The organism is Salinibacter pepae (genome assembly GCF_947077775.1).
GTDB classification, from domain to species: Bacteria; Bacteroidota; Rhodothermia; order Rhodothermales; family Salinibacteraceae; genus Salinibacter; species Salinibacter pepae.
Window position 1 is genome coordinate 748,373 of the sequence record NZ_CAMTTE010000001.1, and the last position, 115,343, is coordinate 863,715.

Genomic DNA, 115,343 nt, shown 5'->3' on the forward strand with positions numbered 1-115,343 from the left:
ACGGACCGGATCGCAGCGCGGGACCCGCGTCGAGGTGCTCTCGGGCCTGCGTCCGGGCGAGACCTACGTGACCGACGCGACGCCCCGCATCGCAAACGGGCAGCCCATCCAGGCCGAGTAGCCCCGTCTCTCCCTCCCGTCGCTCCACGCACCAGTCGTTTCGTTCCATGGCTACGACCTCCGGCATCGCGGGCCGCATCGCCCGCACCTTCATCAACAGCAAGCTCACCCCCCTCCTGATGGCGGCCTTTCTCGGCATCGGGCTCTACAGCGCCTGGGTAACCCCGAAGGAGGAGGACCCCCAGATCGAGGTTCCGATGATGGACATCGCCGTGCAGTACCCGGGCGCCACGCCGCAGGAGGTGAAGAGCCGCGTCGCGGAGCCGATCGAGCGGCTGGCCTCGAATATCGACGGCGTGGAGTACGTCTACTCGACGGCAATGCCGGGCCGGGCGATGGTGTCGGTCCGCTACTACGTCGGCGAGGACCCGTCGACCAGCACCGTGAAGCTCTACGAGGAGCTGCTGAAGAACATGGACGAGATGCCCCCGGGGGCGAGCCGCCCCCTCATCAAGAGCCGGGCGGTGGACGACGTGCCCATCCTGACGCTCACCCTCCACAGTGAGACGACGGGCGACTACGAGCTGCGCCGGATCGGGGAGGAGATGGCCGCCGACCTCAAGACGACCGACGGCGTGGCGGAGGTGAGCGTGCACGGCGGCCGTCCCCGGCAGGTGCGCGTGGCGCTTCAGCCCAACCAGCTGGCCGCCCACGAGCTGGACCCGCCGTCCGTCGCCGAACAGCTCCGGGCCGCCAACCAGGAGACCGACGCCGGGGCCTTTCAGCGAATGGACGAGTCCTACCTCGTGGAGACCGGCGGCTTTCTCACCTCGGTCGACGACGTGAAGACCCTCGTCGTGGGCATGCACCAGGGAAGCCCAGTCTACCTGAAGCAGGTGGCCGAGGTGACCGACGGGCCCGCCGAGCCCAAGAACTACGTGTCCTTTTCCTACGGGGCGGGCACGCCGCAGCCCGACAGCCTGGCACAGGGGGGTGCGCGATCGGCCGTCACGGTGGCCGTCGCCAAGCGCAACGGCCGCGACGCGATGACGATCGCCGAGCACTCGCTCGATAAGCTGGAGACGCTGGAGCAGACCCTCGTGCCGGAGGACGTGACCGTGAGCACAACCCGCAACTACGGCGAGACGGCCTCGGAGAAGACCAACGAGCTCATGCTCCACCTGCTCGCGGCCATCCTCGCCGTGACGTTCGTCGTGAGCCTCGCCATGGGCTGGCGCGGCGGCCTCGTGGTCTTTCTGTCCGTGCCCATCAGCTTTGCGCTCACCCTCTTCGTCTACTACTTCTTCGGCTACACGCTGAACCGGATTACCCTCTTTGCGCTCATCTTCGTAACGGGGATCGTGGTCGACGACTCCATCATCGTGGCCGAAAACATCGAGCGCCACTTTAAGATGGGGCGCCTGCCGAAGCTGCAGTCGGCCCTCGCCGCGGTCGACGAGGTGGGCAACCCCACCATCCTCGCCACGCTAACGGTCATCGCCGCCGTCCTGCCGATGGCCTTCGTGTCCGGCCTCATGGGGCCGTACATGAGCCCGATGCCGATCGGGGCCTCGGTGGCCATGACGTTCTCGCTCGTGGTGGCGCTCGTGATTGCGCCCTACCTGGCCTTTCGGCTTATTCCCTCGCACGAAGCCCTCACCGGCGAGGAGGGCGGCGGGGACGACGACAACGACGAGAACGACTCCGAGTACGAGCTCGAAGAGACGGCGGTCTACCGCGCGTACGCCGCCACCATCGAGCCCCTGCTCGACAGCGCCTGGAAGCGGTGGGCCTTTCTCGGGGGCACGACCCTGCTGCTGCTCGGCTCGGTGTCCCTCTTCTACTTCCGGGCCGTGACGGTGAAGATGCTGCCCTTCGACGACAAAAACGAGTTCCAGGTCGTGGTGGACATGCCGGAGGGCACGCCGCTGGAGCGCACGAACGCCGTGCTGCGCGAGATGGCCGCCACCCTCACCGACCGCCCCGTCGTGACCGACGTGCAGACGTACGCCGGGGACGCCGCGCCGGTCAACCTGAACGGGCTCGTGCGCCACTACGACCTGCGCTCGGCCCCGCACCAGGGCGACCTGCAGGTGAACCTACGTGCCGCTCACCACCGCACCCGGCAGAGCCACGCCATCGCCAAGGACCTGCGCGGCCCGCTCCAAGAGATTGGGGAGAACTACGACGCCGCCGTCAAGGTCGCCGAGGTCCCGCCCGGCCCGCCCGTGCGCGCCACACTCGTGGCCGAGATTTACGGGCCGGACGGGGCAACCCAGCGCGCCCTGGCCGACAGCGTCCGCCAGGCCTTTGAGGCCACCGAGGGCGTGGTGGACGTGGACTGGGGCGTGGAGGCCGACCAGACGAAGTACACCTTCACGGTCGACAAGGAGAAGGCCATGCGCGTCGGCGTGCCCACCGCCCGCGTCACTCAAACCATGAAGATGGCGCTGGACGGGCGGGAGGTGACGACCCTGCACGATCCCGACGAGCGCGATCCGGTGGGCGTGCAGCTTCGCCTCGGGGCGGAGCGCCGGGCGAGCCTCGCGGACCTGCAGAACGTACCGGTCCAGTCGCCGGCCGGCCCGACCGTGCCGATGGCCGACCTCGTCGAGGTGGAGGAAACCACGCGCGACAAGCACATTAGCCGCAAAAACCAGCGGCGCGTCATTTACGTGACGGGCAACGTGGCCGGGGCCATCGAGAGCCCGGTCTACGCCATGCTCGACATGCAGGAGCGCCTGGACGCCATCGAGGCGCCGCCGGGCTACTCCTTCGACCAGCTGTACACCGGCCCCCCCGAGGCCCGCAGCAACTACGCGCTGAAGTGGGACGGGGAGTGGCGCGTCACCTACAAGGTGTTCCGCGACCTGGGCATCGCCTTCGCCATCGTGCTGCTGCTGATCTACATCCTGATCGTGGGGTGGTTTCAGGACCTCACCGTGCCCCTGGTGATGATGATCGCCATTCCACTGTCGCTCATCGGCATCGTGCTGGGGCACTGGCTCCTGGGCGCGTTCTTTACCGCCACCTCCATGATCGGCTTCATCGCCCTCGCGGGCATCATGGTGCGCAACGGGGTCTTGCTGATCGACTTCGTAAACATCAGTCTCGATCAGGGCGCCTCGCTGCGTCAGGCCGTCATCGAGGCCGGGGCCGTGCGGACGCGCCCCATTTTGCTGACGGCCGGCACGGTGGTCATCGGGGCGACGGTCATCCTGTTCGACCCCATCTTTCAGGGCCTGGCCATCTCGCTGATCGGGGGCGCGATCGCCTCCACGGCGCTCACGCTCCTGATCGTGCCGCTCGTCTACTACATGATTGAGCGACGCCTGGCCGGCTCGGCGCTGACGGGCGACGACGCCTAGGCGCTCGGCCTCTCCATTGCTTTCTCTCAACGGACCTTCCCCGGACCATGAAACTCGTGGCCATCATGACCCTCGATGCCTACCGCGACGACGTGCACGCGCTGCTCCGCGAACGCGAGATCGAGGTCTTCAGCGAGCTCGACATCGAGGGCCATCATCAGTCGTCCGCGGCGGGGGCGGCGCCCGCCTGGTTCGGCCACGGTACGCCCCCTGCGGACTCGACCCTCACCTGGGCCTTCCTCGACGACGACCAGGCCGACCACCTGCTCAACGCCATCGCGGACTTCAACGAGCGCCGCGACCTGGAGCGCCCGGTCCGTGGATTCCGACTGGACGTGGACCGGGCCGTCTGACCCCCACTCGCATTCGCCGTTCTCCCCCCCTTTCCCCCAGTTTCGATGTCCGCTACCGCCCCTACTTCCCCCGACACGTCCGACGCCCCAACGTCCGGCGTCTGCCGCGTGCCCTCGACCGAAGAACAAATCGTCCGCCTACTGGCCGGCACCGTCTCCCTCACGGGCCTGGCCCTCGGCTTCTTCGTGAGTCCCTGGTGGTACCTGCTCACCGTCTTCGCGGGGCTCAACGTCATCCAGAGTGCCTTCACCGGCTTCTGCCCCCCCGAGATCGTCTACCGCTGGATCAACCAGTAGCGAGGCGCCGCCCGGAATGCCCCCGGCGCTACTCGTGCGGATGGGCGCCCCGGACGAGGTGCCAGTGGTGGCGCTGATGATGCTGCCCGTAGGCCAGCAGGCCGATGTAGCCGAGTCCGCGAATTTTGTCGACCTCCCGCGGATTCGGGGTCGTGACGCGCAGAACGTAGGCGTCGCCGTCCTCAGTGACCGCCATCGTCCAGCCCGTCTCCTGGCGCAGCATGTGCGGGTGGGCGTCGAGCACCCGGTCGAGCGACGCACGGGCCGCCTCCTGTGTGGGCCGTACACGAAGGCGGACGCCCCCGTCGATGGGCGTCTGTGCCTCCACGGCCACGTCCATCGCCACGCGCTCCATGTCGAGCAGATGCCGGCGCAGGGCCGCCATGTCGACCCGGGACCAGTCCGTCGTTGAATCGGCTTCGAGCCGCCGGATCGCCTCCTGTACCGTCCCGAAGACAGACTGCCCTGGGGCCTGGAGTACGGGCGAGGGGGACGACATTGCGCCTCCCGAACCGTGATGCCGTCCCTGGCCGTGCTGCTGTGCCGAGGCGACCGGCCCAAAGAGAACCGGTCCGGCGACAAGAACGAGGACGGACATGCAGAACCGGAATGACGATGCGGTCATAAGGGATATCGGGTCCATTGGGACAGAGAGTCTACGAGGTAGACGGCCGGCCCCACACCAGACGCACCGTCGCCGCGGGGCCCCGGTGCATGCCCTCGTCGAGGGTCGGCTCGGCCGCCTCAAGATGGTCGATGCCCGCCTCGGCGAAGTGGCCACGGAGCTCGTTGGCGGTGACCATCATGGCAGGATCGGGCGGGCCGCCGCTCGTGTAGCCGTCCGTGCGCTGCTCCGGACGAAACCACTCCGCCACGAGGCGCCCCTCGGGCCGCAAGCAGCGCTGAACGAGGCGGTACAGGCCCGGTCGCTCGTCGGCGGGAAGGTGGAGAAACGTGACGACGACCGCGTCCCAGGTCCGGGCGGGCGTCCACTCGCGCACATCGGCCTGGATCGCCTCAACCTCCACCCCGGCCTCCGTCGCGAGGCGTTCCGTCTTGCGGAGCCCCTCCACGGCGTAGTCAACCGCAGTGACCGTATGGCCCTCCCGGGCCAGATGCACGGCGTTGCGCCCCTCGCCCGCCCCAAGCAGGAGCACCTCGCCGGCCTCCGGCAGCCACGTCCGGGCGGCGCTCGCGACGAAGCGGTTTGGGGCCTCGCCGTACACGAACTCCTCGTTGGCAAAGCGGTCGTTCCAGAACGCAGCGGGCTTGGGCATGGCGGCCATTGACGGTTCGAATGTTGACGGGACAGCGCGAGAGAAGACTACTTCTGGCTCAACGGCCTCGTCACCGCCCCAAAGTTAATGCGATCGGCATCCTGGGCCATCACCCGGAGGCGCGTGGCGCCAGCCTCCGGCACGGAGACCGTCCCCGCGTACTCGTTGGTGGTGCCGGCGAACGCGAGCGGCGCCTCGGCCACGACGGCCCCGTCCCGAAGCAGCTGCGCGCGGATCGTGTACCCGTTCGCGTCCCACATCCCTCCCGGCTCCGTGGGGCACCCACACAGCATGCGCACCCGGGCCCGGACCGACAACTCCGCCCCCGGTTGGGGATCTGCCGACGAGGGCTTTAGCACCTCCACGATGAAGCCGTGCAGGGTGAGCGTAATGCCGTCGCCCGTGACGTCCTCCCCCGGCACGAGAAGCACCGTTTTCGAGGCCGTCTGCGTCGCCTGCGGGTAGTCGAGCGGCCCCTCGGCGGTGACGCGCACACGGGTCGGCTCGGTCAGGGCGAGGGTCGTTTCGTACTGGGCCGCGCCGGGCACGTCGTAAGTGGTTGCGCCGCGCTCGCGGGGCTGCCGCATGATCTTCTCGGTGCTGCCGGAGTCCCCCGTCTGGCGGCCCTCGGCGAGCACCTCTCCGGTGCGGGCGTGTTCGATCGTGATGCGGGCCCCGCCCACCGGGTCTTGAATGAGCTTGGCGTCGTTGGAAACGGCCCGGACCACCACCGTGGTGGGAACGGGCTCCTGTGCAACCGCCGGCGGAGCGAGCAGCAGCAAAAGGGGAACGATGGCAATCCACCGAAGACGATGCATGGGCGGGGGATGGGACGTGGAACGGGGACGAAAAATCGTGGGCCCTCTATATCTGCGACTCGGGGAACCGATCCCACGCCGTCCGCTCCCCCCTCGCTTTGACGCGTGCTACAAGAATGCACTACGACCATGCCGGGAAAACTCCTACAACAATCCTGCTTGAAATATGTGAAATTTGTAACGCTTCCTTCCTCCCATTCATCAACCAGAGGCCGTTCAACCATGGACCGCGTAGACGGAAAGTGTGCACTCATCACAGGCGCCGGAAAGGGCATTGGCCGGGCCGTCGCCGAGCTCCTCGCCGAAGAGGGCGCCCAGGTCGCCATCACCGACATCGACGCGGAGGGCGGCGCGACGACGGTCGACCGCATCACGGCGGCCGGGGGCGAGGCCGCGTTCTTTGAGCACGACGTGACCTCGGCGGGGGACTGGGAGCGCGTGGTCGACGCCGTGCAGGGCACGTTCGGCGGGCCGGACATCCTCGTCAACAACGCCGGCATCTACCACATCGAGCCGGTCGACGAAATGGACGTCGAGGACTGGAAGCACCTCATGGACATCAACGTCACTGGGGTCTTTCTGGGGCTGAAGCACTGTACGCCCCTCATGCGGGAGCAGGGCCAGGGCTCCGTCATCAACCTGTCGTCCGTGGCGGGCATTATCGGCCTGTCGGGACACACCTGTTACGGGGCAAGCAAGGGCGCGGTGCGCACCATGACAAAAGACGCGGCGATCGAGCTGGCGGGCACCGGCGTCCGGGTCAACTCGCTCCACCCGGCCTACATCGACACCCAGATGGCCGACTACGGGGCCGAGGTGCAGGGCGCCACGAAGGACGAGCTCGACGCCATGCACCCGATCGGGCACATGGGCGAGCCGGAAGACGTGGCGTACGCGGTGCTCTACCTGGCGTCCGACGAGTCGAAGTTCATGACCGGCTCGGAAATGGTCCTCGACGGCGGCCTCACGGCGCAGTAGTACGGCGGGACGGTCTCTTCCCCTTTCTCCTCTCGTTCTGTTCACAACTCTCCATCTACCCCATGCTTTCCATTCGACGCATTCTTTTTCCGACCGACTTCTCGGACGGGGCGAAGCGCGCCTTTCCCCAGGCCGCCCACCTGGCCGACTGGCACGACGCCGACCTTCACATCCTGAACGTGACGGGGCGGCACCGCCACGACTACGAGGAGACGACAGCGAACTTTCCCATCGCCACCGACACGCTCACGAAGTGGCTGCGCCGCCCCGAAAAATCGGTGCGTGGCGCCAGCTGGCCGGACCTGGAGGCCCTCCCCATCACCCAGAAGCAGGTCGAGTCGGCCGAGCCCGCCGAGCGCATCCTGGCCTACGCCGAGGACGAGGCGATCGACCTGATCGTGATGGGCACGCACGGCCGCCGCGGGGTCGACCGCATGCTGTTCGGCAGCGTCACCGAAGAGGTGGTCCGCAAGGCCGCCTGCCCCACCCTTACGGTCCGGGCCGACACGGACGTGGCGCCGGACCAGGCCGTCCGCCGCGTGCTCGCCCCGGTCGACTTCTCCGACGCCTCCCGGTCGGCGGTCCGGCACGCGAAAGAGATTGCCCTCACCTACGGGGCGGAGATTGACCTTCTACACGTCGTGGAGGAGCCGTTCTACCCGCCGGCCTACGGCCTCGGCGAGACGGGCTTCCCCACCGATAAGGTGATCGGAAGCGTGGAAGACGAGCTTGCCGACCTGGCCCGGTCGGAGGTCGGCTACGAGCACGCGATGATCGAGGCCCGCACCGGCGTGCCGTCGCGCGAGATTCTCAACTACATCGACGAGAACGAGGTGGACCTCACCGTCATCGCCAGCCACGGGCGCACCGGCCTGGACCGCATGCTAATCGGGAGCGTGGCCGAGCGGGTGGTCCGCCAGTCCCCCACGCCGGTGTTTGTCGCCAAGCCGGACCGCGCGTCGCTCGTGTCATCGGACACGGCGGAGGCCGCTGCGGCCCGCGACTAAGGCCGGGCATGCCCCTTCGCCGCCCCGAAACAGCGCCCCGATGCCCATGTCGCCCGCCCCCACGTTTGTGCGCCGCTTCGACACGCTGACCAACGACGACGTCCCGCTCGTCGGGGGCAAAAATGCGTCCCTCGGCGAAATGATTGGCGCGCTGAAGGACGAGGGCATTCGCGTGCCGGACGGCTTTGCCACGACGGCCGACGCCTACTGGCACTACCTCGACGCCAACGGGTTGGAGGCGGAGATCCGGGCGCAACTGGCGGCGCTCTCGGCCGGCGAGCAATCGCTGGCCGAGACGGGCGCGGCGATCCGCGAGCGGATCCGCGGCGGCACCGTTCCCAATGAGATGGCGAGCGCGGTCCGGGCGGCCTACCACGCGCTCAGTGCCGGCTACGACGCCGACGCGATCGACGTGGCGGCCCGCAGCAGCGCCACCGCCGAGGACCTGCCCGAGGCCAGCTTCGCCGGGCAGCAGGCAAGCTTCCTCAACGTGCGGGGCGACGAGGCGGTGCTGGACGCCTGCATAAACTGCTTTGCCTCCCTCTTCACCGACCGGGCCATCACGTACCGCGAGGAGCAGGGCTTCGACCACATGGAGGTGGCCCTGTCAGTGGGCCTCCAGAAAATGGTGCGGGCCGACAAGGCAGGTGTAATGTTTACCATCGACACCGAGAGCGGCTTCCCCGACAACGCCATCATCAACGCCGGCTGGGGGCTCGGGGAGACCGTGGTGAAGGGATCGATCAACCCGGACCAGTACACGGTCTACAAGCCCTTTTTGGAGGACGAGGCGCTTACGCCCATCGTCGGCAAGACGCGGGGCGACAAGGCCAAAAAGACCGTCTACGCCGAGAGGGACGGAGAGCCCACGAAAACGGTCGAAACGACTGAAGAAGAGCGGAATGCCTTCGTCCTGTCCGACGACGAGATCCTCACGCTGGCCCGATGGGGCGCCCGAATCGAAGAGCACTACGACCGCCCCATGGACATCGAGTGGGCACGCGACGGAGAGACCGAGGCGCTGTTCATCCTGCAGGCCCGGCCCGAGACGGTGCAGTCGCAGCGGGCCGCGAGCGTCCTGCGCACGTACCGGCTGCAGGAGACGGGCGAACGACTGGTGACGGGGCTCAGCATCGGCCAGTCGATCGCCGAGGGCGAGGTCCAGCTCATCCACAGCGCGGACGAGATCGAGAACTTCGAGGAAGGGGGCATCCTGGTCACCGACATGACGGATCCGGACTGGGGGCCCATCCTGAAAAAGGCCGCGGGCATTGTCACCAATCACGGCGGCCGCACCTCCCACGCCGCCATCGTGAGCCGAGAGCTCGGCATTCCGGCCGTCATCGGCACGGGGAACGCGACCGAGACGCTCACCGACGGGCAGGAGGTCACGCTCTCGTGTGTGGAAGGCACCGAGGGGGACGTCTACGAGGGCCTTCTGGAGTACGACACCACGGAGCTCGACCTGGGCGCGCTCCCGGAGACGGAGACCCGCATTATGCTCAACGTGGCCAGTCCGGCGGCGGCGCTCAACTGGTGGCGGCTGCCGACAGAGGGCATTGGGCTCACCCGGATGGAATACCTCGTCAACAACGTCATCGAGGTGCACCCGATGGCCCTCGTGGCCTTCGACCAGGTGGACGATGAGGCGGCCCGGGCCCGCATCGAGGAACGAACGCAGGGCTACGACGACAAGACCGAGTATTTTGTGGACCACTTGTCGCGCGGAGTCGGATCGATTGCTGCGACGCAGTATCCGCACCCGGTGCTCGTGCGCCTCAGCGACTTCAAGACGAACGAGTACGCCGACCTCATCGGCGGACAGGCCTTTGAGCCCCGCGAGGAGAACCCGATGCTCGGCTGGCGCGGCGCCTCCCGCTACTACAGCGACGAGTACCGGGACGGCTTTGCCCTAGAGTGTCGGGCCCTCAAGCGGGTGCGCGAGACGATGGGCTTCACGAACGTCGTGCTCATGATCCCCTTCTGCCGCACGCCCGCGGAGGCCGACCGGGTGCTCGACGTGATGGCCGAGAACGGCCTCAAGCGCGGCGAGAACGGCCTCGAAGTCTACGTCATGGCCGAGATCCCCTCCAATGTCCTCCAGGCCGACGAATTTGCCGAACGGTTCGACGGGTTCTCGATCGGCACCAACGACCTGACGCAACTCGTGCTGGGGGTGGGGCGCGACGCGGAGCGGCTGTCTGACCTCTTCGACGAACGGAATCCGTCGGTCATCCGCATGGTTGCGGATCTGATCGAGCGGGCGCACGCGTCGGATCGGCCCGTCGGCATTTGCGGACAGGCCCCCAGTGATCATCCCGACTTCGCGGAGGTTCTGGTCGAGGCGGGGATCGACTCGATTTCCGTGATTCCGGACAGCGTCGCCGACGTGATCCGGCAGGTGGCCCGCGCCGAGCAGGCCAGGCGCGACGCAGTTGGCTGACGCCCGACGACGTGCTCGGCGCCAAGCCGTGGGCGGGGATTGAGGGGGGGGACCGGTAGGTGCCGTCGGGGAGGCGATCACGCCCCCCTCAAACCCATCCCGTCCCTTCCGCCTCGGCCCCGGGACGCGGAGCGCGAGGTGCATCGAGCCGACCGGGCGATCGCCCCCGTGATGGTCTGCCCGGGTCCTTTTCGACAAAAGCAATCGGCGGAAGGGGGGTCTACGAGGCCCTCAATCTGCGTCTCACCTCATTTTGGCTGGTTCGCCGCTGACCCACTGTTCCTGTGACCGATCGTCTGTACTGGTTTCTGGGCATCGTCGCCGTTGCCGCGGTCGGCATCACGGTGTACTGGCTCACCGCGTCGCCGACGGCGGCCGAGACGGTTCGGGTCCAAAAGCGGACGGTCGCTGAAGTGTACGTCGCCACCGGTCGGGTCGAGGCGCCCCGCACCAGCAACCTGAGCGTCGACGTGGCCGGAACCGTCCGGCGGGTTGCCGCCGAGGAGGGAATGCGGGCCGAAGAGGGCGACCGCCTGGTCGAGCTCCACCGGCACGATGCCGAGCTGGCCGTTCGAAAGGCCCGGGCGCGTGTCAACATTCGTCGCAGCGAGCTCCAGGAGGTCAAGCGCGGCCCAACCGACGCGGACCTCCGGGCGGCCCAAGCCGAGATCAACCGGTTCGCCGCGCAACTCGCCCAGGCCGAGCGCGAGCGAAAGGATACGGAGGCGCTGTTCGAAGAGGAGATCGTGAGCGAACGGGAACGCGACCAGGCCCGCACCGCCGCCAAAGAAGCCCGCGCCCGGCTCAACAACGCCGAGGCGCGGCTCGACCGCCTTCGCGAGCGTCCACTCCCCGAGGAGCTTCGTGCCGCCCGTGCTCGGCTTGAGCAGGCAAACGTCGATCTCGAACACGCCCGGGACGACCTCGCCGAAACGACCCTTCGGGCACCATTCGATGGACTCGTGCTGGCGGTCAAGACGACGGAGGGAGAGCGCACAAGCCCGGGCCAGACCGTCGTCAGGATGGCCGACATGTCGAGTGCAGAGATCTACGCGGAGGTCGACGAGGACTACTTCGGCCGTCTCAGGTCCGGTCAGCCGGCGACGCTTCTGTTTCCGTCCATGCCCGAGAACACTTTCTCGGCGACGGTTCGTCGGGTCGGGCCCGAAATTGCGACCGACCGGGGCGTCGTGGGCGTGCACCTCGCTCCCGACGCGCTGCCGGACAGCGCCTTCCCCGGACTGACCGTCGACGCCAACATCGAGGTGGCCCGCCTCAAGGAGGCCCTGGCGGCCCCCACCGACGCCGTCGTCCGCGACCCGATGGGGGCCTACGTGCTGACGGCCGAGGGCGGCGAGGCCGTCCGCCGGGCCGTCGACGTCCGGGCTCGCGGGGAGGACTGGATGGCCCTCGAAGGGATTGAGGCCGGGACACGCGTCCTGCGAAACGCCGCCCGAGTTGACATCGGCCAGGCCGTCGCGCCGGCCGGGGGGGACGGATCGTGATGCCCGATCGCCTCTCCTGGAGCGTCGCCTGGCGCGGGCTCGTGCGCTCGAAGCGCCTGACCGCCCTGACGCTGGTCGTGCTGTCGGTGAGCGTCATCCTCGTCATCTTTCTGACGGCCCTGATTGACGGGCTGGAGCGGGACCTCGTGGAGGAGACCACCGGGGCCATCGCCCACGTTCTCATCGAGCCCCGCGAGCGGGAGCCGCTCGCGCTATGGAATCGAGAGCAGCCCGCCGCGCCCGACGACGGGCTGCTCTACCTTGGCGAGCGGACGACGCTCACCAGCCAGAAGGGCGCCATCGACAACTGGACGCGCTGGACCCGCCTCGTAGACCGGTTCGGTCCCGAGATTCAGGGCGTCTCGCCGGCGGCCGAGGGCCAGGGGTTCGTCATCCGCGGCGAGAAACGAGAGGCCGTTCGCCTTTACGGCATCGAGCCGCGCCGCTACGACCGCCTGGTGCCGATTCAGAAAAACCTCGTCGAGGGACGGTTCTACGAGCTCGGGCCCGGCGAAGTCGCAATCGGATACAAGCTGGCCGAAACCATGGGCGTGGACACGGGCGATCGCCTGCAGGTGACCACATCGGCGGGCACGGGCCGCAGCATGCGGATCGTCGGCCTGTTCGACACGGGCTTCGGCGGGGTCGACAATGCGGCGGTCTTCATGCGGCTGGGAGACGGCCAGTCGCTGTTCGGCCTCGGGGCGTCGGTCAACGCCATCGGGGTCGAGGTCCACAATGTCTTTCAGGCCGATCGCGTGGCCGAGCAGCTTCAACGTCAGGTGCCCCACGCGGTCACCAGCTGGATCGCCGACAACGAACGGCTCCTGCGCGCCCTCGAAGGACAAGGGCGCTCCAGCGACCTGATTATCTTCTTTACCGCCGTCGCTGCCGCCTTCGCCATCGCCAGCATTCTGATTGTGCTGGTGACCAACAAGCTCCCGGAGATCGGCATCCTGAAGGCCATGGGCGCAACCCGCCGCCAGATTCGGACCGTCTTCGCGCTGCAGGGCGCCTTGCTGTCACTGGTGGGAGGCATTCTCGGGGCGTCGGTCGGGGCGCTGACCGTCAAGCTGCTGTCGAAAATCGAAGGCCCACCGACCGCCAGCGGCCGCACAGAGCCGCTCTTCCCGTTCGAACTCAGCCCCGAACTGGTCGCGGGCACCGTCGTGGGGGCCGTGCTCATTGGCTTCGTCGCGTCGCTGGTGCCGGCACTCCGTGCCTCCGACGTCGATCCCATCGAGGTGATTCAAAATGGATGACGTGACCGACGAACAGCGCTCCGGACCGACCTCTGAAGCCGAGGACGCAATTCTGCGCCTCGACGACATCCGGAAGACTTATACCAATGGGGTCGACGAGGAGGTGCTGTTCGGTGTCGATCTCAAGCTGCGGACCGGCGACTTTGCTGTGCTGGTGGGGAAGAGTGGGTCGGGCAAAACAACCCTGCTGAACATCATCGGCCTCCTCGATACCCCGACCGCCGGGCGGCTCTTCCTCGACGACCGCGAGACCTCGACGCTCGACGAAGACGAGCGGGCACAGCTCCGCCGGGAGTACATCGGGTTTATCTTTCAGTTTCACCATCTCCTCTCCGACTTCAACGTCCTCGAGAACGTCCTGATGCCGTGTCGCATCCGCGGGAAAGAGCATGAGGAGGCGGCCCACGACCGGGCCGTCGAGATGCTTCAGATGGTGGGCCTTGGGGAGAAGATCCAGACCCCTGTCAACGAGCTCTCCGGGGGCCAGCAGCAACGCGTTGCCACGGTTCGCGCCTTCGCCAACGACCCGACGGTCGTGCTGGCCGACGAGCCAACCGGCAGCCTCGATTCGGAGACCTCACGGTCGGTCATGGATTTGATGCGGGACATCAACCGCGAGACGGGCACCGCCTTCCTAATGGTGACCCACGATCCCGAGCTTACCGACTACGCCGACCGCGTCGTCGAACTCCAGGACGGCCGCATTGTCGGCAACGAGGGGTAGCATCGGGCTCGGTTGTCCGGCCGCCGTTCCGCATTGCCGCCACGGAGGTAGCGGGGTCCGTTTCCCCGCCCCTTCATTCATTTGACCCGCAGGGAGAACGGACGCACCGGGTTCTCCGATCGTCTGATCTGCCTGGGTGCCGTCTTTCGCCCTCAAAAATTTGGGGTTCGTCCATGCCGTCCGTGAGCGCAGGCGCGCTTCTCGTGTTTCTGATCATTCTCGCGGCGCTGATCCTGTTTGTCACGGAGCCGGTGCCGGTTGACGTGACGGCCCTCGGCGTCATGGTGACGCTCATGGTGCTGAGGCCGTGGACGGGCATCTCGCCGAGCGAGGGGGTGTCCGGCTTCTCGAATGCCGCCACCATTACCATCCTCGCCATGATGATTTTGAGCGAGGGCGTGCGCCGAACCGGCGTGATCCAGCGGATTCAATCCATCGTTTCGTCCTACACCGGCGCGAACGTCCACAAGCAGCTCGGGGCGACGATCGGTCTCGCGGGTCCGCTCTCAGGCATCATCAACAACACCGCGGCGGTCGCCATTCTGCTGCCGATGGTAAGCGACCTCGCCCACGAGAACCGCACCTCGCCGTCGAAGCTCCTCCTGCCGCTGTCCTACGCGTCGATGGCGGGGGGCATGCTTACGCTCATCGGCACGTCTACCAACCTGCTGGCCAGCAGCATTTCCGGGGAGCTCATCGGGCAGTCCTTTTCGATGTTTGAGTTCACGCACCTCGGCCTCATCGTTTTCGGGGCCTGTGCCCTCTACCTGCTTACCGTGGGGTACTGGCTCGCGCCGTCTCACGTCATCCCCCGCAGCGAACGGGAATCGACGCGGCAAGACGTTTTTCTCACGGAGGTCACCGTCGGGGACGAGTCGCCCTTCGTGGGACAGGCGCTGGAGGAAGCGCTCGACCGGGTCGACTTTGAGGCCAATGTGACCCAGCTCATTCGCGACGGGGGGCACCGGCGGGAGCCTCCGCTCTCGACGACGATCCAGGCCGGGGATGCCTTCACGATCCGGCTCACCGAGGACGCGCTTCGCACCCTCTTCGACGTGGACGGAATCGACCTCGTGCCCGACGTGGCGACGGAAGCGGACCTGCAGACCCTGGGGCCCGACGAGACGCTCGTCGAGATCGTCGTCACGTCGGGGTCGGACCTCGTCGGGGAAACGATCGCGTCGGCGGGGCTTCAGGACTTCTATCGGGCGGCGGTCCTCGCCCTCCGACGCGGGGCCGAGATCGCCCACGAGCGCCTCACCGACTTCGCGCTGCGGCCGGGCGACGTGCTCCTCATCGAGTCGAAGGCCGAGACCGTCGACCGGCTGGCGAACGACCCGAACGTGCTCGTGGCGGGGGAGCTCGAGCTTCAGCGCTTCCGCTCGGCAAAGCTGCCCCTCGCGGTCGGGACCGTCCTGGCGGTGGTAGGACTGGCCGCGTTCGGGGTCCTGCCGATCATGGTGGCGGCGCTCGGCGGGGTCGTCGTCATGATCGCAACCGGGGTCGTCAAGGCGGCCGAGGCCTACGAGGCGGTGCAGTGGGACGTGATCTTCCTGCTCGCGGGCGTCATTCCGCTGGGGAAGGCCCTGTCCAAAACCGGCGGGGCCGAACTCCTGGGCGCGCTCCTGGTGTCGAGCGCCGACGTTCTGCCCACCGTCCTGGTGCTGGGGCTCTTTTATCTGCTGACGGCGCTCATGACGAACCTCATCAGCAACCAGGCCAGTGTGGTGCTCCTCCTGCCCGTGGCGGTGGACGTGGCGACTCGCCTCGGGGCCAATCCCTTTGCATTCGTCCTCACGGTCACGTTTGCCGCCAGCACCGCGTTCATGTCCCCGGTCGGCTACCAGACGAACCTGTTCGTCTACGGACCCGGCGGGTATGATTTTGGGGACTACGTTCGCGTCGGCGGCCCGCTTCAGCTCCTCCTGGCTGTGGTCACGACGCTCGGCATCGTCGCTTTTTGGGGGCTCTAGAGCATTGTCTGCTCCGGTGCACCGACCGCGAGCTTCTCCGGCCCCACCGCGCCCCAGCGGTGCAACGCCATCCACAAAAGCGCCAGCCACGCGATGCCCAGCAGGAGCCCGGCCACCACATCGGTCGGGTAGTGGACGCGCAGCACGAGCCGGCTCCACCCGGTCGCCAGGATCAGCAGGCCGGTGGCCAGCGCGAGCAGCCCTCGGCTCCAGTGCGCGCTCCATCGGATCCAGCCCCCATACAACAACGCCCCATACACCACGACGGCGGTGAAGGCGTGGCCGCTCGGAAAGCTAAGGTTTTGCATCAGCAGGTCGGGGGCGTGCGGTCGCGTGCGGTTAAAAACCAGCTTTAGGCCCAGAACCGCAATTTGTCCCCCGAGGAACCCGGCTCCCCAAACGACCGCCGCAGGCCGGTGGGCGCGGCGCCACAGGACGCCCGCCAGCGCCACTGCGATCGGGATCGTGACGGGCAGGCCGCCCGCGTGCGTGAGCGCCTCGGCCCAGGGGACGAGCCCCGCGGGCGTCCGCGCGTGTACCCAGCGGAGGCCTGCAGCATCGAGGCGGCGCCAGGCGGGTGCGTACACCCACAGCGCAGCCAGCGTCACGAATCCGCTTCCACTGATCAAGGCGACCCGTGCGGCGCGTTTCATCGAGAGCTGGGGGAAGGCGTGGTGCGGGACGAGGCTCCGGCGCTCGGCTCAGGAGGAGGCTGCGTTCCATGACCGACGCAGAAGGCGAGGCCGGAGAGGCGATCGCGGGCCATCGTTGAGGGGAGAACTACGCGGCAGAGGGACCTCTCGCCGCGCAGTGCAGTAGCGAAACTCCAAATGCGCTGAATCTTTTGCACGGTACGGATGCTGGTTCCAAGTCTAAACGGCACCTCCTGAGGGGAGGTCACTGCGTTTTCTACACCGCGCGACCGTTCGACGGTTTGCAAGAGCCCCATTCGTTGACGAACAGCGTCATCCTCCGGATCCCGACATTGTCGCACGGCCTGAGTGGGCGGAGCGGCCTGGATCAGGGTCTCGCTAGACCGGTGTAGCATCGCGTGGTAGGGGACCGCACGGCCGATTTACTGATGCGTGAATGGGGTTCTAAAGACGGTTCCGCATAACGCAGCACCCGGTCCACCGCGCATCGGGAATGGTGTTTCCCTGCCTATCCACGGATCAGTAAACGGAGAACGTTCGGTCGGGGGCGACGCGAATGACACGTCTTTGCCTCACGGAGCTTTTCCCCGTTCCCCTTTGCCATGAGTGACCCCGTCGCTTCCGAGCCTCCGACCACGGATGCGGCCTCTGCTTCGAAGACCGCGCCGTGGAGCGCGGCGCCGGAAGCGGTGCTTTCGGCACTGGAAAGCACGGCGGACGGGCTCACGTCGGAGGGGGCCGAGCGGCGGCTGGACGCGGAGGGGCCCAACCGCCTGCGCGAGATTGAGCATCGGAGCGTGGCGGCCATCCTGTGGGAGCAGTTCAAGAGCCTCGTCGTGCTGCTTCTGGTCGCCGCGATGGGCGTCTCGTTCCTGTTCGGGCAGACCGTCGAGGGGCTGGCCATCGCCGCCGTGCTCGCCCTCAACACGGCCATCGGCTTTTTCACCGAATGGCGGGCCGTACGGTCGATGGAGGCCCTCCAGGAACTCGGGCAGATGACCGCCCGCGTGCGCCGGGACGGGCGGGAGCGGACCCTCCCGGCCGAGGAGCTCGTGCCGGGCGACATTGTGCAGCTCCGGGGCGGGGCCCTCGTGCCCGCCGACCTCCGGCTGATCGACGCCGACCGGCTACAGGTCGACGAGTCGGCCCTCACCGGCGAGTCGGTGCCGGTCGACAAGGACCCGGCCCCAGTGGCCCCCGACGCGCCCCTCGCCGAACGGCACAGCATGGCCTACAAGGGCACGGCGGTCGCAAAGGGACGCGGAACGGGACTCGTGGTGGGGACGGGCATGGAGACAGAACTCGGGGCCATCTCCGCCATGGTGGAGACGGCCGGGCAGAACGACACGCCGCTCGAGCAGAAGCTCGACCAGCTGGGGCGGCGGCTCGTGTGGCTTACCCTCGCCATCGCCGGGGCCGTCGCCGGCACGGGCCTGCTGGCCGGCCGCGACCTGCTTCTGATGGTCGAAACGGGGATCGCCCTCGCGGTGGCGGCCATTCCCGAGGGCCTGCCCATCGTCGCCACCGTCGCACTGGCCCACGGCATGTGGGTCATGCTCCGGCGCAACGCGTACATCCGCCGCCTCTCCGCCGTCGAGACGCTCGGGGCCACCACGCTCATTTGCACCGACAAGACCGGCACCCTCACCGAAAACCGGATGACCGCGCGCCGCATGGTACTCGCGGGCGAGACGGTAGACCTGGAGCCGCTTCCTGAGGACACACCGGGGTGCCTCCGCGACGCCATCGACGTGGGCGTCCTCTGCAACGGCGCCGAGTGGTCCCCGGGCGCCCCCGATCAGCACCGCGGGGACCCGCTGGAGGTGGCCCTCCTGCAGCTCGGGGCACAGGCCGGGCGGCCCCGCGAGGCCCTTCTCGAGGACACTCCGGTCGTCCGGACGGTCGAGTTCAACCGGGAGACGAAGATGATGGCGACCTACCACGAGAAAGAGGCGGCGCTCCGGGTGGCGGTGAAGGGGGCGCCCGAGGCCGTCCTTGAGGCCTGCGACCGCGTGCACACCGAGGACGGTTCTCGGCCCCTCGATCCAGACGGACGCGCAGAGTGGCTTGAAAAAAGCGACGCCCTCGCCCAAGACGGCCTGCGCGTGCTCGCCCTCGCCCAAAAGACCGTGGGCGACGCCGAGGCCTCCCCGTACGAGGGGCTGGGCCTGCTCGGGCTGGTCGGGCTCCTGGACCCGCCGCGCGAGGACGTGCGCCCTGTGATTGAACGGTGTCAGGAGGCCGGCATCCGCGTCGTCATGGTCACGGGTGACCATCCGGAGACGGCCCGCACCATTGCCGGGGCCGTGGGGCTGCGGATGAACGATCACGCCGTAGAGCAGGGGAGGACGTTCGCATCGATCGAGGCCCTGGACGAGGCCGACCGGGCCCGCCTGCTCCGGGCCGCCGTCTTCGCACGGGTGACCCCGAAACAGAAGCTCGACCTGGTCGACCTGTACCAGGCGTCCGGGCAGGTGGTGGCCATGACGGGCGACGGCGTGAACGACGCTCCCGCCCTCCGCAGCGCCGACATTGGGGTCGCAATGGGGCAGCGCGGCACGGACGTGGCCCGCGAGGCGGCGGACATGGTTCTGCAGGACGATGCCTTGTCCTCCATCGTGGCGGCCATCAGGCAGGGCCGGATCATTTTCGACAACATCCGCAAGTTTGTCGTCTACCTCCTCTCCGGCAACGTGGGGGAAATCCTGGCCGTAGGAGCGGCCGCCGGGGTCGGCTTTCCGCTCCCCCTCCTCCCCCTACAGATTCTCTACCTGAACGTCCTGAACGACGTTTTTCCCGCTCTGGCCCTGGGCGTGGGACGCGGCACCGGGGCGGTGATGGACCGGCCGCCGCGCGACCCAGAAGAGGCAGTGGTGACGCCGTATCACTGGGGCCTCATCGGCGGCTACGGCGTCGTCATCGCCCTTACGATCCTCGGCGCCTTCCTCGCCGCCCTGCAGGGGGTCGGGATGCCCGTCGACCAGGCGGTCACCGTCTCGTTCCTCACGCTCTCCATCAGCCGGCTGCTACACGTCTTCAACATGCGACGCCCAGAGAGCGGCCTCCTCGACAACGAAATCTCACGCACGCCCCACGTGTGGGGGGCGCTCGCCCTGTGTCTCGGGTTGCTCCTGCTGGCCGTCTACTGGACGCCGCTGGCGACCGTCCTGTCGGTGGTGCCGCCGGGCCTCAACGGCTGGCTCTTGATTGGGGGCGCGAGCGTCGTGCCGCTCGTTCTGGGACAGGCGTACCTGGGCTGGCGGGCCCTCTGGAGGTCCTCGGCGTAGTGCCTTCCGACATACGTCCCGCGACAGCATCATGCCATGCTGCCCTCTACGCACCTGTGATGCGTGAAACATGATGCGTGAAGACGTCAATCACAGGCTCACTCTTCACGCCTCACGTGCCGCTCCTCGCGCTTCATGCCCGCCCGTTCCCATCTCCGACATGCCGCCCAGCGCCTCCCAAGACCTCGACCTCGCCCACCGCGACACCCGCCGCACCGTCCAGCTGGACGACTACACCCGCTTCCTGGATCGGGAGCGGATTGAGCGCATCTACGAGAAGGCCGAGGCCCTGCAGCACCTCCACGTGGTCCACGTCAACTCCACGTTCTACGGCGGGGGCGTGGCCGAGCTGCTCGACGACCTCACGCTGCTGATGAACAACGTGGGCATCACCACGGGCTGGCGCGTCATCCAGGGGGCGCCCGACTTCTTCAGCATCACCAAGAAGATGCACAATGCCCTGCAGGGCGGCTCGATCCACCTGACCGACCTGAAGAAGAAGCACTACGAAGACATTGTCTACAAGAACGCAGTCCGTACCCACCTGGACCGGCACAACATGGTGGTCGTCCACGACCCCCAGCCGCTGCCCCTGATCCAGCACTACCACCGGAATGGCCCGTGGATCTGGCAGTGTCACGTGGACCTGTCGGCCCCCGACCGCGAGCTGTGGCGCTACCTGCAGTCGTTCATCGAGCACTACGACGGCGTGGTGGTGAGCCTCGACGCGTACACGCAGTCGCTCGACACGCCGCAGCGCACGATTACGCCCGCGATCGATCCCTTCGCGATTAAGAACAAGGAGCTGAGCGAGGCCGAGATCAACGAGCGCCTTGCCCACTACGACATTCCACGGGACCAGCCGCTCGTGGTCCAGATCTCGCGGTTCGACCGGTGGAAGGACCCCGAGGGCGTGATCGAGGCCTTTAAGAAGGCCCACGAGGAGGTCGACGCAACGCTCGTGCTGCTCGGCAACGTGGCCACCGACGACCCGGAGGGCAAGGAGGTGTACGAGTCGCTCCTCGACGAGGAAACCGAGCGCATTCGCATCTTGAGCGTAGAGGACACGGCCCTCGTCAACGCGCTGCAGCGGCGCGCGGCCGTCGTGCTGCAGAAGTCGCTCCGCGAGGGGTTCGGGCTCACCGTTACCGAGGCGATGTGGAAGGGCAGCGCCGTCGTCGGCGGCAACGTGGGCGGCATTCGCCACCAGATCGAGGATGGTGAGAATGGCTTTCTGGTCGACTCGATCGACGAGGCGGCCGCACGGATCGTGGAGCTCATTCGGAATCCCGGCCTCCGAGAGACGCTCGGCATGAAGGCCCGAGCGACCGTCCGCGAGCGGTTTCTGCTCCCGCACATGCTGGAGGACTACCTCGATCTCTTCGGCGGCTTCGAGACGCTCTACCGGCTGAACGATTGACCCCTCCAGGGGCGGCAATGGAACCCGTCTCGCCCCACGCCGGTCCCGCGTAACGGAGGCAGTGATCTTTTCAGGGACCAGGCACTGGTGTTGTGAAGCGGATTCTATTCGTCTTTCTGGATGGGATCGGGCTGGGCCCGGCCGGACCGGAAAACCCGCTCTCGAACGACGCCGGCGCGGCCTTTCGGCGGCTGGCCGGCGGGGCGCCCTGGGTTCGGGGGCTCCCCAAGCGGGCCGCCCCCAACCGCGTCGTCCGCCCCCTCGACGCCACACTGGGGATGGACGGACTGCCCCAGAGCGGCACCGGACAGGCGACCCTCTTCACCGGCGTGAACTGTGCCGAGCGGGTGGGGCGCCACTTCGGGCCGTACCCTCACTCCGCCACCCACGACGTGCTGGACCACGAGAACCTCTTCCATCGCGTCCAGGCCTTGCCCGCGGTCCCCGACGGGGGCGTCGCGTTCGCGAACGCGTTTCCGCCCCAGTTCTTCGAGGCCCCGTCGCGGCGGTGGACCGTCACGACGCGCTGCTGCGCGGGGGCCGGCGTGCCGCTTCGCGACCAGGAGGCCCTGCGGGCCCGCCGGGCCGTGCCCGCCGACCTGACGGCGGAGGGGTGGCGGGACGCGCTCCAGCTCGACGTGTCCCCCCGCACCCCCGCCGACACTGCCCAGGCACTGTTCGACACCCACCGCAGTCACGTGCTCACGCTGTTCGAGTTCTTCCACACGGACAAGGTGGGGCACCGCCGAATTGACCTCGCCCCGGGCGTGCTCTTGGAGCGACTGAACCGCTTCCTGGGGCGGTTGCTCGAGCTCCTCGACCCCACCCAGGACACCCTCGTCGTGACGAGTGACCACGGCAACCTAGAGGACACCCGCCACACCCAGCACACCCGCAACCCCGTGCCGCTTCTGGCCTGCGGATGGGCCGCGCCGCACCTGGCCGATGCCCACACGCTGGCCGACGTGACCCCCGGCATCGTCGCGGCGTTCCGGACCGGACTCGACGGCCGGTGACGTGTCACCCCTCGGGCCCATCCCCATCCGTGGTGATCTCCTCGACGAGGCGATCGGCCCCGTAGACCGTACGGAGGGCCTCCAGGATGCCCCGCCCGTCGACCGCCACCGCCCGGGCGCCGTTCCGGCGGTAGAGGTACTCGTTGGGGAGGGCCTCCATGTTGCTGTCGAAGACCACCCCGACAACTTCGAGGTCTTTGTTCAGCAGTGCCGACCCGGAGCTGCCGCCCGAGATGTCGACGGTCGAGACGAGGTTGAGGGGGGTATCGAGGTCGATCGAGTCGACCGCCGTGGCCCACCGTGCAGGGAGCGACCACGCCTCCTCGTTGTGGGAAGAGTACCGGTCGTACAGCCCGTAGAAGGTCGTGAAGGGCGGGGCCGTCGTCCCGTTGTATTGATACCCCCGCACGCGGCCGTCCGAGAGCCGCAGCGAGCGCGTGGCGTCCGGCGGAAACGTGGCCCCGTAGACCGAAAGCCGGGCCCGCGAGAGGCGCGCATTGAGGGTTCGCTCCGACGCCCGCACATCCTGCATCTGGCGATTCGTGTTCAGGAACATGGGCGCCAGCGCCTCGATGACCGGCACCGACGGGTCGTCGCTCTTGCGGTACCCCTCGTCGAGCAGAGTGAGGAACCGCGTCGAGTCCATCAGTGCACTTTTTTCCACCAGCCGGGCGGCCACCTCCTCCGGCGTGCGCGCCTTGAAGAGTCGCTGGACGGTGGGGTGGTCGGCGCCGTAGGCCGACCGGATTTCCTCAAATTGTGCTATCAAGAACTCCTTTTCGAGCCCGGCGGGCCAGTCGGTGACCTGCTCGGCGTCCTCCCGAATGGCCTCCAGCCGATCGGGGGGCGCGCCGCGTGTGCGGAGGAAGTCGTAGTAGTACCCGTGAAGTGCCCGCACCAGAATCCGGGACCCGAGCTCCAGATTCGCGAACGTCACGAAGGCCCCGGCCTTCTCCGCCATCACGACCTTGGACTGCTGAAGGCCCCCAATCCGCTCCACGATCGTCCCGTACGACTGCCGCAGCGAGTCGACGGCCCGGATGGAGTCTTGGAGGGCCCGGATCGCCGCGCCGCGCCGCGCGAGGAGGTACGAGTCGCGGAGCCCTCGGAGCTGGCCCGTCTGCCCTTTGATCGTGTTCTCGATCGAGAAATAGGTATTTCGAAGGCCGTATCGGTCGGACGAGTCGGGATTGCTGCGGATGTAGGTCTCAAGCAGGTCGCCCCGCGTCCGGAGGGCCTCAAGCCGGTCGGGCAGCGCGTGGTCCCGCTGATACTCGAGCTGCGAGACCATGTCGAGGCGACTCGTGGAGCCCGGGTGCCCCACGGCAAAGACCGACTCGTTGGGCTGGGCCCCCTCTGTGTCCCACGAGAAGTGGTGCTCGGGGCGAAGGGGCTCGCCCTCCGGGGTGTAGACCCGAAAGAAGGCCACGTCCAGCGCGTACCGGGGATACGTGAAGTTGTCCTCCGTTCCCCCGAAGTACCCGAGCTGCAGCTCCGGGGCCATCACGAGCCGGACGTCCTCGTACCGGCGGTACGTGTAGGCCGTGTACCGCGCCCCCTGGTACAGCGCCTTGACCTCCACGCGGAGCGAGCTGTCCCGCGTGCTGGCCTCGGCCGTCAACTGTTCTTGGAGCGACTGGACGCGCTGCTCGCGGGCCTGCGCTCCCGCCTCACGCCCCTCGCGAAGCCCGTCGTATACCGTCCCGGTGACGTTCTCCGCCTCGACGAGCTGGTCGACATGCAAATCGGGGGCGCGACGCTCGTCGCTGCGGGCCGCCGCGTAGAACCCGTTCTTCAAGAGGGCCTCTCCGTCTCGACGGACGTCCGTGATGTGCTCCCGCGCGCAGTGGTGATTGGTCATCACGAGCCCCCTCGACGACACGAACGACGCCGAGCACCCACTGCCGAACCGAAGCGCGCCCCGCCGGGCCTTCGTGCGCCACTCGTCGTCGGGGGTGACGCCGTGGGCCTTCTGGAAGTAGGACGTGGGCAGGTTCTCCACCGTCCACATCCGCCCGCGGTCGAACCGCTGGGCCCGGACGGTGTCGGAGGGCGACGGGACCGACGCCGCCTCCGCGGCGGTCGCCCCCAGCGTGTCGTCTACGGACTCGGTCTCATCGGGACGCTCCACAACGGGCACCGATACGGTGCCCCCGCTCCCCCCACAGCCCGCAAGGAGCGCGGCCCCAATGCCCAATATTGCGACGAGACGCCAAACGGAAGTGCGCATGCAGATGGGTCTTACGACACAGAAAAGAATACGGTGCAATCCCGAAGCACGCCCCTCAGGGCGACCGGGCGGACGAGCGGCCCCCGAATAATTCGTCGACCAGCGCATCCGCCCCGTACACGGCCGTCAGGGCCTCGCGCAGGCCACGCACGTCCGTCCCCACGGTCCGCATCCGCTCCGGCAGGAAGAGGTACGTGCCCGCCACGCCCTGAATGTTGGGCCCCGCGGCGACCCCGACCAGCTCCAGGGATTGGTTGAGGAGCGGCGCCCCGTTGTTACTGACCGCCCCGTCGACGGAGGCCACGAGGGTAAGGGGCGTCGAGCGATCCATCCGTCCCCCCGCCTTTTGCCACCGCTCCGGGAGGCCCCAAGGCGTCTCCCCGCCAAACGCACGGGCCCGTTCGTAGAGGCCAAAGACAGTGGTGAAGGGCGGGGCCGTCGTTCCGTTGTACGGGTAGCCCCGGACGCGCCCGTCCGTCAACCGGGGGGCGGTTCCGCTCGCCAACATGGGGACCGACCGGACGGCCTGGCGGGCGTCTGCAAGACGCCGAGTGAGGCGGCGTTCAGCCCGCGTGAGGCCCCGCCACTGCTCGTGGAAGGAGCGGGCCCGCGTCCCGACCACGGCGGCTACGTCGGCCGCGGGACCGGCGGTGGGGAATGCGTGCGTCCCGTCCCCCGAGGCCGACGCGAGCTGGTCGACGACCGAGGCGGCGCGCTCAGCGGGCGACTGCCCTCCGAGGAGCCGGTCCACGGCGGCAGAGTCCGGGCGGAGGTGCCGCTGGAGGGCCTCCAGCCGGGCGGCCAGCAGAGCGATCTCGACCGGCCCTGACGAAGACTGGAGGGAGTCCGCGGCGCCCCCCGGAGCCCCCGAGGCGTGCGAGGACGCGGTGCGCGCCGGCGCCTCCTGTCCTTCTTCTCGTAGCAGCCGACGGTACGTCGACGAGGCGTGCGGCCCGCCCTCCGCGGCCCCGAAGGCCCGGTAGACGGCGCCAAGCGTTCGTTTGGTGTTCTGAATCGCGTCTAGGCTGTCCAGCAGCCCCCCAAACCGCCGCTGGAGGGCCGGGGCTCGGCGAAGGGCCCGCCGGAGCCGCTCGTCTCGCTGCTCGAGACGAGCCCGCACATACTCGTTCCGCAGGGCCTCCAGACGCGCCCGGGTCTGCTTCAGGGCCCGCTCGGCATCGCGGAGGGCCGGACGTAGCGAGGGCATCGCCCCGGCGGTATCGAGACGGGCTCGGAGGGCTTGTGCCCGCGTCTCCAAGCGGTCGCGCCGCGCCGGCAGCACCAGGTCCTGCCGCACGGTGAGCTGCGCCGCACTCTCCGCCCGGCGCGTGGCTGCGGGCGGCCCCGCCGAAAACACGGCGTCTCCGGGGCGTGCGCCCTGCGTGGACGGTTCGAAGAAGCGGTCCGGGGCCAGCGGCCGCCCCTCCGGCGTGTAGATGCGAAGCAGGGCGACGTCGAAGGCCGGCCGCGGATACGTCAGCGCCGCATCGGGGCCCCCGAACGCGCTGATTCGCCGGTCCGGCAGCAGGGCAACGCGCACATCTTGGTAGCGCCGGTAGGTGTACGCCGTGTATGCGCCTTCGCCGTCGGCCGACACCTCCACGTGCCGACCCGCCTCGGCCTCCTCCTGAAGTCGCCCCTGAACCGCAGATACTGCTGCTGCCTCGGCGGTATCCTGTCGGGCCGTCCGCACTGCCGTGGTCACGTCGTTCGTTTGGACCAGGCGGTCTGCGTGCAGGGCCGGCACGGCGCGCTCATCGGCGGGCCGCTCGGCCACGATGGCGGTGTCGCCTTGAGAATCGAGGTGCCGTCGCACACAGCGGGCCGTCGTAAGGGCCAGGCCATCCGCCGAGACCAGCGCCCCCGTGCATCCGGGAAGCCGCAGGACACTTCGGCGCAGGTGAGCCGCCCAGGCGCTGTCCCCCTCCATCCCGTACCGACGCGCAAGCCGGTCGACCGGCGGCGCAACAAGGCTCCAGATTCGTCCCGCGTCCGACGCCTCCGCCACGACCGTGTCGCCCGGCGCGGCCGGGCCGAAGCGCGGCGCCCCCCGGTCCTGCGCCTGCGCCTCCGGCCCCATTCCGAGGCCGCCCCACAGCAGACTCGCCACGCCGATGATGAGTGCGGAGCCTCGGAGCGTCATAAACCGGTGACGGATCAGCAACAAGCAGAGCAGGTGGCTCGGACACGGCATCCGTACAGCCCGACACCAACGCGGATCCATAGGAACCTCGATCCCATGTTACGATTCCTATTTTGGCAGTGCCGACGCCCGATGTTGCATGCGAAAGTGGCGGAATTGGTAGACGCGCGAGACTTAGGATCTCGTGGGGCCTAGCCCCGTGGGGGTTCGAGTCCCCCCTTTCGCACAAGCAGAAGATGCCCTTCAGCGTTCGGGGCACGGAGACAGACGGAACGCTCCCAGCCCATCCCTTGAGGGAGGCAGCTTGAGGGGGGGCAGCCGCCGGCCTTGGGGTCGCGCCGCCCCGGTCCGCAGGGGACATCTCAGGCGGAAAGGCCCTGCCGGTCGAGAATCGCTCCGTTCGCGTCAAGGTCGTCGAGGGAGCGCTTCAGTTCGGGCGAGTCGGTCGCCCCGGCAATCCGCCGGAACTGCCCCAGGCCGACCACGCGGAAATACAGGTCGGCCAGGTAGGAAGCGTCCGTCCACTCCAGGCGAACCGCCCGGCCACCGAGGACCTGTTCGGGATCGTCGTAGAACGACTCGAGATGCTCACTGACCCTCGTCTCGGCGTCTTCTCGGGCCAGCCCGAGAAAGTAGGAGAGATCGGGACGGCCCTCCCCCAGGTCGACAGCCTCGGGGACGGTCCCAAGGGTTCGGAAGGCGCGGGCAATCAAGGTGTCGGCGTCGCGGGTGAAGAACACGTAGTACTCCAGGTGAACCAGTGGGTCCGGCGGCAGGCCGTCTTCGGCCCGCCCCACCACGATGGCCACCGGGCGTCCCTTTCCGGGCACCCGAGGGCCGTTGCAGACGCGAAAGGTCGATGACGGAAGCTCCATCGGTGGAAAAACGCCTCCTGTTGAGGCGTCGGCTGTGAGGGATTAGCGTGAGGGGGCCAGATCCGTGCGGCGCAGACCGGTCCGGGGACGAAAGTAGACGACCCGAGCCCCGAGCAGGGCCCGAAACGGGAAAAACAGCTCAGAACTCGCCGGAGCACGGCATTTCCTGAATCCGGCACGGGGGGCGCGGGGTTGATTGATTCCGGCGGAACAGGTGCTCCTCTGCCCGTCATCCCCACCGAGACCAGGCCTACGGCACTGCGCATCTCAAACCCATTCCTTCATGGACGTCGACTACACGCTCCGGCACCGCAACCGGGGCACCCTGTTCAAAATCGCGCCCGAAGAGCTTCACCGGCGGCTCCGGTACCTCGATCAGAACGTTGAGGGCGGCGTCGCGGCCCACGAGCGCCCCGACACGCGGCCGGGCGTCGACGCGTCCGAGACGATTTACGTTCTGGACATGCTCAGCGAGCCCGCCGACCGCCTCGTCGCCATCGAGCGCCGGGACGAGGCCCGCCTTCAGGGCCATGCGTCCCTGATGTCGGAGCCGGCCGCGATGCCGGTCCCCCGCGGCGCGGAGGACCTGATTGCCTTCGCCGAGAAGGCCAAAAACGGGGGCAACTACAATGCGGCCAACGCGGCCTTCGCCCTCGCGCTCCACGCGTACTTTCCGAGCGTCACATGCTCGCTTTCCATCCGGGAGCGCCCCAAGACCCCGACGGGCGACATGACGGACGGCTACTACGACCTCGCCTACATCCGGGACGGCGAGGAGGAAACCTGCATTCCCATTCCAAAACTGCAGGGGGCGGTGGCCTACTGGTTCGCGGCCCACGCCGACCGGCGGGAGCCCATCGACCACAACCGGGACACCTCGGGGGCAGGGCCGACCATCGCGGACCTGGAGACGGCGGTCGGGCCGGCGACAGTGCGGGGGGCGGCCCGGTCTATTCTGGACGATGACTTCGTGCGCGAGCGGTACGGAGCGTAGCGCCGCCGGCGCGCGGAACGATCGGCGGTGCCGGCCGCGCTACGGGCTGGCGGCCAGGGGCCATCCGGCCCGCCGTCCCTCTACGTGGCCGGCGCCTCGCGCTGCACCGCAACGTGGTAGATGGACGCCCCCGGCGTCTCGTCGGGATCCGCCCCGTCCCCATCCACCTCGCTCTCGGCGACGGGAATGACCTTCCACTCCATCGTAAACTCGGAGCCGTCTTTTCGGTAGTTGGTCGCCCGGCCGTGAAAGACTTCTCCGGCCCCAAGCTTCTGGCCGAGGCGGTCCAGCACCTCCTGCTCGGTCTCGGGGCCCTGCAGAATCCCGGGCGTCTCCCCCATCACCTCGTCGGCCTCGTAGCCCGTCAGGTCCACGAACGCGTCGTTGACGTAGACGATCTCGCCGGGCTCCTCCGCGCCGGAGGCACGAGTGATGGTAAGGGCGTTGAAAGAGTGGTCGGCCACGGCCGTCAGCAGGTGCCGGGCGAACGCGTCGGGGAGATCGGGATCAAGCATACAGGAAGGAAAAACTGAGCAGATAGAGGGGCAGACTCGCACCGAGGATCGGAGGTCGACCCTCGGGCGTTGTCGCCACGCGGCGCCTCCCGTACGGTTTCCTGCAGCGATCCTCTGCCGGTGGATTTACCGTATCGGAAGATTCGTGGAGGCCAACGGCGGTACGAAGGGCGGCCCGAACGGGCTCTCCACGGGACCGAAAGGCGGGCGGGGGTGAGGCCCGGCGGGCGGTGCGGAGTGCCCCACCGTGCAGGGGCGAGGCGAACAGACTGGAGACTCCCGGCACGACCGCCACGAAAGGGACCCAGAAGCCCCAACCGGGCGAACTCACGCGCCCGAGAGAACTTGAAGGAACGCACGGCACCCCTTTCAGCCAGACACAGCGCTACCATGACGAAGCAAAACGGACACAGCGACTCTTCGGGCGGGGCTCCGTCGGACCGCGACGTGTCGGGCCGCGACGACGTGGTCGGGCGAAGCTTTTCGAGTGAGCGCGTCGTGCTCGACGGGACGCACTTCGAGGACTGCACCTTCGACACCTGCACCCTCGTGTACGGGGGCGGGCAGCCCCCCCACTTTGTGCGGTGCGACTTCGCCGCCCCGCGGTTCGTGTTCGAGGACGCGGCCCAGAACACCATTCAACTCATGAGCGCAATCTACAACGGCATCGACGAGCGCATCATCGAAAAGACCTTCGACGAGATCCGGAAGGGATTCGGCCCCGCGTAGGACTGGCTTCCTCCGGGGGCGAGGATGGACTGCGGCAGTCTCGCCCAAACACCCGGTCGCGGTCAGGCGTCCTCGACGGGGTACTTCTTCTTCGTTTTCTCCAGCTTCGCCCCGAGCGCCTCCAGCGGGTCGATCCCCGCCCGCTCACAGAAGAGGAGAAGGGAGATCAGCACGTCCCCCACCTCGTCCTCGATCGCCTCCCGGCCTTCTTCGGACCGGAGATGCTCCGTCACGTCACGGTCGTCCTTCCACAGAAACTCCTCTTCCAGTTCGCTCGCCTCCACCGCCACGGCCCGTGAGAGGTGGCGTGGCGTGTGGTATTGGTCCCAGTCGCGGGCCTCGCGGAAGCGGGTGACTCGGGCGGTGGCCTCCTCGATGGAGGCCGGGGGCGTGGGGGCGTCGGGCATGAGGGATTTTTGCGTCAACAAAGAAGTGGGTGCCCGGAACGATACAGCCCGCGCCCCCACGTGATCGCCCGCTGCCGTAACGAATTCACATCTCGGAGACGACGGACCGCGGCCCAGCAACGGGAGACGTGCCCTTGCCCCTGTGCGTGCCGCCGCAGCGCCGGAATGGGGGCACGTTCTCGACGCCCTCCGACGTCCCTCTCGGACGGCCGGTGGGATACGTTCTCGAAACCTCGCCGGGCCACTTGGGATCTAGACGGACGATGTCCCGTGAGGGCTATACGCCTTCTTCATGCACCCCCGTTTATCCGGAAGACCGACGCCGACCTCGCCAGCAGGTTGGGACGTTGGTTGCTCGCTGTTGGCTCCCCGGGCTTGCGATCCGGGTTGTTCGCACTCACCTCTCAATAGAGCGCCCCCGGTCCGATGTCGTCTCCGCCGGCCGTCAACACCCCTGCCGCCGCCGACGCGACCCAGTCGGCGGCGGACACGGCCCTGTTCGGGAAAGACCCCATGCCCCGCCTCGTGGACGTCCACCCGATGATGGACCGCCCGTCGGACGAGCCGGCTCGGGTGCGCGTCTACCAGCGGTCGGAGGACTTTGCCTCCATCCACGAGGAGGAGGACACCTTCTTCCCGTTTTTCTTCCTCTCCGACGTCTCGCTGCTCGCGGATCGGTACCGGAGTGGGGGCGTCCACACGGCCACGCCGCTCAACGGCGACAACTTCTACCAGTACCTGCTGACCTTCGAGACGTGGAGCGACTACTGGGACGCCCTCCGGCAGGTCGAAAACCGATCGGACAGCGACCAGCAACCGCCCGACGAGCTCTACCGAGTCGGGTCCCCCGCCCAGCAGTACCTCATGCAGACCGGGCGGTCGTGCCTTCTCGGCATGACGCTGGACGACCTGCACCGCCTGCAGCTCGACATTGAAGTGTACTCCGAGGGCAGCTTCCCCAACGCCGACCGCCCCGACGACAAGGTGATCATCGTGGCCCTCTCCGACAATCGGGGCTGGGACGAGGTGCTGCACCTCCGCGACGGGATCGGGGAGGAGCAGCTGCTCCAGGAGCTCGTCTACGTCCTCCGGGAGCGGGACCCGGACGTGATCGAGGGCCACAACATCTTCGAGTTCGACCTTGCCTACCTCCTCGACCGCTGCGCCCTGCACGGCGTCGACTTTGCCATTGGGCGCGACGGGTCGGTCCCCCGCACCTACGACTCCAGCATGCGCTTCGCGGAGCGGACGGTCGACTACCCGGCCGTCGACATCGTGGGGCGCCACGTCATCGACACCTACTTCCAGGTGATGTCGTTCGACGTGTTCAGCCGCGACCTCCCGGACTACAGCCTCAAAACGGCCGCCCGCTACTTCGACCTCGCCCCCGAGGAGCGCACCTACATCGAGGGCACCGAGATCGCCAACGCCTGGCGCACCGACCGGGCGACGCTGCTGGAGTACGCGCTCGACGACGTAATCGAGACGAAGCGGCTGGCGGGCCACCTCTCCGGCTCCACCTTCTACCTCGCCCAGATGCTCCCGATGACCTACGGCTCGTCGGCGCGGCGCGGCCCGGCGGGCAAGATCGAGAGCCTCTTCGTCCGGGAGTACCTGCGCCGGCGCCACGCCCTGCCCCGCAGCGAGTGGGGCAGCCAGTCGATGGGCGGCTACACCGACATCTTCATCACGGGCGTCATGGGCCCCATCGTCTACGCCGACGTGGAGAGCCTGTACCCGTCCATCATGCTCAACTACGACGTGCAGCCGTCCGGGGACACGCTGGACCTCTTCCCGCAGCTCCTGGAGCGGCTCACGGACCTGCGCCTGGAGACGAAGGAAGACATGAAGGAGGCCGAGGAGGAGGAAGTCCGCAGCGAGCTCGACGCGCGGCAGAGCTCTTACAAGGTGCTCATCAATTGCTTCGACCCAGAGACGGAGGTCGTAACTGTCGATGGCATTCGGCACGTCGAGGAAATCGAGGTTGGAGACCGGGTCTACTCTCTCAATCCGGACACCGGTGCGGTCGAGATCAAGCCCGTCACAGCCACCCAGTCTCAGCACTACGCGGGCCCGATGGTCGAGATAAAAAACCAGCACACTGATTTTCTGGTTACCCCGAACCACCGGTTCCTAACACAGAGGTTCACGTCCGGTGAATACACGGACCTGGAGTGGGAAACGGCCGGCGACATGCTGGAGGACCGGATTCGTCGCCGTTTGCCCTCTCTCCGCTCACTTCCCGCTACTCAAGAGAGACCGGGTCCGATTTCTCTATCTGCCGTGTGCGATCGACTTGCGATTGAGCACAAAACAGGCCCGCGCGGCATCAAGGAGCTTCGTCGACAAGCACGCTGGCAGCCGGAAGAATACGGATTGACCGACTGGCTTCGCAGTCTTGGGGGGTTCGCAACGGAAGGAACGCTCTACAAAAGCAAAGCACAGTATGAGAATGGAAATGTGCGCGGCGTCTCGTACCGGACGCCCCCCTGCCAAAAAAACGACATAGGACGTTCTGAAATTTCGACCTTACTCAACCGGACAGGCATTACGTACAGCTCCGACCAGAACGGCCACTCTTTCTGTTCGAAAGTGCTGTATGAAATCCTGGAGGCCGAGTGCGGATCGGACAGTTTCTCGAAGCACCTTCCCCCCTGGATCTTTCAGCTTGGGCCCAAGGACCTGAAGATTGTATTTGACACCTTGATGCAAGGGGATGGCGCCGCAAGTGGGGATCGTTTCACGACCTCCAGCGATCAGTTGGCCGAAGATTTTATCCGCCTTGCAATGCACGTAGGGCGTCGCGCCTTTCACATGCCGAATGATGGCAGCCACCGAATTCAAGTAAATACGGTTCGGGGCCAGCGCCCGACGGTCAAGCCGAAGCATCGGCAACTGGTGGACTACGACGGAATGATCCACTGCCTGACCGTTGCTGACAACCACACGGTGCTCGCAGGGCGCAATCGCAAGTTCAACTGGACGGGTCAGAGCTTCTACGGGCTCCTCGGCTTCGGGCTCTCGGCCTTCAACGACTTCGAAGAGGCCGACCGCGTGGCGCGCACGGGGCAACAGATCCTGCGCCAGTTGATCGATGAGATCCAGGCACGCGGCGGCACGGTAATCGAAGTCGACACCGACGGGGTCCTGTTCGTGCCCCCCGAGGACGTGCGGGGGGAGCAGGCCGAGATCGACTACACCGTGGGCCTGACGGAGGCCATGCCGGAGGGCATCCGCGTCGGGTTCGACGGGCGGTTCAAGAAGATGCTGTCGTACAAGAAGAAAAACTACGCCCTCCTCACCTACGACGACGAGCTAAAGTTTAAGGGCTCCTCCCTCATCTCCCGCTCCAACGAGCCGTTCGGGCGCGACTTCGTCCGGAAGGCCATCCGCCGCCTCCTCGACCACGACGTGGCGGGGCTGCACGAGCTCTACGTGGACACCCGCGATAAAATCGTCAACAGCGACTGGGAGAGCGTGGAGCGCTTCGCCCGCACCGAGACGCTCAAAGACACGCTGGAGCAGTACGAGGCCGACGTGGAGGCGGGCCAGCGCCCCCGGGCCGCCACCTACGAGCTCGCCAGAGAGAAGCAGAACCGCACGGGCAAGCCCGTCAAGAAGGGCGACCGCATCACGTACTACATCACCGGCGACGACGCCACCGTCACGGCCTTCAAGCACTGCCGGCGGGCCGAGGAGTGGAACCCCGAGGATCCGGACGAGAACACCGCCTACTACTTGAAACGACTCGACGAGTTTGCGAGCAAGTTCGAGCCGTTCTTTGACGAGCACGACTTCCGCCTCGTCTTCGCCCCGGAAGACCTCTTCGGCTTTTCAGCGGAAGGCATTGACATCCAGACCACCAGGCACGAGTCTGAGTATGAGGACAGTCAGGATGAGGTGCCGTTCTGATGTGCCTCCCGTTCGTCACTGCCGTTTTTGTTCACCGCCTCACTCGCCCATGAAGCGCACACTCGCCGCCGGGGCCTTTAGCCTCGCCATCGGTGCCGTCTCCCTTCTCCTCCTCGCCTCCGTCGTCTACTCCTGCCGGGGCGGGGGCGACCCGCACCACGAACGGTCCGACGCAACCTTCGACGCCCCGCCCGTGGAGGACGCCCGCTCCGCCCCACCTGACCACCGGGCCTCTGCCTGACTCTCCCCTGTCGTGCACGTTCATGGCCCTCTACCGACGCCCATGATGGAGGATCAGGCCGACGACATTCCCCAGGGACTCGTGGTTCCCGGCCTGGAGGAGGAGTCCCGGCGTGCCGCCCTGTGGGCGTTTCTCATCGTGAGCGTGCTCTCGGGGCTGGCCCTCGTCTGGCCCGTCTACCCGCTGGCGGTGGACCTGACGCCTTACGTCTTCGGCCTGCCCTTCTCGTTCGCCTGGACGGTGGGCTGGCTCGTCGTTATGTTCGTCGCCCTGGTGCTTCTGTACCGCGCCGACGCGCCCGAGCCCGCAGACTGAGCCCCGTTCCCTCGCCCGCCTCTCTGGTTGTCGCCGTGCCCCCATGCCCGAGTGGGCCGTCATTCTATCCATCTGCGGCCTCTACCTCGTCCTGGTCCTGGGCCTCGGGGTCTGGTCGGGGCGCACGGTCTCCGCGAGCGTGGACGGGTACGTGGCGGGCGACCGGACGCTGGGCGTGATCGTGCTCTACTTTGTGCTCGGGGCCTCGGTCTTCTCCTCGTTTGCGTTCCTCGGCGCCCCCGGCTGGGCCTACTCGCGGGGCGCGGCCGCCTTCTACATCATCGCCTACGGCACGGTGGGGATGGTGCCCTTCTACTTCCTCGGCCCGCGGGCCCGGCAGGTCGGCGAGGCGTTCGGGTTCGTCACCCAGGCCGAGATGCTGGCCCACCGGTACGACAGCCGCACGCTCTCGGTGGTCCTGGCCGCGCTCAGCGTCGTCGCGTTCGTGCCCTACCTGACCCTCCAGATGAAGGGGGCGGGCCTGCTGCTGTCGACCATCTCCGACGGCGTGGTGCCGCAGTGGCTCGGGGCGCTCGTGGCCTACGGCGTGGTGCTGGTCTACGTCTTCGCCAGCGGCATGATGGCGATCGGGTGGACGAACACGGTGCAGGGCCTCTTCATGATGGCCGTCGCCTGGTTCTTGGGGCTCTACCTGCCGGAGACGCTGCACGGGGGCATCCAGCCCATGTTCGAGGCGATCGCGGCGAGCGACAAGGCGGCCCTGCTCGACGTTCCGGGCCTCGCGGCGGACGGGTCGCCCTGGAGCTGGGCCGGCTACAGCTCGGCCGTCGTCGTGTCGGCCGTCGGCTTCTCGATGTGGCCGCACCTCTTTATGCGGGCCTTCACGGCCCAGAGCGACCGCACCCTCAAGCTAACGGTGGTCCTGTACCCCACCTTCCAGCTGTTTCTCGTGCCCATCCTGCTGATCGGCTTCGCGGGCGTGCTGGCGTTTCCGGGGGTCGCGCCGCCCGATACGATTGTCCCGCACCTGCTCACTCAGATCGAGCTGTCGCCCGTCCTGGTGGGGCTCGTGTGCGCGGGGGCGCTGGCCGCCTCCATGTCGTCGGGCGACGCGATCCTGCACGCCGCCGCCTCCATCGGGCTGCGCGACGGCATCAAGCCGCTGCTCGCCGCCCCCATGACCGACACCCGGCAGCGCCAGTGGATTCGCGGGCTCGTCGTCGCCACGAGCGCCACGGCCTACTACTTCGCGGTCTTCTCGGAGGTCGGCATCGTGGCACTCCTGCTTGGGGCCTACGGGGGGGTCGCGCAGATCTTCCCCCTCGTCTTTGCGGCCTTCTACTGGCCCCGTGCCACCGGCGCCGGCGCACTGGCAGGCCTGCTGGTGGGGGTCGGCGCGAACACCCTCTTCCTCGTCGCCCCCCAGCTCCGCCCTGTGCCTCTGCACGAGGGCGTCTACGGGCTCGTGGCGAACATCGCCGTCTTCATTGCGGTGAGCCTCCTCACTCCGGCCCACGACCGGGAGCACCTCCGGGCGTACACGCATTCCGACCGGCTGGCCGCCGACGAACCGGTTGCGTCGTAGCCCCGCGGCATGGCGCTTGCTTCACTGTTCCCTTCTACAACGCGCTTCCTTTCTGCACAACGCGCTTCCTACTTTCAACTCCCCCTCCCCCATGCACACCCTCCAAGCCCGCCTCCTTCCGTTCCTAATCGCCCTCGCCGCCTTGCTGGTGGCCCCGCCGAGCCAGGCCCAAGATCGAGACGTGGACGAGCTCGGCGGCGCCCTGAGTGGCATCGGCCAGCAGTACGCCGACAACTACACGCAGCCGATTACCGACGCCCTCGGGGCCAACCTGAACGCCGGGCTCTTCCGCACCGCGGAGGTCGGGGGCGAGGGCGTCATCCCCGTGATTGACCTCTACGTCGGCGTGGCCGGTACGGGCGCGCTCACTGCTGGCTCATCGGAGTCCTTCCAATTGACCAATGATGTGATTGAAGCGGGAAACGGACGCCAGCTCCGCATCGAATATCCGAACACCGACCTTCCGACGGCCTTTGGAGAAAATGAGTCTCCCGGTTCGGCCGACATCATCGATGTGCAGACGGACACGAAGGTGGACGAGGTCCCTCTTCCCTCCTCGCTCATCGATACCCCCATTGCCCCCCTCGCGGTCCCCCAAATCGGGGCCGGCACGGTTCTGGGCACCGACGCCCAGGTCCGCTTCCTCCCCGAGACGAGCATCAGCGACTACGGCTCCGTCTCCCTCTTCGGCCTCTCCGTGCGGCACAGCATCAGCCAGTACATTCCCCTCTCGCCCGTGAACCTCGCCGTGCAGGGCACGTGGCAGAGCCTGTCCCTCTCCGGCAGTGACGACAGCATCAATTCCGGCGAGATCGTGGACGCGTCCGGCTGGGCCCTCAACGCGCAGGTGAGCAAAAGCGTCCCCGTCGCCCCCATCACGTTCTACGGCGGCCTGCAGTACGAGCAGTTCGGGGTCGACGTGGGCTACACGTTCGAGACGAGTGCCGGCACGTCGACCGTATCGTTCGAGCAGGACGCCTCGAACAACGTTCGGGCCCTCGCGGGCGTGTCCGTCACCCTCGCCGTCATTCAGCTCAACGTCGACTACGCCCTGGCCCACAACAACACCGTGAGTGCGGGCGTGGGGATCACACTCTAGGGACTGGGTCTCGTGCCGATGGCCTTGAAGCCCCGTTTCGGCCGCCCCGTCTTGGCCTTCGCATCACCCCTCCCGCGTCGGGGCGATCTCCTCCTCGTAGCGTTGGAGGGCCCCGTCGACGATTCCTTTGGCCCGGTCCGGCCCGAAGAAGTCTTTGACCTGCACGGTCTTGTCCTCCAGGGCCTTGTAGTCCTGGAAGAACCGGCGCAGTTCTCGGAGACGATGATCGGGAAGCTCCTTGATGTGCCAGTAATCGTTAAAGGCCGGGTCGTCCAGGTGGATGCAGATGATTTTCGCATCCTCCTCGTCGTCGTCGAGCATGTTCATGAGCCCGATGGGCCGGGCGCGCAGGATGCTCAGCGGATCGACGCTCTCCTGGGCCAGCACGAGCATGTCGAGCGGGTCCCCGTCGTCCGCGTAGGTGCGCGGGATAAACCCGTAGTTGGCCGGATAGACGACCGAGGAGTGGAGCATCCGGTCCACCCGAAGCAGCCCGCTCTCCTTGTCGAGCTCGTACTTGACCTTGCAGCCCTGCGGAATTTCGATGATGCAGCTGAACATATCGGGGGCTTCTCCCCCCACGGCAATGTCGTGCCAGGGATGGCTCATGGGCGGTCGGCGGGCGGTGGACGAAAACGAACGTGCAGAACTCCTGTGAGAACGGGTTGGGGGCGTGTGTCGTCTCCCCGTTGTGTGCTCGGACGGGGGCTCGTTTTAGGCCCCCGCGTCCGTTTGGGGGGATGTTTTCAGGCGCTGGGACGGATCGAACGACCGCTCCGACCCGAGCCACACCGCAAGGGCGGCACTCGTGATGTGCGTGGCCCCCGGGTCGAACGACAGGCCGTCGGTCTGCGTCTCACCCAGCGCCTCCATGTCGCCGTCGATCTCGTCGAGCCGCTCGGACAGGGCCTGCACGTCCCGGGCCAGCCGGGACGCCGCCTCGGTGGCGTGGTTTTCAAGGCGGAGCCGCCCGTCGCGGTGGAGGTTGACGAATCGACGCAGGACATCCCCGCCGCCAAGATGGACCCCGACCTCGTCGGGGGCGCCGGCCGTGGCCCCGCCCTCATCCGTGAGGGTCGCGGCAACGGGGTCAAGCCCCCGGTCTTCGAGGGCCCCCACGAGCGCCGCCCCGAAGTCGGCCCCCCGGTTCACGATCAGGCTCGTGCGGCCGATGTAGGGCTGGTCGGCCACGAGGCCCTGGAGGTGATCGGCAAGGTCGTCGGCCGACGCCACATCGGCGTGGTCCCGGATGCGGTTGAGCCGGTAGGTTGCCGGCTCGCCGGCGCCCTCTGTCGACTTTTCGAACAGCGCGTGGGTGACGTCCGGGGCGCCGTCTCCGTCGGCCGGGGTGACGTCGACGCCCAGAAAGAATGCGTGGGCCATATCGGGCGGGGAGCTGAGTGACTTGAAGTGTGACGAGCAGGGCCCATACGGATGGACCGCACCATCCACTCGTTCCGTCTGCGGGGGACAGGGGCCGCCCGATGCCCCGTAAATTCACGCCGAATCGGAGCGGGTGGTGCAGTACTGCACACTAAAGTACGAGCGATCGTCCGTCCACACCGACTCGACCTCGAACCCCGTGTCGGCCGCGAGGCTCGCGAAGCCGTCGAGCGTGTACTTGTGTGAGTCCTCGGTGTGAATGGTCTCGCCCGCGTCGAACGCGAACGACTCGTCGGCCACGGTTACCGACTGCGCCGTCGTGCTGCGGAGGTGGCTCTCCACACAGCCGCGCTCTTCGTTCCACAGGACCTGGTGCTCGAAGGCATCCAGGTCGAAGGTGGCATCCAGCTCCCGATTCATGCGACGGAGCAGGTTCTTGCTGAAGGCCGCCGTCACCCCCTCGGCGTCGTCGTAGGCGGCCGTCATCACGTCCACGTCCTTCTTCAGGTCCACGCCAATCAGCAGCCCGCCCTCCGGCCCCACCGTGTGGGCAATCTGTTCAAGAAACGCGCGGGCCTGGTCCCGGGGAAAGTTTCCAATCGTGGAGCCCGGGTAGTAGCCCACGGTGCGGCGTGCCGACCGCGGCGGCTCGGGCAGCTCGAAGGACGTTGTGTAGTCCGCGCACACCGGCTGAATGGGGACCGCCGGGTAGTCCTCGGCGAGCGCCTCGGCGCTGTCGAGGAGGTGGCTCTTCGAGATGTCGACCGGCACGTACGACGCCAGGTCCTCCCCCATTTGCTCCAGCAGGATGCGGGTCTTCAGGCTGCTGCCGCTGCCGTACTCCACGAGGCGCGCCGCCGGCCCGATGGCCTCGGCCATGGCGGACACGTTCTCCCGCATGATTCCAATCTCGGTGCGGGTGGGATAGTACTCCTCGAGCTCGCAGATCTTGTCGAAGAGCTTCGACCCTCGATCGTCGTAGAGAAACTTGGACGGAATTTGCTTCTGGTCCTTGCGAAATCCACGCAGGGTCTCCTTCCGGAAGGACTCGGTGGTGGGCGCCTGGTCGAGGATGGGGTGAATGCTAGTTGAGGTAGGCATACACCTGGGGTGTCAGTGGGAGAGGAGAGGGTGACGGCCCGACTCGAACGGGTGCTTCGCCGGGATTTTGAGATCAGCCTTAAACAACGGGGCCCCCGCCGCGAAATCAACTTCGTACGGACGTGCCCGGAGGCGTCGTGGAATCGTTACAGGCTGTGCGCTGGGTCCCGATCTACGCCTCCAGGTCGGCCAGGGGATCCGGGTGGCGGAATTGATAGTCGCACCGGTCTTTGACCTTCTGATTGTCGACGCGCTTTCCGGTGGTGGGATCCGACTCATCGAAGGTCGGTAGCTCGAGCCCAAGCACCTCTGCCGCACGGGTGTAGAGGGCCTGGCGGGTCGGATGGGCGTCCGCGCAGGCGTTGAAGACCTCCCCCCGAACATTCTGGTCGAGAAGGGTCGCGAGCAGCGCCACACAGTCGTCCCGGTGGATCAGGTTGACCGGCGCCTCCGGCCGCCCAATGTCGGACCGTCCCGCGAGAAAGCGCCCAGGGTGTCGGTCGCCCCCGTAAAGCCCCCCGAACCGCACGATCGTGGTGGCGAACGATGGATCGCGCATCAGCCTCTCCTCGGCGGCCAGCACGGCGCGTCCGGTCGAGCGGCGCGTCCCCGGCAGGGCGTCCGGCCGGCCCGGCGGTTGATCGGCCTCCGTGACCGTCCGCTCCACGGTCGGGTACACCCCGGTCGAGCTCGCAAACAGGACCCACTCGACCGCCCCGTGGGCGGCCGCCTCGCGCACCGCGTCGATCTGGCGACGGTAGTGCGCTTTCGCGTCGTCGGCCGTCCGGGAGGGGGGGACATTCAGGACGAGGATCGGCGACGCAAAAAACGCCGATTCGTCCTCGCCGGTGAGCTCCGGAGTGAGGGTGAGGAGGTACGGCTCGACGCCGTCTTCACGCAGGGCGTCGACCTTCTCGGGCGTGGTGGTCGAGCCACGCACGCGAACATCCTGGGCCACGAGGTGCTGGGCCAACGGCCGGCCGAGCCAGCCGCAGCCGAGAATACTGACATCCGAGTCGATCATTTAGGGCGGGGTCTAATTCGTCCGAGCAGCGCCTCCCGCCGGTGTATGCAACGACGGAAGGCTTCGGACGCCGCACAGCGAGGGCTGTTTCCTCATTGGCCTCGCCTCGCCCTGTTTCGGACCGTGCTCGGGCCCCTATAGGTCGTTGAGGGCGCGTTTCACAATATCCTTCTCGAAGACCCCGGTCTTTCTTTGTGCGTCCGCGTCCGTTTCGCCCGGCGGCACCGGCGACTCCGCTCGGGGCGCGGGGGGCTCGTTGTCGTCTTCGGTCGCCCCGAGCATCTCGTCCAGGACGTTCTGCACCACCGACCGCAGCCGGTCGAGCTCGTCCCCCGAGACGTTCTCGTCGCAAATCTGCGTCGCGACGAACTGGGCCAGCGGCGCGTCGGGAGCGTCCCGCTGTTGTACGAGGTACGCTCGAACCTGACGGCTGCGGGTCCACGCACGCATGGCCGCACCGACGGCGTCCACTTCGAAGACCGGCCGGGTGAGCCGTCGCAACACGTCGACCTCGCTGGACGAGTGGTCGAGAAGGTCAAAGTCCAAGGTCGGCCCGTCGGGGGGCTCCGCCTCCCCCTCATCGACTGTGTAAAACTGAACCCGAATGCCGTTTGTGAACAGGACGAGCGGGACGTCCATCGCCTCGGCGTGCCGGAGCAGAGCGGGGGCGCCCGGTGCCTCCGGCGGCTTCGTCGCCGCCGTGCACTCGACCAGCATCACCGGTCGGCCGTCTCGCTTGAGGGCGTAATCCACCGTCTCGTCCTCCCCCTCCACGCTTGCCTCCGGCTCCACAGCCCGCACGTCGAAGGGGTCGTATCCGAGTGCGTCGAAGAAAGGCAGGACGAGTGCAGTTTCGGTCGTTTTCTGGCAATCGAGGGCGGCACGCTGCCCGTCGGCCCGGGCCCGAAGCATCGAGAGTCGATCGGCGAGGTCCATGGGGGCGGGAGCACCAGGAAGGAGCACAGCGAGGGCCCTTCTTAACCCTCAAATACGATGCCAAGGCCCTTCCTCCCGGTGTCCGCCCCGAACGTCGTCCCGGCCGCCCGGACGGGTCGCGGTGCAGATGCCCCCCCAACGCACGCCCCCGGCCTCTTCCGGTGGCTTCCTTCGCGGACAGGGCCGTCCACAAATCTCGGCGATTGGCCGGACGGGTTACCCCGAAAAGGCGAGCCGATCCGAGAAAAACGGAAGAACGTGGGTCTCCACCCGCGCGTCGATCCGGCCGACGTGCGTCCCCGGGTCGCAAATCTCGACGGTGTGGTCGATGCCGTACGCCGCGAGCCCCGCCGCAGGCAGAAGGGCCGCGGCCCAAGGGCCCAGCGCGAGCAGGCCTCGGCGAAACGCCGCCGTTCCGCGGAGCAGGACGGCCCGAGAAACGGAGTCGTTCATCGAGACAGATGCACGTTTGACGTGAGAGAATGCAGGGGGATGTCGTCAGGTCGACCCGTCTTTCGTTTCTGTAGGGGACCCGTCCTCGAGGGTCGGGGCCCGGTCGCAGATTCGACGGAGCACGGCCTCAACCTCGTCCCGGCGGACGCGTCCGGCCTCGAGGTCCTCGCTTACCGCCTCCAGGGCCCGGCGCCACCACGCCTCCGGGGGACGCTCCGCCTCCGACGTCAGATGGCCCTCCGCCCGGAAGTAGGCCTCCAGCTCGTCCACCTTGTCGGAGCGGAAGCGCTTGACCGCCCCGTTTCTCAGCCCGTCGAGGATGCGTGCGGCCTCCCCGCCGACGCGCTCCGCCAGGGCGGTCACGTCGTCGATGAAGGTGTCGGACACGGCGTCCGCGGCCTCCAGGGCCGCCCGCCGCACAGGGGTCCCGCGTCCCACGCGCCACGCGGCGGCCCAGTGGTCCACCGCGCGGGCCCGTGCCTCCAAACGCCGGTAGTTCGACGAATCCAGGTCAATGAGCGAAAGGGCGCCCCGCTCGGCCAGGCCGGCAAGCTGCCCCCACCGCCGATAGGCGGCCTCCACGGCACGGCACAGCCGGTCCGCATCGTCGGTCAGGTACCACAGGTGCAACGCCGCAACCTCACTCCGGGGCGTCCAGACCGGGACGTCGAGGTGGCGCGCAAGGGCCTCGTGGCTGCGCTCCTCAGGGGGCGGGAGCGCCGGCGACGCAGGCCGGCCCGGTCGGAGGCCACCGGTTTTACGCGGGCCGTCGACCGCAACGCTTTCCCCATCGGCCCCGGACAGCGTGTGGACCGCGAGTGCCGTGTCGGTCTCGTCGAGCTGCCGCCGCCACTTCGCGACTTCGTCGGACTGTGCCGTCAGGTAGACCACCTGACGCCCCTCGGCGGCGATCGTACGAACCGCCTCGATCATGGCCGCGGCCTTCCCGTCGTCGCTGTTGGCCAGGGCCTCGTCCAAAACGAGGGGCGGCCGGATGCCCTGCTCCTGGGCCTCCACGAAGGCCATGCGGACGGCAAGTAGAAGCTGGACCTTGGTGCCCCCCGACAGTTCCTGGAGCGCGAGCCCACGCCCGGCGTCCGTCACCACACGGAACGTGCTCTCCGCCCGGTCGAGGTCCAGGCGGTAGCGGTCGCTCGTAATGTGCCGGAAGAGCTCGTCGGCACGGGCGAAGACGGCCGGCAGATCCTGATTTCGGGTCCGCTCGTGAACGACATCCGCGAGGGCCTGCCCGACGACCCGGCGCAGGTCCCGGCGGCCCCGGCGCCGCAGCGCCTGGCGGGCCGACTGGTGCTCCGCGAGCGCTTCCTCGAGGTCGTGGTCCGTCTTCGCGTCCTCGACCTGCTGCTGAATGCGGCTGATCCGGTCGGAAAGGTCGTCGACCTGTTCGGCCTGCCGGGCTGCCTCCTCTTTCCGACGCTCCAGCCCTTCGGCCGTCGCGCCGAGCATCGATTCCTCGAAGCCCTCCCGTTCCTTGAGGCGCTCGCGTTCCAGCTCGACGGACCGCTCGGCCCGATTCAGGGCCTCCTCGGCGGCCTCGCGCTCGTCGAACTGCGCACACCACTCCGCGACCGTCTCGTCGCTCTCGTCGTCCAGCCCAAGCCGGTCAAACAGCTGCGCGATCTCGTCGTCGATCCGTTCAACCTGCGCCGTCGCCTGGTCGAGACGCTGCTGCGCGTTTTCCCGATCGGCATGGGCCGCCTCAAGGGCCTGTTGGTCCTCCCGGAGCTGCTCCAGGGCCGCCTGGCCGTCGCTGATGTCCTCCACGTGGTCATCCCCGTACGGCTCGACGAGGGCCTCCACCTTCGCCCGCCACGTCTCCGCCTGTCGCTCGGCCTCTCGCATTTTCTCTTCGGCCCCCATGGCCTCCGTCCACGCCGCCTGCCAGGCCCCCAGCCGCTGCACGAACCAGAGCAGTGAGTGGGCACCGAGCCCCGGATCTACGTGAAGCCGGTCGGCGAGCTCGCCCTCGCGTTCCCCCAACTCGGCCTGTTTGTCCTCGATGGCGTCTGCCTCGTCGGCATGGCGGGCCCACTCCTGTGCCTTCGCCGCCTCCAGCCGCGCGTCCGTCCAGTCCTGGAGGAGGGAGTCGAGGTGGGCGTGGACGGCCTCCACCGACCAGGTTGAGGGCGTGGGGAGGTCGAGCCGCTCGAAGCGGTGCTCCAGATCGGGCCGACGCGTTTCCGTCGCGACGCCGGTCGAGCGGGGAGCGAAATACGCAGCGACGGCCACAACGGCGCCCGCCCCGGCCACGACCCAGCCCAGGGGCGCTCCGCCAAGTCCCAGCACGGCGCCCCCCACGACCACAGTCCCAGCCCCCGCGAGGGCCACATAGCGAAGGATCCGTCCTCGTCCTTTCCCGTCGGAAGCCGACGCTGGCTCCCGCAGCCACTCCGCAAGCTGCTCGACGCCACGGCGAAGTTGCTCCGGACTGGTCCCGGGGTCGGCCTCCCCGAATCGCCGCTCCAGGGCGCGGAGCGCCGCCTTTCGCCCCTGCACCTCCAGGCGTGACTCGGCCAGCGACTGGACCGCGTCGACCGCCGGCCCGTCGATCTGGGCCGCCGCCTCCTTGTCGTCCCCCGACAGGCGCTCCCACTCCGCCGCCTCCGTCTTTGCCGCCCGGGCTCGTTCGCGCTCCGCCTGTTCGAGGGCTGTTCGCGCCTCGTCCCATTCCTGCAGGGCCGTCCGGAGCGTATCGAGGGTGCCGTCCGGGAGCCCGCCCGCCGGAAGCCGGCTTTCGGCGATGCGCGCCTCCGCCTCTGTCCGCTGCGCGGTGGCCTCTTCCCGTTTCTCGACCGCCGCCTCCCGATCGGCCCGGAGGCGGTCGAGGCGGTCGGCCTCGTCGCCCTGAAGGGCCTGCATGCCCTCGGGAAACGCGTTGAACGCCCGTTCGGCCTCCTGACGCTCCTGCTCCGCCCGCACCACGGCCAGGGCCTGCTCGAGGGCGTCTCGGCACCGGGCCGCCGCCCGCGCCTCGTCCCGTTCGCGGCGGAGGCGCCGCAGCGACCGCTCTTTCCGCTCCAGATCCCGGTGCAGCGACCGGGCCGCCTCCACACGGCCCCGTGCCTCTTCAACCTCGCGCGTCTCCTTCAGCTTGCCCTTCGCGTACTCGCCAAAGCCGAGCGCCCCGGCGGCCCCCGGCACGTCGTACCCGCCCTGGGCCGCCTGCAGAATGGCGTCGGCCAGGGCCCGCTCCGAGTCCTCAGTCGCGGCGAGCAGGTCGCGCAGGGACATGTGGTAGCGCCCCCGGTGGCCGGGCGGCGGCATGGACGGCGAGGAGGCCGGGACGCCGTCCTTCTGGTACTGCACACGACTGCCCTCCACGTCGACCCGCCACGGCTCGCCGCCCAGGCGAAACGTGCCCTCAATGAGGGGCCGCCCCCACCCGTAGGCCTCCGGCCACAGGAGCACCGTCACGGCCCGGGCGAGCGTCGTTTTGCCGGAGCCGTTCGGCCCTGCGATGACGTTGACGCCCGGGCCGAGCCCCTCGACGTCGAGCCCAAACGACCGGCCGTACATCCGTTGCACGGCGAGGCGGCGGACGTGGAGGGCGGCGTCGGCCGTCGCAGTCGGCATGTCGGGGGACGAGGCATTCGTCATTCCTGAGGCGCAGCGTCAGTCTGGGAGCGCAGTTCGTCGAGAAGCAGGAGGCCCTGACGCCAGACCATGCCGGCGAGCGTCTCCCGGTCCGGCGACAGGGCGTCCGCGTCGGGGAGCGGGTCGTAGGCGGGGGAATCCTGCACCGCAGAGCATGCCGCTTTGATCGCAGCCCATGCCTCCTGGGCATGCTCGTCCTCCGCCCCGTTCCGCATCGCGAGCAGAAGCTGGGCGAGCACGGCCGGCGGGTCGGTGCCCTCCGCGATGCGCTCCAGGTCGAGGGCCGGGCGCGTCCGGGCGGCGGCCGCCTCCACGACGGCGGTCGCCCCCGCAACCGGCACCTCCAGCGCGCCCGGCCACGTCTCCACCAGGTCGCACACCGCACGATGGACGGGCGTGCGGCCCGTGACCGTGAGGCGACAGACGAGCCGCTGCGGCGTGGGGCCCTCCTCGCGGGCCGTACGGAGCCGGTCGCGCATCGCGTCCGTCACCGCGGCCTCGACGGCCCCCTCGTCGTCGATTGCGTCCACGTCCACCTCGAGATGCTCGTAGCGAAGGGGGGCGCGGGGCAGCTGGACCGCTGTGCTGGTCCCGTCCGGGGCCACCTCCACGCGCCAGGGACCGTGGGGCCCCGGTTCCGAGGGGTCCAGCGGCTGGAGCGAGCCGGGGTACAGCACGAGGGGCGACCGGTCGTCTCGCAGCGAGGGCGCATGGATGTGGCCCAGGAGCCACGCCGAAACGGGGCACTGGCGCAGGGCGGCGAGCGACACCGGGGCGTAGACGCTCCCCGGGGCGTTCAGGTCGGCGTGCAACAGCCCCACCGTCGGGGCGTCGTCGCGGAGGCGCCCATCCGGAAACGACTCGACCGGAGAGGCCTGCTCGTGCGCCTCCCGAAACGACCACCCTACGAATTGAACGGGCGGCCGCCCCTCCGGCGCCACGGTCACGGTGCTCCACTCTCCCCCCCGTCCCAGAAGGTGAAAGTGCTCCGCCTCGACCATTTCGGCCAGGCGGGGAAGCGCATCGAAGTCGTGATTGCCGGCCACCGCCACCACGGGAATGCCGGCCTCCCCGAGCCGGCGGAGGCCCCGTTGAAGCGGGCCCAGTGCCTCGTACCGCTTGTTCTGATCGTCAACGACGTCCCCGGTCAACGCCACCACGTCCACCGCCTGCTCCACGGCGTACGACACCGTGTCCGCCCACACGGAATCGACCGCCCACGCCCGGTCGCGCGACTGGGTGCGGGACGGGTAGCGCCCGAGGTGAAGGTCGCCAGTACACAGAATCCGACACGATGGGTCGGCCACGTGGACGTACGAGGTGTTGAAAAATGAGGGCGGTGTGCCGGTCCCGCAAAACTGCGCGGGGCAATGATTCGGGCACCGCTAACGTAAGAAAACCTGCACCCTTCCCCAACCCGCCTATACACATCGTAACGGTCGTCGTCCCCAGAGCAACGGGACTGTGCATTGGTGGCGGCCTGAGTGTACCCGTGGCGGAGACGCCCCAAAACAATTTTCGGGCCGTGCCCACGTAGCTGTGGGCGCCCCACGTCGGTAGTCCCTTCCAGAGACCAATCCGGCGTGGGGCTTTTGTATGTCGACCGTGTTGTATGTCGACCGTGTGCCGGGGGACTGGACCGATGTAGGGGCCCTGCGGGCCGCCCTCGCGTGTGCCCCGTATGTCGTTCTCGCCCCCGAGTCTCGCGTGTGTCTCCTCGCGCCAGGACAGAACGGGACGCCGCCTTGTCCATCCGGATGGCCCCAAGCCCCGACGCCTCGATTCCACGAATCAGGCCCCGCTTTTGTAATCATTCGCATACACTCGGCGCGCTGAATCGGCCTCGCTCTAACATCTGACGGCGGGGCTTTTTGAAGACATCCGTAACTCTTATGCTTACTGGTGCCGCCTGGGCAGTGCGCTTGCGCCTGCGCTCCCCGTTCCCTTCGCCCATCGCCACGGGCGTCGCGGACTGGACGCCTCGTTGCCCCCACAGCACCATTCCGCACACGATGGACGACGTCGACCCTGCCTCGCTCTCGGATCCCAATCGGCTCGCCGCCCTGGGCCGCTACGGCGTTCTCGGAAGCCTCCCCGAAGAGGCGTTCGGGCGCGTTGCCAACCTCGCGGCGCGCCTCCTTGACGCCCCCATGGCCGGGGTCCACTTCGTCAACGACCACTCCCGATGGGCCGGGGCGCAGGTGGGCCACGATGCCCGGCGGGTGGCCGTCGACGTGTCGCTCTCCGCCCGTGAGCTCGGCACCGAGGAGCTCTTCGTCGTCGAGGACGCGGCCGACGACCCGCGTTTTCAGGACAACCCGCTCGTGGCCGGCGGGCCGGCCGTTCGCTTCTACGCCGGCGCCGCCATCACGACGCCCGCGGGCCATGCACTCGGGCGGCTTTGTGTGCTCGACCCGACGCCGCGCCCCGAGGGCCTCCCCGAGCACGACCGTCAGACGCTCCGCGAGCTCGCCGGTGTCGTCATGGACGAACTGGCGCATCGCGCCCAGCCCCGCCACCGGGAAGAGATCCTCGAAAGCATCACCGACGCGTTCTACGCGCTGGACGACGAATGGCGGTTTACCTACATCAATCAGCAGGCCGAAGCGCTCCTCGAGTGTTCTCGGGAAGAGATGCTGGGCGAGGTCATCTGGGAGGTGTTTCCCGAAACGAAGGAGCTCCCGAACTACGAGGAGTACCACTGCGCCGTGGAGACCGGCGAGCCCGCCCACTTCGAGGCGTATTCCCCAGCGTTTGAGGCGTGGTTCAGCGTCAACGCCTACCCGTTCGACGGCGGCCTGTCGGTCTACTTCAACGACGTGACGGCGCGCAAGGAGCGGGAGCACACCCTCAAGGAGCGCGAGGAGTACCTGTCGGTCACGCTCTCGTCCATCGGCGACGCCGTCATCGCCACCGACCGCGGCGGCCGCGTTACCGAGATGAACGCCGTCGCCGAGCGCCTCACCGGGTGGTCCCACGCCGACGTCGAAGGGCGCCCCCTGGAGGACATCTTCCAGATCCACAACGCCAAAACGGGCGCCCCAGTGGAGAGCCCGGTCCAGAAAGTGCTGCGTGAAGGCAAGACGGTCGGGCTTGCCAACCACACGGTCCTCACGGCCCGCGACGGCACCGAGTACCAGATTGCGGACAGCGCGGCCCCCATCCGCACCGACGAAGACGACCTGCTGGGGGTGGTCATGGTGTTCCGCGACGTGACCGACGAGTACGAGCGGCGGGAGGCGATCAAAGAGCAGCGCGAGCGCCTGGAGATGGCCCTGATCGGTGGGGGCGCCGGCATGTGGGACTGGGACATGCAGACGGGCGACGCGGTCTACGACGAGCGCTGGGCGGATATCCTCGGCTACTCGCTCGACGAGGTCGAGTCTGACAACTCGTTCTTCGAGCGCCATACCCACCCCGATGATCTTGAACGGGTGTACGACGACATCGACCGCCACGCCCGCGGCGAGATTCCCTACCTCGACCAGGAGATCCGGATGCGCCACAGGGACGGCTCCTGGCGGTGGGTCCTCGACCGGGGCCGGATCGTCGAGCGGGCCGCGGACGGGACGCCGCTCCGCATGGTGGGCACGCACGTGGACATCACCGAGCGCAAGGAGCGGGAGCGAGAGCTCCGGACGGTCCGCCGCCGGTTCGAGCAGTTCGCCGCAAACGTGCAGGACGCGTTTTTCCTGTTGCCGACGGACTACTCGGAAGCCGAGTACGTGAACCCGGCCGTCGAACCCGTCTACGGCGTCCCGGCCGAGGACATTCGTGAAGACCCGGCGGCCTGGCTTACACACGTCCACCCCGACGACAGAGAAAAGCTGCTCGCCAGCATGGAGCGCCAACGGGACGGCGCAGTGGATTGGCCCGTCCAACAGGAATTCCGCATCCAACATCCAGACCGGGGGCGCCGCTGGGTCGAATCGCGACTCGACATTGTCGCGGACGACGGGGGCCCGCCCCGGATCGCCGGCGTGGCGACGGACATCACCGAGCGCAAGGAGGCCGAGCAGCGGCTCCGCCTCCAATTGGACACCCTCCGCCAGGTGGCCACGGGCGCGCCCCTCCGAACCACCCTTCGGGACCTCATCGCGGCCATCGAGGCCCAGTGCCCCGGCATGATCGGATCGGTCTTGTTCTTCGACCGCGCACAGGGGCGCATCCAGCACGGCGTGGCCCCCCACCTGCCCGACGCCTACAATGCGGCCATCGACGGGGTCGAGATTGGCCCGGCGGCCGGGTCCTGCGGGACGGCGATGCACGAGCGCGCCCCCGTGATCGCCGAGGACATCGAGAGCGACCCGCGCTGGGCCGACTACCGCGACCTCGCCCGTTCGCACGGCCTCCGTGCCTGCTGGTCGGTGCCCATTTTTGACTCCAACGACGAGGTCCTCGGAACCTTTGCGCTCTACCACGAGCAGCCCACCGCCCCCACCGAGCAGGAACGGACGCTCATCGATCAGGCCCGCTCGCTGGCCGGCGTCGCCATCGAGCGCCACCGCACCGCCGAAACGCTGCGCGGCCGGGAGCGGCGTGTGGAGGCGCTCTACGACGCCATGAGCATCCTCACCCAGTCCGAGACGCCGCACGAGCTGGCCGAGGTGCTCCTCAACCTCGTCACCGACACGCTGGACTACCCCGTCTGCGCGGTGCGCTACGCCGAGGACGACCGGCTCGTCCCCACCGTCGCCTCGCCGGCCTGCCGGGAGGTCCTGGGGCCGCGCGAGGCCTACACCATTGACGGCCCACAGGCGGCGGCCGAGGCCTTCCGGACCGGCACCACGTTGCACTACGACGACGCCGCGGAGGCAGGTGGCATCGACGCCCCCAGCCCGCTGCAGAGCGTCGCGCACGTGCCGCTGGGGCCGTACGGAAGCCTCTCCGTCGGCATGACCGAGTCCGGATCGATCCCGCCCTTCGACGTGCGCCTGCTCGACGTCCTGGCCCAGAATGCCGAGAGCGTGCTCCGCCGGATCGACCACGAGCAGGAGCTGGTGGAGGCCAAAGAGACGGCCGAGGAGATGAGCCGACTCAAGTCGGCCTTTCTCGCCAACATCAGCCACGAGATCCGCACGCCGCTGACCTCCATCCTCGGCTTCGCGGAGGCGATCGGCGGAGAGGTGGAGGGCGCCCGGCGGGTTGAGGAGGTCGACCTTGCGTCGCTGGCAAGGTTCTCGTCGCTGATCGAACAGAGCGGGCAGCGCCTGATGGACACGCTCACCGGCGTGCTAAACCTCTCGAAGCTGCAGGCCGGAGAGATGACCCTCGACCTCCACCCGGTCGACCTGGCCGCCGAGGCCGCGGCCGCGGCCCACGAGTTTGCCCCCCAGGCGGACGGCGCCGGCGTGGCCCTCGAACTGAGGGAAGAAGACGCGTCGGTTTGGGCCCGGGCCGACAGAAGTGGGGTGCAAATTGTCCTTCGCAACCTCCTCTCCAATGCGATCAAATATACGGAGGAAGGGGGCACGGTGTGGATTCGGGCTCGGACGGACAGGGAGCACGCGGTTTTGGAGGTGGAAGATACCGGAATCGGGATGGACCCGGACACGGCCGATGTGCTCTTTGAGGCGTTCAAGCAGGCGTCCGAAGGGATCGGGCGCGAGTACGAGGGCACGGGACTGGGCCTGACTGTCACCAAGGAGGTGCTGGACCAGATGGACGGCGCCGTTGCCGTGGAGACCGAGCAGGGCGAGGGGAGCCGGTTTACGGTGTGGCTTCCCCGGGCCGCGGACGAGGAGGACCCGGGAAGGGGCACCTCGGGCTCGTGAATGGACGGCCCGGCTCCTTCCTTCGCACCTTTCTGAAGGCCGCCCCTCTGAATCGAACGATCGGTCCCCCGGATGGCCGTTCGCGTGGTGCCCACCGCCGTTGAAGATCTCCTTCCCCCCGGTGCCGGAAGACATTGTTTGAGCGACTCCGTGCCGCACCCCGTGATGGTTTTCCCGGGGATGCCGGCGAAGGCATTGCCCTGCACCGTGAGGTCGATGCCCGCGTCGTTGCGGGCGATGCCGTTTCCCCAATATTTCTTCTTTGCTCCTGGAGGTCCTGTCGTTCACGTGTGTCCGACCGTTCCGGAGGCGCTTCTAAAAAACGACGGAAGTGCGCAGCACGGACTGCCCCTCGGGGTGCGGTATCTGCTGGGCCGGGAAGCGGGGGACCGCACCGGGGGAGCGCTGAACGACCAGAACGGCAACGGCCAGCTCGAGCGGAGCGAGTCGGCCGGTCGCCGCCCGCGAACGACCGTTCGGCAGTTGACGTTGGGCCTGGTCGTTCGGCCGGCCGATGCCGACCGGTGCGGGTGGCCCACCGATGCCCGTTGCGATGCACCTCGTCCATTTTTTCAGCTCAAGAGAACACACGCGCTTTCTCATGGCCTCGTTTGCCGAGTTGTGCTCTCCCCCCTCCGCATGCCCCACACGGTCCCGTCGTGCGTTCGTCTGGGCGCTGCTTCTGGCGACGCTTCTGGCCGGGGCCCTCACGCTCGCGGCCCCGGCCGCGCAGGCGCAAATCAGCTACGACGCCCGGTACCGCCCGCAGGCCGACTACCGGTTCGTGGAGACCGACCGCTTCGAGTGGATCTACCCCGCCGGGGCCGACACGACGACGGCCCTCTTCCAAAACGCGCTCCGGCGCAGCTTCCGAAGCACCCGCTCCGTCGTGGGCACGGACGGAGCGGACTTCGAGCTCCCCGTCGTTGTCGATCCGATTAGCGGCCGGGCCAACGGCTTTGTGACGCCGGTCAACTTCCGATCACACCTCTTCACGGCCCATCCCACCTTCTCGTTCGGGGCCAAGTTCGACTCCTGGGCCCAGACGGTCGCGCCCCACGAGCTGACCCACGCAATGCACTTCGAGATCGACCCCGGCGTGGGCCTCGGCGGGCTCCTCGGGCTCTTCTCCGAGGACGCCTCCCGCCTCGTCCACGGCCTCGCGCCACGTGGGTGGTTCGAGGGCGCCGCCGTCTACCGCGAGAGCCAGCTGAAGCGGGAGGCCGGGCGGCTCGACGCGCCGCTACAGGTGATGAAGTACCGCGCCGCGCTGGGGTCGGAGGATCCCTGGAGCGTCGGCGAGGTGATGTACGGCAGCGTCTTCGAGCGCCCCTCGCGCCGGCACTACCTCGGGGGCGGGCAGCTGATCGAGCACATGGCCCACGAGCGGGGGAGCACCGACTTTTTCCGGCGGGCGACCCGCTGGCACCACCGCCTTCCCTTCTTGGGCTTCGGAGCGGCCCTGTGGATGGGCACCGGCCAGACGCCCGCCCAGCTTAGCGACTCGTTCCTCGACGAGGAGCGGCAGGAGGAGCGGCGGCGCCTCGATTCGCTGCGGCGGGCGACCGAGCAAGGGGTCACCGATCCGCAGGTGATGGCCGGCACGGAGGGGCTCCACGTCCGCCGTCCCTACTGGCTGAGCGACTCCGCCCTCGTGGCCTACGCCTCCGGCTACGCCACGCGGCCGGGCTTCTACCGGATCGATGCCCGCAGCGGCGAGCGAACCGTGATTGGGCACCAGGCCATCACGCCGGGCTACACCTACGCGCTGGGCCCCGACACGACGGCCCTTCTCTTTGCGCGCCCGCACGCCGACCTGCTCGTCGAGAACGCAACGACCTTGAAGGCGCACCGTCTGGACCTCCAAACCGGCAAGACGCGCCTCGTGTCGGAGACCGGCGGCACGTTCACCCCGGCCAGGGCGCCCGGCGGGGCGGTGTGGGCGGCCCAGCGGGACGGCTCGTTTAGCGAGCTGGTGACCCTGGGCGACGAGGGCGCCACTCCACAGGCCGACCGTCCGGCCCTCCGCTACAAACAAGTCGCCCCCTCGCCGAGCGGCGACACGATTGCCGTCCTCGCCAACGCAGGTGGAAAACAGGGGCTCTACCGCTTCGCCCCGTCCACCGCGACGCTGGAGCCGTGGCTCCGGTTCGAAGGCGGCTCCATCTACGACGTGAGCTGGGGACCGGAGGGGCGCTACGTGCTCTTCGCGGCCGACCCGTCGGGCATCGCGAACGTCTACGCCCTGGACCGCCGCGGCGGAGACGTCCGGCGTCTCACAACCGTGCGCTATGGCGCGCTGGAGCCCACCCTCTCCCCAAGCCGGACGCGCGTGGCCTTCGCACGCTACCGGCACGAGCGCTTCGAACTCGCCACCATTCCCTTCCGGCCGGACTCGCCGCGGCCCGTCGCCAAGGTCGAGCGGGACTGGGCCCCACGAGGGGGGGTGCTGACGGCCTCGGCCGACTCGGCGGCGAGCCGGGCGGGCGCTGGGAGACGCGTGTCGGGCGCGGCCGACGCCCCGCAAGACGGATTCCATTCGGACCTCGACGCAGCGTCCCTGCGCGCCCAGTCGCACCCGTACGAGGCCTGGCGCCACCTTTTCCCTCGGTCGGTCACCCCTGTGCTGCGAGGCGCCTGGGATCTGCTCGGCACCTCCGTCGACGGCGAGAACCTGGGGCTCGGGCCCGGGGCCCGGATCAGCGGGGCCGACCCGCTCGGGCGATGGGCCTACAACGTTCGGGGCTTCTACCAGGCCGATCGGCTGTGGGGCGATGTCTCCGTAGAGACGGGCCTTGTGCCCGGCACCCCGTCGCTGACCGTCTTCAACGGCCCGGTGGAGGCCGTGCGGGAAACGGGCGCAGGCGCCTCGCGCCTGGAGGCCTTCGAGCTACGGGGCCTCCGCCTCGGGATCGACCAGCGGTTCGCGTTTCGGAAGAACGTCTACGGCACCAGCCTGACGGCCAGCCTTGCGGGGGAGTACCGCCAGTCGCGGCCCATCACCGCCGGCGGCGCGGCGGAGGCGGGCTTCACGGGCCGGGCGACGCTCCGCTCCGACCTGACGTTCAGGTACCGCGTCCAGAAGAACATTCGCGACCTGGTGCCGGGCACCGGCGTCCGGCTGAGCACGAGCGCCGAGGTCGACGTGCTCACCCCCGCCGATGCCACGCCCAGCCGGTACCTGCAGCAGCAGATCGACGTGTTCTGGCCGCTGCTCGCCGATCACAACGTGGGGCTGCGCACGAGCACCTCGTTCCTCACGCAGAGCCGCCGGTCGTTCTTCGACGTCCAGTCGTTCGTGCCCCGCGGCTACCGGGACCTCGCCGGAGCCCTACCTGGGGCCGGCAATTACCTCCGGCTCGGCGCGAAAATCACCCAGCCGCTCTGGTACATAGACACCGGGTCGGTGATGCTGCCGGTGGCCGTCGACGCCCTCTACGGCTACGGCCTCGGGCAGGCGCAGTACCGCGTCGCCGGCGCGGGCCCGGCGCTGGATGAACGACGCGCCTCGGTCGGGGGCGGGCTCGGGCTTCGCCTCCGCCCGTTCGGCGGCATAAGCCTGAATCTGGAGGTCGGCGTCTCCTACCGCATCGACGCCCGCGGCGAGAACCGGTGGGCGCCTCACCTTCGATGAGAGCCTTTCCCTTCGGTGCTCGCCCCCCACGTGCACACCAGTCTCTGGGCTGCACGAGCCCCACGCAGTCGCCGGCCGCAGCTGTCTCGCCAGACAGGTTCGGACAGATTCATCCGCAATGGACGACCGAAGCACAGGCGAGAACTCAGAAACGCTCCTCGGCACCCGTGTGCCCTCGGCCTCTCCCATTCGTCGCGTTGGTGGATGCGGCCCGGGGGTGGCCCTGTGGAAGGAGGCCATGCGATGGGCGACCGGCCGGGCTTCGCGGCCTTGCCGAGGGGCTATTCTGGTGTCCAGCCTCGTGGCGGGGATGGTTCTTGGGCGGCCACGCTGCTCGTGACCGCGTTGAAGCAGGGCGCCGGGGCCGGCGGCGGGCTGCTTCTCCTGGGGCTGCCCTGGAAAGATGGACTCGGGGGTTGTCGGCGGCGCGGTCCACGGCGCGCTGAGCACGTACTTCGAGTCCCAGTGATCAGCTCCAGGAGGCCCTGACGTTCTGGGAACCAGCACACCCGAGCTCCAAAGACGCCCCGCTGGAGCGAATCGCGGCCCGCACCCGCACGAACAGCTGGGTCCCACATCCGCCGCAACGAGCGTACTCGGCCTGTCCGGCCCCGAGATCGGAACGCCTCAGTCAACGGCCCTCCTCGTCCCTCCTGAGATGGGCAACTCCTTGACGTTCACGGACGGCGGCTGTCGATCCGAAGACGGATATTCGAAGGTCTGATCGAGGGACACGGCATCGTCGAAAAACCCGCAATGCCGCAAATAAAATGCATTCTCTTCGACGCCCCCAGCAAAGTCTTCTCGCAAGCCCAAACTCGCGGTCCTATCGCCGGTGAAGGTGGCCTGTTGAATGGCGTGCCAGTCCCCCCCAGTGTCCCGCGCCCACTGGTCGTGGTAGTGGGCCTTTCGCTCGACGTGGCCCATGCCCGGGTCAAAGTTTTCCAGGAAGGAGTACCACCCCTCGTACCACGTATCCGTCTGCGGGCGCTTGAAGCTCGCGATGAACCGCCATTCCCCTTCCTCCGGGGGGTAAAAGTAGGCGGTGTAGATCGTGCTTCCCTCCCCATCCGGCTCAGCGCGCGTCAAAAACCGGTACGTCGTTCCTGCTTCCCAGGAGTACGTCAGATAGGACTGCCCGCCCGATCCCTCCCCCCCAAATTCACCGGCCGTCACCCCGTCTCCCTTTGCCACCAACTGCACGCGCAGAGAGTCCGGAATGGAGGAGGGATCGTCCGTATCGTGTGGGCTCCACACGGAAAACAACACCCGTCGCTCCTCGTCGGAGTTGACCTGGATGCCGAAGTAGCCCTCATCGAAGCCGTTGGCCATGTAGTAGGCCCCAACCGGGTCTTTGCCCTCCGGCACCGTGATCGCGCTGTGCACCCACTCGACCGTTGCGTCCGGCAGGTCATAGTTCAGGTGAACCGAGGGGCCGCGCCGCGACCAGTAAAAGGTGTTGGCTTCGTTGGACTGCACGGCGTGGACCGACGTGCCGCGCGGCACCTCCAATGTCAGATCGGTGGCCTCTACAAACTCGTCTCCTGTTTTCTCTACGCCCGTCAGGTCAAAGCGGACGTAGCCGCTCTCCTCAATCTCCGTTTCTCCGAAGGCAACAGTTGTGTAGTCGGAATTGGCGACTCGCACTTCCTCCTCGACCCCGTCCACACTGAGTCGTACGGTGCTCTCCTCCCCCTCGGGGGCCCGGGCGCGCAGACGAGGCGTCACGACCGCCGGTTCGCGCAACTTTACGAATACACTGAACGTACTCTCGTCATTCTTCCACGTCGTGATCCCCTCCTGGGTGACCGCGCCCGGCCCCGCGCCACGCGTCCGATACGCATTGCCACCCAACGGCACCACGACCGTCTCTGTCGGGGCCGACGAGTCGCCCCCGTCGACCTCCTCCTCAGTAGACGAATCACACCCGGGGAGGGCGAGAGCAAAAACGGTCGCGACCGCCCAAAACCCAATCGTCAAGGTGAAAGCGCAATTCCTCATGGCAGCTGTGTTGGATGGAAGAGAGCGTGACGGCCCCAGCCTCGCACCCGACGCCCCCGAGCCTAGAATTCCTTTGCGACGTCGCCGGAGCGAACGGCCTCTGGCACTCGATAGTCCACGTCGAGGGCGTCAAGCCGACGGAGGTGGGCCGGCAGGCGCGCCCGAAAGTGCGCCCACTCGTGGTCGGTCTCCGGCGTCCACACGATTTCCGACAGGGCCAGGGCCCGCGGGTAGGCCATGTATTCGACCTTCTCGGGGGTATGGATGTATTCGGTCCACACGTTTGCCTGGGCGCCGACGATGTGCCGCACGGCCTCGGTGCCGAGCGAGTCGGGAACCGGGTCGTACCCGTATACGTCGCGGAGCGTCGTCAGGCCGCCGATGGCCAGGGGCTCGCTGTCTGGATCGGCCTGATAGTAGTCGAAGTAGAGCGCATCCGTCGGCGTCATGATCGCATTTTGCCCTTGATGGGCCGCTTCGATGCCCCCCGCGGTGCCGCGCCACGACATGACGGTGGCGCCGGGCGGAAGCCCCCCTTCCAAAATCTCATCCCAGCCAATCAGCGTCCGTCCGTGCTCGCTGAGGAACTCCCCAATGCGGCGGATGAAGTAGCTCTGCAGTTCCTTTTCGCCGGCCAGGCCCTCCCGTTCGATCACCGCCTGGGCGACCCTGCTCTTTCTCCACTGCTCTTTGGGCGCCTCGTCGCCGCCAATGTGGATGTACCTGCTCGGGAACAGCTCCATGACCTCCGTGAGCACGTTCTTCAGGAACGTGAAGGTTTCTTCGTTGGGGCAGTAGATCTGTTCGTGGACGCCCCAGGTGGTTGCCACCGTGTAGGACGAGTCGGTGACGCTCGTGCATCCCATCTCGGGGTACGCCGCCAGGGCCGCCCGGGCATGCCCCGGCATTTCAATTTCGGGCACCACTGTCACGTGCCGCTCTTGGGCGTACCGCACGACCTCACGCACCTCCTCCTGGGTGTAGTATCCGCAGTATTCGGAGCCGTCGTAGGTCCCGGCCTCGTAGTGGCCAACCATCGACGAGTCGCGGCACGCCCCTATGCTCGTAAGCCGGGGATACGGCTCAATCTCGATGCGCCACCCCTGGTCCTCGGTCAGGTGCCAGTGAAAGGTGTCGAGCTTGTGGAGCGCCAACAGATCGATGTACGTCTTGATGAAGGACACCGGAAAGACGTGACGCCCGACATCCAAATGCATGCCGCGATAGGGAAAGCGCGGGGCGTCTTCGATCCGGACGGCGGGCAGCGCCCACTCGATGTGCTCGTCGTCGTGCCCGAGTCCCCGTTCGACCGGTGGCGGCAGGAGTTGGCGCAGCGTCTGCATGCCGTAGAAGAGCCCTTTCGGGGTCGGGGCGCGCACCGCAACGGCACGGGGCGTGACCGTCAGTTCGTAGCGGCCGTCCGCCTCCCCCTCGCTGGGCGTGTTGGCTAGACGAGCGTCATTCGGACGGGACGCGTCGCTCTCGTCGGGGGCGTCTCCGTCGGTCAGAATGAAAGCAACCGTGTTTTCCGGCTGCTCGGAGACGGGGCCCTTGGGGGCCGTCGTTCGGGCAACCCGCATCGGAAACACCGTGGCGTTGCGCACCAGGGTCGCTAGGGCCTCGGCGGGCGCTCGTGCGGTTTTGTTTTCCGGGTCGGACACGAGAATTCGGGTCTCCTCGTCCAACGCGAAGGTGCCCTCCCGGGGCTCCAGCCGGCGCGGCCAGGGAATGATCGGATAACGCTCGCCCTCCGCCATGGCCGCCGAGCGCTGGGCCGCGGCCCGGTCGGACGCCCCCGCCGGCGACTGTGTGTGCGTGCTCTGCTCAGCGGCGGTGCACCCCACGCCGAAGAGCATTCCAACACAGAGGATGATCGAGGCAGCGGAATGGTCTGCCCCGAAACGTGCGCATTTCGTTGGCCACATGTGGACGTTCTGATTGGTGCAATCCTTGCGGCATTGCGCCGAACGCCGGACGCCGCGGGGGGCGCTCCCGCGCCGCCGTTAAAATTCAGCGTCCGGGTCGAAGGAGCGCTCGTCAGTCATCCAGCGGCCGTCGGTGAAGTCGGGGATGGCCACCGGCTCGCCGCCCTGCTCGATCGACCGCTCGGACAGGGGACTCAGCACGCTCCACGTCGCGGCGTCGTAGACGTCGATCGGCGGCGCCACGTCCCGCTTGATCGACTCGACGAAGGCGTTCCGGACGAAGTAGTCCATGCCCCCGTGTCCGGAGCCTTCCGCCTCCTCCTCGTACCGCGACCAGAGGTCGGCGTCGAACTCGTTCTGGTACTGCTTCCAGTCCTCCCACCGGTGGGCAGGGCTGCGTCCCTCGACGTGCACGCTCTGATTGTCGACCGTCCACAGCCCGTCGGTGCCCTGCATCCGGAAGCCCAGGGAGTAGGGGCGGGGCAGGCTGGTGTCGTGGGTCATGACGATCGACTCCCCGTTGGCCGTCGTAATCGTGCTCGTCACGATATCGCCCTGCGCAAAGTTGACGTCGGCCTTCGGGTGATCCGTGCCGCCCTCCTCGACGATGTGGTCGTGCATGCCTCGGGCTTTCGTGGCGGTCGAGGTGAGCCGCTCAAACCGGTTGCCGCTGTTGATGTCGAGCCAGTGGGCCACCGGCCCGATGCCGTGCGTAGTGTACAGGTCGCCGTTCCGCTTCGTGTAGTGCTCGGTGCGCCAACTGGACACGCTGCCCGTGCCCGGCCCGAACGAGGTGTTCTCGTCGAACAGGTACGGGAGGAGGCTGTGTTGGTACCCGCAGCGACAGTGAATGGGCTCCCCAAACAGCCCCTCGCGGACCATTTTGAGGACGGCCATCACGTCGCGGCGGTAGCACACGTTCTCGAGAAACATGCAGTGCGACCCGGTCCGCTCGGCGGTGTGGACGAGGTCCCAGCACCCCTCCACGGTCGTCGCGGCCGGCACCTCAAGCCCCACGAACACACCGGCCTCCATCGCCTCGACGGCCATGGGGACGTGCCAGAGCCACGGCGTGGAGATCAGAACCCCATCGAGGTCGCTGCGAGAAAGGAGGCCTCGGTAGGCCCGATCGCCCTCCCCGTATCCCTCCGGGCGCGGCCGTCCGGATTGCTGAACGAGATCGAGCGCTCGGTTCAGGTTCTCCGACTTGACGTCGCACACCGCCGGAATCCTCACGTCGTCGCGCTGAATGAGCCCTCGGAGGTGAGACGTCCCGCGGGCCCCCACCCCGATAAGGCCGAGGCGCACAGGCTCATCTCGTGCCTGCCGGAACCCACTGAAGGGCGCGAGCGACACGCCCAGCCCCGCCGCGGCAGTCGTCTGCAAGAACGATCGTCGATCCATAGAGTCGGACATAGCAAATACAGTTGTGATGATGAGAAACGGGAAGACACTCAGGTACGGCTGCGGGCGGGGCTGCTTCGAGGTTCGTTCTCCCACCCGTAAAGTTGAGCCGCGTTGTCGTGGCAGACGGCCTGTACCACATTCGATGGAAGATTGAGGCCGGAGACCCGAACGGGGTCGACCAGTTTGTCCCGAACCAGCATGGAGTCGCCGCTGGTCAGGTAGTCCCAGTGATTGGCGAGCATCGACTCGTACGCCTCCTTTTCCTGGGCACGCTGCGCCTCGGACACCCGATCGGCCGGATGTTCAACGATGACGTCGGTGCCGTACACGATGCGGTCGGCATGCTGCTCGAAAAAGGCGCGGACCTTCTGACTCGACTGGGTGACGAGGTCGCCAAAACGCTCGGCGGTGTCGACGTAGAAATTGTCGTAGCGCTCGAGCCGGTCGCTCACCATGTCGACGTCGTGGGCCATGCTTCCGAGGTGGGCCCCCACGACCGTAAGGGCTGGGTTCTGTTCGAGCCATCGGTCCCGGGCCTCCATGATCGTGGCCCAGTCGGGAACGTCGTCGCGCCCGTGCAGGTGGTACGTCGGATTCTCGCTGTAGAAGCGGTAGTGCGGACTCTCTTTGTTCAGGGGCTGCCAGGCCGCCCGCGGCTCCCCCGTGTGGGCAATCACCGGCACCTCCCGGTCCGCCAAGAAGTCCCAGATGGGCTCGAATCGAGGGTCGTCGATCTGGACGAAGCGCCCCTCTTCGTCGCGCACGGCCAGCCCGATGTCCTTCCACACCTTCACGGCCGTCGCCCCGGCCTCAATGTGCCGCCGTAGTCGTTCGATCACGTGGTCGGCGAAGCCAGTCTCCGTCACGGGGGACGGGTCGAAGGTCGTGCAGAGGGACACCTGGGACGGATACCGGTTCTTCATCGCTTTCATCGCCTCCCAGCGCTGCTCCATGGGCGCTTCGAAGAGGGCCTCGCCGGTAATGTTGATGATGAGAACGCGCAGGCGCTCCTCTTCGAGGCGCGTTTTCAAGAACCCCCGGTCGTGAAACAAGTGCGTGTGGGCGTCGAACCGCGGCGGCGGCGAATGCTGAATCATGGGAAGCCGGAAGGGCTGTCGTCAGACAAGTTCTGGGGACACGTGCAACTGGGCGTCTTTGTCTCTCGGGGCGGCCGACGGGCAGGCCCGAACGCCCTGGGGGCGGGGGGCTCAGACGGGCTCGGCCTCGTGCCGAGCAGCCTCCTCCCCGTCCTCCCTCCGCTTCGGTCCAGGGCCCGCCTCATCGCTGTCATCCGAGAAGGAAAGATACGGCCACAGGGCCCCGATGCCCCCGAGTGCGGCCGCAGCGATGACGGCACAGATGCCCCCAAGCAGGAACCGGCCGTAGAGAACAAAGCCCGTCGCGAAGAGGACCCCGTAGATCCCCATTGAGCCGAGCAGGACACAGCTCAGGGCATAGGGCAGATCCGAGGGCGCATCCACGTCAATTTCCGTCTCTCGCGCCCGGAGCGTATCGACAACCGGGCCCCATCCCGGCCCCCCAGGGCGGACGGTCGTGTAAAACTCGATCAGGGTGTCCTCGTCCGTCGGCCGCGTGAGGTAGGTCACCGCCACCCAGGCCACGGTCGTAACCGCCACAATCGCCAGCAGCCGCTCCCAGTCGGCCAGCCCGCCCCCCATCCAGCCAAAGCGCCCGGCGGCCTGAAAGTAAATGGCCAGGCTGAAGGAGACGGCCATCGCCGTCAACTCGGTCGCGGCATTGATCCGCCACCAGAACCAGCGCAGCAGGAACAGAAGCCCCGTGCCGGCCCCAATCTGGAGGAGGATGTTGAAGGCCTGTAGGGCGTTTTTGAGAAGGAGGGCCAGCACGCACGCCGTGGTCATCAACGCCACCGTCGCAATCCGGCCCACCCACACCTGCTGCCGTTCCGTGGCGTCCGGCTCAATGAAGCGGTTGTAGAGGTCGTTGACGACGACGGACGCGCCCCAGTTGACCTGCGACGACATGGTCGACATGTAGGCCGCCGCGAGCGAGGTCACGACCAGCCCCAGAAGGCCGGGCGGCAGGAGCGTCATCATGGCCGGGTAGGCCATGTCGTTCTGCACCACCCGGTCGGGAAGGTGCGAAAACTGCGCCCGAAGGGCTTCCAGATCGGGAAAAACGACCAGCGACGCCAGCGCGACCAGGATCCACGGCCAGGGGCGGAGGGCGTAATGGGTGGCCGTAAACAGAAGCGTCGCACTGACGGCATTTTCTTCGTCCTTCGCCGAGAGCATACGCTGGACAATGTATCCCCCGCCGCCCGGCTCGGCCCCTGGGTAGTAGGAGGCCCACCACTGCACGGCAATTGGAATGATGAAGGCCGGCATCATCTGCTGCCAGGTCATGGTTTCGAAGGAGGGCCAAAAGGCCGTCGCCTCCTGCACCGACGCATGGGCCAGGAGCCCGTCGAGCCCGCCCACCTCCGGCAGCGTGAGCACGTACCACGCGGCGCCCACGGACCCAACCATCGCCATCGCAAACTGAAGGAGGTCGGTCAACAGCACGCCGGTCAGGCCGCCGAGCGCGCTGTACACCATCGTAACCGAGGCGGCCACCACCACAACCTCCACGGGCGAGAGCCCGAGCAGCGCGCCCCCAATCTTAATCGCCGCCAGCGTCACGGTCGCCATGATGACGACGTTGAAGACGATACCGAGGTAGGCGGCCCGAAACCCCCGAAGGAGCGCGGCCAGGCGCCCGGAGTAGCGCAGCTCGTAGAACTCCACGTCGGTGAACACGCCCGAGCGGCGCCAGAGCTTCGCGTAGAGGAAGACGGTGAACATGCCCGTCAGCAGGAACGCCCACCACGTCCAGTTGCCCACCGTCCCCGTCGAGCGGACGATGTCGGCGACCAGGTTCGGCGTGTCCGTCGAGAAGGTCGTCGCAACCATCGAGATGCCCAACAGCCACCACGGCATCTGCTGGTTCCCGAGGAAGAAGCTGCCGAAATCCTCGCCGGCCCGCCGGTACACCGCCACCCCAATCCCGAGGGAGACGGCGAAGTAGGCGGCCATGATGGCCCAGTCTACGAACGCGAGCTCCATGGATCACGCGGGGTCTTGTGCCGGGAGCAGAACGCGTTCGAGACGACTATTGAAGTCGATCAGATTGAACGCATGATAGTACTTCATCATGGACTGTTTAATCCTCCACAGCACATACCCCTCAGCATCCCGGTATCCATCGAGATTTTCGTAGAGGCGCGCTCGCGCCGTGCTGACCTCACGGTCGCTCCACACGTACCGGCTCCCGGTGCGAATCAGCCAGTTCTGCCGTTCCTCGTCTAGCTCGTTGAACGCGCGGCCTTCTTCGTCGGCGTGACGCCATTTTTTCCACCGCCCGCTTTCGACGACGGCCTCCCGGAGCGCCTTCTTCAGGCCGGACGTCTTGCCAATCTTCTTCTCCAGCGCGACCAGGTCCATCAGGGCCTTGTACTCCTCTTCGGTAAACTCCGGCCCCACGTTCGCCCCGCCCATGCCCGCCAGCGGGTAGTCGTCCGGGTTGTCAACGTAGTCGGTGTAGTGTCCCTTCACCAAGGCCCCGTACGGCTTCGTTCGCGTGGTCAGGTCCCGCGCCGTGTCGGGCTCGAAGTACGACGTGTCGAGGTCGGTCCCCACCTTGCCCACGACGAAGCAGGGCCAGGCGTCGTCGAGCCCGCGCTCGTGGAGTCCCGCATCGAGCCCTTCCAGAAAGCGCTCAAACTTGTCGCGGTCCGCCAGCCCCCCGTGCACCTCCTCGGTGCCCACTTCGTAGCTGATTGGCGGGCGTCCCTGTCCGCGCCGGTACGCTTCGGCGTGCTCGATGAGCTCAAGCGTATGCTCCACGACCCAGTCGATGGAGGTCGGCGCCCGATCCGGCTGGCGTTGATCCACGGTCGGATCGATGTGCAGGAGTTCGTAGCCGGCATCGATGCACGATTCGAGCGACCGTTTGACCGCGCGCATCGCCTCCTCGTACGTGTAGTCCTCGATGACGTGGCGGTCCTTCAGCCAGGGGCCGCCGTGATCGAGGCACGGGAGAATCGGGACGTCGAGATCAAGCCGATCGGCCTTCCGGTCGATGAACGCGATGAGGTCATCGTGCGTCCAGCCGGTGTACCCGCGGTCGCGGTCTACCTGGTTCAGCGTCGAGGTGAAGAGAAGCGGGGCATTGGCTTCTTGGGCGGCCAACAGCGCGGCCTTCGTCACGGCCCGCGAGTTGGGGCAGATCGCAAGAAGGCAGGTTTGCCCTTCGAAATGGTCCGCCAGCGCCTGAACCAGCGCCTTTACCACCGGGGTGTTCTCGTCCTGTAGCGCCCGAACGAGCGGGTGGGCGTTCCGCGATGTCGACTTACCTGTGACTGCCATAACAAGTCCTCTGCCTCGAAAGTGCTTGGTTTCGTAAAGCTAACGATGGGTCCCCGAGCCCGCCTCGTAGGCCCCGGCCGGGTCGTAGATCTGAACGCCCTGCACGGTCCGGTTGTACAGTGCCTTCTCGGCGGACGGCTCGTCCACGTTCACCCCGCGCCGGTAGGCCGCAAACAGGCCCGCCATTTGGCCGATCAGCACGGCGACATTGGTCTGCTGCAACGCGGGCACCGCCCCTTCCGCGTCGTAGGCAAACACCGAGAGGTGGTCCGTCTCCTCGATCTCCGGCCGCTGGGGCGCGACCACGGCGATGCTCGCCCCAAGCTCCTCGAAGGCATCCTGATACTGGCGGACGACGTCTAGCTCGTACCGCCGCGTATGGCGACGGGCCGAGAGGTAAAACACAACCAGAGAATGCGCGTCGACCGCAGAGATGGGCCCGTGCCGAAAGGCCAGGGTGTCCTCGGCCCCGGCGAGAATCTGCCCCGCCGTGAGCTCTTGGACCTTGAGGGCCGACTCGGTGGCCGCGCCGTACAGGTCGTTGTTGCCCAGGAAGAACGCGCGACGCACGTCGCCGGCCATCAACGCGTCGACAGCATCTGGATGCTCGGCGAGCACCGTCTCCCCAATCTCCGCCGTGCGGTCGGTCTGCTGCACGAAGGCCTCCATGCGGTCGAGGTGGGCGAGGGCCTGACTCGCCACCACCATGCTCGTGTAGGAGCTGGTCATGGCCAGCCCCTGGTCGTTCGTGTCGTCGGGCAGCACCAGCAGGTGCACACGATCGGGGTGGGCCCGAGCCAGCTCCGCGAGGGTCCCCGCGCCGTTGCACGTGATCACCAGGTGCCGTCCCGCCTCCCCCATGCATTCCAGCCCCCCCTCAAGCACGGCCCTGCTCTCCGGGCTGTTGCCGGATCGAGCGAAGTGGACCATGAGGGTCGGCTCCCCCTCCCGAAGAAACAGATCCGGGTTGGGCGTAATGCCGGTGGTGGGCCGGCTTTCACAGGACGTGCCAAAGTGGCGGCGGAGCAGGTCCACGACCGAGAGGCCCACGTAGTGGGACGTTCCCGCCCCCGTCAGGAGGATGCGGGACGGGGCCTCCTCGGAATAGAGACCCGCCGCGTCCAGGAACCGCCTGAGGGCCGGCGCGCGGTCCCGAACCAAACGGGCCGTCTGCCGCCACATCTCGGGCTGCTGCGCAATTTCACCGGGGGTGTGAACCGTTCCCCGATCCGGATCGGGATGGTCGACCATGTGCTGAAGCACATCGCCGTTCGAATCTCCTCGTTCTGGTTGTGCGGCGACCGATGGGTGACGTTGACTCACGTACGTTTGTGTATTGGGTTGATGCAAAGAGTCGGTGTGTGGCCCTCCCCGGCGGCCGGGCCGATTATTCAGTGGAGAGCGCGTCCGTCCCGGCCGGGGCCGCCCTGGACTGATACTTCGGATGGTCCGTCCACGCCCGTGCGGACTCGTTCGCGTCGAGCAGGCGCTCGACCCTGCCGGTCCCCACCTTCGCCATAAAGTGGCGCATTTCACGTTCATTCGGGGCGTGGCGCACAATGTCCTTCCACACGGCTCGCCCGCAGAGAAATCCGCTGGCCCCGGCGTCATTCGCAAACTTGAGGGTCTCGATAAACTCGTCGATCCCCACCCCTGAGCTGAGGATGACCCAGGGAACGCCCGCCGCGCGGTCGAGGCGCTCGCACGCCTGTTCGACCGTCTTGCGGTCGTACACCGCCTCCCCCGCCCCAAACGGCGCGTCCTGGTAGGCCCCCACAAACCGTAGATTGGCGGGAAACTCCAGCTTGAGAACGTCCACCTTGTACGCTGGATCGGAAAACGTCTTGGCGGCGTCCGCGACGAGTGCAGGCTTTCGGCGCGCCTGCACGGCGGGCGTCCGTGCCGCCTCGCCCATCGGGTACGTGACGACCTCAAGAATGAAGGGCATCCCGGCTTCCTCGCAGGCCTCCCCCATCGACGCCACAATCTCTTGCTCGTGTCGATGCGTCTCTTCGGACGCGTCCGGATGATGATAGACCAGCAGCTTTATCGCATCGCCCCCGCTCCGCAAGGCTCGCCGAGGGGACCACGCCTCCAGCAGCCGGGTGCGCCGCTCGTCCTCCCCGACGGCGACGTAGCCCGTTTGCTCCCCCGAAAGGAGCACGCCCGTGGACGCCGGCAGAACATCGATCGACGCAGGATACCCGTACAGCGGATCGGTCAACAGACCACTCACCATGGGCGCGACCGCCTGGGTTACCACGCGTTTCACCTGTCGCAGTCGATCCGGGGCCACCTCGGCCGGCTCGGTGCCGTGCTCGCGAGCAAACATGCGGCGCAAGGAGCCGCGCTGGTCGACGGCAAGCATCGAAAAGCGGTCCGCAGCATCACTGAGTCGCTTGAGGCGGCGGTACTTTCCCGGCGCAAGGGGGTCCGGAATCTGCATGTTAAGGGGCTCAGTTCAAACACAAGCGCGATGGAAATCCAGCCCTGGAATGTCAAGGCATGGGCTCCCGGTTCCCGGTCCGGTGCGGGGGCACGAACGCTTCGAACGTTCGGCCAAATGCCCTCATTCGAGGCGGGAAGCGGCAAACGACCGGAACCCGTCGACGTCCTCGAACGCCGCGGTCCCTCCGGGGCCCCGGGTCGAGTACGCCCCCGCCAGGAGGCCAAACGCGACGCATTCAGGGAGGGCCGCCCCCTTGAGATACTGCGCCAGGAACCCTGCATTGAAGCTGTCCCCGGCCCCCACGGCGTCGACAGGGTCGACCTGCGGGGCCGAGAACGACTGGAGCCGACCGTTGTGGTAGAGGGACGCCCCGTCGTCTCCCTGGGTCACAACCACAGCCCCGGCCCGGTTTCCAAGCGCAGCCATGGCCTGATCGAGACGATCTTCGCCCGCGATGAGCCGCGCTTCGTCGTCGTTCGGGAGAAACACGTCCACCGCGTCGAGCACATCCAGAATACCGCCGCCCCACGTCTCGTCGGGGTCCCAGTTCGTATCGAGGGAGGTCGTGAGGCCTTCGGCTTTGGCGGTGCGGAAGAGCGTGCCCACGTCGGGCTGAAGTCCCGTCTGCAGGTAGAAGGAGGAGAGGTGCAGGTGGTCGGACTGGCCCACATAATCTAGGGGAACGTCCTCAAGGGTGAGGGCCTCCATGGCCCCGGGATACGTTATCATCCCCCGGTCGTCTCCGTGCGTGTAGATGACCGTCAGGCCCGTGGCCTCCTCCGACGTGGACTGTACGAACCGGCACTCGACGTTCCGCTCCTTCAGCCGCTCACGCACGAAGTCCCCGAAGGCATCGTTGCCGACCTGCCCGACAAACCCAACGTCCATCCCGATTGCGCTGGCGTTCGACGCCACGATTGCCGATGAGCTGCCCAGGGTCAGGGTCATGCCCTCCGCAACCCGCTCTTTCTCGAGGGCGGGACGGGCCTGCACCCCCTCCATAATGAGGTCGGCATTGAGCTCCCCGACGACGATGAGGGATGGGGTCTGCACGGTGGTGGCGGTCGGTGGGTGAGGAGTCGTGTAAGGCGGACTGCCCGGGAAGGCGTTCGAACGCACTGGGGCCCGATGCTTCGCGGGGGCCAAATGCCCCCGGATCCACTAGGGGTTTTGTGTCATGCCGGTCAGCTCCACCTCGTCTTCCGGAAGGAAGTGGACCACACGCGGGTGATCGGCCGGAATGGTCTGTGTTGCGGGGGTGGTGGCGGCATTCAGGCCGGGCGCGATATTGGTTTTGGTGTGGATGCCGGGGTAGGACCGGACCATGTCCCGCCCGTTGCGCCAGAGGTCAATGGGCCGGTGTCCCTCAAAAGCCAGTTCGAGGCGGCGCTCGCGCAGCACGATGTCCAGGGCTGTCTGGGCCCCACCCAGGTCACGCATTTCGTAGAGCGCGTCGCCACTCAATCCGGCTCGCTTCCGAATCTTGTTCACGTCATTGAGGGCTTTCTGGTCTCGGTCAAGCTTTGCACGGGCCTCCGCCCGGTTGAGATACATCTCGGCCAGCCGAAGAATCACAGGGGAGGACAGCGTTACGTTGCCTCCCTGACCCGTGAACTTTTTGACGTAATAGACGGGGTATCCATTTCGCTCCTGGATATTCCCACTCTCGTCTCGCTTCGCCTCAATGAACCCGCGGCGATTGTCTTCAGGGTGCTGGCCCAAGAGATCGCGATACTCCTTCGAGGCGTACATTTCGCCCCATCCCTTGCCCGACGGGCTCGTGTAGTACATCGATCCAATAGACCCAAAGTCTTTGTTATCCTCTTCGGTAAACTTGTACGCAAAGATGGTCTGCGAATTCTCCTCCGGCGGCCGGGTGGGCCACGTTACATATTGCGCGGAGTCTTGGATCAGAGAATATCGCCCCGAATTGATGACCTTGTTTGCGTAGTCAATGGCCTTCTGGTTGTCTTCCCGGTACAGGTGCACGCGGGAGAGTAGTGCCTGGGCCACCTCTTTTGAGGCATACGCATTGGACTTCTCCCGTGTCATGAGGTCTGCCGCCCGCTTCAGGTCCTCAACGACGAAGTCGTACACCTCTCCGACGGTACTGCGCGGGGCCTTCGCGTCGGTATCGGGTGACTTGGCGATGGGGACGCCAAGATTGTCTCGTCCCTGCGAGTAGGGCCGCCCGAAGACATTCACGAGTTGAAAGTGCACCAGGGCCCGCAGGAAGTAATTTTCTCCCAGCAGCTGATCCCGCTTCGCCGATTGCCCCGCTTCGACTTCGTCGATCACCCGATTGGCTCCGTAGATCGCCTCGTATCCCAGGGTCCAGATGTTGCTGGCACTGGTCTGATTCTTCTTGTGCCCGAGGGTGTAGGAGTAAAACAGCGGATCCGTCGTCGCACCACTCAACGAGACGTTGTCTCCCGGAAACTCTTTCATGTAGAAGAGGTGACGGGCGTAATGGTAGTAGCCTCCGCTCACAAAGCGGTTGTAATTGCCCTGTGTGGCCGCTCTGAGACCGTCGAGCGAGGTTACCACCTCTTCGGGAGGAAGCCGGTCTTTCGGGCTTACGTTGCTGGGCCCATCACAGCCAACAACGGCCACCATGAGGATGAGGAAAAACAGTACGCGAGGAACGGGTCGGCCCTGAGAAGTCATGTCCAGAGTGTTTTGATTGTCCAGGTTGACCGAAATGGCTTCGGCGACGGAGGATGTGTGGGACCCCCCACCCCCTCGTGAGGAGGCAGGCCTTCGTCCCGGGATTACAGGTGCATCGCGGGGGACTAAAAGCGGACCCCGAGTCCGAAGATCACCTTTCGACTAATCGGGTATTTTGTGCCAGCAACGCCGTCGAGCCCCACCTCCGGATCCATTCCCGAGAAGTCGGTGAACGTAAGGAGGTTGTCGCCGCTCACGTACACGCTCGCCGACCGCAGATTCACCGAGCGAGTCCACGCACTCGGGAGGTCGTACGACAGCCGCACATTCTTCAGTCGCAGGTAGGTCCCGTCCTCGATATACCGGGACGATACGTCGTTCGAGTTGCTGTTCCCCCCTGCGACCGGCTTGGGGTGGGTCGCGTCGTCCCCCGGCTCCTGCCAGCGGCTCCAATCGTCCTCGAGCTCCATGTAGTTGTAGGTCAGGTAGCCCCCATCGGAATCGAAGAGCTCGCGGGCGCTGTGGTAGACCTTGTTGCCGTAGACGAAGTTGAAGAACGTGCTCAGCGTGATGCCTTTGTATTCGACCGTGTTGCGCAGCCCGCCGGTGAAGTCGGGACTGGCGCTGCCGAGCATCTGCAGGGTCGCCTCGTTGTAATTGCTGGTCAACTCGGTGTCGACCACCTTCCCTTGGTCGTTCGTGATCTGCTTTTCCCACAGGGGCTTTCCGGTTTGGGGATCCACACCAGCCCACTTGCGCATGTACCAGGTCCGAATTTCTCCGCCCTCCTGCAGTCGCTGATTGGCGTTGGGCACGTCGAGCACGGGCTCTCCCCCGGCCAGCTCAAGCACCTCGTTGCTGTTGAATCCAATGTTGAAGTCTGTCGTCCAGCGGACGCCCTCTTGGAGATTGATGGTCGAAAGCGATACTTCGAGCCCCTGATTCCGGACCTTCCCCACGTTTTGAATCTGACTGGTGTACCCGGTCACGGAGGGTTGGGGGACGTTCTGAAGCAGGTCGTCGTTGATCCGGCGGTACGCGTCCACGCTGAGGTCGACGCGGTCGAAGACGCTCAGGTCGACGCCGACGTTGGTCTTGCGGGCGATCTCCCAGGTCAAATCGGGATTGCCTTGCTGGGTCGCCCGGGCCCCAATTTCGCCGTTGTAGGGCGCCGCGAAGTCGTAGAGCTCCCGCGCGACGAAATTCCCGATGCTCGCGTTCCCCGTCGTTCCGTAACTGGCCCGAAGCTTGAGCTCTTGAACCCAGTCCCGCCCCTCGAGAAAGGGTTCGTTGTTGAGCGCCCAGGAGCCGGCAATCGAGTAGAAGTTTCCGTACCGGTTGTTTTCCCCAAACTTCGAGGACCCGTCTCGCCGGAAGGACACCGACGCGAAGTAGGTCCGGTCGTAGTTGTAGTTGAACTGGCTAAATCCGGAAATAAAGTTGCTTTTCGTGATCGTGCCCTGGACGCTCAGGGCCTCGGCCGACACGTCAAGGGCACGGAGGTTGGGGAAGACCCCTCCTCCCTCGGCGTCAAATCCGCTATAGTGATTGTTCTCGTACTCAAACCCGAGAATGCCTCCGGTGCTGTGCTTTCCCACACTCCGATCAAACGAGAACTGGCTGGACGACAGAAGGGTCGTGCTCTCCGCGTAGGAATTGAACAGCTCCCCGTCGTTGTCACCGCCCACCTGGGTCCGAATGTCTCGATACTGATCCGCGTCGTCTCGTTGAAGGGTGACCTGATTCGTGGTCTCGAACGACACCCAGGACGTGAGGCTGTAGTCGAGCTTTAGCGTGCCGTTGAAGTCGTACTGCCGGCTTTTGTCCTCGTTGTACTGAAGTGGGTAGAGAAAATTCGTGTTGTCCCGCCCAATCCAATCGCTCTCCCGACCAGTACGGAGGGATCCATCCTCCGATCGAGGTGCGTCCCACGGGAGATTCGTGTACGCTTCGTAGAGCGCCCCCGTCGGATTATTTGCTTCGTCGGTGTATCGCCCGTTGAGACGAGTGTCAACGGTAAAGTCCTCCGTGACGGAGTGATTGACGTTGACCCGCCCGCCAAACCGGGTCAACTCGTCTTCCGCAAGGGTTCCTTCCTCGCGGTAGACATTGCCGGACAGATAAAATGACGTGTTCTCGCTCCCGCCCGTGACGGACGCTTCAATGCTGTTGGTCATGGCCGTCCGGAAGGCAAGGTTCTGCCAGTCCGTATTTTGACTAAAGTCTCGGTCTGCGTAGGCCGATCCCATCTGGTCGTGAAGCCCTTCCAGCTGGGAAGCGTCCATGACGCTGAAGTTGCCCGTCGTCTTCCCGTTGAAGCCTGTGCTTGCCTGAATGCTCACTTCAGTCTCACTGCCCCGCTCCCCCTGCTTCGTGTTGATAAGCACCACGCCGTTGGCCGCCCGCGAGCCGTAAAGGGCACTCGCAGCCGCGTCCTTGAGAACCGTTACCGATTTGATGTTGCTGGGGTCGGGCAGCACGCCTCCGGAAATGGTTCCGTCGACCACGTAGAGCGGATCCGCGCCGGCGCTGATGGACCCCGTCCCGCGAATCCGGACTGTCGGGTCTGCTCCGGGGTCCCCGGATCCCGTCGTCACATACAGCCCCGAGCTCTTGCCCTGAAGCAAACTGGTCGCGTCGTTGACCGTCACGTCGTCCAACTCGGCCTCCCCGACGGTCTCCACCGAGCTCGTAATCTCGCGACGAGACTTCTCCGTGTACCCGACCACAACCGTCTCTTCAAGGTTTTGCACGGACGGCCGAAGAGCGAAACGTACCTGCGTCGTCTCCCCACTGGCAACGGTGACCTCACGAACTTCGGCCTGAAACCCAATGAACGACGCTTTCAGGGTGTACTGTCCAGGGGCCACGTTCTCGATGGAAAACGTCCCCTCGGCTCCCGTGGCCGTGCCCTCGTCGCTGCCCTGGGCCACGACGTTGGCCCCCGGCAGCGGCTCCCCATTGTTTGTGGACGTGACACGCCCCTCAATTCGCCCCCCTTCCTGCCCCAAGGCCTCTCCTGGCATTACTAGAAGGAGGCCCAGAAGGGCGCCCCCCGCGCCGAGCAAGGCGACGCCCGCGAGGCCCCCAGCCCTTTGATAAGACCATCGTTGACGGGCCATTCTCGTCAGCCCCCGGAGAAGTTGGACAGCACAATCCATCGTGATTGCTTCGGTTGTCTGTTCGGCAGGACCTTGTGGTGGTTGAGCCGACCGACCTCTGCGAGCCCGGAAGGCACCAGTTTGAGTCGGCTCAGGGACGCTCTCCTCGTCTGGCACGTGTCCTTCGGGCGAGCTTCATCTACAATTTCACAGTCACTTGTTAACGCTAGCATTACAAACCGTCAACTTTTTTCTTGCGAAAATATTTTGTTTAACATTATCTTAACTCAAACGAAACGAAAAAAGGCCTTTGGGGAGCCCAATACAGGTCTGGGTTTCGTATCGAAAGAGCGCGATCCCGCAATCTGATAGACGGCCCCGCCCCAAAACACCCCGCCACCGTTCGAATACGGCCCTGGCGTCTGGCGCACTGCCCGAGGAATCCCTCCTTTGCGCTACCGTCTTGCCGCGGGGCCCCCGGCGAGTTGGCCGTTGAGAGAACGTCGCTGACGTTCGCCAACCGAGGGAGAGGGGGTCGGAAGGCCTCACCTGGCACGAAGACGTGTGGCCCCACAGGCCAGTCGGACAACCGGGCCGTTCTCGTAGGGCCGATCGTGCATGTCCGGGTGCCACCGCGAGTGCGCCGGCGGGCAAGAACAGTACGGGCATCGATCCCCCGCTTCTGCGGATCAGTGGCCATGGCCGCCCGACTGTTGTTGAGGGTGGGCCCCGACGGCCCGCATAGATCAACCATGCGGCCCCGACAGGACAAACGGGACGCCAAGGGACCGGTCCCCCCAAGAAAGTCGGGGACGGGTGATGCTACCGCCCAGGGGGCCCGGACTGCCACAGACGGGCCTTCGGGGGACAAAACGAGCCCGGAGGCCGCAAGACCACGGGACGGGCCTCTGGGCCGCGCACCCGTCAGTGCCGTGCAGCCGGCGCTTCCCTGCGCCTCGTCGACTCGTCCGACGGTGTGGCCGTCCACCGGCGATCATTCGTCCCGTCGGGCGGCGTCACGGGGCGGTCTCTGAATCGACCTGATGGATGATCTGTCGGCGCTCTCTGGGGGCGGCTTCGCAACCAGCCCAAGAGATTGTCTTGATTTCAGGCTCCGGTAACGGGCACCAAAAAACAGAAGGGAATGAGTCAGCATGCCCCTCCGACAACGAACAATCGGATCCATGCGCCAGAAGCGCTACGGCCCCGCCCACTCGGGTCCCAGCGGGAACGGTCAGCCGCTTTTCCACGACCGGTCACAGGCGGAGCTCCCCCCTTGCTACCACGTGTTGGATGCAATTCTGCACGTAGTTAAGCCAGGAACGCAGTGGCGCGTTTTGCCCAATGAATTTACCCCATACCAAACGCTCTAGTATGGTTTCCAGCGGCGGCGCGAGGACGGACGAATCTCCTGCATTTTGAGCATCACATGCAGGTCGGTCCAGAGACGAACCGGGCGGCGTGGAGCACCCGGTGCGCTGACTATTGGCTGCCAGTCGGCGTCCAGCGCGCGGGCAGGGCCCTGCAGCTTCTCAGACCGGCAGCCTCCGGCTTGGGTCGAGTGGAGAGGGCCTTTGCAAACCAATCCTTCTAAACTCTCGAAACGCCCTTGCAGAAGGAGGGTGCCTGGGAGCCCCACGTTGTGAAATCTGGCGACGGCCCCGGCTTTCTCGTGGACCCAACGTGACCGGTCGCCCAACGGAACTTACCGATGGGTCGGAGACCGGCGGCAGCCGGTCCGGACGCATGAGCGGCGGACCGACCCCAAAGAGACGATGGTCAAGCCTGCTACGCCCCGCATTGCCCTTGGTCGGCCCAATTAAAGATCAAAGCAGGTTCTGGGCACCTTCTGGGCCTCGCAACCCGTGCAGTCGTGTCGTCGGGGCGCCGCTGGCGCTGGGTCCGTTCGTCGACAACGCCTCGAGAAGCGGCATTCTCTGCCCCTCGTGGATGTCTCGGATCATCGGATGGGGTGGGCTGGTGAGCCGGACGCAACATCGCTCAAACAGCGCCCGTCACTGCTTGCCGGACCGCGGTTCTTATCCTTTGCCCTCCAGATGCCCAGCTCCAGAAAGGGATCCATCGCCTCCGTGGTCAGCCGGTCTCGGGTCACGTCCAGTTCTGCTTTGCTCTTCGAGAGCGAACCGCTCGACGCCTTCACGGAGCCGATCGGTGAGGTCGTCCAGGTGACCGGCCGCCTCGGACACTTGGGCAACCCCTGCCGCCGACTGCTGGGCCGCCGTCGAGATCGACTGCACGCTCCGGGCGATCTGCTCGCTGGTGGTGGACTGCTCTTCGGAGGCCGCCGCGATCTCGTCGGCTTTCTGCTCAACCCGCTCGATGGAAGAGACAATCTCGCCGAGGGTCTCGCTCGCCTTCTCGGACAGCTCAATTCCGTCCTCCGCGTTCGAACTGCTTCGCCGCGCCGCCTGGACGGCCTCGTCGATTTCCGACTGCACCTCTCCGATGATGCCTTCGATCTCGGAGGTGGCCGCCTCCGTCTCGCTGGCAAGCGCCCGCACCTCCTCGGCAACCACGGCAAACCCCTGCCCGGTCTCGGCCCCGGCCTCGTCCCCGCCGGCCCGCGCCGCTTCGATGGCTGCGTTGAGGGCCAACAGGTTGGTCTGGTCCGCAATCTCGTCAATCGTCTCGACCACCGTGCTGATCTGCTCGCTGGAGTCCTGGAGGCGGCCAATGGTTTCGGCCGTGTCCTGCACGTCGGCCGCAATCTCTTTGATCTTCGCGGTGGCCTCCGAGACCACGTCTTGCCCGGTTCGGGCCTGGCGGCTGCCGTCCCCGGCCGCCTCGGCAACCGATTGGACGCTTTTGGCGTTCTCGCCGATCGTCTGGTTGAGCTCCTCAACGGCCGCGGCGACCTCCTCGGACTGGGCGGACTGCTCCTCCGCGCTGGCGGCCATCTGATCCGACGACGAGCTGATCTGGCCCGCCGACGAAGCGGTCGCTTCGGCCGCCTCTCTCACCTCTGAGAGAAGCCGGCGAATGCTCCTCACCGCCTGGTTGAATTCCTCGAAGAGGCGGTCCATCATGGCCTTTTGGTCGCTGAGATCGCCGTCGCCGTCCTCAAGGCGTGCCTGCACTGTCAGGTCCCCGTCGGCGAACCGGTTCATCGCGTCCAGCATCGTCTCGATGTTCTCGCTGAGATAGGCACGCTGCTCATTCGCTTTGGCCTTGGCGGCCTTCGCCTCGCGGGCCGCCTCGTGAGCCGCCTCACTTTTCTCTTCCATCTGGGTCATTGCCTCTTGGATTTGGCGCACCATCGTGTTGAATGAAGCGGCCAGTCGCCCCACCTCATCCTGTGTGTCGCGCTCCACGTGCACGCTGTAATCCCCGTCCGCGGCAGCATCTGCGGCAGCGGCCAACTCCTGTATCGGGACAATAACCGTCCGCCGCGCCGCCATGTACAGGATGCCGGCGATGATGACGAGGACGACACTGCTGAAGAGAAGAATCATCCTCCGTACGCCAGTGAGCTTGGCATTGATGTCACGATTCGGATAGGCGGCGACAATTGTGAATCCCCACGCTTCGAAGGTTGACCGCCGCACGTTCCACGCTTTTCCTTTGCTGCGCCCCTCTTTACTGGCCCGCCCCTCATTGGCAAGTGCAGACTGTAGCGTGTTGGGGCTGATGTGCTTTGAGTTGAACATAACCTCTCCTTCCTCGTCCAGCACAGCCAAGAACCCGTTCTCCAAGATGCGGGTCTCCTGGACAGATGCTTGAAGCGCCGTCATGCCACTCAGCTCATACCCTACGTACCAGATGCCCACCACGTCGCCCTGGGCATCCCGCATCGGTTCGTATCCCGTCAGGTATTTGTCCCCCAAGATGTCGACCATTCCGTAGTAGGACTCCCCGTCGGTGATGGCCGCGTAGGCGTTGCCGTCCGGATTCAGAACAGTTCCCACGGCTCGGCTGCCGTCGTCTTTTGTCACGTTGGTGCTAACGCGAACGAACGTGTCGCCGTCGCGCGCAAACAGCGTGGCCGTCCCCCCAAGTTGCTCGGTAACCTGATCCGGCAGTTGATAGCGGCCCACCTGACTGACACGGCCAAACTGCAGGTCCGGCACCGCTTTCCCCTCAAGCGACGTGCGTCCTCGCAGAGCAGGGGTGCCGAGTTGCTGGGCCTCGTCTTTTAGGGCCCGTATTCCGCTGCGTACCATCTGCAGGCGGAGCCGGTTGATGGCTTGCATCCGCTCTGTGAAGCGCGCCGTACTGCTTTTGGCTTTCTCCTGGGCGGCTCGCCGGACGTCGTCGCCGATTCGCATCGAGACGACAACCCCCGCTGCCACCACGCCCAGTCCGACCACGAGAATAGTCGGAATCATAAACTTGGCGGCAATACGGGTGGTAGCGGCCGACCAAAGAGCAGTCAGGTATTTCATAACAGAATCCCAGTCCTACGTCGAATTTTGCATCGAGAGAGAAGCTTTAGCAGACCGTCTGGGGAACCGATCGAACCAACACGAGAGACCAACATGTCGGGCCAGCATGGGGGGAATGCGCACGTGAAAATACGCACGTACAACAGACCCGCCAAGTGACTCTGCCCTTGAGTTGATCTCGGTCGCGGCCGGGATCGCCGCCTACGGACCGATGCCAGCCCGCTCCCTTCGGATGGGACCGCAACGGATGGGACCGCAACGGATTGGACCGCAACGGATTGGACCGCAGTTGGTCGTCAACGAACAGGGAGCATTCGGTCAGATGAGCTTTGAGGTCACGGGTTTTCTCACCGCCCACAGGCCGTCGGGGCGGATCAGTTTAGGGAGCGGGCAACTACTCAATCTTGTGAGCCGGTCGCTCCGACGGTCATCTCTGCTTTCCAGCCCGCAACTTGGCTTGAGTTATCGGCGCATGTCCGACATCCTTAAGTTCAAAGGGCCGCTCCTTCGGGATGTGGGCCCGAATATTTGGACCAGTTGGGCGGCTACTTTCGGCTCAGACGCAGCGGTAAGTTGCCGTACTGATTCGGGAATGGCGAGGGGTGGCTCGAGATGTTCGCGGGGGTGGAAGAGCAGACCGACGAGCGTCAGGGGTGTCGAACCGGGTCGTACGAGCGCGGCGAACGCATCCACCTGAGGCCCTGATCGCCGCCCTGGTGCAGATGGTAATTCGGGGCTCGGCTACAGCCTGCCTTGAAAGCGATGACACCGACCTTCTATCCTTATCGAGACTCCTTGGAAAATACCAAATTCACTGGCCACAAGGGGCGTCGGGGGCCGACAGAGAGCCGAACACGATCGACTTCGTTTGTGAGCGTCTCGTGTGCCTCTGCGCCTCGATCACTGATGAAATGACGGCGTGGCAGGACGGACATGTGCCCGGCCACCTATTTCCGTGAATGCATCCCGGGACGAGAGAAAAGCATGGCAATCGGGCCAAAAGACTACTTTCGCTCGGCGCGTGCCCCTGGCCCGCAAAAGCACCAGAGCCGCGATCCCGCCCGTATTCTCTCAGCTGCCTGAAGCCGGACGGACCGCTTCTTGAGAACGGCTCGTGCTACAGCACAAGAGACATTCAGCCCCCTCAGACCAGCGCCCTCACAAGCAAAAACCTCCGTCGCTCCGCACTCGATTCAAAGCCCGCCAACCGAACGGAGTGGCTTCAATGATTGGAGGGATGGACCCCGCGTCATTCGTGGAGCGACGGCGGGGGAGATTCTGGCGTTGAAACCGGAATCCACATGTTGCTCGCACGTGGGACGACACGTACAAGGGATTGCACGGGCCACTTCGCGCGTTGTCTTCGCACCGGGTGCCTACCGGAGAGCCCACACTTGCGGCCCTCGGCGCGGTGGAAGAGCCAACGAGGGCACCCTCCCCCGAGGATCAGATCCGTGAGTGCCCCGGGGGCTCCCCCTCGCACCTCCTGCTCTTCTCTTGGTCCCTCGCGACCAGGCCCAGCCAGTCACGGACGAAGCGACCTCGCTCAAGCAACCACGACGCGTATGTTTTGCTCTGCCAGCCGCTGATCGATGTCATCAGGGGTGGCGTCGGTAATTAGCACATCGATTGCCTCCGTTTTGCAAATTCGGCAGAGCCCTCGGCGCCCGAACTTCGAAGAGTCCACGACGGCAATGGTTTGGTCGGCGGACTCGATCATCAGCTGGTTCAGATGGGCCTCTTGATCATCAGTCGTCGTCAGGCCGTGTCCAAGATCGAGCCCATCTCCGGCAAGGAACAGCTTGCTAAAAGCATGGTCTCGAAGCATCTGCTCGGCGTACGGCCCCACGACCGAGGCGGATTTGGAGCGAACCGACCCGCCGAGCAACAACACTTCAATCGCAGAAATACCCACGGTCTCCAACGCGATGTGAATGGAGTTGGTCGAAACGGTCAGGTCTTCGACCTCCCGATTTTTGAGGCCCCGGAGGACCTGAAGGGTCGTCGTTCCTGAATCGAGGATCACGGTATCCTGATCTGTGACCATTTGAGCGGCCTTCTTCCCGATGCGACGCTTCTCCTCCTTCTGACGCTGGGCCTTCTTCTCGAAGGGGACATCGTACGCGAAACGATCGGCCGAAAGGGCCCCCCCGTGGGTTCGGATCACGAGGTTCTGATCCTCTAGGAATTGGAGATCCTTTCGGATCGTAACGTCAGAGACGTCCAGTTCGTTGCCGAGGTCCTGAACGGATACGTGCCCCTTCTCGTCCAACTGGTCGAGGACATAGCTACGCCGTTCGGCAGGATCAAGAGAGGCCACGGGACAAAACAGGTTGCTGAGGTTCGGTTCACGCAACTAATCTCCGAAGCTTGGTAGGGTTCAGAAAATGCAAGGTGATCTGATCCGATGGAAAACCAAATCGTGCTGTGGGAACGCGGAAGACCCAGAACCCAACCCGTGCCCCTTGAGACTGCGGGCGCTATCGGGAAGGTGGAGGCGCCGGTGCGGCAGACCGGCGTTGCCGATGAGCATCAACGCAAGGGAGATGCGCCGGCGCACCGGGTGGCCAACGATGTGCTCGGCCTCGTCGGTCGTGAAGCCGGTGCCGGTGATGATGGAACGGGCCTGAAACCGAGCGGCCTCCCTGGAGAGCCCCGTGAGCATGAAGGCCCGGGTGGCAATCCGGGCCACGCGGATCGAGACGGCAACGACCGAAAGCAGAATCAGGAGCGCAGCCACGGCAGCAATGAGGCGTGACGCCAGTCGCACCGAACGGCCGCAAGGCACTGCGCCTTCGTTTCCCGGGTCGGACGGGCGTTACGATCGCCGTTCCGCCTCTACCGAGAATCGGCGACACTACCGTGTGACGGATTGGGGCTGGGGGATGGACGTCCCGGCCTCCGGATGAGGCTTTTTGGTGGAGCCTCTTTTTTCGTACGCGCCTTGGCCGTCCTCCTCAACCGGCTCCACAATCACAACCCCACGCATCGCCGCCTCGTGCGGCACGCAGAAGTAGCGGTACCGACCCGGGGTCTCGAAGGTGTACTCGAACGTCGCCTCCGGCTCCAGGTCGCCGGAATGGAACGGCGTCGCGCCGTCCGGGAGACGCATGCTCTCGTCCACGGTGGCCCTTTCGGGGTCGGCCGTAACCGTATGCACAATCACAGAGGTGTTTTTCCACCGCACCGTCTCTCCGACCTCCACGCGCACCGTGTCCTGCGTGAACGACAGGGTGTTGGTCATGCCCACGGTCGCGGCCGGCGCCCCGGTGGTCTGGGCGACGACGGGGCCGGCGAGCAGGTTCCCCCCTAGCACCAGAAGCCCGAAGGCCCAAAGGCAGAGACGCACACATCGAGCAGCACTGGGCGAATAGAACGACACCGACATGATGGTCTGGAGAATTGAGCAATAGACATACATCGGAATGGGGGGCGGAAGCGGGCCCCGCTTTCCCCGGCCCCACCGGCGGCCGGGACCGGGCCATGCCCTGCGTCTTCCCGGGGCCGACACCGTTACTCTCCGCGCTCGCTGTCGATGTCGAGGTTTTCAAACATCACGTGCCAGAACGGAAGCTCCTTGCCGTTGGGCAGGGTGAAGCCCGTGCTCACGTTGTCGTGCTCAAACTTGTGCTCCCCCTGCACCGGCATGAACGGAGCGACCATGAGGTGAAAGTGCTTGCGCGTCGGCGTCACCTCGCTGTCCGAGGCAAGCTCGTAGCCCTCTGTTCGCACGTACTCGGTGAGCATCCCGTGCACGACGCGAGGCTTGTCGACGACCTCCCCGTTTTTGAGAACCGCCCCCATGCCCCAGAAGGCGGCGTACGTGTATTCGGTGGGCATGAGCGGCGTCCCCACGCCACTGAAGCCGTGCAGCAGGTGGTTGGTCACCACGCCGCCGAACGTCGGGAATTCGGGCCCCGCCGTGGCGAGCATCTCGCAGCACCGCACCGCGTAGGTGTTGCCCTCCGCGTCTTCCCACGACGCCTTGAACGTAACCTCATCCTCCGTGGTGGCGGCGTCGGTGGCGGTCACGTCGGCGGCCTTCAGCATCATGGTGCCGTTCGGCATCGCCGTGCTCTTGTTGCCGAAGGGGGTGTTCCGGTCGAGCTGGGTAAACCTGCCGGTTTCCGTCTCGCGGAAGGGAACCGGCACGCCCGTCATCCCCGGCGTGCCCGTGAAGGCGAGCGGCCTGTCCGGGGTGCCGAACACGTCGTTGTCGAGCTCGCGCTTGTCCGGCAGGCCGACGAACACGCCGCCGCTATTCTGCTGGACCGTGAAGGAAAGGGGCCCCCCCAGCAGTTCGGGCGGATTTTCGACGCCTCGGTGGGCCTCCAGGTAGCCGTCGGCCTGGTTCATCTCCTGAAGTTGCATCAGCATCTTCTTCATTTTCTTGTCCTGGGCCCGTGCCGTGCCGGAGACCGCGAGCACAAGCAGGGCCCCGACCAGCACGGCGATCCCGGCGGAGAGCCCTCGACCAAGGCCTGGTGCCGTGGACAATTGTTGCGACGAAAGGTCAACGAAAGAACGTGGAATACGAGTCATGGAAATGGAGGATTGTTGAGTAGGAGATGCGGCAGACAGTGTCTGTAGCGGATCAGAGGAAGAAGAAGCGTCCATCCGTCTTCTCTCGCCGCTCTGTGTCGGCGTATTGCATTTGCGTTACAATCGATGCGCGGGCATTCACAATCCACTCGGCCGTTTTCTCGTCGAAGAACCGCTCCCAAGCAGTGGCGCCACACCGCCGCCTTCCGGTCGTCCCGCACAACTCTCTGCCCATTGGGGTTCGCAATACTTCTCTTCTCAACCGCTGCCCGTGTTGCCCCGGCGACCTTCAGGCCACCCATCGGACCTGCTCCGCCCCTGCAGCTCTCACTTCTCCCTCCTTCCCCCTCTTGACTCCCGCGCCTCTCGGGGATACGCTCAAGCCGAGTCCCCTGAGGATTGGCCCCTGCACCCAAGCCATCGTCCCGAACGGGCTGCCATTCCATCTTCCGTCGGTCTGTCGGAACGTCAGAAGCAGTCCGCAGAGGCAGTCCGCCGGCGGATCGCCCTGTTGGTGTGCTTCGTGGACCGCTCAGGACCTGTTTGGCGGATGGATATTCAGCCGAGACACAGCGGGCAACGTGCATGAGACCAAACGTGCCCTGTAGCGGGGGCCGAGCAGAAGCGAGGGCATGCCTCTGATGCGCTACCGGGCGATGATGCGCTACCGGGCGCGTGCAGAAGCCGTTCTGCGCTGGGAACGCAGTGACCGAGTAGTGCCTGGGCTGCACGAGATCCGCGACGTCGCAGGCCATAGACAGCCCGCCAAACAGGGTCTCAACCGGTAATGCTCTCAACGTCGCTCGCCCGCGAGTCCCTGTCCTCCCTCCAGCACGTGCCCGTCGTTCACAATGCCCCCACCAATGCTCGTGCCCACGGACACCACGACCAAATTGTCGGTGCCGCGGCCCGCCCCGTAGGCCCACCCCCCATGCGTGATGGCGCGCACATCGTTGGCCACCGTCACCGGCAGGTCGAGGACATCCTCAAGGCACTCCCGCAGCGGGGCCTCTCGCCAGTCGAGGCTCGGGGCCGACCGGACGACGCCCGTTTCCGGGTCGACCCGGCCCGCCCCCCAACTCCCGCCACAACGGCACGACGCGACGCCTGTGACAGGCACGAGCGCACACACCGGACAATGTCGTCAACGACGCGGTGCGCTCCGCGATCAGCGTTGACGGGGTGTCGGTGTGCAGCACGGACGGATCCATCGGCGTCAACACGAGCGGACTCCACCTTCGTGCCCCCCACGTCGATGCCGAGGGTGGATGCAAAGGACATGGGCTCGGAGACGCAGTGGGGGAGGTCGGACGAACGTCGAGCCTACGGCCCAGCCGCATCGGACCCGGCACAGTCCCTGAGCACCTCAGGGGCACCGGCCTCGAGAATCAGGAGTTGGTCCAGGCCGGTTCCTGCCCGCAGCATGACCGATTGCCGGGCGTCTTGCAGACACGGCAGGACCGCCGACTCGGCGAGCCCGAAGCGGTTGGAAAGCTGCTGAATCGTTCCGATGACCTCGCCGTCTTCCATCTGGGCGCAGCGAACAGAGAGGCGGTCTTGAAGCATGGTCATAACGGTCTGAAGCACCGATGAGAAGGCACAGGGGCACCGGCTTGAAAATCCTACTCGTGGAGCGCCGCGGGCGGGTGTCGGAAGCCCCACCTACGCAGCCATCTCGTACGTCTCTCGGTATGCGTCGTCGAAACGGGACTGCAGCGCGTCCCGCAGGGCCCTGCGGGCACGGTGGAGACGAACCCGAACGTTGACTCGCGTTAGGTCAAGCTGCTCGGCGACTTCTTTTGTCGATCGCTCTTCGAGATCGCGAAGACGAATAATCCGACGATAGGACTCAGACAGCTCTTCCATTGCCTCGTGGAGAAGGGTGTACTTCTGGGCCGCCTGGGTCTCTTTCAAGGGATTGGAGCCCATAGACTTTTCGGGCGTCGTGCCCGCCTGGACGTGTTCGAGCGTGTCTTCCTCCAGGTAGCTGTGCCGCTGGTCTTCGCGGTGCTGGCTCAGGGCCACGTTCTTGGCAATGCTGTGGAGCCACGTCGTGACCTTCGAGTCGCCCCGGAAGTTCGGCAGGCTCCGCAGGGCCTGAAAGAAGGTTTCCTGCACGAGGTCGCGCGCCCGCTCAGAACTGCTGGAATACCGCTGGAGGACGCTGTGGATGTAGTCGCGGTTGCCGTGGATCCAGCGGCGGACAGCGTCCGGATCGCGATTGCGAAGGGCCTCAAGCTCGTCGTCGGTCAGGGGAGAGGCAGAATCGGGCATCGGCGTAGGCGAATGGTGAGAGAAGCGATGTGCATGGCACGCCAGCCTCCATTGTCTGGCATTGGTTGGTAGGCCCAACACCGTGCCAGCCCTCCGCCCCGCAAGAATACATGTCGCCTAAACACGTGAGACACACAAGGATACGCGGCAAATGTCTGGGCGAAGCTTTCCTCGTGTTCTGACGATAAGTCGACACCGTGTGGATATATCGTCACGCCGTACCCGTCCCCGGCCGTCAGTAAAATCAGTAAAAGGTGCTGGATTGGGGGTGTAACTGAGCGTTGGGGTGGCACACGAAGGATTAACCGCATTCTGCTCTCCGAAGCTACCAACTGGCCCCGCCCGGGATCTTCACCCTCAGTGAACATTTCTACGCCGCATCTTATTCTGTATAGACCATTCATGCTCCCGTCCACGCAGCCGGTTCAATTATGGATGCTCGCACAGAGACCGAAGAAAACGTGCAGGAGGGGGACGTGAGCGGTGTGCCCCTCGGCTTTGGGGGTGTAGAGGCCGATGTGGGCGACCACATTGCCCACTTTTTCCGTGGCGGTGAGCGGCGGTTTTCCGTGCTCGGGCCGTACGTTGAAGCCGGGTTGCGGCGAGGCGACCGGTGCGTATTTATCTCGCGGCCCGACGTAGGGGCGGCCCTGTGCGACTGGCTGGCGGAGCGAGGGATGGATGTCGACGAGGCCCGCTCGGCCGACCGGTTGATCCTGGATCCCGGCCGGGATACGGAGGACGACATGAAGCGCCTCGCCGAACGGATCGACGCGAGCGTCCAGGAGATGGACGAGTCGTTCGTTCGGTGGGCCGGGGACGGCGAGTGGTGCCTGGAACGGGAGATCACGGTAGAAGAGATGCTGCGCTGGGAAGCGCTCTACGACGAGCACTCGTCGGAGTGGCAACTGCTGGCGCTGTGCCAGTTCGACCTGGCTGTTTTCGAGAGCGACGTCATCATGGACGCACTCCGCACGCATCCGTACTGCGTGATGGGGGAGGTCGTGGTGCCGAATCCGTTCCACGAGTCCCCGGAAACGGTGCGGCAGGAGCTGGCCGGTCGCCACCGCGCGTAGGCGTGCCGCCGCCCCGCCCCCTGCGCCGACCGTCCACGATTCCGCCATCCTCTCGGCACTCATCGCGACCGCCCCCCCATAGCATGGAGGCCTCCCACTACACATCGGACCTCGACCCCTCGTCGGTCCTCGGCTTCGGGTCGGCCCTGGCCATGCTCGACTCGACCGAGGAAGTGGCCCGTCTCCTTACAGGGGCCCTGCGGTCGATGGGCCTCGCGGACCTGCAGGCCGTGGTGCTGGATTCGAGCGCCGACGACCCGACACGCGTGTTTGGGAGTCTCGGCACCCGCCCGCTGCCCGGCCCGGTCGTCGACGAACTGCGCCGGGGGGCTCCCTTCCCCGACACGGCCGACGCACGCGGCACGCCGTCGCACCACCGGGTGGAGGTGCCCGAGGAGAGTGCCCTCGCCGACCAGGGCATCGATCACCTCGCTACCGTTCGGCTGGGCACCCTCGACCAGGAGTTTGGCAGGGTGGTGGCGGGCCTGCGCGCGGACGACACCCATACGTCGCTGCAGCTGTCGTCGCTGCAGATGATGGCCGCGCAGGCGTCGATGGCGCTGCATCGAATCGCGCTCCACCGGGAGCAGGCCGCCCAGCAGGAGGCCCTCCGCGAGAGCGAGGCGCGCTACCGCGAACTGTACGAGAACGCCCCCGTGGCCTACCTCTCCGCCACCGCCGAGGGTAAGATCCGCATGGCCAATCGGCGGGCGACCGAGCTGTTTGGGGCCTCCAGGGAGGCGCTCACAGGGCGCTCGATCCCCAACTTTTGTGCCAGTACGCCCACCGGCCAGGAGGCCGCCCAGCGGCTGGCGGAGTGCCTCCGGAGCGGAGCACCGGTGCGCGACGACGAGGTGGAGCTGTGCCTCCCCGACGGGGGACGCGTCTGGGTGAGCCTCACGATGCGGCCCATCGAGGCGGGCGACCGGGCCAGCGATCGCCTTGTCATGATGGTCGACGTGACCGAGCGGCGCCGGATGGAATCAGCCCTGCGCGAGGCTAGAAATGAGTTGGAGCGTCGTGTAAAGGAGCGGACGGCGGAGCTGGAACAGGCCAACGAGCACCTCGAACAGCGCACGCGCCGCCTCCAGGCGCTCCGCGACATCGACCAGGCCATCCTGGCCGCCGAGTCGCCCGAGGAGATCGCCACGGCCACGCTCCGGCGCGCCCGCGAGATTATGCTTTTTCATCGGGCCAGCGTGTCGGTCGTCGACTGGGAGGCGGAGCGCGCACAGGTGCTCGCCACTCGTCAAGAGGACGAGACCTTGGCGGGGGGGACCACAATTCCCCTCGACGACTTTTTTCTGACCGATGCCCTGCGGGCGGGCGAGGCGGACACGATCGACGACCTCGCGGCCCGGTCGTCCTCGGGGGTCGCCGAGACGGTGAAGGACCTCGGCGTCCGGTCCGTCCTCTGCCTCCCGATGATGGACGACGAGGAGCTCCTCGGCCTTCTTCAGATCGGGCGCACGCGCCCCCAAGCCTTCACGGACGAGGACCGGCGCGTGGGCACGGAGCTGGCCGACCACCTCGCCATCGCGCTCCGCCAGGCCCACCTGCGGCAGCGGGTCGAGACGCGCACCACCGCGCTCGAGCAGGCCAACGACCGCCTGGCCCACCAGACGCAGCGCCTGCAGACCCTCCGCGACATCGACCAGGCCATCCTGGCCGCCGAGTCGCCCGAGGAGATCGCCACGGAGGCGATCCGCCGCGTGCGGTCCATCCTGCCGTACGAGAGCGCCACCGTGACGGTCACGGACTGGGAGGCCGGAACGGCCCACGTGCTGGCCGCCGCGGACAACGTACTGGCCGCCCCCTCCACCCTTCCGCTCGACGAGGTCTACCTCAGCGACACCCTGCGGGCCGGCGACACCGAGGTGCTGTCCGTTGAGGCCTACGAGCCGGTGCCGGAGGCGGAGGCCCGCATGCAGGAGATGGGGCTCCAGTCCATCCTCTGCGTCCCGATGGTCGTCGAGGAGCAGGTGATCGGCGTCGTGCACGTGGGTCGCACCCAGCCCGAGGCCTTCGCGGACGAGGACCGACGGGTTGGGCGCGAGTTGGCCGACCACATGGCCATCGCCCTCCGACAGAGCCAGCTTCTGGAAGAGGTGCAGGCCCAGCGCGAGCGGCTCGAAGAGCGGGTGCAGGAGCGCACCGAAGAGCTGGAGTCGTTTACCTACTCGGTGTCCCACGACCTGCGCACTCCCCTCCGCGCCATCGACGGCTACACGCGCATCCTGAGGGAGGACCACGCCGATCAGCTCGACGAAGAGGGCCGGCGCCTGCTCGACGTGGTGCACGAGAGCACACAGACGATGGGGACCCTCATCGACGACCTGCTCACGCTCTCGCGCCTGGGCCGCCACGAGATGAACCGCGTACCGATCGACATGCAGGCCCTCGCACAGGAGACGATCGACGAGGTGCGCCGGGCCCACGCCACCGAGGCGGTGACGTTCGACCTCGCCGCCCTCCCCGCGGCGGCGGGGGACCGGTCCATGATCCGGCACGTGTTCTCCAATTTGCTGGCCAACGCCGTCAAGTTTACGCAAACCGAATCGGATCCCCGGGTTGAAGTGTCCGGAGAGGTTCGAGACGGCAAGCGGGTGTTCGTGGTGCGCGACAACGGCGTGGGGTTTGACCCGGACCGGGCCGATGCGCTCTTCGGGGTGTTCGAGCGGGCCCACGAAGCAGACGACTTCGAGGGCACGGGCGTGGGGCTGGCCATCGTGGACCGAATCGTGCGTCGCCACAATGGGCGGGTGTGGGCTAAGGGCAAGGAGGGCGAGGGGGCCTCCTTCTTTTTTGCCCTGCCCTCTCCGGACACTGAAACGCCGTAGGGGGCTCGTCAACTGTAGTATTCCCCGTTCCCCGCACTCGCAGGAGCGCGCCAGTGGCCCGACGAAGGAGTACGCCCTTCAGAACTCGGGCCCAGGGCCGATGCCGATGCTCAGCCGACTCGCCTTTTCCGCCCTTCCCTTCGTCGCACTTCTCGGAAGTGCCGGCTACACGGTCGTGGCCGCCTACCGGCTTCGGGACTGGCGGCCCGCGCTCTTCGTCGGGGTCCTCGTGCTCATGGCCATCCACCAGGGAAACGAGCTGCTCGTGTGTGCCGAACGCGGCACGGAGGCCGCGCTGTCGGGCTTCGGGGAGTACCCCGAGACGACGGCAAACCTCCTGGCAAGCGCCGCCACCGTGCTGTTGCTCCGCTTCGTTACCCGGGAACGGGACCTGTCCGAACGGCTCCGCAGCCTGACCGGCACGCTCGAAGAGCGGGTGCGGGAACGGACCGAAGAGCTCGAATCGTTTGCCTACTCGGTGTCCCACGACCTGCGGGTCCCCCTCCGCGCCATCGACGGCTACACGCAGCTCCTCAAACAAAACCACGCCCCCCAGCTCAACGAGGAAGGCCGGCGCCTCCTGACGGCCGTCCGGGACAACACCCGGACGATGGGCACCCTCATCGACGACCTGCTCGCGCTCTCGCGCGTCGGACACTGTGAGATGACGTTTCGTCCCCTCGACATGAACAGTCTCGTTCAGGATGCCATCAACGACCTGCGGCGGACGGAGGCGGCCACCGGCGGCGTGGAATTTGACGTGCAGCCCCTCCCTCCCGCCGCCGGCGACCCGTCGATGGTGCGCCAGGCCGTTCTGAACGTGCTGTCCAACGCCGTCAAGTTTTCCCGCCGCGAGCCCGCCCCCCGGGTGGAGGTGCGCGGCACCGAGGCCGACGAGGAGGTCGTCTTCTCCGTGCACGACAACGGCGTGGGGTTCGACATGGCGTACACCGACAAGCTCTTCGGCGTCTTTGAGCGCCTCCACGAGGAGACGGCGTTCGAGGGCACTGGGGTGGGCCTGGCCATCGTCGATCGCGCCGTGCGCCGCCACGACGGCCGGGTATGGGCCGAGAGCACGGAGGGGGACGGAACCACCGTATATTTCTCGCTGCCACGCCCCACCGACCTGTATGAACAGCCCCGTCGTGACCGAGCACATTGACCTTTTGCTGGTGGAGGACCAGCCGTCCGACGCCGAGCTCACCCTGCGCGCGCTCCGCGACCTCGATCTTACAAAGCGCTTTCACCGGATCGGGGACGGGGCGCAGGCCCTCGACTTCCTCTTCGGACGCGCGGCCCACGCCGACCGGAGCGTGGCGGACGCGCCGGGCCTCATCCTGCTGGACCTGAAGCTGCCAAAGGTGAGCGGCCACGAGGTGCTCCGGGCCCTCAAGTCCGACGAGCGAACCCGACACATCCCCGTCGTCGTGCTGTCCTCGTCGGGGGAGCGCAGCGACGTGGAGCGGTGCTACGCCCTCGGGGCCAACAGCTACGTCGTGAAACCGGTCGACTTCGACGCGTTCACGAACACTGTGCAGCGCATCGGCACCTACTGGCTCCAAATGAATGAGACGTGTGGGGCGTGATGCCTGGAGGGGGGCTCGCCGTTCTTCGCCGATCCCATCGTGCCACATGTCGACCGACGACCCGCTTCACGTTTTGATGCTGGAGGACGTGGCCACCGACGCCGAGCTCGTGCGGCGCGAGCTGGAGCAAGAGGGGTTTGACTTCGAGGCGGAGCGGGTGACCACCGAGCAGGGCTTCACGCAGGCGCTCGATGCGTTTGCCCCCGATATCATTCTGGCCGACTACTCGCTCCCCCGCTACGACGGCCTGTCGGCCCTGGAGGTGGCCCGGGCAGAGCGGCCGCACGTCCCGGTCGTGTTCGTCTCCGGCGCCATTGGCGAGGAGCGGGCCATCGAGACGCTCAAGCAGGGGGCCACGGACTACGTGCTAAAAGACAAGCTCTCCCGGCTGGGGCCCGCCGTGCGCCGGGCCCTCCGCGAGGCCGAAGAGCGGCGGGCGCGCCGCGAGGCCGAGGCCGCCCTCCGCCGGGCCCACGACGAGCTGGAGCAGAAGGTGGCGGCCCGCACCGCGGAGCTGCGGGACGCAAACGATGCCCTGAAAGAAGAAATCGAGGAGCGCACACGCGCCGAGCGGGCCCTGCGCAAGAGCCGCGAGCGCCTGACCCGCATCATCGATTCGGCGATCGATGCCATCATCAGCATCGACGCGTCACTGGAGGTGCACCTGTTCAACGCGGCCGCCGAGGAGATTTTTCAGTGCTCCGCCGAGGCCATGGAGGGGGAGTCGCTCGCCGCCTTCCTCGCCGACCCGTTCGAGGCGCTCGTGCACCGCCACATCGACGCCCACCAGGAGGCCCAGGCCGGCGACGGGACCGCCCCGGAGGCGGCGGGGCGTTACCTGACGGCACCGGACGGCCTGCAGGCGCGCCGGGCCGACGGCACGACGTTTCCGGTCGAGGCCACGCTGTGCCCCGTCCGGCTCCCGGCAGAGGACCGCTACCTCATTATTCTCCGCGACGTGGACGAGCTGAAGCAGGCCGAAGAAGAGGTCGCCCAGCTCGAGTCCGAACGCTTGTACCTGCAGGAGGAGCTCAAAAGCGAGTACAACTTCGACGAGATCGTCGGCACCTCCGCGCCGATGCAGTCCGTATTCGACGCCATCGACCAGGTGGCCAACACCGAGACCACCGTCCTCGTCACCGGCGAAACCGGCACGGGCAAGGAGCTCGTGGCCCGGGCCCTCCACGAGCGCAGCCGCCGGGCCGATCAGGTGTTCGTAAAAATGAACTGCGCGGCCCTCTCCACCGACCTCATCGAGAGCGAGCTGTTTGGCCACGAACAGGGGGCCTTTACCGGCGCTACCGAACGGCGCGAGGGCCGCTTCGAGTTGGCCGACGGGGGCACCCTCCTCCTCGACGAGATCGGTGAGCTGCCGCTCGAGACCCAGGCGAAACTGCTCCGCGTCCTGCAGCACCAGACCTTCGAGCGCGTCGGGGGAAGCGAGACCATCGAGGTGGACACCCGCATCCTCGCGGCCACCAACCGCGACCTGGAGGCGGCGGTGGAGGCGGGGAATTTCCGGTCGGACCTCTACTACCGCCTCAACATTTTCCCCATCAAGCTCCCCCCGCTCCGCAACCGCACGGGCGACATTCCGCTGCTGGCAGAGCACTTCTGCGAGATGTACGCCGCCCGCACGGGCAAAGACATCGACGGCTTCCACCCGGACGCGATGGCTGCACTGCAGGGGTACGACTGGCCCGGCAACGTGCGGGAGCTGGCCAACATCGTCGAGCGGGCCGTCATCCTCACCCGAGACCAAAAAATTCGGGCCGAGCACCTGTCGATCGAGGCGGACACCGACGCGCCGGGCCCCGCCTCCTTCGAGACCCTGGAGGAGGCGCAGCGCCGTCATATCGAGCGGGCGCTTGAGGTAACCGATGGGGTCGTCGGCGGGGACGAGGGCGCCGCTCGGCTTCTGGACGTGAAGCGGACCACGCTCCTCTCCCGGATGGACCGGCTGGGCATCGACCCCGAGGTGCACCGGCCGTAGGGCGGTCGTCCCCGATTCGTCGCGTGGAGGGCAACGGACCGGATCCTGGGACACGCGGCCGCCGGTCAGTGCAGCCCGGCCTCGAAGAGCAGCAGGCCCGCTGTGATGGTGAACAGGCCCCCGAGCCCAATCTCCATCACCCGATCCGGCACGCGCCTGGCCAGCTCGGGCCCGAGTTGGGCCCCGATGACGACCTCTGGCACCGTAAAAAGCAGGAGGCGGCCCATGGTGGCAAGGCCGGTGAGCCCGCCTTGGGCCACCTGAAAAATGTGCCCGACGGAGGCGATAAGCGCCGTAATCGCGACGACGAAGACGCTCGTGGCCACCGCCACGCTGCTGGGCACGCGGCACCGCTGGAGAAGGAAATAGCCATTGAGTTCGCCGAGGCCGGACGACACCATGCCGACGAACAGCCCCCCGATGCCGGAGATGAGGCGACCTTCGGTCGTGTTGCACACGGTATAGCAGATCTCTTCGTCTTCGGCCGTCACGAGGCACGTCTCCGCCTCGTCCGGATCCTCGTGCGCCATGTTCTCGAGCGTCGCCTCCATCTCGTCGTCCGGGGCCCGCAGGAAGCTCACCGCAACGGCGAAGAGCCCCATTCCGAGGATGACCTTCAGGATGTCGGCGTCCGCAAAGTGGGCGATCACGACCCCGGCGACGGCGGCCGGCACGGTGGCCGCGAGCAGCATGCCGCCCACCCGGTAGTCGATGAGCTGTCGCCGCACGTAGGCGTAGACGCCGCTGCCGAAGCCGAACACCTCAACCACGAGGCCCGCCCCCACGGCCAGCTCCGGCGACAGGCCGAGCCCCAGGATAAAAAGCGGGGAGAAGAAGGTGGCGCCCCCGACGCCCGAGGCCATCGCGATGGTGGCGATGGCAATGCCGATGGGAAACATGTACCAGAATTCGACGCTCATCGTACAACTCGAGACTTTGCTGACGAGACGGACGGAAACGCCCCTGCGGACGCGTTGCGGTGTCGTTCAAAATACGTGCGCCGACCTCCAGACGCCGAGGGGCGTCGTGCACGGGCGGTGCCCTGGCGCCCATCCAGCCGCAAGACGAGAAATTCGGGGCGCGCTGGGCAAGCCCCGTGCCCGGGTCGGCGCGGCGAAAGGATGGGGGCGAAGAATGACAGGTCATTTCCGGAGTTGCCCCATGCCCTGCGCCACAACACGCGTCCTCCTGCACGAAGGCTACGGGTCTTCAGGGGCATCGGGTGCGGGGGGCGCGGCGGTCTTCGCTCGCACCGTCTGGACGGTCGAGTAGGCGCTGTACCCGATGAGCACGACCACGAGGGCGTACACCCAGAGCGGCAGGTTCTCGCCGGCAATGAACAGGTAGACGTACGCCGACAGGACACAGAGCCCGGTGGCCACCACTGGCAAGAAGGGGGAGCGGCCCTGGCGCAGATTCCGCACGAGCCACGCCACCGACAGCCAGAAGAAGGGGATCGCCCCGACCGAGATGCTTCCGAAGATGATCGGGTCGACCCCGTACTGCACCCCCAGACTGAAGAACCAGTCTTTGAATGCGGTCCAGAGTCCGGCAAGAAAAAGGCTTGCGAAGGGGGCTGTCACGGGGAGTTCAGCACTTGATTGAAGACACTGCTGCTCTACGTTCTGTCGGACCCCCGTCCGTTACGCGAGGCAGCGCGCACCGGGCCCAACGCGGTCGAGTTGCCCCCCAGTGGCGGTGCTGAAGCCTGGCGGACGAGCCCGCCCGATCGCGGGCAAGAAGTGCGGCCCATCGTAACGCCCATTCAGGCCGGGACACCGAGTGAGGCGCTGCGCTGCGGCATCGCCTTGTCCCCCCATGCGATTCGTCCTGCCCCTGCTTTTCGCACTGGCGCTTGTCCCTCCGGCCCACGGCCAGCCCGCATCGGCCGAGGCCCCCACTCCCAGGTCGCTTGCGCAACTGAGCAACGAGGCCCAGGCGCTGGCCCGTCAGGTGCGCCGGGCCGTCGTGCAGGTGAAAGTGCGACGGGGACCGGGCCTTCAGGGCTCCGGAGAGGGATCGGCGCGGTGGTCCGAGGTTTCCGGGACCGGCTCGGGATTCTTCGTGGACTCGGCGGGGCTTGTCGTCACGAACGCACACGTCGTGGCGGAGGCGACGGAGGTGTGGGTCCAGCGCGCAGCGCCGCCGCCCCCGCCGCCGGGAGAGGCGTCCCTCCTCCGTCCCCGTGGCTCGCTGCTGAAGGCGGAGGTGGTGGGCGTCGACCCCGAGACCGACGTCGCCGTGCTCGATGTGTCCGGGACGGGCTATCCCACGTTGCCGTTCGGCAACTCCGACCGGCTGCGACGGGGACAGACGGTCTTTGCCTTCGGCGGCCCCATGGGCCTGGAGAACTCCATGACGATGGGGATCGTCAGCGCCACGGCCCGGCAGATGCGCCCCGGCGACCCGATGGTCTACGTGCAGACCGACGCCTCCATCAACCCGGGGAGCAGCGGCGGGCCGCTGGTCAATACGGTGGGGGAAGTGGTGGGCCTCAACACATTCAACGTCTCGAAGTCCGGCGGAAGCCAGGGCCTCGGGTTCGCCGGGCCCAGCAACATCGTGGAGGCGGTGTACCGGCAGATCCGGGCGCACGGACACGTGCGACGGGGCACCATCGGGGTGAACGCGCAGACAATCACGCCGGAGATGGCTCAGGAGTTGAAGGTTAGCCAGGGCTACCGGGTCGTTCTGGGCGACGTGTCTCCGCGCAGCCCCGCGGAACGGGCCGGCCTCCGCCCCGGCGACATCGTGACCCATCTGGACGGCGAGCGGATGCACAACGGCCGCGAGCTGGACGTAAACCTGTACCCCAAGGTGGGGGCGACCGTGACGCTGGGCGTCGTGCGCGGGGACTCTACCTTCGAGCAGCGGGTGCGCGTGGTCCGGCGCGAGAACCCGTCGGCGCGCTTCAACGAAATGGCCGACGCCGAGGACCACCTCGTGGGGCGCCTCGGCATCCTGGGCCTCCCCCTCACGGATGAGGTGGCCCAACACATCCCCACCCTGCGGGTGCCGTCCGGCGTGGTCGTGGCGGCCAGCAACCGGCCGGCCGCCCCCTGGGGCGACCAGCTCCGCCCGGGCGACGTGATCTATACCGTCGAGGGCAAGCGGGTAAGCGGGCCCGGAGACCTTCGCGCGCTGCTCCGGTCGGACGAGACGGACGGGCGCGTGCTGGCCCATGTGCTCCGCGACGGGACGATGCACTACCTCGTACTGCCGGTAGGGTGAGGCCTGCACGTGCACGCTGCGCATGGTGCATCCCGCCGACGGGACCGGGAGACCGAACGGGAGGCCTCGGCGGAGCCGAAAGACGCCGCCGTCCGTCTGGTGTTCGGCACCTCCTATTCTTCGCCGTGACAGATCTTGTTCAGCTTCGTCGCCCACTGGTGCAGGCGATGGATCTGTCCCCGCTCCACGCACTGATCGAGCACGCGCTGGATGCTTTCGCGGGCGGGCCATCGGTCCTCAACAGGAGCCTCGTCTATGGAAACCCTGTGCACGGACGCTACGGCGCCTACTGCCCAACCAACGTCACATCATCCAATCCTACGCGCCAGGGGGAGTTGCCACGAGTTGTCACTCCCAAGTTACGGAAACGCTTTCTACGAGAGGAGTTGACGAGGCGTCGTGCTCGAAGCAGCTTCCAGGGCACCCTGGACCGTGTTTCAGGTGTTCTGCAAACGCACCAATGGTGGTTGGAAATACCGAGAGGCACCCTGACAGCCCGGGACGAGTCGTCAGTCGGGGACGGCGTGTCTCCATAACCCCGTGTAACGGGTTCCCCCCGACTACACAAATGAGTGCGCCGCATTCGGAAGCGCTTCCGAATGCGGCCATCACTGCGGTGTTCTCATTTTTCCGACGCGTGCCGATGTCTTCCTGCCTCCGCCGAGCCGACCGTAATACGCAACCGACCCCGCCCTCCCAGACCACTCCCCGATCCTCGTCCCCTCGATCCGACGAATCGAGCCTTCCAGGAGAAGCCCTCCTGCTCCTGCTGCCGTACCGCGCCCCAGAAACTGTGGACCAACATCCCGACGTGGTAGCGTGGCGACGGCGCGGGTGGCACGTCGGCAACGTTGAGGAACGGCTCGTGGAGGGCAAGGGCACGCGTCTTCTCATCACGCTCCACTCGGCAGCTTCCCCCTCGGCGGACGCCGCCTCCGGAGACGCCACCGGACGTAACAAGTAACAAGGAAAAATGAGGCGGGCGGCGCGTCCCGACGGGACCATCGCCCTCCCGACCGGTGTCGGCGCAGAGAAACAAGCGGGAGGCGACTCCCAATCGTCCCCATCTTCAGAAAATCTCGACGGTCGTATCGAGGTAGTGCCCGGGACGCCGCTGGAAATCGCTGAGGATGCTGTCGACGCGGACCGAGATGGAATCGAGCCGTCGGTAGAGGCGGGGATCGGTCAGGAGCTGCCCGGCAGTGCCCTCGCCCCGGCGCAGACCGGACAGGATGGTTTCCAGTTCCTGGGCACTCTGTGCGAGCGACTTTGCGGTCCGGCGCGTGTGATGGACGGTTCGCTCCGCGTCCTGCACGGTCTGTTCGAGGGTGTCGCGGTTGCTGGCGGCGACGTGCTCAAGGTTGCCGGCAAGGGCCTCCATCGACGCGGACGTTTCTTCGAGGTGGGCCAGCACGCGGTGCAGCCGGTCGCGCTCGTTCTGCACGAACGACTCGACCCCGGCGGACGCGGACCGGAGGTTGGTCAGAAGGGTCTGCACCTCCGGCTCCGAGTTGCCCAGCACCTGCCGCGCCTCCGAAAACGTGCCGGTGGCCTCGGCGAGTGCACTGTCCACCCGCTGCGCGATCGGCACGGCCCGTTTCCGGAGCTGGTCCAGCGTGCCCCCCTGGGCGGTGGGGATGCGGGCCCCGGGGGCGAGGGGCTCCCCGCCCGGCGTGCGCTGGAGGGAGACGCTCACGTCGTCGAGCGCCGCGAGGCCCCGGATGGAGGCGGTGGTGCCCTCCGTTAACCCCACCTCGTCCTGGATGCGGAGCCGGGCACGCACCCCGCCCTGCTCGCTAAGGGACACGTTGTCGACGGTGCCCACCGGAAGCCCCCGCACGGTCACGGGCGTGCCCTCGGCGATTCCGTCTGCGCTCTCAAACTGGGCGATCAGGGCGTAGGTGCTTCCCAGAAGAGGGGTCCCCTGCAAGAACCGAACGCCCAGGAACAGGAGGGCGATCGCCCCCACGGCGAGGACGCCGATGCGGAACTCGTTCCAGAAGCGCTCCTGTTCCTTCTCTTCGTTACGGTCTGTACTCATGGCGTGTGAGCGGCACGTCCGAAAAAAACGAAACGGTGTACTCTTTTGCCCGGCAGGCCCTCGGGATGTCACAACTCGTAGGCATTGGCCTCCACGAAGCCGCAGAGGATCGGGTCGTCGCAGCGCCGCAACTCGTCGACGGCCCCCACGAACCGCATCGTGCCCTCGTGCAGAAACCCAACCTTGTCGGCGATGGACAGCACCGAGTGCATGTCGTGGGTGACCATGATCCCCATTCGGCAGAGCGTTTCCGACAGCCGCTGGATGAGGGTGTCGATGACGCCGGAGGTGCGGGGGTCGAGGCCGCTGCTGGGCTCGTCGTAGAACAGGTACTTCGGCTCGCGAACGATCGCCCGCGCCAGGGAGGCGCGCTTCACCTGCCCGCCCGAGAGGGAGGCCGGCATCTGGTCGGCCGCGCCCGCGATCTCCACGCGCTCCAGCTCCGTCATCACCCGCTCCTCGATCTCGGCGTCCGACTGATCGTCGAGCAGGCGAAGGGGGAGGGCCACGTTGTCGTACACCGTCATCGAATCGAACAGGGCCCCGCCCTGAAAGAGCATCCCGAAGCGCCGCCGCACCGCCTCCAGCTCGTCGTCGGGCAGGCCCGCGAGGTTGGTGCCCCCCACGCGCACCGCCCCACGGTCCGGCCGCAGCAGCCCGACGAGGTGGCGGAGCAGGACGCTCTTGCCGGAGCCGGAGTGGCCGATGATGGCGAAGAGGTTGCAGTCCTCAATTTCAAGATCCACGCCGGTGAGCACCTCGGTGTCCCCGAACGACTTATGGACATTTTCGATCTCGATCATGAGTGTCGGTGGGTAGCGGGAGGGGCGCGACAGAGCAGCGCGATGCCGCCAGGCTCAGAGCATGAGGAGGGCGAGGAGGTAGTCGGCGACCAGGACGAACATACAGGCGCCCACCGCCGCCCGCGTGGCGCTCCGGCCCACGCCCCGCGCCCCGCCATCGGCGTGGAAGCCGACGTAGCACGGGATGGCCGTGATCAAAAACCCGAAGACGACGGCCTTCACCAGGCCGTAGACCGCCATGAAGCCCGTAAAGAACGACCGGGCCCCCGTGAGGAACTGCGCGGTCGTCACGTCGCCGGACGCGGCGGCAATCCCGAGGCCGGCGGCGCTCCCCACCGTGCTGGCGACGACGTACAGCAGCGGAAACGCAAGGACGCCCGCCAGCACGCGCGGCAGGACGAGGTATCCGGACGCGCTCACGCCCATCACGCTGAGCGCCTCAATCTGTCCGCCGATGCGCATGGACCCGAGCTCCGCCGCGATCCGGGCGCTCACGCGCCCCGCCAGGATAAAGGCCGTAATGAGCGCCCCAAACTCCAGAATGACGGAGGGCACCACGATGGCACCGATCGTGCTCTCGGGGATGAGGGGATAGCGCATCTGGTAGATCGTCTGCTCCGTGGTGACGCCGCCGGTGAACGCCGCCGCCACGGCCACGATGGGCAGCGACTCAACGCCAATCTGCCGCATCTGCCGGGCGAGGTTTTGGCGGTAGGTCGCCCTGTCGTAGATGGGACTCCGGACGGCCTTGGCCATTAGAAGAAGGAACGCCCCGACGTGGCGAAAGAGCGCGACGCTGTGTGCTCGGAGGGTGTGCAGCATGACGGACCTCGCGGCGGGGTTGGGAGGCGTGCGATCGGTCTACTCGAACACGACCGACACCTCAAGGGGAATCGACAGGGCCTGCACGATCTCCAGGGCCTCGGGCTGCACCTCAAAGCCACATTCGGCGCAGTCGCTCCGGTAGCCGCAGAACAGGTCGACGTCGATCCCGTCTTCCGCGGCGAGCTCGCGAAAGAACGCCTGGTGCGGCTGTACCCGCTCCCAGAGCCATCCTAGGTGTTTGTCCAGTGGGGCGCCGCGGGGCAGGGGCGACTCGAGCCCCCAAAGGTCCTTCGGCCAGGGACGGCCCAGGAGGCCCGGATCGCCGTGCTCGTGCTGATGCGTTGGCGTTAGGCCGGTGACCGTCTCGATCTCGTCGTGCCGGTCGGCTGCACACAGGACGCGGAGCGTGGCCGAGAAGCCGAACCGGACGGGTTCGTTCGACGCGTCGGGCATACGCGCGGCGGGCAGTTGAATCGCGTGGAGGGTCGTAGCGCGTTCAGTGGGATCGGACGACGGAAGCGCCGCAAAATCCGCCTCTCCGTCTGCGGTGGGGGCGGGGCGTTACATCTGTCGTTCCCAAGAGCACCCGGGGCTTGAGATGTAACAGGGGAGGACGGGGAGGAACGAAGTCTGGGCCCTGACAGGACCGGCAGAAAGATTGGCTTTTACCTACCGGACTCTTTCACCTCCACATCTCTTCTCACTTCCCTTCACTCACGTTCCTCCTCCCTGGCAATCTATGAATACGGCTTCGACGTCCCCATCCGGAAGCAGCTACCGTCCCATCGAGGACTACGGGGTCATTGGCGACATGCACACCGTCGCGCTCGTCGGCACCGACGGCTCCATCGACTGGTGCTGCCTGCCCCGGTTCGACGGGCCGAGCGTCTTCGCCCGGCTCCTGGACGCCGAAACGGGCGGGCACTTCCAGGTCGCGCTGTGCGGAGACGACGTCACGACGAAGCAGTTCTACTGGCCCGACACGAACGTGCTGGTGACGCGCTTTCTGTCGAACGACGGCGTGGGGGAGGTGCGCGACTTCATGCCGGTGGCCGGGCGCGCCGCCGAGTCGGACCGGCGGCAGATCATCCGCATGGTGCGGGCCGTGCGCGGGACCGTGACGTTCCGGGTGTCGTGCCGCCCGGCCTTCGACTACGCCCGGGCCGACCACGAGACGGTCCGCACCAATCGGGGCGTCTGCTTCCACGGCGACGAGCAGGCGCTCAGCCTGGCGACGGAGATCGACTTGGCGCGAGACGGCGACGGCGTGGCGGCGGACGTGACGCTGCGGGAGGGCGCGAGCACGACGCTCCTCCTCCGCGACATCGACCCCGGGGAGGGGTGCGCACCGACCCTGAGCCCGGAGGCGGCCGAGCGCGCCTTCCGCGACACCGTGCAGTACTGGCGCGACTGGCTGCGTCAGTGCACCTACACCGGCCGCTGGCGCGAGGAGGTCCGCCGATCGGCCCTCGCCCTCAAACTGCTCACCTACGAGCCCACCGGGGCCATCGTGGCGGCGCCCACCTGCAGCCTGCCGGAAGACATCGGCGGGGAACGCAACTGGGACTACCGCTACACCTGGATTCGCGATGCCGCCTTCACGCTGTATGCCTTCCTCCGCATCGGCTTTATCGACGAGGCGCGCGACTTCATCGGCTTCCTCACCCGGTCGTGCCAGCTGGACACTGCCGGCGAGGGGCCGCTCCAGATCATGTACGGCATTGACGGATGCACCGACCTCACCGAGGAGACGCTCGACCACCTGGAGGGCTACCGGGGCTCCTCTCCCGTTCGCATCGGCAACGGCGCCTACGACCAGCTCCAGCTCGACATCTACGGCGAGCTCATCGACGCCATCTACCTGCACGACAAGTACGGCGTGCCCATCTCGTACGAGACGTGGCAGTCGGTGCGCCACTTCGTGAACTGGGTCTGCGACCACTGGCGCCGAGCCGACGAGGGCGTGTGGGAGGTGCGCGGCGGACAGCAGCAGTTCGTCTACTCGAAGCTCATGTGCTGGGTCGCCGTCGACCGCGCCCTCCGCCTCTCGCGCAAGCGGTCCCTTCCGGCCCCGGAGACCGAGTGGCAGCAGTGCCGCGACGCAATCTACGCGGCGATCATGGAGAAGGGCTGGAGCGACGAGCGGCAGGCGTTCACGCAGCAGTTCGGGGGCGACACGCTCGACGCGTCGACCCTCATGATGCCGCTGGTGCGATTCATCTCGCCGGGCGACCGGCGCCTTTTGAGTACCCTCGCGGAGACCCTCAAGTCTCCCGATCAGGGCGGGCTCGTCTCCAACGGGCTCGTCTACCGCTACAACGTGGAGGAGACCGAGGAGGGCCTGGAGGGGGAGGAGGGCACGTTCAACATCTGTACGTTCTGGCTGGTGGAGGCGCTCACGCGGGCCAGCGCGGTCGAGCCGGAGCGGCTGGAGGACGCGCGCCTCACTTTCGAGCAGATGCTCGGCTACGCGAATCACCTCGGCCTCTACGCGGAGGAGACGGGCACCCACGGCGAGGCCCTCGGCAACTTCCCACAGGCCTTCACGCACCTCGCCCTCATCAGCGCCGCCTACAACCTCGACCGGAGGTTGGGGGAGTTGAGGTGAGATCCGCGCGCCGTACACTGAGCACGTGCTGTACCATCCGTGTCGCCCTCATCACATGCCCGGATGAATGCCCTCGTCCCCGCCCCCATTGCCGTCCTCAGACCTTGGTGAAGCGGACCTGAACCGGTCTCCGCAGCCCCAGGCCTCTGGCTCCGCCCGCAACATTGTGGTGTCCCTCCTGCTGAGCGGGCTGGTGCTGGCCGGGGTCGGGTACGCCACCTTCGACGCCGGCGCCTTCCGCCGCCTGATCCAACACCTGCGCCCGGGACTGCTGGCCGCGGCCCTCGCCGTCGCCATCGCCCGCATCGGCCTCGGGGGGTGGCGCCTCCGCCAGGTCTCGGAGGGCCGCCTCTCCCTCCGGAGCGGCACCCGCGGGCAGCTGGCCTGGGACTTCTTCTCCAGCGTCACCCCCTCGGTCGTCGGCGGCGGCCCGGTGGCCGCCTTCTACGTGGCCCGCGACGAGGACCTCGCGGTTGGGGAGTCGGCCGCCCTCCTGTTCTTCTGCGTCCTGCTGGACCAGCTCTGGTTCCTGGTCGCCATCCCGCTGCTGGTCCTGGCCACCTTTACCATCGACCTGCTGCCCCGCGCGGCCGGCGCGGTCGGGGGGTGGACCCTGCTTGCCTACTTCGGCGGGCTGGGGGGCTGGGCGGCCCTCTACGCCTACGCCACCCTGGTCCGCCCCCGCCTGCTGGTGGCGGGGGCCGACTGGTGCGTCCGGTGGCCCTACCTGCGCCGCTTCCGCAAGACGGTCATGCCGGAGATGCGGGCCTACTTCCGGCGGGCGCGCCACCTCGGGAGCCGCCCCCCTGCCTTCTACGCCTCCGGCTTCGCCCTGACGGCCCTCACCTGGATCGCCCGCTACGCCCTCGTGGTTCTCGTCGTCCGCAGCGTCTACGCGGCCGACGCCCTGCTTCTCTTTGCCCGCTCGGCGGCAATGATGCTGGTGGGCCTGATCATGCCCACCCCCGGGGGCTCCGGCGGCCTGGAGGGCCTCTACGCCCTCTTCATCGGCCCGCTGATGCCGGAGGCGCTCCTGGCCCCCACCCTCCTGACCTGGCGCCTGCTGGGCTACTACCTCTTCATCGCGCTCGGGGCCTCCCTCTTCCTCCACCAACTGCACCAAAGACGGGCCACCGGGGCGCCCCCGCGATGATTGGCCCGCAGGGGGCATTCGCTAAAACTGAATCGAGAGCCCCACCCGATCCGTGGAGAGGATGGGGGCGTACGTGATGTCCGACGGCGACGTGGGAGACGACACCGCCCGCCCGATCAGATATCCCAGCGCGCCGCCCACCGCCACGTCGGTTAGCCAGTGGTCCCCGCTCCGGATGCGTTCCATCCCCACCGAAGCCGCCAGCCCGTAGGCCGGCACCGAGACATACCACCGGTCGGCCTGGTGGGCCAGCACCGACGCGATCGCGAAGGCGCGGGCCGTGTGCCCCGAAGGCATGGACGTATGCGTGTGGGCGCCGTCGAACGTGCCGGGTGCCCCGGCGAACGGGCCGCCGCCCACGAACGGACGCGCCCGGCTCACGAGCCCCTTTGCGACCCCCGTCACGACCTTCGTGTAGGCGACCGCCTCGAGCACGCGGACCGAGGTTCGGGTCCAGGCCCGGCGCCCCGCCACGAGGCCGCCGGCCGCCAGGATTCCCGCCGTCCCGAGGGCCGCCCGGTCCGGGCCCAGTCGGTCGTACCACCGGCCGGGGGCGGCCAGCCCCCCAGTGGTGGCGCGGACAGCCCCCGACCGGTCCTGCAAGCGTCGATGAACAGGCCGGTCGAGGGTGGACATCGCACTGAGCACCACGCCGGAGGCCCCAAGCGTGAGAAGCTGTTCGGAGCGCGATAGGGTGACGGGCGCCTCCACAATCGCCAGCGCGTTCTGGCCCATGCTTCGAAACGACGGGACCCATCCTCTCGGATTGGATTTGTAAACAGGGTCTGGGCCGCTCAAATCCTCAGGGGCCTGTGCACACACGCACCGCGCCCCGAGCAGAACGACCACGAAGCAGGCAAACACCGTGCGCAATCGCGCACAGAAACATTTTTCAACGGCGGAACGGAGAGGCACGGCGGTTGCGAATGGGCTTGAAATTACCAACGTTGGACGACGGTCGCGCCTGATGCGTATCAATTTGCCATGGGCGTGTGGGTCCTGTGTGTGCCCCCATTGGTAAGACGGACCGGAGGCCGTGGCCGGCTGCCCCGAAGGGGATTGGGGGTCGAACTGGCTGAGCAGAAATCGGAAATCTGGAGCGTGTTCCCGAATTGAATTTCAACCCGCTGCCCGCTGCCGCGGAATCAGCCGGTGGGTGCCGGACCGCCCCCCCAGCAGTCACGGTTTGGGCAATCCCACTCCACGGCCGCGTCACCACACGGCCTTCCATGTAACGCCTCTCAGCTCGTCCGGACGTATTTGGGCTGCGGACGCGCCCCGCGCCCGGACGCCTGGGTCGCTAAAGTCCCTGCAATGTCTGCCCCGCCACGCTATCGTCCCTGAGAGAATGCCCCCCATGGCACCTTCGACCTGTACGGCACAGACGCTTTTCGGACTTCTTCTGGGCACCTTTCTCGTGGCATCTCCTCCTGCCAGGGCCCAGTCCGCCTCCCCACCGGCCGACTCCGCGGTGGCGGTCGATTCGAGCACCGCCCCCGCCCCGGAGCCGTACACAACCTCCCGCAGCGTGGCCTACCACGTCCTGGCGGCGCCCGCGTACGTCCTTCACGGAGCGACGCGGCCGTTGGGATGGGCCGCCCAGTACGTGGAGCGCAACTTTCCCGATCTCTTCGAGCCCCGCCGTCCGCCGCGGGGCGTACTTCCCCTCGTGGAACTAGGGGGGCCCACCGGGTTTCTCGGGGGCCTTGCCCTGTACGACAACCGCCTGTTTGGCAGCGGCCACGCGGCCCGGATTGAGGGCCTCTACGGCGGGCCGGACACCTTTGAAGGGGAGGTGTCGTACTCGGCCCCCACGCCCATCGGGGCCGGCTCACGCTTTGACCTGGTGGCCAATGTCTTCTCCGACCCGGAGAGCGAGTTCTACCTGGATGGGAACAGCAACGACCGGACGACAGACGAGGCCCTGTTCTCGCGGGATCAGGTCGACGTGACCGCGGGCCTGCGGTCTAGGCTGCCCGGGTCTCCCCTGCGGGGCGCATTTGACCTGCTGTACGAGCACGTGGAGGCCAGCGGGGAGGATCAAAAGCTGAGCAGGGCCTCCCCCCCAGGCCTCGGCACGGTCGACCTGTTGACGTCCCGGCTCACGCTGGGCCTCGACGACACCGGCGAGCCGCCGCGCGTGTCTCGGGGCACCGAGGTTCTTCTTCAGCTCGACTACACCCACGACCTGACCGGCAAACGCTTCCGGTACGGTCGCTACGTGGCCGAGGTGCGGCAGTATCTGCCCGTGGGCTTCTTTCCCGACTCCCGGCGGCTTGCGCTGCGGGGCCGCCTCGAACAGGCTGAGCCCTTGTTCGACGGCTCGGCGGTCCCCTTCTACCAGCTTTCGAGTCTTGGCGGCCAAAACACCCTCCGTGGCTTCCAGTCTCGACGCTTCCAAGACGACGGGGCGCTGATGCTGAATGCCGAGTACCGGTACCCCATCTGGTCAACCCTCGATGCCCTCGTCTTTGTCGACACCGGGCAGGTGTTCGATGAGATCTCCGAGGTTAGCGGCGAGCGATTTCAATGGAGCTACGGGGGCGGCCTGCACCTGCTGAACCGGAACGGCCTCAGTGCTCGCTTCGAGGTCGCCGGCAGTACGGAGGGCCTCCGGACCATCCTGACCGTGGATCCCAGCTTCCGACGCGTTGCCCGCTAGCGTCGGCACGTGTCTACACCCTCGCTCCCTTCCTTCGATCTCTCCTCGATCGCATGATGCGTGTTCGCGTTCTTCCGAGCCCCCCTCCGGGCCTGCTCCTTGCGGGCCTCCTCGTGGGGCTTGCCGTGGGGGGGTGCGGCAGTACATCCCCCTACACCCTCGGCCCCATCCAGACGACGGATCCGGACGACCGCCCGACGGACCGCCCGGAGCAAACCAGGGAGAGCATGTACTGGGACCGGGTCGACATGAGCGTCTTCCACCAGCTGGAAAAGCCCCTGAACCTGAACTGGACGGGCCGGACGGTGGGCCGCGCTCTGGGGCTGGCCGCCCCGGACCCGGCCGACAACGTGAACGTGCTGGACGAGCCGCCGACCTCCAGCTGGTACAAGCGGCGCCACTTCTACGACGAAATGTCGCCTCGTGAGCTCGCCGTCGGGCCCAACGAGCGCGACACGACGGGCGTGGCGGCGGGGCCCGCCCAGACCGCGCCCTGGACCGTGACGAGCGGGAAGTTTCAGGGAGCGGCCCGCGGCTTTGAAATCAAAGACGCCCGCGGCGACCGGTACCTGATCAAGCTCGACGGCCCGAAGTGGCCCGAACTTACGACCTCGGCGGAGGTGATCTCGACGAAAATCTTGTACGGGGCCGGGTACCACGTGCCCCAGAACACGATCACCCGCTTCTCCCCCGACCAGCTCCGCATTGCCGACGACGCCATGGTGAACGGCACGAGCGGCCGCCGCCCCATGACCCGCGAGGACCTCCAGGCCCTCCTGAAGCCCTACGACCGGGGCCCGGACGGGACCCTTCGGGGGCTCGCCAGCAAGTATGTGGAGGGCGAGCCGCTGGGGCCGATTTTCTTCCGCGGCACCCGCGACGGCGACCCCAACGATCGGGTGCGGCACGAGCAGCGACGCGAACTGCGGGGCCTGCGCGTCCTCTCGGCGTGGCTCAACGACGCGGATCGGCGCCACGCAAACACGCTGGCCGTCTACACCGACGAGCAGTACGTAAAACACTACCTATTGGACATGGGCTCAACCCTCGGCGCCAACGCGAGCGGCGTCCACACGCCCATCTACGGCCAGGCCTACCTGATCGACCAGCGCAAAATTACGAGCGCCCTCTTCTCCCTCGGGGCCTACCGCTTTCCCTGGTGGGGCTACGACCCGACCCCGTCGTACGAGTCGGTGGGCTATTTTCGGGCGGACGTCTTCCGGCCGGGCGACTGGGTGCCCACCTACCCCAATCCGGCCTTCGAGAAGATGACCGACCGGGACGGCTACTGGGGGGCCAAGCTCGTCATGAGCTTCACCGACGAGGACCTGGAGGCCATCGTCGCAACCGCTCGAATGAGCAATCCCGACGCGGAGGCCCGCCTCATCGACGTCCTTCGGAAGCGCCGCGACAAGATTGGGCGGCACTGGTTTGACAAGGTCAATCCCCTGGACCGGTTCGCTGTGACCCACTCCATCCCCCTGGCCGAAACGGAGGGGGAGGCATCCAGCGGGCCGGCCCGCCTCACGTTCGACGACCTGGCGGTTCAGGGGGGCCTGGCCCCCGCCACGGCCCGCACCTACACCTACCGCATGCACCTCGGCGACACGGCGATCGGCAACGCCCGATCGACGGCCTCCACTCACCTTCCCCTGGCCGTCAACGGCGTCCCCCTTCGCCGCGCCCTCGACCGTCGCGGCCGCTCGACCCCCGAGGCTCGGGTCGTCCGCATCGACCTCCGGACGCGCCACGACGGCTCCCTGAGCGACGCCACACGGGTGTACCTGCACATTCCGTCCTCCGAGCCCCCACGCGTCGTGGGACTGGATCGCGAGTAGGCATGGCAGCGCCCCTGGACGCCCACGCCCCTGCGCCCACAAACCTCCCGCGCGGACGGCGCGTTGGAGAAAGGCGTGCGGCACTCCTCCACATAGCCTTTGTTCTGCTCCATGGGACGCCTTCTGGGCTCGCTGTTTGGACTCCGCCGCGACGAGCGCGCGATGGCCTTCTGGATGGCCTCCTATCACGTGCTCTTGCTGGTGTCGCTGTACCTGCTGAAGCCGGTGCGCGACAGCCTCTTTCTCTCTTCCCGCGGCGCCGCCGAACTGCCGTTCGTTTTCATTCTCACGACGGTCGTCGTCGTGCCCGTGGCTCTCCTCCACACCCGGGCGGGCGACCGATTTCGTCTCGGTGGGCTGATTGACGGCGGCTCCCTGCTGCTCGTCCTGAGCCTGATCGGGCTTCGCGGTCTCCTTGACGTGAGCGGCGCGTGGTCCTCGTATGTGCTCTACGCGTGGGTCAGCATCTACGGGCTGCTGGTGACGTCGCAATTCTGGCTGATGGCGAACGCCCTGTTTACCTCGTCGCAGTCGAAGCGCGTGTTTACCGTTCTGAGCGCGGGCGCCATCTTCGGGGCCATTGTGGGCGGGCAGGTCACGAGCCTGCTGGTGGACACCGTGGGCATGCACAGTGCGAACCTTCTGTGGGTCGCCAGTGGCGTGCTGCTTGCCGCGACCGTGCTGGCGCGCTGGATCCGGCACCGCTACGCCGCCCCGAGCGACAAACCGCAGGACGCCCCGGACGCGCCCCCCGAGAAAAGCGAGGCGTCGCCCCTGTCGATCATTCGCGACTCGCGTCACATCCAACTGATCGTCGGCCTCCTGACGCTCATGGTGGTCGTCACGACCCTGGTGGACTATCAGTTCAAAACGGTGGCGGCCCGTGCCTACCCGACGGAGGCGGGGCTGACGTCCTTCATGGGGCAGTTCTACGGGGGCGTGAGCGTCGTCGCGCTCCTCGTTCAGTTCGTGCTCGCCCCGCGATTGATGCGCGTGGTGGGCATCGGCGGGGCCCTGTCGGTGCTGCCCGGCGTTCTGGCGCTCGGCAGCCTGGGGATGCTCGTCGTGCCGGGTCTTTTGGCGGGCATCTTCCTGCGCGGGGCCGGGCAGAGCCTGAAGCACTCCATCGACAAGACCGGGCGGGAGCTCCTCTTCGTGCCGGTCCCGCTGCCGAAGAAGAAGCGCGTGAAGGTGTTTATCGACGTGTTCGTGGACCAGGGGGCGCAGGGAATCGGGGGCGTCCTGCTGCTGGGGCTGGTCACGAGCCTAGGCCTCAGTGTGCAGATGCTGGGCCTCGTCACCCTGGGCCTCATTGCGGGGTGGGGCGTGCTCGCGTACCGGGCCCGCCAGTCGTACGTCGATCAGTTCCGGACCCGGCTGCGGGACCAAGAGGCGCTCTACGAATCGCCTGCGGAGACCGATGCCTCCACCACCGACACCGACGAGGTGATCGACTCGCTCTGCAGCCGCGCCGAGACGGAGGCGCTTCAGGCCCTGGAGACGCTGGCGAACGGAACCGGCCCCGTGCCCGTCGATGCGCTGCTCTGCCTGCTCGACCATCCCGCGCCCGCCGTGCGGGCCCAGACGCTTCGCGTGCTCCGCACGCGCCAGGTGGAGGGGGTCGGCGAGGAGGCCGCAGAAGCGCTTCGGGACCCGGACCCGGACGTGCAGGTGGCGGCGGCACGCTACCTCTACTGTCAGACTACGGACCGCCACAGGGAACGGCTCCGTCAGGGCCTGAACCACGAGGACCCCCGAATCCAGGCGGCCACGCTCGGCCTCATCGCCACGGATGGCGACCCCGACGAGTACGAACTCGTCTCCGAGTCGCTCCTGCAGCGGCTCATGGAGTTAAACGGCGAGACCGGCGCGCAGACCCGCACCCACGTGGCCCGCGTCCTCGGGGTGCTCGACCGCCCCTACCGAAACGACCTCCTCCATCACCTTCTGCGGGACGACAGCCCCGAGGTGGTGCGGACTGCGATCGAGGCCGCCGGCAACACGAACGACCGCTCGTTTCTCTTCCCGCTGGTCCAGCGGCTCGGCGAGGACGCCTACGCCTCGGCCGCCCGGCAGGCCCTCTCACGCTTCGACCCGCCGGTGCTGGGCACCCTCTACGACTGCCTCGTGGACCCCCAGACCGGTACGGACATCCGATCCCGCATCCCTGCCATCTTCGTCGATCAGTCGGGGCCCTTCGCGGTTGCGATTCTCGTACGGGGCCTCCGGAAGGTGGCGGTGCCGGTGCGACACGCCATCGCCCGGGCCTTGAGCAAGCTGCACAAGACCGTCGACGCCTCCCCCTCGGATCCCGACGAACTGGACACGGTGATTAAACGGGAGGCGGAGCACTACGCCGCCCTCGGACAGATTCAACGCCTCCTGCGGCGCCCCGCTACGCATTCGGCCTCCATCGATCCGGCCGCGCTGCGGCCCCTCCAGAAGGAGGGGCTCGAGCGCATTTTCCGCCTGCTGGGCCTCCGCTACAACCAGCGCGACATCTACGACGCCTACCTCGGCATCACCAGCCCCGACCCGACGCTCCGGGACAGCGCCATCGAGTTCGTCGATAACCTCGTCGACTACGACACGCGTCGCTACCTGCTTCCACTCCTGGACGACCCGGAGGGGCAACACGTTCTGGAGGTGGGGGCCAAGTTCTTCGACCGGGCCCTTCGGGACTGGGCCGCCGCCCGCAAGTACCTGCGCGCGGCGGACGACCCACGGCTCACGGCGCTCCTCGAAGACGGCACCGACGCCGACATCGAAACGATGCTGGACCCCGAGGCGGCCCGGTCCGAGTCGGGCACCGCCCCTGCTTCCGCCTCCCCGGACGTAACGGCCTAGCCGGGAACGAGACGAAGGCTGCGTCGGGGCACCAGCCGGGGGCCAGCCGGCCCTGCCGACCGCCACGGCCAACTGGGCCCGGCCGGGACGTGAGCCGCTCTCGATCCCCATCGACGCGACGGACCCGCTATGATTGAGCGCCTCCGCAAAGAGTTCTTCGACATCCGGCCCGGAGAGTGGCCCCTGGCGCTGGGGCTGTCGACCTACTTCTTCCTCGTCATCGCCATCTTCTGGGTGCTCAAGCCCATCAAGCGGGGCCTCGTCATCAGCTACTTCGGCGACAACCCGATCCACCTCGCCGGCTGGGTCCTGTCGGGCGCGCAGGCCGAGCAGGTGGGCAAGGTGCTCAACATGCTCGTGGCGTTCGCCGTGGTGGGCCTCTTTACGTGGCTGGTCCGGCGCTACGCCCGCCACTACCTGATCGTGATCTTCTGCGGGGTGTTCGGGGCGCTCTTTCTCTTCTTCGGGAGCGTCATCAACCAGATCGAAGGGCTGGGGCAGGCCGGCGTCTGGTCGTTCTACGTGACGGGCGACATCTGGACGACCGTCATGGTGGCCACCTTCTGGGCCTTCGCCAACGACCTGAATACGGGCGACCAGGCGGAGCGGCTGTACGGGATCGTAGGGCTGGGCGGGGTGGTCGGCGGTTTCGTCGGGGCCTTCGTGGTAAGCGGGCTCGTGGAGCAGATGGGACGCTCCACGCTCGTGCTGGCCTGCCTCGTCCCCACCGCCCTGATCGCGGTGCTGGCCGTCTGGATTCACCGGCGCGAGTGCCGGGCCAACCCGGAGGTTCCCTGCGCCCCAAAGGCGGACGCCGTGCTCGACCCGGAGGAGGAAAACGCATTTCTGGAGGGCGGCAAGCTCGTCCTGAACTCGACGTACCTGCTCGGCATTGCCGCCGTGCTGGGGATCTACGAGATGGTGTCCAACATCGTCGACTTTCAGCTGGCCCTGGTCGTCGAGGAGCAGATCGCCGACACGTCGGACCGGTCCGCGTTCTTCGGGCGCGTGGGCTGGGTCACCAGCCTCGTGTCAATCGGCGTGCAGCTGCTTCTGACCTCCTTCGTAATGAAGCGCTACAGCGTGAAGGTGGCGCTTCTGTTCCTCCCACTGGCCATCCTCGGCGGCACCGTCGGCTTCGTCCTCCTGCCCACCCTCACGTTCGTCGGGTTCATGTCCGTGAGCGACAACGCGCTCAACTACTCGATCAACCAGTCGGCGAAGGAGGCGCTCTACACCCCCACCACGCAGGACGAGAAGTACAAGGCGAAGTCGTTCATCGACATGTTCGTGCAGCGGGCCGCGAAGGTCGCGTCGGTGGTGCTCAACCTGGGCCTCACGGCACTCGTGGTCGCGGACGCGCGGTGGCTGTCGCTGGCCGTCGGGATCCTGCTCGTGGCCTGGATTGCCGTGATCCGCTTCCTGGGGCGGCAGTACGAGACGCGCAAGGAGGCGGACGAGCCCGCGTTTGCCGGCGCCTAAGCCTGCTGGCCGCCCTGCACGAAGGCCCTTCTCCGGGCTTCCATCCTCCGGGCTTCCATCATCAGGGAGCGGGAAAGCATCGGCCCCACTCGAAGAGGGTGACGAGCCGCTCAGTCCCGACTTCGTACCGCTTGCCGGTCCAGGTGACGCACACCTCCTCCCCGCCGTCGTCTTCCACGTCCATGAGGACGAACTGGCCGTCGGGCCGCCCGAAGAGGCGGAACGGGTTGGGGTACGGGCCGTGGGTGTACGGCCCCCCTTTTACGGACCCGGGGCGCGCGAAGGCCGCCGCGTGCACGACCGGAAACCCCGTCCCCTCCCCCCGTCCGTACGCGCTGTGCGTCCCGTCGTCGAGGGCGACCATGTGGGCGTCGCCCGACAGCATGACCAGTTGGTCCGCCACCCCAATTGAGTCGATGTACGTCGCCAGCTCACGTCGCTCCGCAGCAAACCCGCCCCAGTGGTCGTCGGACCCGCCCGCCGCCCCAATCCAGGGCACGCTGCTCCCCCAGGCGATAACGGGGTAGCGGTCCTTGGCCCGGGCCAGCTGCCGCTTGAACCAGGCTTTCTGGGCGCGCCCCATCATGGTCTGCGCGGAGTCGGGGGCGTCGTTGCGGGTACGGGCCGATCGTAGGTCGGTGAGCAGCACCCGCACGCGGCCGACCGTAAACGCCTGGTAGATCGGCCGCCGCCGTGCCTCCGGGGCCAGGGGGTAGTGCGGGACGTACTCCCGGTACACCTGCTGGGCGACGTCCTGCCCAGGCGCCTGGCGTGAGCTGTTGTTGGGGCCGTAGTCGTGGTCGTCCCACGTGTACGCCAGCGCCGTGGACCGAAACAGGCGCGCCTGGGGCCCAGAGGCGTGGACCCGCCGGTAGGCCGTGCGGAAGGCCGCCGGATCGGGGGCGTCAATGTTTTCGTAGTGGAGGTCGCCCAGGTGCAGAAACACGTCCGGCTGGGCGCGTCGAATGGCGCCGAAGACAGGGTGCTGCGCCCCCGTCCGGGCACAGGCCCCGAGGGCCATCCGGAACGAGAATGGGTCCGACGCAAAGGTCTGAAATCGGCCCTGCCGGGCAGTGTCAACCACGCCCCCCCGATACAACGCGTAGTGGTACGTGGTTCGAGGGGTGAGGCCCTCGAGGCGAAAGTGGCGCACGTTGGTGTTCGTGGCGGGGGCGGTGCCGCCAACGATGCGCGGATCCGTCCAGGAGCCGGTCGTGTCGACCGCCAGACGGAGCCCCGCGGCCGCGACCGGTGGACGCGCCACAACTCGTGCGGAGGAGTCCGTGACGCCCCCGGCCCAGAGAACCGTCGCCGAATCCACCGGGACCGATGGCCGCTCCGCTGGTTCGAGGAGACGACACGCGGCGCTTGCGCCGAGGATCATCCCCCCGAGTGCGACGACCGCAGCCAGAGTGCGAGCGCGAATGGGCGGCACGGGCACAGGAGCAATCAGCAGATCGAAATGGCCGCCCGGCGTCTCTTGGGGTTGTTCGTCCGACGGCCTGGAGGGGTCGTTCCACTTCCAGTGCCCCTACATTGTTTGCCGGCGCCACTGGGGGTGCGCTCGGGACAGCCCCCCAAGGGGGCGGCGCCTCGTGGCCCACCCCGAGGAACGGGGATGTCTCTCGGAGCGACGATGCGACCGTGGTGCCCCAGGCATCCGCCGGGGACGGTTGAACCGGGTGTTGTCAGACGCAGCCTGACGGCCGAGTCGTTGACCGGTGAGGCCGCCCAGGGGGCAACCAGGCCATTCCAACACGTCGCCGGCCCTTTCCCGGAGACGGCCTATCCGTGTTGCTGATAGATGAGGTCCCGGACCGCCTCAGGATCGTGCAGGTCGCGCATCGTGAGCTCGATGCCGGACTGGCCGGCACTTGAGAGCCGGAGCGTGCCGCATTGCATAAGCCGATGGATGGGGCCCTGATCGATCTGAACGTTTCGGATGTTGCGATGGGCGAGTTCGGTCGTGCGGTTGCTGAGGATTCCGGACCGCTTTCGAACCCGAGAGCGGGTGACCACCAGCTCCCTGCTCCGCGCCTGAAGCCACATCCAAAGCAGCGGGAGCGGCCCACAAAGCCCGGCCATTAGGGCCGCCGTCCACCCGGTGTCGACGAGCGCTCCCCCTAACACGAACGGCGCGACGGTGGCCGACAGCAGGCCGAAAAGCGTCACGCTAAACGGATGTGCCTTCCACAATCGTGGCTGCGCCCGGAAAATGACATCTTCGGTCATAGTCCCAGATCCAGATCATCACCATGCAGTTCAGATGGGCCGGCAGTGGGCGATACGGCTGCCCGATGCAGTAGGATGCATGACCTGCAATGGGGCCCCGGCGCGGAATCGCCTCCTGGAGAGGAAGAGAGATCGCGAATGGTCGGTTCTGAAGGGGCACGAGGGCCCCAGGACAGGGGCGGGGGGCCTATCACGGCCCCACAGGGAGGACGCCCCAGCCCCATTTGGGCGTGGGCTCGACGCCCCACGGGCCCGGACAAAATTGCCTGCGTTCCGGGCGGAGGCGTTCGATTGGGGGCGTTGTGCTCTCCCCGTGTGCGTACTGGGATGCATCGAGGCGACCGCCTGCTTGGACCCAGTTCCCAGGGCACGGCCGAGTTGGGCCGGCTCACCGATGGGCACGCCCTTCCCTACTCCTCCACGACACTGATCGACTCGACATCCTCCTCCGAAAACCGCAGGACATCTCCGTCGGTCGTTTCGATCTTGTATCCCTCTCGGGTTTTTCTAATGTCGTCTTTCGACTCGACCTGATATCTGGTCTTTCGCAGATCCGTGGTGGTTACTTCGGCAACGGGCACGCTACTGCGCTTTTTGGCTTCGAGTGCGATAAGGGAGGAACTCGGCTCAGGATCTGGAACGGAACGGCCCGATCGCCCCCCGTCCGCGCCACCGATCCCAGTTGGAGGGCGCCATTCGTCCTCCTTCTCCTGCATCGTTCGTGACGCGGTGGGTTCCCGAATCGATCTACCAGGCCTACAGTCTTCCGGGGTGTTGTCTCCAGCCGGTGGCACTTCTGCGAGGGGGCCGCCTAGCGACCGGCCGGTCCGGCGTACCGGCGGGCGGCCTCTCGTACAACCGACCGGGCGGCTTCCCCCCCTCCAACTCCGCGTGACCGGCTCTCCGCCCCCTTGTAGTGGATAAACCAGGTCTCAAGGATTTTCAGCACGCCAGGGTACCGGTCCTGCAGGTCATCAATGCCGCGGACCTCGCCTGGCGTCGGGGCACGCGAAACGGCCCAAGCGTCCAGCCCCACGGGACCGCACTCGCCCGGCAGCTCACTAGAGGTGTGACGCCGCTTGCTGCATCTCGGCTGCGCACTCGTCCCCCGATCAGCTTTTGAAGGTTTTGAGCGCAGTCATAAAGGTATGAAAACACCGAGTTTCCAGCCAGGTGAACTCAGCTTTTTACCATGATATGCCGTTCAGCAGAACGAACCGGAGCACCAGGAACAGAATCCGGATCCGGCCCCCTACCGATCCATGAATTTTGACCTCAGTACCGAGTATTACTTCACGAACGGCGGACTGGTGTCGCTGGCCGGGCTCTGCAAGCGGATCGACAATGCGATCTACGAGGACGTTCGCAGAGACACGGACGGCCCGTTTGACGTCCCGGGAGTCAACGGGCCGATCGACGAAGTCGAGGTCACACAGCCCGAGAACGCGGACCTCGTCACGGTGCTGGGCCTGGGGGCCGCGTATCAGCAGCCGTTCACGTTCCTTCCGTCTTCCCTCAGCGGACTCGGTGGGAACTCGAACGTGACGGGGACCGACTCCGAAGTCGACGTGCCCGATCGGGGAGGCCTGCCGTTCTTCCCAC

Annotated in this window: 83 protein-coding genes and 1 tRNA gene (2 of these 84 running past the window's edge); 38 read left to right on the forward strand and 46 right to left on the reverse strand. The window is 67.0% G+C overall.

From position 1 onward, the window contains the following. The 4 genes in view from OJA40_RS03255 to OJA40_RS03270 are tightly spaced (at most 47 nt apart) and all read left to right on the forward strand, a layout consistent with a single transcriptional unit that may run on beyond the window. Window positions 1-121, forward strand: partial view of an efflux RND transporter periplasmic adaptor subunit gene (locus OJA40_RS03255; protein ID WP_263808834.1) — the end only. 971 nt of this gene lie to the left of the window's left edge; 121 of the gene's 1,092 nt are visible here — the last part of the coding sequence; its start codon lies beyond the left edge, outside the window; the stop codon is at window positions 119-121. Between the two features lie 46 nt (window positions 122-167). Beyond that, the gene (locus OJA40_RS03260; RefSeq protein WP_263808835.1) at window positions 168-3,428 is read left to right on the forward strand and encodes an efflux RND transporter permease subunit; all 3,261 of its coding nucleotides are present in this window, start codon (window positions 168-170) and stop codon (window positions 3,426-3,428) included. 47 nt (window positions 3,429-3,475) lie between these two features. Next, a complete protein-coding gene (locus OJA40_RS03265) occupies window positions 3,476-3,781 on the forward strand; it encodes a hypothetical protein (protein WP_208427371.1) in 306 nt (101 codons plus the stop codon). A 45-nt stretch (window positions 3,782-3,826) separates the two neighbouring features. Further along, on the forward strand, window positions 3,827-4,078 hold the full coding sequence (locus OJA40_RS03270; protein ID WP_208427372.1) for a YgaP family membrane protein: 252 nt from the start codon (window positions 3,827-3,829) through the stop codon (window positions 4,076-4,078). A 28-nt stretch (window positions 4,079-4,106) separates the two neighbouring features. Here the strand turns inward: OJA40_RS03270 and OJA40_RS03275 are convergent, their stop codons facing one another. The 3 genes from OJA40_RS03275 to OJA40_RS03285 form a co-directional block, all read right to left on the reverse strand. Further along, the gene (locus OJA40_RS03275) at window positions 4,107-4,577 is read right to left on the reverse strand and encodes a hypothetical protein (RefSeq protein WP_263808836.1); all 471 of its coding nucleotides are present in this window, start codon (window positions 4,575-4,577) and stop codon (window positions 4,107-4,109) included. A gap of 157 nt (window positions 4,578-4,734) precedes the next feature. Beyond that, window positions 4,735-5,355 carry an SAM-dependent methyltransferase gene (locus tag OJA40_RS03280; protein WP_263809931.1) on the reverse strand — a complete coding sequence of 207 codons (621 nt, stop codon included), beginning with the start codon at window positions 5,353-5,355 and terminating at the stop codon, window positions 4,735-4,737. 47 nt (window positions 5,356-5,402) lie between these two features. Further along, window positions 5,403-6,173, reverse strand: coding sequence for a hypothetical protein (locus tag OJA40_RS03285; RefSeq protein WP_208427375.1), 771 nt, complete (start codon window positions 6,171-6,173; stop codon window positions 5,403-5,405). 222 nt (window positions 6,174-6,395) lie between these two features. Here OJA40_RS03285 and OJA40_RS03290 point away from each other — a divergent pair, with 222 nt between their 5' ends. From OJA40_RS03290 to OJA40_RS03320, 7 genes are all read left to right on the forward strand, one after another. Further along, window positions 6,396-7,151, forward strand: coding sequence for an SDR family NAD(P)-dependent oxidoreductase (locus OJA40_RS03290; RefSeq protein ID WP_263808838.1), 756 nt, complete (start codon window positions 6,396-6,398; stop codon window positions 7,149-7,151). 62 nt (window positions 7,152-7,213) lie between these two features. Further along, window positions 7,214-8,158, forward strand: a complete 945-nt coding sequence (locus OJA40_RS03295) for a universal stress protein (RefSeq protein ID WP_208427377.1) — start codon at window positions 7,214-7,216, stop codon at window positions 8,156-8,158. Between the two features lie 46 nt (window positions 8,159-8,204). Next, on the forward strand, window positions 8,205-10,601 hold the full coding sequence (ppsA, locus tag OJA40_RS03300) for a phosphoenolpyruvate synthase (protein ID WP_263809932.1): 2,397 nt from the start codon (window positions 8,205-8,207) through the stop codon (window positions 10,599-10,601). Window positions 10,602-10,885: 284 nt separating this feature from the next. Then, complete coding sequence (locus tag OJA40_RS03305; protein ID WP_263809933.1) at window positions 10,886-12,106, forward strand: efflux RND transporter periplasmic adaptor subunit; 1,221 nt, start codon at window positions 10,886-10,888, stop codon at window positions 12,104-12,106. Beyond that, window positions 12,106-13,368: an ABC transporter permease gene (locus OJA40_RS03310; RefSeq protein ID WP_263808841.1), complete on the forward strand. Its 1,263-nt coding sequence runs from the start codon at window positions 12,106-12,108 to the stop codon at window positions 13,366-13,368. Before OJA40_RS03305 ends, OJA40_RS03310 begins: the two co-directional genes overlap by 1 nt. Beyond that, a complete protein-coding gene (locus OJA40_RS03315) occupies window positions 13,361-14,092 on the forward strand; it encodes an ABC transporter ATP-binding protein (protein WP_263808842.1) in 732 nt (243 codons plus the stop codon). The genes OJA40_RS03310 and OJA40_RS03315 overlap by 8 nt, the downstream gene beginning before the upstream one ends. A 173-nt stretch (window positions 14,093-14,265) precedes the next feature. Continuing rightward, the gene (locus OJA40_RS03320) at window positions 14,266-16,065 is read left to right on the forward strand and encodes an SLC13 family permease (RefSeq protein WP_208425766.1); all 1,800 of its coding nucleotides are present in this window, start codon (window positions 14,266-14,268) and stop codon (window positions 16,063-16,065) included. Here OJA40_RS03320 and OJA40_RS03325 read toward each other — a convergent pair. Next, window positions 16,062-16,718, reverse strand: a complete 657-nt coding sequence (locus tag OJA40_RS03325; protein ID WP_263809934.1) for a phosphatase PAP2 family protein — start codon at window positions 16,716-16,718, stop codon at window positions 16,062-16,064. The two genes, OJA40_RS03320 and OJA40_RS03325, sit on opposite strands and share 4 nt — an antisense overlap. Before the next feature lie 602 nt (window positions 16,719-17,320). Here OJA40_RS03325 and OJA40_RS03330 point away from each other — a divergent pair. The 3 genes from OJA40_RS03330 (at window position 17,321) to OJA40_RS03340 (ending at window position 22,441) form a co-directional block, all read left to right on the forward strand. Beyond that, window positions 17,321-20,005, forward strand: coding sequence for a cation-translocating P-type ATPase (locus OJA40_RS03330; RefSeq protein WP_263809935.1), 2,685 nt, complete (start codon window positions 17,321-17,323; stop codon window positions 20,003-20,005). A gap of 160 nt (window positions 20,006-20,165) precedes the next feature. Then, on the forward strand, window positions 20,166-21,425 hold the full coding sequence (locus tag OJA40_RS03335; RefSeq protein WP_208425769.1) for a glycosyltransferase: 1,260 nt from the start codon (window positions 20,166-20,168) through the stop codon (window positions 21,423-21,425). 92 nt (window positions 21,426-21,517) lie between these two features. After that, window positions 21,518-22,441 (forward strand): alkaline phosphatase family protein, encoded by a 924-nt coding sequence (locus OJA40_RS03340; protein WP_263808845.1) that lies wholly within the window; start codon window positions 21,518-21,520, stop codon window positions 22,439-22,441. A gap of 4 nt (window positions 22,442-22,445) precedes the next feature. On the opposite strand, the gene OJA40_RS03345 is transcribed toward OJA40_RS03340, so the two are convergent. Both OJA40_RS03345 and OJA40_RS03350 read right to left on the reverse strand, forming a co-directional pair. Beyond that, entirely contained in the window at window positions 22,446-24,671 is a 2,226-nt protein-coding gene (locus tag OJA40_RS03345) for a S46 family peptidase (RefSeq protein WP_263809936.1), read from the reverse strand. Window positions 24,672-24,726: 55 nt separating this feature from the next. Next, window positions 24,727-26,814, reverse strand: a complete 2,088-nt coding sequence (locus tag OJA40_RS03350) for a S46 family peptidase (RefSeq protein ID WP_263809937.1) — start codon at window positions 26,812-26,814, stop codon at window positions 24,727-24,729. 141 nt (window positions 26,815-26,955) lie between these two features. Between OJA40_RS03350 and OJA40_RS03355 the strand changes: the two genes are divergently transcribed. Next, window positions 26,956-27,040: transfer RNA gene (locus OJA40_RS03355), tRNA-Leu, on the forward strand. 136 nt (window positions 27,041-27,176) lie between these two features. On the opposite strand, the gene OJA40_RS03360 is transcribed toward OJA40_RS03355, so the two are convergent. Then, window positions 27,177-27,689: a hypothetical protein gene (locus tag OJA40_RS03360; RefSeq protein WP_208425773.1), complete on the reverse strand. Its 513-nt coding sequence runs from the start codon at window positions 27,687-27,689 to the stop codon at window positions 27,177-27,179. 283 nt (window positions 27,690-27,972) lie between these two features. Here OJA40_RS03360 and OJA40_RS03365 point away from each other — a divergent pair, with 283 nt between their 5' ends. Further along, window positions 27,973-28,683: a hypothetical protein gene (locus OJA40_RS03365; protein ID WP_263808848.1), complete on the forward strand. Its 711-nt coding sequence runs from the start codon at window positions 27,973-27,975 to the stop codon at window positions 28,681-28,683. An 80-nt stretch (window positions 28,684-28,763) separates the two neighbouring features. Here OJA40_RS03365 and OJA40_RS03370 read toward each other — a convergent pair whose 3' ends face one another. Beyond that, entirely contained in the window at window positions 28,764-29,198 is a 435-nt protein-coding gene (locus OJA40_RS03370) for a PAS domain-containing protein (protein WP_208425775.1), read from the reverse strand. 390 nt (window positions 29,199-29,588) lie between these two features. Between OJA40_RS03370 and OJA40_RS03375 the strand changes: the two genes are divergently transcribed. Beyond that, window positions 29,589-29,927, forward strand: coding sequence for a DUF4352 domain-containing protein (locus OJA40_RS03375; protein ID WP_208425776.1), 339 nt, complete (start codon window positions 29,589-29,591; stop codon window positions 29,925-29,927). Between the two features lie 62 nt (window positions 29,928-29,989). On the opposite strand, the gene OJA40_RS03380 is transcribed toward OJA40_RS03375, so the two are convergent. Next, complete coding sequence (locus tag OJA40_RS03380; RefSeq protein ID WP_208425777.1) at window positions 29,990-30,334, reverse strand: nucleotide pyrophosphohydrolase; 345 nt, start codon at window positions 30,332-30,334, stop codon at window positions 29,990-29,992. A 426-nt stretch (window positions 30,335-30,760) separates the two neighbouring features. Here OJA40_RS03380 and OJA40_RS03385 point away from each other — a divergent pair, with 426 nt between their 5' ends. From OJA40_RS03385 to OJA40_RS03405, 5 genes are all read left to right on the forward strand, one after another. Beyond that, window positions 30,761-34,246 (forward strand): DNA polymerase domain-containing protein, encoded by a 3,486-nt coding sequence (locus tag OJA40_RS03385; protein ID WP_208425778.1) that lies wholly within the window; start codon window positions 30,761-30,763, stop codon window positions 34,244-34,246. A gap of 49 nt (window positions 34,247-34,295) precedes the next feature. Beyond that, window positions 34,296-34,487, forward strand: a complete 192-nt coding sequence (locus OJA40_RS03390) for a hypothetical protein (RefSeq protein WP_208425779.1) — start codon at window positions 34,296-34,298, stop codon at window positions 34,485-34,487. A 42-nt stretch (window positions 34,488-34,529) separates the two neighbouring features. Beyond that, the gene (locus tag OJA40_RS03395; protein ID WP_208425780.1) at window positions 34,530-34,802 is read left to right on the forward strand and encodes a hypothetical protein; all 273 of its coding nucleotides are present in this window, start codon (window positions 34,530-34,532) and stop codon (window positions 34,800-34,802) included. A gap of 43 nt (window positions 34,803-34,845) precedes the next feature. Continuing rightward, a complete protein-coding gene (locus OJA40_RS03400; protein ID WP_208425781.1) occupies window positions 34,846-36,348 on the forward strand; it encodes a sodium:solute symporter family protein in 1,503 nt (500 codons plus the stop codon). A 91-nt stretch (window positions 36,349-36,439) separates the two neighbouring features. Then, the gene (locus OJA40_RS03405) at window positions 36,440-37,447 is read left to right on the forward strand and encodes a DUF6588 family protein (RefSeq protein WP_208425782.1); all 1,008 of its coding nucleotides are present in this window, start codon (window positions 36,440-36,442) and stop codon (window positions 37,445-37,447) included. A 63-nt stretch (window positions 37,448-37,510) separates the two neighbouring features. Here OJA40_RS03405 and OJA40_RS03410 read toward each other — a convergent pair whose 3' ends face one another. The 8 genes from OJA40_RS03410 to OJA40_RS03445 all read right to left on the reverse strand — a co-directional run bounded on the left by OJA40_RS03410 (window position 37,511) and on the right by OJA40_RS03445 (window position 47,266). Beyond that, window positions 37,511-38,056: an inorganic diphosphatase gene (locus OJA40_RS03410; protein WP_208425783.1), complete on the reverse strand. Its 546-nt coding sequence runs from the start codon at window positions 38,054-38,056 to the stop codon at window positions 37,511-37,513. 105 nt (window positions 38,057-38,161) lie between these two features. After that, a complete protein-coding gene (locus tag OJA40_RS03415; RefSeq protein WP_208425784.1) occupies window positions 38,162-38,830 on the reverse strand; it encodes a hypothetical protein in 669 nt (222 codons plus the stop codon). Between the two features lie 114 nt (window positions 38,831-38,944). Beyond that, window positions 38,945-39,931 (reverse strand): L-histidine N(alpha)-methyltransferase, encoded by a 987-nt coding sequence (gene egtD, locus OJA40_RS03420; RefSeq protein WP_263809938.1) that lies wholly within the window; start codon window positions 39,929-39,931, stop codon window positions 38,945-38,947. Window positions 39,932-40,103: 172 nt separating this feature from the next. Next, a complete protein-coding gene (locus OJA40_RS03425) occupies window positions 40,104-40,955 on the reverse strand; it encodes an SDR family oxidoreductase (protein WP_208425786.1) in 852 nt (283 codons plus the stop codon). A gap of 135 nt (window positions 40,956-41,090) precedes the next feature. After that, entirely contained in the window at window positions 41,091-41,891 is an 801-nt protein-coding gene (locus OJA40_RS03430; RefSeq protein ID WP_208425787.1) for a type I restriction enzyme HsdR N-terminal domain-containing protein, read from the reverse strand. A gap of 216 nt (window positions 41,892-42,107) precedes the next feature. After that, window positions 42,108-42,344 carry a hypothetical protein gene (locus OJA40_RS03435; protein ID WP_263809939.1) on the reverse strand — a complete coding sequence of 79 codons (237 nt, stop codon included), beginning with the start codon at window positions 42,342-42,344 and terminating at the stop codon, window positions 42,108-42,110. Between the two features lie 45 nt (window positions 42,345-42,389). Beyond that, window positions 42,390-45,938 carry an ATP-binding protein gene (locus OJA40_RS03440; protein WP_263809940.1) on the reverse strand — a complete coding sequence of 1,183 codons (3,549 nt, stop codon included), beginning with the start codon at window positions 45,936-45,938 and terminating at the stop codon, window positions 42,390-42,392. A gap of 20 nt (window positions 45,939-45,958) precedes the next feature. Beyond that, the gene (locus OJA40_RS03445; protein WP_208425789.1) at window positions 45,959-47,266 is read right to left on the reverse strand and encodes a metallophosphoesterase family protein; all 1,308 of its coding nucleotides are present in this window, start codon (window positions 47,264-47,266) and stop codon (window positions 45,959-45,961) included. A gap of 705 nt (window positions 47,267-47,971) precedes the next feature. On the opposite strand from OJA40_RS03445, the gene OJA40_RS03450 reads away from it, so the two are divergent. Next, complete coding sequence (locus OJA40_RS03450; RefSeq protein WP_263809941.1) at window positions 47,972-51,733, forward strand: PAS domain S-box protein; 3,762 nt, start codon at window positions 47,972-47,974, stop codon at window positions 51,731-51,733. Between the two features lie 601 nt (window positions 51,734-52,334). Next, on the forward strand, window positions 52,335-55,367 hold the full coding sequence (locus OJA40_RS03455) for a hypothetical protein (RefSeq protein ID WP_208425790.1): 3,033 nt from the start codon (window positions 52,335-52,337) through the stop codon (window positions 55,365-55,367). Window positions 55,368-55,994: 627 nt separating this feature from the next. Here the strand turns inward: OJA40_RS03455 and OJA40_RS03460 are convergent. The 19 genes from OJA40_RS03460 to OJA40_RS03550 form a co-directional block, all read right to left on the reverse strand. After that, window positions 55,995-57,368, reverse strand: a complete 1,374-nt coding sequence (locus tag OJA40_RS03460; protein ID WP_263809942.1) for a DUF3472 domain-containing protein — start codon at window positions 57,366-57,368, stop codon at window positions 55,995-55,997. A gap of 62 nt (window positions 57,369-57,430) precedes the next feature. Next, window positions 57,431-59,224 carry a beta-N-acetylhexosaminidase gene (locus OJA40_RS03465; RefSeq protein ID WP_263809943.1) on the reverse strand — a complete coding sequence of 598 codons (1,794 nt, stop codon included), beginning with the start codon at window positions 59,222-59,224 and terminating at the stop codon, window positions 57,431-57,433. A gap of 147 nt (window positions 59,225-59,371) precedes the next feature. Beyond that, entirely contained in the window at window positions 59,372-60,697 is a 1,326-nt protein-coding gene (locus OJA40_RS03470; RefSeq protein WP_263809944.1) for a Gfo/Idh/MocA family protein, read from the reverse strand. Between the two features lie 50 nt (window positions 60,698-60,747). After that, a complete protein-coding gene (locus OJA40_RS03475) occupies window positions 60,748-61,797 on the reverse strand; it encodes an amidohydrolase family protein (protein WP_208426367.1) in 1,050 nt (349 codons plus the stop codon). A gap of 111 nt (window positions 61,798-61,908) precedes the next feature. Continuing rightward, window positions 61,909-63,786, reverse strand: a complete 1,878-nt coding sequence (locus tag OJA40_RS03480; protein WP_263809945.1) for a sodium:solute symporter family protein — start codon at window positions 63,784-63,786, stop codon at window positions 61,909-61,911. 3 nt (window positions 63,787-63,789) lie between these two features. Continuing rightward, window positions 63,790-65,088: a class II D-tagatose-bisphosphate aldolase non-catalytic subunit gene (locus OJA40_RS03485; protein ID WP_208426368.1), complete on the reverse strand. Its 1,299-nt coding sequence runs from the start codon at window positions 65,086-65,088 to the stop codon at window positions 63,790-63,792. A 39-nt stretch (window positions 65,089-65,127) separates the two neighbouring features. Next, a complete protein-coding gene (locus tag OJA40_RS03490; protein ID WP_263809946.1) occupies window positions 65,128-66,339 on the reverse strand; it encodes an SIS domain-containing protein in 1,212 nt (403 codons plus the stop codon). Window positions 66,340-66,475: 136 nt separating this feature from the next. Next, window positions 66,476-67,534, reverse strand: a complete 1,059-nt coding sequence (locus tag OJA40_RS03495; RefSeq protein WP_208426369.1) for a tagatose 1,6-diphosphate aldolase — start codon at window positions 67,532-67,534, stop codon at window positions 66,476-66,478. A 123-nt stretch (window positions 67,535-67,657) separates the two neighbouring features. Then, complete coding sequence (locus OJA40_RS03500; protein WP_208426370.1) at window positions 67,658-68,590, reverse strand: carbohydrate kinase family protein; 933 nt, start codon at window positions 68,588-68,590, stop codon at window positions 67,658-67,660. Window positions 68,591-68,698: 108 nt separating this feature from the next. Next, complete coding sequence (locus OJA40_RS03505; protein ID WP_208426371.1) at window positions 68,699-70,204, reverse strand: RagB/SusD family nutrient uptake outer membrane protein; 1,506 nt, start codon at window positions 70,202-70,204, stop codon at window positions 68,699-68,701. Between the two features lie 125 nt (window positions 70,205-70,329). Beyond that, a complete protein-coding gene (locus tag OJA40_RS03510) occupies window positions 70,330-73,230 on the reverse strand; it encodes a SusC/RagA family TonB-linked outer membrane protein (protein WP_263809947.1) in 2,901 nt (966 codons plus the stop codon). Between the two features lie 2,114 nt (window positions 73,231-75,344). Beyond that, complete coding sequence (locus OJA40_RS03515; protein WP_263809948.1) at window positions 75,345-77,651, reverse strand: methyl-accepting chemotaxis protein; 2,307 nt, start codon at window positions 77,649-77,651, stop codon at window positions 75,345-75,347. 1,603 nt (window positions 77,652-79,254) lie between these two features. Further along, window positions 79,255-80,028, reverse strand: a complete 774-nt coding sequence (locus OJA40_RS03520; RefSeq protein WP_208426374.1) for a DeoR/GlpR family DNA-binding transcription regulator — start codon at window positions 80,026-80,028, stop codon at window positions 79,255-79,257. A gap of 60 nt (window positions 80,029-80,088) precedes the next feature. After that, window positions 80,089-80,448, reverse strand: a complete 360-nt coding sequence (locus tag OJA40_RS03525; protein WP_263809949.1) for a hypothetical protein — start codon at window positions 80,446-80,448, stop codon at window positions 80,089-80,091. A 117-nt stretch (window positions 80,449-80,565) separates the two neighbouring features. Further along, complete coding sequence (locus tag OJA40_RS03530; protein ID WP_263809950.1) at window positions 80,566-81,057, reverse strand: cupredoxin domain-containing protein; 492 nt, start codon at window positions 81,055-81,057, stop codon at window positions 80,566-80,568. A gap of 164 nt (window positions 81,058-81,221) precedes the next feature. Next, window positions 81,222-82,205, reverse strand: coding sequence for a hypothetical protein (locus OJA40_RS03535; RefSeq protein ID WP_263809951.1), 984 nt, complete (start codon window positions 82,203-82,205; stop codon window positions 81,222-81,224). A gap of 838 nt (window positions 82,206-83,043) precedes the next feature. Continuing rightward, entirely contained in the window at window positions 83,044-83,370 is a 327-nt protein-coding gene (locus tag OJA40_RS03540; protein ID WP_263808874.1) for an ROK family protein, read from the reverse strand. 203 nt (window positions 83,371-83,573) lie between these two features. After that, window positions 83,574-83,822, reverse strand: coding sequence for a hypothetical protein (locus tag OJA40_RS03545; RefSeq protein WP_208426804.1), 249 nt, complete (start codon window positions 83,820-83,822; stop codon window positions 83,574-83,576). 90 nt (window positions 83,823-83,912) lie between these two features. Continuing rightward, complete coding sequence (locus OJA40_RS03550) at window positions 83,913-84,524, reverse strand: RNA polymerase sigma factor (protein WP_208426803.1); 612 nt, start codon at window positions 84,522-84,524, stop codon at window positions 83,913-83,915. 431 nt (window positions 84,525-84,955) lie between these two features. Between OJA40_RS03550 and OJA40_RS03555 the strand changes: the two genes are divergently transcribed. From OJA40_RS03555 to OJA40_RS03575, 5 genes are all read left to right on the forward strand, one after another. Further along, window positions 84,956-85,600 (forward strand): MEDS domain-containing protein, encoded by a 645-nt coding sequence (locus OJA40_RS03555; protein ID WP_263809952.1) that lies wholly within the window; start codon window positions 84,956-84,958, stop codon window positions 85,598-85,600. Between the two features lie 83 nt (window positions 85,601-85,683). Then, window positions 85,684-88,440 (forward strand): GAF domain-containing protein, encoded by a 2,757-nt coding sequence (locus OJA40_RS03560; protein ID WP_263809953.1) that lies wholly within the window; start codon window positions 85,684-85,686, stop codon window positions 88,438-88,440. 100 nt (window positions 88,441-88,540) lie between these two features. Further along, the gene (locus tag OJA40_RS03565; protein WP_208426800.1) at window positions 88,541-89,602 is read left to right on the forward strand and encodes a sensor histidine kinase; all 1,062 of its coding nucleotides are present in this window, start codon (window positions 88,541-88,543) and stop codon (window positions 89,600-89,602) included. After that, entirely contained in the window at window positions 89,571-90,026 is a 456-nt protein-coding gene (locus OJA40_RS03570; protein ID WP_208426799.1) for a response regulator, read from the forward strand. Before OJA40_RS03565 ends, OJA40_RS03570 begins: the two co-directional genes overlap by 32 nt. Before the next feature lie 46 nt (window positions 90,027-90,072). Next, a complete protein-coding gene (locus tag OJA40_RS03575; RefSeq protein ID WP_208426798.1) occupies window positions 90,073-92,019 on the forward strand; it encodes a sigma 54-interacting transcriptional regulator in 1,947 nt (648 codons plus the stop codon). A 65-nt stretch (window positions 92,020-92,084) separates the two neighbouring features. On the opposite strand, the gene OJA40_RS03580 is transcribed toward OJA40_RS03575, so the two are convergent. Together OJA40_RS03580 and OJA40_RS03585 are read right to left on the reverse strand one after the other, a co-directional pair. Beyond that, on the reverse strand, window positions 92,085-92,939 hold the full coding sequence (locus OJA40_RS03580) for a sulfite exporter TauE/SafE family protein (protein WP_208426797.1): 855 nt from the start codon (window positions 92,937-92,939) through the stop codon (window positions 92,085-92,087). Window positions 92,940-93,218: 279 nt separating this feature from the next. Next, the gene (locus OJA40_RS03585) at window positions 93,219-93,602 is read right to left on the reverse strand and encodes a hypothetical protein (protein WP_208426796.1); all 384 of its coding nucleotides are present in this window, start codon (window positions 93,600-93,602) and stop codon (window positions 93,219-93,221) included. Between the two features lie 235 nt (window positions 93,603-93,837). On the opposite strand from OJA40_RS03585, the gene OJA40_RS03590 reads away from it, so the two are divergent. Next, window positions 93,838-95,250 carry a trypsin-like peptidase domain-containing protein gene (locus OJA40_RS03590; RefSeq protein ID WP_263809954.1) on the forward strand — a complete coding sequence of 471 codons (1,413 nt, stop codon included), beginning with the start codon at window positions 93,838-93,840 and terminating at the stop codon, window positions 95,248-95,250. 793 nt (window positions 95,251-96,043) lie between these two features. After that, a complete protein-coding gene (locus OJA40_RS03595) occupies window positions 96,044-96,214 on the forward strand; it encodes a hypothetical protein (RefSeq protein ID WP_263809955.1) in 171 nt (56 codons plus the stop codon). A gap of 105 nt (window positions 96,215-96,319) precedes the next feature. Here the strand turns inward: OJA40_RS03595 and OJA40_RS03600 are convergent, their stop codons facing one another. The 4 genes from OJA40_RS03600 to OJA40_RS03615 form a co-directional block, all read right to left on the reverse strand. Beyond that, complete coding sequence (locus tag OJA40_RS03600; protein ID WP_263809956.1) at window positions 96,320-97,291, reverse strand: MlaD family protein; 972 nt, start codon at window positions 97,289-97,291, stop codon at window positions 96,320-96,322. 68 nt (window positions 97,292-97,359) lie between these two features. Continuing rightward, window positions 97,360-98,094 (reverse strand): ABC transporter ATP-binding protein, encoded by a 735-nt coding sequence (locus tag OJA40_RS03605; protein WP_263809957.1) that lies wholly within the window; start codon window positions 98,092-98,094, stop codon window positions 97,360-97,362. 54 nt (window positions 98,095-98,148) lie between these two features. Next, complete coding sequence (locus OJA40_RS03610) at window positions 98,149-98,916, reverse strand: MlaE family ABC transporter permease (RefSeq protein ID WP_263809958.1); 768 nt, start codon at window positions 98,914-98,916, stop codon at window positions 98,149-98,151. 39 nt (window positions 98,917-98,955) lie between these two features. Beyond that, window positions 98,956-99,372, reverse strand: a complete 417-nt coding sequence (locus OJA40_RS03615; protein ID WP_208426789.1) for a DUF4279 domain-containing protein — start codon at window positions 99,370-99,372, stop codon at window positions 98,956-98,958. Between the two features lie 286 nt (window positions 99,373-99,658). On the opposite strand from OJA40_RS03615, the gene OJA40_RS03620 reads away from it, so the two are divergent. Next, the gene (locus tag OJA40_RS03620) at window positions 99,659-101,527 is read left to right on the forward strand and encodes a glycoside hydrolase family 15 protein (RefSeq protein ID WP_263809959.1); all 1,869 of its coding nucleotides are present in this window, start codon (window positions 99,659-99,661) and stop codon (window positions 101,525-101,527) included. A gap of 67 nt (window positions 101,528-101,594) precedes the next feature. Beyond that, window positions 101,595-102,680, forward strand: a complete 1,086-nt coding sequence (locus OJA40_RS03625; RefSeq protein WP_263809960.1) for a lysylphosphatidylglycerol synthase transmembrane domain-containing protein — start codon at window positions 101,595-101,597, stop codon at window positions 102,678-102,680. 21 nt (window positions 102,681-102,701) lie between these two features. Here the strand turns inward: OJA40_RS03625 and OJA40_RS03630 are convergent, their stop codons facing one another. Beyond that, window positions 102,702-103,415: a phosphatase PAP2 family protein gene (locus tag OJA40_RS03630; RefSeq protein ID WP_208427088.1), complete on the reverse strand. Its 714-nt coding sequence runs from the start codon at window positions 103,413-103,415 to the stop codon at window positions 102,702-102,704. A gap of 622 nt (window positions 103,416-104,037) precedes the next feature. Here OJA40_RS03630 and OJA40_RS03635 point away from each other — a divergent pair. From OJA40_RS03635 to OJA40_RS03650, 4 genes are all read left to right on the forward strand, one after another. After that, window positions 104,038-105,342, forward strand: a complete 1,305-nt coding sequence (locus tag OJA40_RS03635; RefSeq protein ID WP_208427089.1) for a BamA/TamA family outer membrane protein — start codon at window positions 104,038-104,040, stop codon at window positions 105,340-105,342. 53 nt (window positions 105,343-105,395) lie between these two features. Beyond that, window positions 105,396-107,180, forward strand: coding sequence for a hypothetical protein (locus OJA40_RS03640; protein ID WP_208427090.1), 1,785 nt, complete (start codon window positions 105,396-105,398; stop codon window positions 107,178-107,180). Window positions 107,181-107,291: 111 nt separating this feature from the next. Beyond that, window positions 107,292-110,027 carry an Npt1/Npt2 family nucleotide transporter gene (locus OJA40_RS03645; protein ID WP_208427091.1) on the forward strand — a complete coding sequence of 912 codons (2,736 nt, stop codon included), beginning with the start codon at window positions 107,292-107,294 and terminating at the stop codon, window positions 110,025-110,027. A gap of 129 nt (window positions 110,028-110,156) precedes the next feature. Beyond that, on the forward strand, window positions 110,157-111,509 hold the full coding sequence (locus OJA40_RS03650) for an NTP/NDP exchange transporter (RefSeq protein ID WP_208427092.1): 1,353 nt from the start codon (window positions 110,157-110,159) through the stop codon (window positions 111,507-111,509). Window positions 111,510-111,570: 61 nt separating this feature from the next. Here the strand turns inward: OJA40_RS03650 and OJA40_RS03655 are convergent, their stop codons facing one another. The 3 genes from OJA40_RS03655 to OJA40_RS03665 all read right to left on the reverse strand — a co-directional run bounded on the left by OJA40_RS03655 (window position 111,571) and on the right by OJA40_RS03665 (window position 114,322). Beyond that, a complete protein-coding gene (locus OJA40_RS03655) occupies window positions 111,571-112,893 on the reverse strand; it encodes an alkaline phosphatase D family protein (RefSeq protein ID WP_263809961.1) in 1,323 nt (440 codons plus the stop codon). Window positions 112,894-113,294: 401 nt separating this feature from the next. Next, a complete protein-coding gene (locus OJA40_RS03660) occupies window positions 113,295-113,741 on the reverse strand; it encodes a PH domain-containing protein (protein ID WP_208427094.1) in 447 nt (148 codons plus the stop codon). Window positions 113,742-114,151: 410 nt separating this feature from the next. Beyond that, a complete protein-coding gene (locus tag OJA40_RS03665) occupies window positions 114,152-114,322 on the reverse strand; it encodes a hypothetical protein (RefSeq protein WP_208427095.1) in 171 nt (56 codons plus the stop codon). 681 nt (window positions 114,323-115,003) lie between these two features. On the opposite strand from OJA40_RS03665, the gene OJA40_RS03670 reads away from it, so the two are divergent. After that, a protein-coding gene (locus OJA40_RS03670) for a TonB-dependent receptor (protein ID WP_263809962.1) crosses the window boundary here: on the forward strand, window positions 115,004-115,343 show its 5' portion. The gene runs 338 nt beyond the window's last position; only the first 340 of its 678 coding nucleotides appear in the window; the start codon lies at window positions 115,004-115,006; its stop codon lies off the right edge, out of view.

Bases quoted from the DNA above. Each gene is read 5' to 3' on its own strand.
- OJA40_RS03475 (WP_208426367.1), bottom strand. From the start codon at position 61,797: ATGATTCAGCATTCGCCGCCGCCGCGGTTCGACGCCCACACGCACTTG.
- OJA40_RS03430 (WP_208425787.1), bottom strand. From the start codon at position 41,891: ATGGACCTCGCCGATCGACTCTCGATGCTTCGGGCCCGGGCCGACGGG.
- OJA40_RS03550 (WP_208426803.1), bottom strand. From the start codon at position 84,524: ATGCCCGATTCTGCCTCTCCCCTGACCGACGACGAGCTTGAGGCCCTT.
- OJA40_RS03465 (WP_263809943.1), bottom strand. From the start codon at position 59,224: ATGCTCTTCGGCGTGGGGTGCACCGCCGCTGAGCAGAGCACGCACACA.
- OJA40_RS03285 (WP_208427375.1), bottom strand. From the start codon at position 6,173: ATGCATCGTCTTCGGTGGATTGCCATCGTTCCCCTTTTGCTGCTGCTC.
- OJA40_RS03330 (WP_263809935.1), top strand. From the start codon at position 17,321: ATGAGTGACCCCGTCGCTTCCGAGCCTCCGACCACGGATGCGGCCTCT.
- OJA40_RS03600 (WP_263809956.1), bottom strand. From the start codon at position 97,291: ATGAGTACAGACCGTAACGAAGAGAAGGAACAGGAGCGCTTCTGGAAC.
- OJA40_RS03610 (WP_263809958.1), bottom strand. From the start codon at position 98,916: ATGCTGCACACCCTCCGAGCACACAGCGTCGCGCTCTTTCGCCACGTC.
- OJA40_RS03425 (WP_208425786.1), bottom strand. From the start codon at position 40,955: ATGATCGACTCGGATGTCAGTATTCTCGGCTGCGGCTGGCTCGGCCGG.
- OJA40_RS03510 (WP_263809947.1), bottom strand. From the start codon at position 73,230: ATGCCAGGAGAGGCCTTGGGGCAGGAAGGGGGGCGAATTGAGGGGCGT.
- OJA40_RS03325 (WP_263809934.1), bottom strand. From the start codon at position 16,718: ATGAAACGCGCCGCACGGGTCGCCTTGATCAGTGGAAGCGGATTCGTG.
- OJA40_RS03570 (WP_208426799.1), top strand. From the start codon at position 89,571: ATGAACAGCCCCGTCGTGACCGAGCACATTGACCTTTTGCTGGTGGAG.
- OJA40_RS03495 (WP_208426369.1), bottom strand. From the start codon at position 67,534: ATGCAGATTCCGGACCCCCTTGCGCCGGGAAAGTACCGCCGCCTCAAG.
- OJA40_RS03505 (WP_208426371.1), bottom strand. From the start codon at position 70,204: ATGACTTCTCAGGGCCGACCCGTTCCTCGCGTACTGTTTTTCCTCATC.
- OJA40_RS03380 (WP_208425777.1), bottom strand. From the start codon at position 30,334: ATGCCCGACGCCCCCACGCCCCCGGCCTCCATCGAGGAGGCCACCGCC.
- OJA40_RS03435 (WP_263809939.1), bottom strand. From the start codon at position 42,344: ATGAACGACTCCGTTTCTCGGGCCGTCCTGCTCCGCGGAACGGCGGCG.
- ppsA (WP_263809932.1), top strand. From the start codon at position 8,205: ATGTCGCCCGCCCCCACGTTTGTGCGCCGCTTCGACACGCTGACCAAC.
- OJA40_RS03295 (WP_208427377.1), top strand. From the start codon at position 7,214: ATGCTTTCCATTCGACGCATTCTTTTTCCGACCGACTTCTCGGACGGG.
- OJA40_RS03410 (WP_208425783.1), bottom strand. From the start codon at position 38,056: ATGAGCCATCCCTGGCACGACATTGCCGTGGGGGGAGAAGCCCCCGAT.
- OJA40_RS03485 (WP_208426368.1), bottom strand. From the start codon at position 65,088: ATGGCAGTCACAGGTAAGTCGACATCGCGGAACGCCCACCCGCTCGTT.
- OJA40_RS03565 (WP_208426800.1), top strand. From the start codon at position 88,541: ATGCCGATGCTCAGCCGACTCGCCTTTTCCGCCCTTCCCTTCGTCGCA.
- OJA40_RS03405 (WP_208425782.1), top strand. From the start codon at position 36,440: ATGCACACCCTCCAAGCCCGCCTCCTTCCGTTCCTAATCGCCCTCGCC.
- OJA40_RS03515 (WP_263809948.1), bottom strand. From the start codon at position 77,651: ATGATTCCGACTATTCTCGTGGTCGGACTGGGCGTGGTGGCAGCGGGG.
- OJA40_RS03560 (WP_263809953.1), top strand. From the start codon at position 85,684: ATGGAGGCCTCCCACTACACATCGGACCTCGACCCCTCGTCGGTCCTC.
- OJA40_RS03385 (WP_208425778.1), top strand. From the start codon at position 30,761: ATGTCGTCTCCGCCGGCCGTCAACACCCCTGCCGCCGCCGACGCGACC.
- OJA40_RS03490 (WP_263809946.1), bottom strand. From the start codon at position 66,339: ATGGTCGACCATCCCGATCCGGATCGGGGAACGGTTCACACCCCCGGT.
- OJA40_RS03635 (WP_208427089.1), top strand. From the start codon at position 104,038: ATGGCACCTTCGACCTGTACGGCACAGACGCTTTTCGGACTTCTTCTG.
- OJA40_RS03645 (WP_208427091.1), top strand. From the start codon at position 107,292: ATGGGACGCCTTCTGGGCTCGCTGTTTGGACTCCGCCGCGACGAGCGC.
- OJA40_RS03350 (WP_263809937.1), bottom strand. From the start codon at position 26,814: ATGACGCTCCGAGGCTCCGCACTCATCATCGGCGTGGCGAGTCTGCTG.
- OJA40_RS03290 (WP_263808838.1), top strand. From the start codon at position 6,396: ATGGACCGCGTAGACGGAAAGTGTGCACTCATCACAGGCGCCGGAAAG.
- OJA40_RS03470 (WP_263809944.1), bottom strand. From the start codon at position 60,697: ATGGATCGACGATCGTTCTTGCAGACGACTGCCGCGGCGGGGCTGGGC.
- OJA40_RS03365 (WP_263808848.1), top strand. From the start codon at position 27,973: ATGGACGTCGACTACACGCTCCGGCACCGCAACCGGGGCACCCTGTTC.
- OJA40_RS03260 (WP_263808835.1), top strand. From the start codon at position 168: ATGGCTACGACCTCCGGCATCGCGGGCCGCATCGCCCGCACCTTCATC.
- OJA40_RS03455 (WP_208425790.1), top strand. From the start codon at position 52,335: ATGGCCTCGTTTGCCGAGTTGTGCTCTCCCCCCTCCGCATGCCCCACA.
- OJA40_RS03460 (WP_263809942.1), bottom strand. From the start codon at position 57,368: ATGAGGAATTGCGCTTTCACCTTGACGATTGGGTTTTGGGCGGTCGCG.
- OJA40_RS03320 (WP_208425766.1), top strand. From the start codon at position 14,266: ATGCCGTCCGTGAGCGCAGGCGCGCTTCTCGTGTTTCTGATCATTCTC.
- OJA40_RS03580 (WP_208426797.1), bottom strand. From the start codon at position 92,939: ATGAGCGTCGAATTCTGGTACATGTTTCCCATCGGCATTGCCATCGCC.
- OJA40_RS03275 (WP_263808836.1), bottom strand. From the start codon at position 4,577: ATGTCGTCCCCCTCGCCCGTACTCCAGGCCCCAGGGCAGTCTGTCTTC.
- OJA40_RS03360 (WP_208425773.1), bottom strand. From the start codon at position 27,689: ATGGAGCTTCCGTCATCGACCTTTCGCGTCTGCAACGGCCCTCGGGTG.
- OJA40_RS03370 (WP_208425775.1), bottom strand. From the start codon at position 29,198: ATGCTTGATCCCGATCTCCCCGACGCGTTCGCCCGGCACCTGCTGACG.
- OJA40_RS03440 (WP_263809940.1), bottom strand. From the start codon at position 45,938: ATGCCGACTGCGACGGCCGACGCCGCCCTCCACGTCCGCCGCCTCGCC.
- OJA40_RS03415 (WP_208425784.1), bottom strand. From the start codon at position 38,830: ATGGCCCACGCATTCTTTCTGGGCGTCGACGTCACCCCGGCCGACGGA.
- OJA40_RS03335 (WP_208425769.1), top strand. From the start codon at position 20,166: ATGCCGCCCAGCGCCTCCCAAGACCTCGACCTCGCCCACCGCGACACC.
- OJA40_RS03590 (WP_263809954.1), top strand. From the start codon at position 93,838: ATGCGATTCGTCCTGCCCCTGCTTTTCGCACTGGCGCTTGTCCCTCCG.
- OJA40_RS03315 (WP_263808842.1), top strand. From the start codon at position 13,361: ATGGATGACGTGACCGACGAACAGCGCTCCGGACCGACCTCTGAAGCC.
- OJA40_RS03655 (WP_263809961.1), bottom strand. From the start codon at position 112,893: ATGATCCTCGGCGCAAGCGCCGCGTGTCGTCTCCTCGAACCAGCGGAG.
- OJA40_RS03545 (WP_208426804.1), bottom strand. From the start codon at position 83,822: ATGACCATGCTTCAAGACCGCCTCTCTGTTCGCTGCGCCCAGATGGAA.
- OJA40_RS03650 (WP_208427092.1), top strand. From the start codon at position 110,157: ATGATTGAGCGCCTCCGCAAAGAGTTCTTCGACATCCGGCCCGGAGAG.
- OJA40_RS03270 (WP_208427372.1), top strand. From the start codon at position 3,827: ATGTCCGCTACCGCCCCTACTTCCCCCGACACGTCCGACGCCCCAACG.
- OJA40_RS03345 (WP_263809936.1), bottom strand. From the start codon at position 24,671: ATGCGCACTTCCGTTTGGCGTCTCGTCGCAATATTGGGCATTGGGGCC.
- OJA40_RS03575 (WP_208426798.1), top strand. From the start codon at position 90,073: ATGTCGACCGACGACCCGCTTCACGTTTTGATGCTGGAGGACGTGGCC.
- OJA40_RS03620 (WP_263809959.1), top strand. From the start codon at position 99,659: ATGAATACGGCTTCGACGTCCCCATCCGGAAGCAGCTACCGTCCCATC.
- OJA40_RS03395 (WP_208425780.1), top strand. From the start codon at position 34,530: ATGATGGAGGATCAGGCCGACGACATTCCCCAGGGACTCGTGGTTCCC.
- OJA40_RS03390 (WP_208425779.1), top strand. From the start codon at position 34,296: ATGAAGCGCACACTCGCCGCCGGGGCCTTTAGCCTCGCCATCGGTGCC.
- OJA40_RS03630 (WP_208427088.1), bottom strand. From the start codon at position 103,415: ATGGGCCAGAACGCGCTGGCGATTGTGGAGGCGCCCGTCACCCTATCG.
- OJA40_RS03625 (WP_263809960.1), top strand. From the start codon at position 101,595: ATGCCCTCGTCCCCGCCCCCATTGCCGTCCTCAGACCTTGGTGAAGCG.
- OJA40_RS03280 (WP_263809931.1), bottom strand. From the start codon at position 5,355: ATGCCCAAGCCCGCTGCGTTCTGGAACGACCGCTTTGCCAACGAGGAG.
- OJA40_RS03375 (WP_208425776.1), top strand. From the start codon at position 29,589: ATGACGAAGCAAAACGGACACAGCGACTCTTCGGGCGGGGCTCCGTCG.
- OJA40_RS03265 (WP_208427371.1), top strand. From the start codon at position 3,476: ATGAAACTCGTGGCCATCATGACCCTCGATGCCTACCGCGACGACGTG.
- OJA40_RS03310 (WP_263808841.1), top strand. From the start codon at position 12,106: ATGCCCGATCGCCTCTCCTGGAGCGTCGCCTGGCGCGGGCTCGTGCGC.
- egtD (WP_263809938.1), bottom strand. From the start codon at position 39,931: ATGCCTACCTCAACTAGCATTCACCCCATCCTCGACCAGGCGCCCACC.
- OJA40_RS03450 (WP_263809941.1), top strand. From the start codon at position 47,972: ATGGACGACGTCGACCCTGCCTCGCTCTCGGATCCCAATCGGCTCGCC.
- OJA40_RS03605 (WP_263809957.1), bottom strand. From the start codon at position 98,094: ATGATCGAGATCGAAAATGTCCATAAGTCGTTCGGGGACACCGAGGTG.
- OJA40_RS03640 (WP_208427090.1), top strand. From the start codon at position 105,396: ATGATGCGTGTTCGCGTTCTTCCGAGCCCCCCTCCGGGCCTGCTCCTT.
- OJA40_RS03555 (WP_263809952.1), top strand. From the start codon at position 84,956: ATGGATGCTCGCACAGAGACCGAAGAAAACGTGCAGGAGGGGGACGTG.
- OJA40_RS03615 (WP_208426789.1), bottom strand. From the start codon at position 99,372: ATGCCCGACGCGTCGAACGAACCCGTCCGGTTCGGCTTCTCGGCCACG.
- OJA40_RS03660 (WP_208427094.1), bottom strand. From the start codon at position 113,741: ATGACCGAAGATGTCATTTTCCGGGCGCAGCCACGATTGTGGAAGGCA.
- OJA40_RS03400 (WP_208425781.1), top strand. From the start codon at position 34,846: ATGCCCGAGTGGGCCGTCATTCTATCCATCTGCGGCCTCTACCTCGTC.
- OJA40_RS03480 (WP_263809945.1), bottom strand. From the start codon at position 63,786: ATGGAGCTCGCGTTCGTAGACTGGGCCATCATGGCCGCCTACTTCGCC.